A 115,343-nucleotide genomic window follows, 5' to 3' on the forward strand; every position below is an offset into this window, starting at 1 on the left:
GGGATTAGGCGCTTTCGAGATGCAGGGCTAAATCCATGGATTTGGCTCCTTTCTCCAGTTAGTAGTATTTTGGGAGGATTTAATAATTTTCCTGCCGAGATAGTTTCAGATATTTTGTTTTTGGCTTTTCTTGGACTAGCTCTCATGCCGTCAAAAAAGGGGCGTATAAGTTCTCTTTCTCAAAGTCAGGGCTTATTGATTATCGCTATTGGACTGATTGCCCTTGTGGGATTTAGTGTGGTCAACTTACCGGCTAAGGCGGAGCATATCGTGCAAGGGTTGCCACAAGCAAATCTAGTTGTAAGTACAGAGATTACACAAAAACTGGATATTTCTACCATGTCTGCGCAAGATAGACAGGAAATTATCAGTCTTTATGGGCAAGACGGCTGGGTTGTGTCATCAGACGGTTTGTCTTTAACGAGAAAAACAGCGCCTGAGGGCTCTGACATCACGGTTAATGGAAAAAATTATCAAGCGAATGCACAAGGACAGGTTGAGACGACTTTGCCTGCGGGGACACACGCGGCGGTGACCACACCTGTCGTTGACTCTGGTGGTGAAAAGATAATTGCACCAACGGCCGGAGCCGGTACGGTAAAAGTTGATAAAGAAAAAACACAAAATGTGACTGTCAAGCAAACAATGAATGTAAATGAAGCTATTTCTCAAATGGATACTAGTCAGGAACAAACAATGCCGACGAGTAATATGTCGGAAACCTCGAATTTTGAACCACTTACTAATCTTATGTTGCCCAGAAACTATGTGGGAAAGGTAACTAATCGGAGAGTTAATTGCAATGACTTTAATGGGCCAAAGTCGGATGGTATCCACCATAATGGAAATTTGATAAATCATTTTACAAACAGACAGTTTATGATTGACTTTTATCAAAGTGATTGTTATTACATTGTAAATGGGAATGCTGGGACATATTTAACGCATTGTCGCAGAGATGATATTAGATTTGGCAACGAACAAAAATTTTGTAAAAATCTAAATGCTGCTTGTAGCACTTTTCAACATATGCCCAAAACATATCATGCGATGAAGCGCGGATTGGAGGTTAATCCATGATAGTTGATGATATTGTTTACTGTGCCGCTTTTGTTTTACCAATTATCCTTATTCTTTTATATTTTTTCACAAATTATAATTTTACAGGAGAACAGGCAAAATTTTATCAAAGACTTTTCAAGATAGGTGGGGCTGTATATGCAGTGACTTTTCTAGCAAATTATGTTTCTTTAACTGGAAATGCGTCTAATTCTATGACCTTGACGGATTATTTGATGGCAATTCTAATTTTATTTTATCTGTGTGCCCCCTTTTTATTTCTTTGGAATGCGATTGCTATTTTGAAAAGATATTTTCACGAGCGCAAGCGTCTGGGTTATATTTTGGTTGCTATCAATGGATTTGTCAATTTGTTATTAATTATGGATGGTTTCTTTTGGTTTGTTGGTTCATTGTGATTTTTTGTACACGAAATGAGAAATAATCAAATAATGAAACGAAATTTTAAAAGCGGAAATGGAGTATGTAGTGCACTTCAAAAAATATCTGCGCTACCATCAAATATTTCTGATAGAAAGGTAGTAAGAAAATGATTGTGCTTGAAATTTTTCTTTATCTTTTAATTTTACTCTTGTTGCTTTTGTCTTGTCTTCTAAATAATTTTGACTTTACCGTTTATCGAGGGCGTTTTAAAATTTACTTCCGAATTGCTGGTCTTCTCTATATCCTTAGTATGCTCGGCATATATTTTTCACAGTATTTACTGACAAATTTAATCATCCTTCTTTTAATTTTTTATTTAGTGATTCCTTATCTGCTAATTGCGATTTCTTTTTATCTTGTCGTACATTATAGAAAAAGTTGGCACAATAGCAATTACTGGCTATCTGTTTTAACTTTGGGATTAAGTATTGTTATTATCCTTATAGAAATAATAGGTTTTTGGAATAGTCCTTAAAATTCGATTATTTACGGCATTCTATTTTTGAATACTAGCAATTTTTTGCTAGTTTTTTTATTGACAGAAATCAATTTTATTCTTTTGTTTTTGAACTATACTGTAATTATAAAAATAAAAGGATGATTGGGAAATGGCTTTTCAAAAATGGTTACAAAAAAATGCAAATCGCTTGATGCTGGCATCAGCAATATTGATTGGGTTTGGTTTCTTGGGGAAATATGTTTTTGCTAATGAATTAGCTTGGAATTTAACAATGCTCATCGCTTCAATTTTGGGTGGGTTACCGATTGGAATCCACGCTTATCAGGCTTTAAAATTCAAACAAATTTCAATTGACTTGTTGGTTACGATTGCGGTAGTGGGTGCGATTTTCATTAGAGAATTTGAAGAATCTGCCATCGTAACTTTCTTATTTACTTTCGGAACTTATCTGGAAAAAAGAACGCTTGAAAAAACGCGGTCATCAATTAAAGAACTGTCGCAAATGGCGCCGACAAGAGCGCTTTTTGCGGATGGAAGAGAGATTGATATTGACAAAGTCAAAGTAGGCGATAAGCTTCTGATAAAAACAGGAAGTCAAGTACCTGTAGATGGTCGAGTTTACAGCGGTTCTGCTTTTGTCAATGAAGCCGCCATCACAGGAGAGTCTCGAGAAATTGAGAAAAACAGTGGCGAGCAAGTATTTTCGGGGAGTATTTTAGTAAATGGAAGTCTCTATGTGACTGCTGAAAAAGTGGGCGAAGATACAACTTTTGGAAAAATCATCGAATTGGTTGAAGAAGCGCAAGATACCAAATCACCGGCTGAAAAATTTATTGACCGTTTTGCAAAATATTACACACCAGTCGTGCTTTTGATTGCCATTTTAACTTGGATCGTGAGTCAAAATTTGGAGCTTGCCATTACGATTTTGGTATTGGGGTGCCCAGGAGCTTTAGTGATTGGTGCGCCGGTATCTAATGTTGCTGCGATTGGTAATGGAGCGAAAAATGGTCTATTGATCAAAGGAGGAGAGGTGATGGACACTTTTAGTCGGACCGATACCTTACTTTTTGATAAAACAGGAACACTGACAAAAGGCGAAACAGAGGTTGTATTAGTTAAAGAGTTTGGCGAAATTTCCGAAAATTTACTGACGAAAATATCTACGATTGAAAGTCAGTCTAGTCACCCGCTTGCGACTGCGATTGTCAGGTTTATTGGGAGTGGTGCTACAAAGGGAAAAATTGAAGAGCTTGATGTGATTAAAGGTCAGGGAATTATTGCTGATGACCTATTGATTGGAAATGAAAAATTACTGACAGCCCATAAAATTTTACTGACAGATTCTCAAAAACAAAGTTTGAGAGAAGTAGAAGAAAAAGGGATGTCGATCGTGCTTGTTGCAAAAGCTGGTCAGCTCAAATTAATCTACGGAATTGCTGACGAAATCCGTCCAGATGTTAAAAAAGCGCTGACAGCCCTAAGGCGTAATGGAATGAAGAAAATGGTGATGTTGACCGGCGATAATGAAGTGACTGCCAGAAATGTTGCAAAGGAATTGGGAATTGATGAAGTTCATGCGAATCTGTTGCCAGAAGATAAAGCAAGAATTGTCAGTGAATTTAAATCGTCAGGACATAAGCTTGCTTTTATTGGTGATGGAATTAATGATAGTCCGTCGCTTGCCCTTGCCGATATTGGGATTGCCATGGGTTCTGGTACAGATATTGCGATTGAAACGTCTGACGTTGTGTTGATGAAATCTAGTTTTTTCGAGTTAGTTCAGGCTTACGGATTGGCAAAAAATACTGTGAGAAATATGCGTCAAAATATTGGGCTTGCGATTGCTGTCGTTATTTTTCTACTTGTCAGCTTGATTTTAGGTGGGACAGGATTTGTTCCAAATTTTGTCAATATGGGTACGGGAATGTTTATTCATGAAGCCTCAATTTTGGTGGTTATTTTAAATGGGATGCGCTTGATTTCTTATAAAAATAAAAAAATTAATTGATACAAATCAATTTTTTATGATTAGAATAGCGGTAAAATAAGAGAAAAGTTAAAGAAAGAAGGAAAAAAGATGTCTAAAATAATTATGAAACTTGATGAGCTAAGCTGCCCATCTTGCCTCGCAAAAATCGAAGGGGCCCTGACTGGGACAAAGGGAGTGATTTCTGCCAAAGTTTTGTTTAATGCCTCAAAAGTCAAAGCTGAGTTTGACGAAAATATCGTCAAATCTGACGAATTGGTCACTAAAGTTGAAAAGCTTGGATATCTCGTGCAAAGCTCAAAAGTTACGCTAGTTTGAGCAAGGAGGGAAGAATGATTGAAGTAAGTATCGATGAAAAATATGAAGCAGAAGTCAAAAAATCTGAGATTGACCACCATAAACCAACTGCTGGTGCGATGTTGAGTCATGTTTTGTCTAATATTTTTTATGAAAAAATAAGTTTGATGCAGGCAGGACTTTATGCCAAAAGTGCAAATTATCGCATAAAATTTCGTGAAATTGCCCTAAAAGAAGACGAATGGTTTTATCTTATTTCTGACCAGTTACTTGATGAAAATGAATTGGTCCCAACGACGCTTGACGAATTTGTCAGCAATCATAAATTCATTGAAAATGACCCCAAAGCCAAGTATTGGACAGATGAAGCATTGATAGAAAACTTTATCAATGATTTTCAGAACCAAAATTTATTTATCGGACGAGCGATTAAACTAGCACAAAAGGAAGAAAAATTTAGCTTAGAACTTGTAATTCGCAAGATTTACGGCTATAATTTGTCTATTATTCGCTATTTTGCAGGAGAACTTGGAAAAACGATAGGCGAATTTATCGAGGAGGAAGATGACGATTAAAGATTTTGATGAGCATTTAAGTGACCACCATTGTATCCAGCTAGTCCCACTTTTTTCTGACTTGAGTCCAGATGAGCTTGCTCAAGTTGAAGAAATTGTTCAACATAAAAAAGTCAAAAAAGGTGAAACGGTTATTCAACCATCGGCAGAGCCACTTCTGACAATAGTTGCCAAAGGAAGTTTAAAAATATATCAAATCTCATCCACTGGAAAAGAACAGCTATTAAGAGTGATTGAACCTGGTGGATATGAAGGAGAAAAATCTATTTTCGGCCTTGTCAATAAAAACTTATTTGGCGAAGCTCTATCGGATAGTATGATTTGTTTTGTCAGAAAATCCGATTTTACGGAACTCTTACTCGCTAAACCTCAACTTTCCCTCCGTCTTCTTGAAATGAACGCTGTGAAACAAAATGAAACGGAGCAACAAGCCAAGTTTTTGATGATGGAATCTGTAGAAATGCGTCTTGCTAACTATTTATTGGATTTGGCTAAAATTACTGACGGATCTTATGTACAAATTCCAATGACTTTGAAGGATTTGTCAGCATTTATTGGCACGACTCCTGAAACAATCAGCCGGAAACTCCGTCTCTTAGAAGAGAAGGGATTGGTCGAGCATTACGGAAAATCTTTCAAAATTTTAGATTATGAAAGACTTGAAGATGAATATGCTTAGACAAATTTCTGTCAGTAAATTTATTTACTGACGGAAAAAATATAATCAAAAAAATACTGACGAATTGATTCTGTCAGTATTTTATTTTTAATGAAAAAATGAAACCTAAGTAAACAATGAGGATTATCAACAAAAGGGCTTGTTTTTTGATATAATGGAAGGAGTAAACTGGGGGATTGGGAGAAATTATTATGAGTTTTATTGCACTTTTTGAGCTGGCACTTTTTTTTCTTAATGTTATTTTATCCTTTGTCATTATTTTTAGGGAAAGAAAATCAACAGCAGCAACTTGGTCATGGCTCTTTGTAGTTAATTTATTGCCGATTATAGGCTTTATTTTATATTTACTCATTGGTCGTGGAATTTCACATTATCGTATTTTTAAAGACCGTAAAAGGTTTCAACTTGGCTTTGAAAAACAACTTGAACATGCGGAGAAATCATATACAGATGGATTGTTTATTGAAAAAATGAGAAAAAATCATGTGATTGGTCAACTAATTCACATGCTTTATGTTGAAGAAAAATCGATTATTTCAACAAATACTGGTGTCAAAATTTTTAATGATGGGCGCCAGAAATTTAACGCTTTGATAGAAGATATAAATCAAGCCAAGCATCATGTCCATATGGAATATTATATTTTTAGAATGGATCGAATGGGACATGAAATCTACGATGCCTTACTGGCAGCCGCAAAGCGTGGAGTAGAAGTCAAACTTTTAATTGACGCTTGGGGTTCAAATAAGACTAAAATGTCCAGCTTTAAAGAGCTTCAAGAAGCTGGTGGACATGTGGCTCAATTTTTCCCCTTGATTATGCCCTTAGTTAATCCCCGAACAAATTACCGTTTGCACCGTAAAATCGTTGTGATTGATGGTGTGGTTGGCTATACAGGTGGATTCAATGTCGGTGATGAATATGCTTCAATTACGAAAAAATTTGGATATTGGCGTGACAATCATTTGAGATTGACTGGTGATATTGTTTATAGCTTACAGCATCGTTTTATTTTAGACTGGAATTCACAACATCATTTTGAAGTGACTGAGGGAGAACCTTATTTTCCAGATTCTATTGTTGAAGGACATGTAGCGACTCAACTTGTGACTTCTGGTCCAGATGAGGATAAAGAGCAAATCAAATTGACTTACATGAAGATGATTTCTGGTGCTGAACGAGAAATTATCATTCAAACGCCCTATTATATTCCTTCTGATGCCTTGCATGAGTCAATAAAATTGGCCCTTTTATCAGGTGTACAAGTTAAAATGTTAATTCCTAACAAGCCAGACCATCCGCTGGTTTACTGGGCGACATATTTCCATGCCGCTGATTTAGTTAAATATGGTGCCAAGGTTTATACTTATGAAAATGGATTTGTTCATTCTAAAACGTTAATTATTGATGGAGAGTATGCCTCAGTTGGTTCGGCAAATTTGGATTATCGAAGCTTACAATTATGTTTTGAAGCAAATGTTGTTATTTATGATTATGATATTTCACAAAAATTGCGAAATGATTTTATGAAAGACTTGAAGTTAAGCCGTCCATTGACTTTAGAGCGTTATGAAGAAAGATCAAAACTGATCCGTTTTAAGGAAGGACTGGCTCGCTTAATTGCACCAATGCTTTGATTTAGAAACTAAGATAGAGCAAAAATTATCATTTGGAATGATAAGATGAAAATGGAGGAAAGAGATGGACAATAAACTCAATATTGTAATCATTACAGGAATGTCTGGCGCAGGCAAAACAGTTGCGATTCAATCCTTTGAAGATATGGGCTATTTTACAGTGGACAATATGCCACCAAATTTAATTGAAAAATTTGTTGGGCTATTGAATACACCTGATAATAAAATTGATAAAGTGGCCTTAGTCGTTGATATGCGTTCGCGTGCTTTCTTTGAAGATATTCAAAGTATTGTGACCGAATTGACAGATAACACGAGTGTGAACTTTAAATTGTTGTTTTTAGATGCCAATGATACTGAATTGGTTTCACGTTATAAAGAGACTAGACGAAGCCACCCACTGGCAATTGATGGTCGAACACTGGATGGAATTACTAAAGAGCGTGAGATTTTAGCTGATTTAAAAAATTTATCAGAAGTAGTGATTGATACCAGTGAATTAACACCAAGAAATCTTCGAGCAAGAATTTTGCAAAAATTTGCGACAAGTACAGAATCAACTTTCCGAATTGAAGTGATGTCTTTTGGTTTTAAGTACGGTTTGCCATTGGATGCTGATTTGGTTTTTGATGTCCGTTTTTTACCGAATCCACATTATATTTCTGAATTACGTGATAAAAATGGAACAGATCAAGAAGTTTATGATTATGTGATGGAACATCCGCAATCTGAAGAATTCTATCAAAATTTGATGAAGATGTTGGTTCCGATTCTCCCTGCTTATAAAAAAGAAGGGAAATCAGTTTTGACAATTGCTTTTGGCTGTACCGGAGGTCAACACCGCTCAGTGGCCTTTGCTGAACGAGTTTCTGCTGCTTTAAGAGAAAAGTGGCATCTAAATGTTAGTCATAGAGATAAAGACCGTAGAAAGGAAACGGTAAATCGTTCATGAGCAATCCTAAAGTTGTCGTTATCGGTGGTGGGACCGGAATTCCTGTCGTTCTAAAAGCATTACGTAAAGAAAAAGTTGATTTAACAGCGATTGTAACCGTTGCGGATGATGGAGGTTCTTCTGGACGGATTCGTTCAGCAGTCAGTATCGCTCCTCCTGGTGATTTGAGAAATGTATTGATTGCAATGTCAGACATGCCTAAATTTTATGCCGATATTTTACAGTATCGATTTGATAAATCTGATGGAGAATTGGCAGGACACCCTCTTGGGAATTTAATTATTGCTGCAATTTCTGAAATGCAAGGGTCAACCTATCGTGCGATTCAAACCTTGGCTCAATTCTTTCATGTTGAAGGGAAAATTTACCCTTCATCTGATGCAGCATTGACATTACATGCCGTTTTTAAAGATAGTCATGAGGTAAGCGGTGAGAGCCAAATTGCAGGCTATAAAGGCTTGATTGACCATGTTTACCTGACTCAAACTGTCAATGGCGAAAGCCCAATTGCTTCACGAAATGTTGTTAAATCAATTATGGAAGCAGATACGATTGTTTTGGGGCCGGGTTCACTTTTCACTTCAATTTTACCCAATATTGTTATTCCCGAAATCTGTGAAGCTTTATGGAAAACGTCGGCTAAAATTATCTATGTTTGTAATATTATGACTCAACGTGGTGAAACAGAGCATTTCACGGATGCTGACCACGTTCGTGTTTTGAATGAACATATTGGAACAAAAGTGATTGATACAGTTCTTGTGAATATTCAAGAAGTGCCAGAAGAATATATGAATACAAATAAATTTGATGAGTATTTGGTCCAAGTTGATCATGATTTTGCAGCATTGAAGGCTGAAGAAGTCAATGTGATTTCTAATAATTTTCTGGAACTGCGTGATGGTGGGGCCTTCCATAATGGAGAAGCTGTTGCCAAAGAAATTGTTGCCATTTCTCAACGTCAAGAATTTAGACATTAAAAAATTACTGACAGGATTTGTCAGTAATTTTAAACGGATAAAGAGTTTAAGAGGAAGGAACAAGACAGGGTTTTTTAACCTGAATAGAAAAAATTATGAGTTTCACAAGTGATGTAAAAAAAGAATTAACCCGTAATTTAGCCACAACTGGTGCCCTTCTTGCCCTTGTAAGAATGAATGGCTCTGTTGGAATTTTTAATGGTTTAACTTTATCTATTACGACAGAAAATGCTGGTACGGCTAAATACATTTATCAAATGCTTCAAGAACTCTATGAAATTCATGCTGAGATTCGTGTTCATCAAAAAACAACACTTTCTAAAAATCGGGTTTATACTGTTTTTATCACAGAGGGTGCTGGCGAATTATTAGATGAATTGAGTTTGGCTGATTCACTGATGCTGGATAATGGTGTCCCTGAATTTGTTAAAAATGATGAATTCATTAAAAAAGACTATTTGCGTGGCGCATTTTTGTCGGCTGGAGCTTTGCATAACCCTGAAAAAGGGGAGTATCAATTATCCATCGCAAATGTTTATCAGGAACATGCTGAGGATTTACAAGAAATATTTCGAGATTTTGGCTTAAATGCTCGAGTGATTGAACGAAAAAATCGGTGGATTCTTTATTTATCAAAAGCAGAAGAGATAATGGATTTTTTGACTTTGATTGGCGCAATGAAGGCGAGATTGAAATTTGAAGAAGCTAAAATTATGCGTGAAATGCGTGGGTTAGCTAATCGTCAGTCCAATTTTGAAAATGCTAATATTGCTAAATCCGTAATGGCTGCTCAAGAAGCAATTGATGCTATTCAATTTCTTAATGAAAAAAAAGAATTGGAACAGCTTCCACCCTCTTTAAAAGAAATCGCTCGTTTACGTTTAGAAAATCCAGAAGCAACGATTAAAGAATTGGGCGAATTACTGGACCCACCATTGGGAAAATCTGGAGTCAACCATCGACTAAGAAAACTGGTTGAACGCTCGAATGATTTAAAAAAAGTTGAAAGTTAATAAAAACTGGCTTGATAATGAGCCAGTTTTTATTATTTCCAACCATTAAGAAAGAAGCGAGAAAGAAGTTCGGTTTTTTCTAAAAGCCTTTCTATTGACAAGCCCTTCATTCCAGAATTAAAAATATTTATGATGAAAAGAAAGTCTTCTTTAGTGTATTCTTTAGAAATTTTTTCTTCTTTTTGTCCTTTTTCAAAAAGATTTTCGTAAATTTTTGCTTGAGGCAAAAGAGCATCAGTATCAAAAAAATCAGGACTTTCGGAGTATTGAGTCATTAGATTTTCTGAAAAAACAGGACTGAACACTTTAAGTTGTTTCAATTCAAGATCAATGATAGCCTGAAAAGTATCTGTAAAATCAAGGTCACCATTAATGATTTCCTCGATTTCATCAACCATGTGCTCAAAAGATTTTAGAAGAACATAGTTCATCAAATGACTTTTATTTTGATAGTATTTGAAAAGAGTTACCTTAGAAACAACCGCTTTTTTAGCAATTTCTTCGATTTTTATATCTTTTATTCTTTTTTCGTTTAGTAATTGAAAAGTGATTTCTAAAATTGCTTTTTTCTTTTGTTCAGTTTGGTTCACTACAAACACACTTTCTAGCTGACAGAGCAATCTGTCAGTAAATTTTTTATAGAAATTAGATATAACAAAATTATAACTTTTTTCTTGAACCATTTCAAATAAAAGAGTACAATATGAACTATAAAAATAAAATAGTTCATTTTTTTAAAAAGAGGATTGTTAAAAGTTTTTTGGTTGTATTTTTAGATAACTTTTCTTGAACTCTATAAAAGTTAAGGGTACAATATGAACTATAAGTATAAGAATAGTTCAGAGTACAAATTTGTCAAGCTAATCAAGGAGGAACAAAATGGCGAAAATTGTCGAAGTCAGTGGACTTCAAAAGAATTTTGGAAAGTTTCAGGCCTTAAAAAATGTATCTTTTGAGGTTAATTCTGGTGAAGTTTTGGGTTATATTGGACCAAATGGTGCAGGTAAATCAACAACTATTCGGATTTTACTTGGAATTATTAAAGCAACAAAAGGGAAGGCTCAAATTTTTGGTAAAGAAGTCTGGCAAGATTCAATTGAAATCCATAAAAAAATTGCTTATGTGCCTGGAGATGTTTATCTTTGGCCCAATTTATCGGGTGGAGAGACAATTGATTTGTTTTTGAAACTTCATGGACAAATTAACAAAGAGAAGCGGGATGAACTGATAAAAAAATTTGATTTGAATCCAAAGAAAAAAGTTCGCTCTTATTCCAAAGGAAATCGCCAAAAGATTGCGCTTATTGCAGCTTTAGCAACGGAGGCTGAACTTTATATTTTTGATGAGCCAACCAGTGGGTTAGACCCATTGATGGAGGCCATTTTTCAAAAAGAAGTGGAAAAATTAAAAATAGCGGGAAAAGCAATCATTTTGTCCAGTCACATCTTATCAGAGGTTGAAAAGTTAGCTGATAGAGTTGCGGTTATTCGAAAGGGTGAAATCGTTGAGACGGGTTCTCTTGAAGATTTACGACATTTGACAAGGTATCAGTATAAGGTTATAACGGAAGAAGTTCCTCATGATTTAGAAAAATTAGCTTCTGTTCATGATTTGCAGATTATTGACAGAGAAGCAAGTTTTCAGGCTGATTCAGATTCAATTGATGAAATATTAAAAACACTTTTACAATACCGAGTACATAAACTTGAATCAACTCCTCCAACGCTTGAAGACCTCTTTATGCGTCATTACCAGTAAGGGGGAAGCTTATGAAACAACCATTTTATAAAACAGAGGTTTTGTTTAGGGCCTTACTCAAAAGAGATTGGCTAAAATTACTTTTTTGGATTTTGGGAATGCTTGCATTTGCCGCTTCAGGGGCTGGAAAAATGGAAGTAGCCTCAAATCCAGCCACGGCAAATAGTCTTTATACAATGTTTGTCAAAAATCCAGCAATGATTGGCTTATTTGGCCCCACACCTGTAAATAGTCCAGCAAATTATAGTTTAGGCCCTATTTTTGGTCAAACGATGACTTTGATTACAGGTATCACCTTTGCTATTATTTCGATTATTTATGTTGTCAATCGAAGTAGAAAAGAAGAAGATGATGGAATTACTGAGCTTTTTCGTTCTTATTCTATCGGAAAGTTAGCAAACACGACGGCCCTAGTAATTGAACTTATTTTCTTACATCTACTAATGGCTATTCTGCTCGCCTTTTCCATTCAAGCGCAAAATGTAACAGGCTTAAATGATTTGGAAAGTAATTTACTCTTTGCTTTTACCACAAGTGCCCAAGGACTACTTTGGGGAATGTTTGCCTTACTTTTAGGGCAAGTTTTCTCTGATGCGAGTACAACTAAAGGGGTGACCTTCGGTTTGTTTGGATTGCTTTATATCATTCGAATGGGGACAGATGCAACCAATCTTTCTTTGGGGTGGTTTAATCCACTATCATGGGTTTATCTGGCTTTTCCCTATGTCAAAGGACATGAAAATTGGACCAGTGTCATTTTGACATTTAGTTTATCCTTGATTTTATTGGTCATTTCTTACTTTTTAGAGCTTAAAAGGGATGTGGGAGCTGGTTATTTGCCTGAGGGACAAGGAAGAGCGCAAGGAAAAAAAGCATTATTTGGTTTTCCTGGTCTTATTTTAAGTCTTGAAAAAAAGATGATTCTTGGCTGGCTTATTGGAAGTTTTGTGCTAGGTCTGGTTTATGGTTCGATGTTTGGTCAAATGGACCAATTTATTTCTAGTAATAAAACAGTTAAAGAAATTTTTGTGGGAAATGAAACCGCGGCCTCGGCGATTAGAGGAAACTTCATGGTTACTTTATTCTCTATTTTATCGATATTAGTTGCGGCCTTTGGAGTGATATTACTGATAAAAATGATGGGTGAGGAAAGAAGAAATCGCTTAGAGGCACTCTATGCATTGCCACTTTCAAGAGCAAAGGTCTATTTCACATATGTGCTGACAGCTATTTTTTCAGTTATAGTTGCACAATTTTTGGCTCTTTTAGGGATATTTATTGAACAATTGGGAAATGAGAATGTTCTTTCTTTTACAGAAATTATGAAATCTGGGATGATTTGGCTTGTTGCAGTCATCTTTGTCCTTGCTATCCTTAGTTTACTAATGGGTCTTGTTCCTCGGTTCGCTGATGTGATTTGGGTTTATCTAGGCTTCTTACTCTTTATGACTTATCTTGGAAAATTATTGAATCTGCCAAAATGGTTAGAAAATTTGAGCATTTACAGTCAGATTCCCAAATTACCAGTGGAGAAAATGAATCTTCCAACAGTCAGCTTGATATTAATCTTAGCTCTTGTATTAATTCTGATTGGCTATAAAGCTTATGAAAGACGTGACTTAATTACAGGATAAATTTAAAAGCTATCTAAACAAGATAGCTTTTTTTGTAAAATGAGCAACAAAATGTTGTCTAAACCCAGAAATACAGTATTTTTTAGCATTCTAATATAATTTATGATAGAATGAATGAGTTATTTTATAAATACGCTTTCAGGAGAAAAATTACATGATGAATCCGGCAGAAATTTTAACTGCGACCATTCACCACGGTCAGGAAAAAATAAAACGTCCTTTTTTAGAAAAAGCCGTTCTTGGTTTTATTGGTGGGGCAATGATTTCTTTTGGCTACTTGCTTTATATTCGGGCGATAGCTTCGGTAGCTGACGAACTAGGAAGTCTTGCAAGTTTGATTGGAGCGAGTGTCTTTCCAATTGGGCTAATCGTTATCTTGTTGGGTGGTGGCGAGCTGATTACTTCAAACATGACCGCTGTTTCTACTTCATTTTTTGCTAAAAAAGTGACTTTGAGTGAATTACTAAAAAATTGGTTAATCATTACTGTATTTAATGTCCTTGGTGCTATTTTTGTCGCTTTTGTTTTTGGACATCTTGTCGGATTGACAGGTATTGGAGCTTACAAAACGGAGCTTCTTAGTTTAGCACAATCGAAAATAAATGCTAGTTGGTCCCAAGAATTTCTCTCAGGAATCGGATGTAATTGGTTTGTTGGTCTGGCAATGTGGATGTGTTATGGGGCTAAAGATGCTGCTGGAAAAGTATTAGCAGTTTGGTTTCCGGTTATGGCTTTCGTTGCGATTGGTTTTCAGCATAGTATAGCTAATGCCTTTGTCATTCCAGCGGCAATTTTTGAAAATGGAGCAAGCTGGCTCGATTTTGCTCATAATTTTCTATTTGTTTATCTTGGTAATCTCTTTGGAGGGTCAATATTTGTTGCTGGATTTTATAGTTTAGGCTATCGAAGACAAGCAAGAGAACAAGAAGAACTAAAAAATAAAGAAAATAGTTACTGACAAAAAGTCAGTAACTATTTTTTTAACTGATGATAACGATTGTACCAAATTTCAACGTATTCTTTAGAAAAAGGCCCTTTTTCATTGTTAATCCAGTCAACAAGAATTTTGACATTTTCTTTTAGAATATGATCAATTTCTTTTGGATAGTGCATTTTGCGTCGGTGGCGCTCATATTCTTCAACATCGAGTAATTTCTTTTCTCCATCTTTGAAGACTTTCACGTCAAGGTCGTAATCAATATATTTCAGCGCTTCGTTATCGAGGACGAAGGGGCTCGCTAGATTGCAGTAGTAGCTAACGCCTTCCTCACGAATCATAGCAATGATGTTAAACCAAAACTTTTTGTGGAAGTAAACAATAGCAGGTTCGCGCGTGACCCAACGGCGATCGTCAGATTCCGTCACTAAAGTGTGATCATTTACTCCAATAATTGAATTTTCATTTGTTTTTAGAACCATGGTATCGCGCCAAGTGCGATGTAGATTCCCATCATGTTTATAGCTTTGAATCGTGATGAAGTCGCCTTCTTTCGGAATTTTCAAGGCTATTCTCTCTTTCTCAATTCAAAGTTCTCATCTATTAATATACCATTTTTTAAATGAAATTTACAGTAAAAATGTTTAGTTTAGGCAATAAATTGCTAATAAATGTTCGTTTTTTTAATTTTTATGTAGTAAAAGTGAGTTTTTATACTGATGGCTAATATTAGTCGTCTAAGTCAAAAATTGTCAAAGACGATTGAAATTCCTTCATCAAGTTTTCTCTTCGAAAAGCTTGCCAATCGGAACTTTTACGAAGCACATTATAACGTTTTCTCAAATGCCAATTTTCAGCAATCTGATATTGTGGATATTTGGCTAAAAATTCATTGACCATTTGCCATTCGTAAGGATATCCAAGAGGTCTCGCATGGTAAAGAATGTTATCAATCTTAAGGGGAGTTCGTCTTTGATGAAGATGTCCAAAAATGACGTCCGTAACTTTTGGAAAGTGGCAAAAAAGTTCATGGAAATGCTGAGAGCCCAAATAAGCATTAAAGCGAGCAAATTTTTCATAGCGGGTATTAATGATAAATTGCTGATGAGGGACAAAATGTGTGCTGACAATAATTCTCTCAATCTCTGGCTTTACTGACAATTCTGTCAGTAAAGTTTCTAGTTTCTCTAATTCGATAGCTGTCGTCTTGATATCATCAAATTGGCGATGGATTTTTCGGTCAAAATAAAAGGAATTTTTAAAAGCGATAATTTTTTGAAAATCGGCTTTTTCTTTCATAAAGGAATAGTCGTACCAACCATGAAAACTGACAAAGGCGGTCGATGCAAAAGTTTTCACTTTAAAATTACTGACAGAGATTTCTTCCTCAGAAAGTTCAACCATATCATGATTTCCAAGGTTAAAAGTGACTGATAAATCTGTCAGTGATTCTAATTGATGAAAAAAAGGTTCAGAGATATTATGTAAATCATTAGAAATATCTCCAGCAAAATGTAAATCTGTAATTTGTAAATCATTTAGAAGGGATATAAAAAGTTCAATTTCCTCTATAGAAAAGTGATTACTGTCCAAATGAAAATCTGAAATTATAGCCAATCGTCTTTTTTTAGTCATAGTCAAATTATAGCATGTGTCAGTAATTCTATCTAATATATAATTTTTGAGATTCCTATTATAAAAAAGTTTAAGTCCATTTTCTATTGAATAGCTTAGGTTAGGCTTATAGGCGGTGAATATGGTATAATGCAACTATGGAATTATCAGAAATTAGAAATTTACTTGAAGGATATAGCGAGAAGATTAATGGCTTTCGTGACTCCTTAGATCTTGACCGTTTGGAAGAAGAAATTGCTTTATTAGAAAATGATATGGCGCAGCCTGAATTTTGGAATGATCAAGCAGCGGCTCAAAAAGTCATTGACGAATCAAATGCTTTAAAAGCAAAATACGACAATTATCAAGCCATGAATAACATGCTTGAAGAAGCTCAAACCATGCTTGAAATGCTTCAGGAAGAAGCTGATGAAGACATGCAAGTCGAATTAGAAGAGATGACCACAGCTCTTGGTCAAAAAATTGAATCTTACGAACTCGAAATCATGCTTAATCAACCCTATGACCACATGAATGCGGTACTTGAAATCCATCCAGGTTCTGGTGGAACAGAGTCGCAGGACTGGGGCTCAATGCTCATGCGGATGTATACCCGCTGGGGTGAAGCGCATGGCTTTAAAGTAGAAATTTTGGACTATCAAGATGGAGATGTTGCTGGACTTAAATCAGTAGCCATTCGTTTTGTTGGGCGAAATGCTTATGGTTTTTTGCGCGGCGAAAAAGGAGTTCATCGTTTAGTTCGCATATCGCCATTTGATTCTGCTAATCGTCGTCATACTTCATTTACTTCAGTAGACGTGATGCCAGAACTGGATGATTCAATTGAAGTTGAAGTTCGTGATGCTGATGTGAAAATGGATACCTTCCGTTCTGGAGGAGCAGGTGGACAAAATGTCAATAAAGTATCCACAGGGGTTCGCTTGACTCACGTTCCAACAGGGATTGTTGTCCAATCAACAATGGATAGAACACAATATGGTAACCGTGACAAGGCCATGGCTATGTTGAAGTCAAAACTCTATCAATTAGAAATGGATAAAAAGCAAGCAGAAGTTGATGAACTTCGAGGAGACCAATCAGAAATCTCTTGGGGAAGTCAAATTCGTTCTTATGTTTTCATGCCATATCAGTTAGTCAAAGACACACGGACTGGTTATGAAACGGGACAAATTTCAAACGTTATGGACGGAGAAATAGACGGATTTATCAATGCTTACCTTCGTTGGAACCTCTAAAATTAAGCTGGTTCTTGGAGTTGTTGAAATGATTACGAAACATTAAAGTTATTAATGAAAAGATTATAAAATAAAAGTGCTACCTAAAGCACTTTTATTTTGATATAATTATTAGTAGTTCTGCTGAGGGAAATTTATTTATTACTGTCAGTAGAACGGAAGAGAAGTCTTATCGAGAAATAAAAAAGGTACAGTGCTGTGCCCGTTTTCTTGTTTTTTGATAAAATCCTCTTAAAAGCATCCATAGTGATTAAAATATGGATTTTACTAATAAGTTGCTGACTCATTCGTTAGTAATTGTCAGTCAAATCTAACACAGGAAAGGTACTATGAGTATTATAAAACTAAGCAACGTTTCCAAGAAATATTCTAATGGAACAACGGCTTTGCGTAATATTTCGCTCGAAATTGAAGCGGGAGAATTTACCTATATCGTTGGACCATCAGGAGCTGGGAAATCGACCTTTATCAAACTACTTTATCGTGAATTAAAGATTGACCGTGGTTCTGGAACAGTTGCGCAATATGATTTATCTAAATTAAGACGTCGAGACGTTCCATTGTTACGTCGTTCTGTAGGTGTGGTTTTCCAAGACTATAAACTCTTATCAAAGAAAACAGTTTATGAAAACATTGCCTATGCCATGGAAGTTATTGGTAAAAGCCCGCGCGAAATCAAAAAACGGGTCAATGAAGTGCTTGACCTCGTTGGATTGAAACACAAGATTCGTTCATTTCCAAATGAACTTTCAGGTGGGGAACAGCAACGTGTGGCAATCGCCCGCTCGATTGCTAATGCACCAAAAGTATTGATTGCCGATGAACCGACAGGGAACTTAGACCCTGAAAATTCTTGGGAAATCATGAATTTGCTTGAAAAAATTAATCTTCAAGGGACAACCATTTTGATGGCGACCCATAATAGCCAAATTGTTAACACCTTAAAGCACCGTGTTATCGCTATTGAAAACGGACGAATTGTCCGCGACCAAGAGGAAGGAGTTTACGGCTACGATGATTAGAAATTTCTTCAAACATATTTTGGAATCGCTCAAAAACTTAAAACGTAATGGTTGGATGACAGTTGCTGCTGTTTCATCAGTAACAATTACTTTGGTTTTGGTTGGACTTTTCCTTTCAATTATCCTGAACACTCAAAGATTGACTAAGGGAATTGAAAACAATGTCCGGATTGTTGCCTATATGAAATTAGACGTCCATGACCAGGAAGCGAAGATTCAAGATCCAAAAAACAATAAAAAAATAATTAATAATCCTGACCATCTTAAGATTTATGATTCAATCAAAGAAATTCCTAATGTAAAAACAGTAACTTTTTCAAGTAAAGAAGCTCAATTACAAGAATTGACTAAGGCCTTAGGAAATAACTGGAACCTTTTTAAAGGGGATGCAAATCCACTTTACGATGCTTATATCGTTGAAGCTGACAAGCCAATTAATGTAAAAGCAGTTACTTCTAAAATTTCCAAACTTTCAGGAATTGAAAAAGCAACTTATGGTGGTGCCAATACCGCAAAACTTTTCCAAATTGCACGAGGAGTTCAAACTTGGGGAACTGCAGCAGCGATTTTATTAATCTTTGTCGCGGTCTTCTTGATCTCTAACACCATTCGAATCACTATCCTATCAAGACAACGTGAGATTCAAATCATGCGTCTGGTTGGGGCTAAAAATGGTTATATTCGTTGGCCATTCTTCTTAGAGGGAGCTTGGGTTGGACTTTTAGGTTCAATTATTCCAAGTCTTATCGTTGCTTGGGCTTATCGTCTTGCTTTTGTTAGTCTGACACCAAGTCTTCAATCACAAAAACTTTCGATGTATGCGACTAGCGAGTTCATTCCAGCCATTGTTGGATTGATGGCTATAATTGGTATTTTGATTGGTTCATTCGGGGCCCTATTATCAATGCGTCGTTTCCTTAAAATTTAATAAAATTAAAAGAGAAGATTTATCTTCTCTTTTTTGTGTTAAAAAAAACTGTCAGTAATTAAGTTTTTACTTTTTTACTGACAGACTATTAAATTTATTTAATTAAATGTCATAATCTTCGTCAGACATTGCTTCCACTTCACCAAGGAGGTAAGAATTACCAACTTGTGAGAAGAAGTCATGGTTTGATGAAGAAGTTGAAATTCCGTTCATGACAACAGGATTGACATCAGCTGCAGTATCAGGGAAAAGTGGGTCTTGTCCGAGATTCATCAAAGCTTTATTGGCATTATAGCGTAAGAAAGTTAAGACTTCATCAGTCCAACCCACTTTATCATAAAGTAAATGAGAGTAGTTTTCTTCATTTTCGTAGAGTTTGTAGAGGAGCTCATACATCCAATCACGGAATTCACTTTGCTCATCTTCAGATAATTCATTAAAACCAAGCTGGAATTTATAACCAATATAAGTACCGTGTACAGATTCATCACGAATAATCAACTTGATAATTTCTGCTGAGTTAATCATCTTATTATTTCCAAGATAAAGTAAAGGTGTATAGAATCCTGAATAGAAGAGGCAAGTTTCAAGAAATACAGAAGCCACTTTCTTTTGAAGAGCGGTGCCAGATTCATAAATCTTATTGATGATTTCAGCCTTTGTCTGCATATAGACATTGGTATCCACCCAGTTAAAGAGTTCTTCAATTTCCTTTTTAGTATTTAAAGTTGAGAAAATTGTAGAATAAGATTTAGCATGGACTGACTCCATAAATTGGATATTATTGAAACAAGCAATTTCTTGAGGAGTTCTCGCATCATGTTTGAGGACTTCAGCCCCATCTACTGATTGTAAAGTATCAAGGAGAGTCAATCCAGCGAAGGCTTTAGCAAAAGTATCACGCTCAAGCTGTGGCAATTTACGCCAATCGTCCAAGTCATTAGAGACAGGAACACGTGTATCCAACCAGAATTGGCTAGTTAATTTCTCCCAAGTGTATTTATCGATTGAATCTTCAATAGAATTCCAGTCAATCGCACTATAATAAGTGGGGACAGTAAGATTTTCAGTTTCAGACATATTATTTCTCTCTTTTTAGCTACCGACAATTACTGTCAGTAAATTTTTTATCACTGACAATGTCGTCAGTAAAAATAGCTAGCTCATGACACCAAAAACTTTCGATAATTTATCAAAAGTTTGGCGTCAGTAAATTATTTTAGACCCTAGGTCAGGTTGATAGTTATACGTCGCACTTTGACCGACGATTTTTTGGAAAAATGAAACAAATAAGAAAGTAGAAAGTCCGCTCTAGCGGCTCTCGTATAAACACTAGATTCTTTAGCATTATTGTTTATGTTGTTTACGTCGTTTTCATTCATTGACAATACTTCAATGAATGAAAACAAGTAAGAAAATAGAAAGTCCGCTCTAGCGGCTTTCGTATAAACAATAGGTGCTTTAGCATCATTGGTTATGTTTTATTAAATGACACAACTTTCACATTGGTTAGCGCCGACTTCTTCTTGGTCATCAGTAAATGTACGAATGTAATAAATTGTTTTAATTCCTTTTTTGTAAGCATAGTTACGCAAAATAGACAAATCACGTGTGGTCATTTTATTATTTGCAACTTTCCATTCATACAAACCTTCTGGTAAAGTTGAACGCATAAATAAAGTGAGTGACAATCCTTGGTCAACGTGTTCTGTAGCAGCCGCATAAACATCAATGACCGCGCGCATATCAGTATCATAAGCTGATTTGTAGTAAGGAATTGTTTCAGTGGCAAGTCCAGCAGCTGGATAATAAATTTTCCCAACTTTCTTTTCTTGGCGTTCTTCAATCCGATTGACGATTGGGTGGATAGAAGAAGAACAGTCATTGATATAAGAAATAGAACCATTTGGAGCTACAGCCATCCGATAAGAATTATAAAGACCAGAAGTTTTTACAGTATCGCGTAATTCAGTCCAATCAGCGATTGTTGGAACGGCAATTCCTTTGAAAAGTTCTTGAACTTTAGGAGAAACAGCTGCAAAATAATCATGAGTCAAGTATTTATCAAAATAAGAACCATCAGCATAGGCAGATTTTTCAAAATTCTTGAAGCTAGACCCTTTTTCAACAGCCAATTTATTTGAAGCCACCAAAGTGTAGTAATTCAACAACATGAAATAGACACTTGTGAATTCAACGGCTTCTTTACTATCATAATGAATTTGATTTTGAGCTAAGAAAGAATGCAAGCCCATTGCTCCAAGCCCAATGGCATGCATTTCATCATTTCCTTTACGAACAGTTGGAACAGTATCCAGGTTTGAAGTTTCAGAAATGAAAGTTAAAGCACGAACCATTGATTCAACAGAAGTTCCAAATTCATCACTGGAAGTCATCATATTTAAGACATTAGTTGAACCTAAGTTACAAGCAACGTCAGTTCCAACGACTTTATAAGTTTGGTCATCATTCAAAACAGAAGGTGTTTGAACTTGAAGGATTTCAGAACAAAGGTTTGACATTGAAATCACCCCATCAACAGGATTAGCTTGATTGACCGTATCGACATTCACGATATAAGGATAACCAGATTCTTGTTGAAGTTTTGAAAGTTCTTGTTCAAGCTCACGGGCATTAATTGGTGTCTTGCGAATTTCTGGGTTAGCCACCATCTTGTCGTATTCAGCTGTAATATCGACTTCGGCAAAAGTTTTACCATAATATTTTTCAACGAAGTAAGGTTCAAAAAGATACATTGTTTCGCCTTTTTTAACCAATTCGTAGAATTTATCAGGAACAGTAACACCAAGTGAGAGAGTTTTAACGCGGATTTTTTCGTCAGCGTTTTCTTTTTTAGTTGATAAAAATTCCATGATATCTGGATGGAAAAGTGATAAATAAACTACACCAGCACCTTGTCGTTGCCCCAATTGATTGGCATAAGAAAAAGCATCCTCAAAAAGTTTCATGACAGGCACAACACCAGCGGCAACTCCATCATATCCTTTGATTGGTGCACCAGCAGCACGCAGATTAGTCAAATTAAGACCAACACCACCACCATTTTTAGAAAGTTGTAAGGCAGAATTAATCGTCCGTCCAATTGAATTCATATCATCAGTCAATTGTAAAAGAAAACAAGAAACGAATTCACCACGACGTTTACGACCAGCATTTAAGAAAGTTGGAGTAGCCGGTTGATAACGACGATTAATCATTGCAAAAGCAAGATTATTAGCTAATTTTTCATCGCCGTCAGCCATGTATAAAGCATTCATTAACACACGGTCTTCAAAATCTTCAAGATAGAGTGAACCGTCATTGTTTTTCATGGCATATTGATTATAAAATTTATAAGCAGCCATAAATGAATCAAAATGAAATTCAAATTTACTCAATTCTTTACGAAGATTTGTGATAAATTCTGGCTTATATTTTTCTAGAAATTCAGCTTCTAGGTATTCTTCTTTAACTAACCAATTAAGTTTATCGATATAAGTGTCAGCTTCATAACGATTAGGTTCAACATTCTCTTTGAAAAAAGCGGTAATTGCTTCTTTATCTTTGGCAAGAGGAATGCTACCATTCACGGGGATGTTAATCTCGTTATTGAGCTTGAAATAAGTTACATCTTTAAGTTGTTTTAGAGACATAATACTCCTTTTATAAAGTATTCACTTACTTTTAAAAATAAGTGAATCTGAAATGTATGATAAGTTCAAACTTGTTATTATAAAATAAAAGTTAAAATAAAGAAGCTTCACTCAAGTAGGGTGAAGCCATAAAAAATCACAGCGGATTTTTAAAGGTGACTTTCGCTCCTTGATCAAGCTGTGCAGCGAGTTTTTCAACGGCAGCAACATCAGCTGGCGTACCATTAAACTCAAAATCATATAAAAGTGGAATTTGATATTTTGCTGAAACTTCTTTAGCTGTAAAAATATAGATGCCAGCAAAATTACGATTTCCAGTGCCGATAATTCCACGACAATGTTTATAATTATCATTATAAGCCATAAAGTCAAAAACCGGGTCCATAACGTCTATTGATTTAGAAACGGTTGGTGATTCTTCAGCATAAGAGGGAGTTATCAAAAGGAAAGGCTCGTCCATCTCTAAATCATCGTCAGGTGTAATTTCGACATTCGGCAAGTTTGTTTTAGAAACAAAACGACGCGTTTGTCCAGTCACACTGAAATAAGCAAGTTTCATATTAAGCCAACTTTGCTAATTCAGAAGGACGGAAACCAGAAAAGGCGAAATCATCTTTTGTGATTACAGGAGCAGCTCGAAAACCCATTTCAATTACTTTTTCGACAAATTCAGGCTGTTCATCAATATTGATTTCGTTAAATGCAATTTCGTGTTCAGAAAGCCATTTTTTGACCATTTTGCATTGCATACAATTGTTTTTAGAATAAACTGTAACCATTTTAAATCTCCTTTTGGGGCCAATATATTTTTTAGACGGGAGTAAAAAGTCCTTGACTTTTTCTCGAGTTTTTATAGTCTTATTTTAGCGTAAAAAAAATATCTAGTCAAATTAAAGATACTAGATATAGTGTTAAATTATGTAAAAAAAGAAAAACAACACAATATATTGTGCTATTTTTCTTTTTGTCCCGATAAGTTTAAACCAAAGGGGACAAGGGATTCACAATGATTTTTGATTCTTTTGAGGTTTGTTTTATGTCGAAAAATGATAATAATTGCCAAAGCAAAAATAATAATTGAGAATAAAAGATCATAGGAAGTGAGAATAAATCCAAAGCTAGGGAAAATAAGAATTCCAAGCAGAGCAAAAATTGCAGCTACAACGCTTGAGAGGCTAATCATACTAAAGAGCCAGAGAACAAGAATAAAAATAACGAGAAGATAAAGAAGAAAGAATGGACTAAATCCAAGGACAACACCAGCAGAAGTAGCCACAGCTTTCCCGCCTTTAAAATGGTCGAAAATAGATAAGGTATGACCAATGACAGCCAACAATCCAAAAATTAAAGGAGAGACTCCATTAATATGGAAGATTAGTGGAAGAAGCGTTGCCAAAGTTCCTTTAAGCAAGTCAAAAATAAAGACCGCAATCCCAGCCTTTACACCAAGAATACGAAAAGTATTGGTCGTTCCAGTATTTCCTGAACCATAATCATGAAGATTTTTTTTGAAAAAAATCTTGCCAATCCATAGTCCAAAAGGAATTGCCCCTAAAAGATAGCTAGCAATGAGAAGAAGAATAATAATAAGCATAAGTTCTCCGAAGTTTATTTCGTTTAAAATCGATAATCTCTTTTAACTGTACAATTATACCATATTTTTATTAAAGATTACTGACAATATTGAAACTTATTGGCTTAATTGAAGCAAATATCTTACGATTAGCTTTTGAAATTCTCAGCAGTCCTTTGACAAAGCGTTCTGAACAAGGTACAATAATCAAGATGAATATTTTTTGTCAGTAAATTGCGAACAAAGCGAGTGATGATCTTGCTGATAAAAGATATGGGCTTTCGATGAGAGGAAAATAGATGGTAATAGATATTAATAATTACGATGACAGTGCAATTCAGGTCCTTGAAGGTTTGGACGCGGTCAGAAAGCGCCCAGGGATGTATATCGGATCAACTGATGGAACAGGTTTGCACCATTTGGTTTGGGAAATTGTAGATAATGCAGTCGATGAGGCCTTATCTGGTTTTGGGAATAAAATTACAGTGACCATTAATGCTGATGGTTCTTTATCTGTAGAAGATGAAGGGCGCGGAATGCCTGTCGGAAAACACGCGATGGGAATTCCAACTGTTGAGGTTATTTTCACTATTCTTCATGCTGGTGGTAAATTTGGTCAAGGGGGATATAAAACTTCTGGTGGATTGCATGGTGTAGGATCTTCGGTGGTAAATGCTCTTTCTACTTGGTTAGAAGTTGAAATCACTCGTGATGGGACTGTTTATTGCCAACGTTTTGAAAATGGAGGACATCCAGCAACTACTTTGGAAAAAATAGGGAAAGCTCCGAAATCAAAAACGGGGACAAAAGTGACTTTCATGCCCGATTCTACTATTTTTTCAACAACTGAATTTAAATATAACATCATTTCCGAGCGTTTAAATGAATCGGCCTTTCTTTTGAAAGAAGTAACGATTAGTCTTGAAGATAAACGTACGGATGAAAAAGAAGAATTTCATTATGAAAATGGAGTTCAGGATTTTGTAGCCTACCTGAATGAAGACAAAGATAGCTTAACTCCAGTTCTTTATTTTGAAGGAAAGCAAGATGGTTTTGAAGTTGAAGTTGCCCTCCAATATAATGATGGCTATTCAGAAAATATTCTTTCGTTTGTCAATAATGTTCGAACTAAAGATGGCGGAACGCACGAAGCAGGTTTAAAAACAGCTATCACTAAGGCAATGAACGAATATGCTCGTAAAGTCAATTTGCTTAAAGATAAAGATAAAAATCTGGAAGGGTCTGATTATCGTGAAGGTTTAACGGCAGTTTTATCTGTATTAATTCCAGAGGAACATCTCCAATTTGAAGGACAAACCAAAGATAAATTGGGTTCACCTTTGGCTCGTCCAGTGGTGGACAGCCTCGTTTCTGAAAAATTAAGTTTTTATTTGATGGAAAATGGTGAATTGGCTCAAAACCTGATTCGTAAAGCAATCAAAGCGCGTGAAGCACGTGAAGCAGCTCGTAAAGCACGTGAAGATTCTCGAAATGGTAAAAAATCTAAAAAAGATAAGGGTCTTTTGTCAGGGAAATTAACACCTGCCCAAACAAAAAATCCAAATAAAAATGAACTTTATTTGGTCGAAGGGGATTCAGCGGGCGGCTCTGCCAAACAAGGACGAGACCGAAAATTTCAAGCTATTTTGCCTTTACGTGGGAAAGTAATTAATACCGAAAAAGCAAAAATGCAAGATATTCTCAAAAATGAGGAAATCAATACCATGATTTACACTATTGGTGCTGGTGTTGGTGCAGATTTTACTTTGGCTGACCGTAATTATGATAAAGTGATTATCATGACCGATGCGGATACTGATGGGGCACACATTCAAACACTTTTATTGACTTTCTTCTATCGCTATATGAAACCTCTTGTAGAAGCTGGACATGTTTATATTGCGCTTCCTCCACTTTATAAAATGAGTGAAGGAAAAGGGAAAAAAGAGAAGATAGAGTACGCTTGGACAGATGGCGAGCTAGCAGAACTTCGTAAGCAGTTTGGTAAAAATGCAAATCTTCAACGTTATAAAGGACTTGGGGAAATGAACGCTGACCAACTTTGGGAAACAACGATGGACCCAGAAACTCGGACACTGATTCAAGTAACAATTGATGATGCAGCGCAAGCAGAAAAGCGTGTTTCCGTGCTGATGGGTGATAAAGTTGAACCACGTCGTAAATGGATCGAAAATAATGTGAAATTTACGATGGAAGAAGATACAGCTTTCTAAACAATTTTATTCAAATAATTACCTCGATTTTTCGAGGTTTTTTGTTTTAATTTGTGATAAAATGGAAGAAAATCTAAAAGACTTTCTTATAACGAAAAGAGAAGCAATGCAAAATTCAGCATTAATTATTATTGATTTACAAGCATTCATTAAGAAATTAGCAAAAAAAGCTGAACCTTATGGTTGGGATAAAATCATTGAGAACAATCGAGCGCTGATTGCCGCTTTTGACCAAGCAAATCAGCCGGTTTATTTAGTGACAGTTGAGCCAAAAATACTTTGGAAATCCGCTAAAGAAGCTTTTTCTCGCATGATTCTACAAGATGAATTAAATAATAATTCAAGACTGCATAAGTTGGTAAAATTTGGCCCATCAGCATTTAAACAATCAGACTATGGCTTAGCTGATGAGCTAAAAAAACTTTCTGTCAGTAAAATCTATGTTACTGGGGTTTCGATGAGTAATGGTGTCGTTAAAACAGCCAAGGATGGAGCTGAATCTGCTTTTGAGTCTTTTATTATCGAAGATGCTTGCGCTGACAGAAAGTTAAAAAACTTCCAGAAAACGCTGACAGAAATTCCTAAATTTGGGAAAGTAATTAGAACAAAAGAAATTATTGAGGAACTAAATAAAAATGTCTGAGAAATATGTCGTATTTGACTTTGAAACCACAGGATTTTCTGCACAAAAAAATGAAATTATTCAAATTGGTGCGGTAAAATATGATGAAAATAATCAAGAACTTGCCAGATTCAATCAATTAGTAAAAAACCAACGTTCTTATGTTTCGACAGAAATTACCCAATTGACTGGTATAAAACCAGCGGATTTATTGAATCAACCAACGATTGAAGAAATCTTACCCGATTTTTTAGATTTTATCAAAGGTCATTTATTAGTGGCACATAACGCACCTTTTGATATTTCATTCCTCTATCAAGCGATTATTGATTGCGCCATCACCGATGTTGAAGCTTTTCGTGTTTATGATACTTTAGCAGAAAGTAAAAAACTTCTGACCATGTCCTCTTATGCTTTGGAAAATTTCAAAGATTTACTGGAAATGAATGATTTACGTTCGCACGATGCCCTTAATGACTGTCTAATTACAGCTAAACTCTATCAATATTTACAAAAAATTGAAGAAGTTGAGCGGTCAGTAGAATCAGAAGTTGCTGACGAACTTGGTCAGTTAGATTTATTTGGTGACAGTTCTGATGAAATTACTGACAGCATTCGTCGAAAGTTAAACTTACCCATTACCAAGGCTTTGGTCTACTATCAGCAAAATTTAGAACGAAAATGGGAACGGTTTGAAGTTCTAGGAATTTCGGTTGAACGAGAATATTCTACAGGTTCAAGTCTAAAAATTCGTTTACATAATTCAGAAAAAGTGAAAATTCATTCTGATTTTCTAAAAGAAATGCAAAAAGCCAATTTCGTCACGATTATGGAGGAAGAGAAATGACAGCAATTTGGAAATTAAAAAAATTTAATCAATTAACAACAGACGAGATGTATCAACTTTTGAGTTTGCGTACGGCTGTCTTTGTTGTGGAGCAAAATTGTCCTTACCAAGAACTTGATGGTAAAGACCAAGTGGCGCAACATCTTTGGCTAGAAAATGACAAAGGAGAATTGATGGCTCTTTGTCGTCTTCTTCCACAAGGGATTTCATTTAATGAAGCCTCGATTGGTCGGGTCCTTGTTAATCCTGAATTTCGTGGACAAAATCTCGGACGGAGTCTTATTGATAAGGCTTTGGAAGTTCTCAAAGAAAATGGGGAAGCAGCAGTAACTATCGAGGCCCAATATTATTTACGAGATTTTTATGCTTCATTTGGCTTTGTTGAAAATTCAGAACCCTTTTATGAAGACGATATTAAACATGTAAACATGATATTGAACTTCTAACGTAAATCTTTTGCTGACAGCTTTGTCTAAAAATGCCGTTTGTGTTTTTTGCACCTTACGGGTTTTTTACTGTTTTCGTCAGTAATTTTTTTGCTTAAAATCAATCTGTCAGTAGCTTTAAAAATGATAAACACTTTCCTTTCTTTTGCCCAATAAATAATGTGTCAGTTTTTTTCGTTTTAATTTTGTGGTAGAATAGGAAAAGTGATTTTATATTATAGTCTGATAGACTAGAAGAACTGTCAGTAAAAATCATTCTTATTATAAGTTAATAAAAAAATTAGTATAAAAATTAAAGAAATTTTCTAAAAAGAAAGTTGAAATATGTCAAACATTCAAACCTTACCATTAGAAGATATAATGGGCGACCGATTTGGTCGATATTCAAAATATATCATTCAGGAGCGGGCGCTACCCGACATCCGTGATGGTTTAAAACCCGTACAGCGTCGAATTCTTTATTCGATGAACAAAGACGGAAATACCTTTGATAAGTCCTACCGTAAGTCAGCCAAATCGGTCGGGAACGTCATGGGTAATTTTCACCCACACGGTGATAGCTCAATTTATGAAGCAATGATTCGGATGAGTCAAGACTGGAAAATGGGCGAACCTTTAATTGAAATGCACGGGAATAACGGTTCAATGGATGGTGATCCACCTGCCGCAATGCGTTATACAGAAGCTCGTCTCTCAGAAATTTCTGGTTACCTTTTATCAGATATTGAGAAAGATACCGTAAGTCAGGCTTGGAACTTTGATGATACAGAGAAAGAACCAACCGTTTTACCAGCTGCTTTTCCAAATCTTTTAGTCAATGGTTCAACCGGGATATCAGCCGGTTATGCCACGGATATTCCTCCTCATAATCTTGGCGAAGTGATTGATGCCACCATTCACATGATTGACCACCCTAAAGTCGATGTTGACAAAATCATGGAATTTTTACCTGGACCCGATTTTCCTACTGGCGGAATCATTCAAGGGAAAGGCGAGATTAGAAAAGCTTATGAAAAAGGTAAAGGCCGCATTGTTGTTCGTTCAAAAGTTGATATTGAACCAATGAAAGGTGGGCGTGAGCAACTTATCGTCACTGAAATTCCATTTGAATTAAATAAAGCAAATTTGGTCAAGAAAATTGATGATGTCCGTGTCAATGCAAAAGTGCCAGGTATTGCTGAAGTCCGTGATGAATCTGACCGCGAAGGATTGCGGATTGCAATTGAATTGAAAAAAGAAGCCGATAGTCAACTTGTTTTAAATTACTTGTTTAAAAATACTGATTTACAAGTGAATTATAATTTTAACATGGTTGCTATTGACAACATGACACCTGTCCAAACCGGCGTTTTGCAAATGCTACGTTCTTACGTAAAACATCGGGAAGATGTCATCATCAAACGCTCGCAATTTGACCTAAATAAAGCGGAAAAAAGACTTCACTTAGTTGAAGGATTGATTCGCATGGTTTCCATTTTAGATGAAGTGGTGGCAACGATTCGTGCTTCTGAAAATAAAGCAGACGCTAAAGAAAATATTAAAGTTTCATTTGGATTTACTGAAGAACAAGCCGAAGCTATTGTTACTTTACAACTTTATCGTTTGACAAATACCGACATTGTCACTTTGCAAAATGAACAAGCAGAGTTAGAACAAAAAATTCTTGAACTTAAAGCAATTATTAATGACGAACGGACACTCTTTAATTTAATGAAGCGCGAACTGCGTGAAGTGAAGAAAAAATTTGCCAGACCACGCCGTAGTGAACTTCAAGATGAAGTGCAAACCATTGAGATAGAAGCTAGTGAATTGATTGTCGCTGAAGATACTGTCGTTTCAGTAACTCGTTCAGGTTATATCAAACGAACATCACCTCGGTCATTTGCTTCATCAGCACTTGAAGAAATCGGGAAACGTGATGATGACGAGTTGCTTTACTATGCTAATGCTAAAACAACACAGCATCTCTTGATTTTCACAAATCTTGGTAATGTGATTTACCGTCCAATTCATGAACTTTCTGACGTTCGCTGGAAGGATATTGGAGAACATTTGTCACAAAGTCTTTCTAATTTTTCATCTGATGAAAAAGTAATTTATGTTCAAATTGTTGATGCATTTGCAGGTGAAAATCTAGTCGTGGTTACACGAAATGGACAAATTAAACAAATTGAACGTGAAAGTTTTTCACCATGGCGAACTTACCGCTCGAAATCAACTCCTTATGCTAAACTCAAAGGAAATGATGATGAAGTTGTGCTCATTAGTCCTGTTCAATTTACTGACCTCATGCTTATTTCTGAAAATGGCTATGCCCTCCGCTTTAATCTTGATGATGTCCCAGTCTTGGGTGCTAGAGCAGCAGGTGTGAAGGCAATGAATCTTAAAAATGATGATAAGATAAAAGCAGCTTTCTTTGTCAACTCAAATAGTTGGTATCTGTTGACTCAACGGGCATTTATCAAACGAGTTAAAACAGAGGATATTCCAGCCACATCACGAGCAAATCGAGGTCTTCAAGTTTTAAGAACATTGAAGACAAATAACCATACCGTATTTGCGGCTGGTTTAATCAATTCAACTGCTGATTTATCAGCATTGACCGAAGAATTAGATTTGTTCAGTCAAGCTAAAGCACCAGCGACAAAAGAAACTGATGAACAAGTATTAGAAGTTATCAGTGAGACTGGCAAGAAATATGATATTAATTTGTGCGATTTATCATTATCAGATCGAACAAGCAATGGACATCCAATTGCTGATGATCTTGAAAAAATTGCAAGCGTAAAAATAAAATAAAAAAATCAGCTTTTGCTGATTTTTTTTATTGTCTTCGACCAATAATATAACGAAAGAGGGCAGCATATAGTAGCCAAAGAATGATACAGGCGCCAATAATCCAGACCCAAGCATCTTTTTGATGAGTGAGCGGAAGCGGAACATTCATTCCAAAAAAACCAGTAATGACGGCCAAACCAGCTAAAAGAACTGATACGATAGTTAAGGTCGTCATATTATCATTTAGATTATTATTAAGGACATTATTATAAGTTCCGGCCAACTGTTCAAGAATTTGTGCATTGAGCTGAGTCATACTTGCAAGCTGTTGGGCTTCGATTATCGCATCTTCAAGCTGTTCTTTTTCAGTTTCATTGAACTGTCTGTAAATACTTTTAGTTTTAAGCTGCTCAAGTAGTAAAGTATTTTGATTGGCACTAGACACAATGTAGAGCATTCCTGTTTCAATATCAGAAAGTGCGAGCAAATTTTTCTTGGTTGTTTTTTCACGCAATTTTTGATTAATTTCTTCTTTAGACTTATCAATTTTTTCCAAATAAGGAAAGAAAGCCTCGGAAATTAAAAATAAACTGATAAAAAGAAGTTGATAGACCGTTTGTGGCCTATTTTGTAAGCAATAACTTTTTATTTGATTAATTAAGTATTCATTTTCTGGATGATAGAGTGTAATTAATCGATTTTTTTGAGCTACAAAGGTAACGGGAACTGTCTTGTAATGAGCTTCTGACTTGAGTAAATCTAAACTATTAAAAATAAGCACAAAGTCTTGACTGTCAGGAATAAATTCTGTATGGGGACGTTCGTTTTTATCTTCGGCATATTGAAGTGTTTCTAGGTCAATGCCATAAGTAGCAAGCTCAGAAGTATTTCTAAGGTCCTCAACATTAAAAGAAAGCCAAGTGAGCTGATCATTTATTTTTATTTCTTGCATGATATTATCCTATTGTTCTAATAGAGCCATTTTAGCAAAATTGTAATTTTTGAGCAAATATATAAATATAATATTATTTGATAAATAAAAATATCATTAGACTTTTGATAGGACCTTCAAAATAATTATTTTAAAGAATACGTTTTTATATCTTGACAATCTTTAAAATTAAATGCTATACTTTAGCTACAATTTAATAAATCTTCAGGGCAGGGTGAAATTCCCTACCGGCGGTATAGCCCGCGAGCTGCTAGCAGCATGATTCGGTGAAACTCCGAGGCCGACAGTATAGTCTGGATGAAAGAAGATAAAAACCCATAATACTCATGATAGTATTATGTCTATTTAGCCTTAAACTCTGGAGTGAATCTATCTAATTCACTCCATTTTTGGTTTTTTTGAGCTGTTTTTTTGCTTGAATAAAATAGAAAATTATCCTAAGCCCTTGAAATATTATTTTGGGGCTTATTTTTTTTAGAAAGGATAAATGGATGGAAAATGATGAGCATTTTATGAATTTAGCAATCCTACTGGCTCGAAAAGGAGGGGGAAGCGTTAATCCAAATCCTCAAGTAGGAGCGATTATTGTCAATGATGGTCGAATTATTGGTCAAGGTTATCATGAGAAATATGGAGAAGCACATGCGGAAATCAATGCATTTAAATCTTGTATTGAATCACCGGAGGGGTCAACCATTTATGTGACCTTAGAACCTTGTGCCCACCAAGGCAAGCAACCGCCTTGTTTTGAAGCAATCATCAAAAATAAAGTGAAGCGTGTAGTCATTGGGAGTCTAGACCCCAATCCTTTAGTAGCTGGTAAGGGAATTGAAGCAATGAAAAAAGCTGGAATTGATGTTTCATTAAAAGTTCTAGAAAAAGAGTGCAAAGACTTAAATAAGATTTTTTTTCATTACGTCACTCAAAGAACCCCCTACGTCATGATGAAGTATGCGATGACTCTTGATGGAAAAATTGCGACTTATAAAGGTCAATCCAAATGGATTACAGGTGAAAAAGCAAGACAAAAGGTACATGAAGACCGTTCACGTTTCATGGCAATCATGATTGGTGTTGAAACACTTCTGAAAGATGACCCACAATTAACTGCCAGAATAAAAAATGGGATAAATCCAATTAGAATTATTTGTGATACTCAACTTCGAACCCCTCTTACGTCTAAGATTGTTTCTACTGCATTTGAAATTCCAACAATCATTGCTACCTCAAATGAAAACATTCAAAAACATCAAGCTTTTATTGAAGCCGGTTGCGAGATTTTACTAGTTTCTTCCATATCTGAACATTTGGATTTGAAAGATTTAATCACTAAGTTAGGAGAAAGAGAAATTGATAGTCTTATTTTAGAAGGGGGAGCAAGACTCAACGCCTCAGCATTAAAAGCAGGAATTGTTCAAAAAGTTCAAGCCTATATTGCCCCTAAAATATTTGGTGGGAAAGAAGCTCGAAGTCCTGTTGAAGGACAAGGAGTAGAGCATCCCAATCAAGCCTATTTACTAGACCGACCTCAAGTGGTCTATTTAGGAGAAGATATATTATTAGAAAGTGAGCTCATTTAATGTTTACAGGAATTATTGAGGAAATAGGAGAAGTAACTCAAATTCAAAAGAGAGATAAGTCGTCTAAATTAAGTATTCGAGCTTCCAACATCTTCGAAGATTTAAAACTTGGGGATTCTATCTCAACAAATGGTCTCTGTTTGACTGTTTCCGCATTTAATCATAAAGAATTTACAGCAGATGTTATGCCAGAGAGTTTCAAGCGTTCAAATTTAGGAGAATTAACAGTAGGAAGTAAAGTTAATTTAGAGCGAGCAGTGGCTCTAAATGGTCGATTTGGCGGACATATTGTTTCAGGGCATATTGATGGTACAGGAAAGATTTTATCAATCAAGAAGGAAGAAAATGCGGTTTGGTTTGAATTTCAAACAACTGTAGACTTAATGAAATATGTTGTTGAAAAAGGCTCTATTACGATTGATGGCATCAGTCTTACGGTGGCTCATGTGACTTCAAAATCTTTTAGTGTGTCAATAATTCCTCATACTATCAAAGAGACCATATTGTCTGCAAAGAAGGTTGGAGATAAAGTTAATTTGGAGAACGATATATTGGGTAAATATATCGAAAAATTACTTACTGGGAAAGATTCTTTTACAGGGTCTTCCTTGCTGACAAAGGATAAAATAATTGATTATGGATTTTAAGAGGAGATAAAATGTTTCAATATAATACAGTAGAAGAAGCCTTAACAGCCCTTAAAGCAGGTGAAATAATTATTGTCACTGATGATGAGAATAGAGAAAATGAAGGAGATCTGATTTGTGCAGCCGAAATGATTAGTCCAGAAAAGATAAATTTCATGGCCAGTCAGGCAAAGGGATTAATTTGTAGTCCGATGAGTGAAAAATATGCTAAGAGTCTGCATTTGTCAGCAATGACGGATAGAAATACAGACAACCACGGGACAGCTTTTACTGTTTCTGTCGATCATGTAGAGACAAGTACAGGGGTATCAGCCTTTGACCGTGCGCTGACTATTAGAAAACTTGCTGATGAAGAAAGTTCGGTCGAAGATTTTCGAAGACCTGGTCATGTCTTTCCTCTGATTGCAAAGAAAAATGGAGTCTTAGAACGCAATGGACACACAGAAGCAACAGTTGATTTGTTACGACTTGCTGGTCTAAAGGAAGTGGGAGTTTGTGTTGAAATAATGGCCGAAGATGGTAGCATGATGCGCACAGAAGAACTTCAAGAAAAAGCAAAAGAATGGGACTTGAATTTTATCACAATCAAGGCCATACAAGAATATCGAAAACAAAATGAACAACTGGTTGAGCAAGTTACCAGAGCGAAACTTCCAACAAAATATGGTTATTTTGAAATCTTTGGATTTGTCAATAAAATAAATGGTGAGCATCATGTCGCCCTAGTTAAGGGGGACATTGGAGAGGGAGAAGCAGTGCTTTGCCGAGTTCATTCGGAATGTTTGACTGGAGATGCTTTTGGCTCAATGAAATGTGATTGTGGTGAACAATTAGAACAAGCTCTAACACAGATAAATGTCGAGGGACGAGGGATTTTATTATATCTTCGGCAAGAAGGGCGAGGAATCGGTTTAATCAACAAACTTCGTGCATATTCACTTCAAGATGAGGGGCTTGATACAATTGAAGCAAATTTAGCCCTAGGTTTTGAAGAAGATACGCGTGAATACTCCATAGGTGCTCAAATTTTGAAAACACTTGGTGTGAAGTCTTTAAGATTAATGACTAATAACCCACAAAAAATCAATGATTTTTCAAAATATGGACTACCAGTTAAAGAAAGAGTTCCAATTCAAATTAAAGAAAATGAATTTGATCAGGATTATTTAAAAGTAAAGCAAAATAAAATGGGACATTTGTTCGATTAAAATAAAAAGAAAGCATGGATAGAAAAATGACAGTATTTGAGGGAAATTTAACAACAGGAAATGCCAAATATGGAATTGTAGTTGCACGTTTTAACGAATTCATCAACGCAAAACTCTTAGCAGGGGCCTTAGATGCTCTCAAAAGACATGGTGTTCAAGAAGAACAAATTGATATTGCTTGGGTGCCAGGAGCATTTGAAATTCCACTTATTGCGCAAAAAATGGCGAGTTCAGATAAATATGATGCCATTATCTGCTTAGGTACGGTGATTCGAGGTTCTACTTCACATTATGATTTTGTTTGTAGCGAGGTTTCTAAAGGGATTGCCCATGTTTCACTGAACTCAAATATCCCTGTTATGTTTGGAGTACTGACGACAGAGAATATTGAACAAGCGATTGAACGTTCAGGAACAAAAGCAGGAAATAAAGGATTTGAGGTAGCAGTTGGTGCGATTGAGATGGTTGATTTGATGGCTAAAATGTCTTAAGTTGTTTAAAATTTGAAATCAGACAAAATTCAAGAGTTCTGCAAAGAAAATCAATTAATAAAAAAAAAGGAAAGCTCTATATTGGCTCTCCTTTTATTTTTTATTAATACTTATTATATTTTCTAACCATTCAACATAGTTTTTGAGATAAAAATCTGGACCAATTATTTTTAAAGTTGTGCCAAAATTAGCTAAATATTGATAACCAAACTCATGATCTGGTAGAACAAGAGTGGTTTGATAATGATTTTTATCAACTTCTAGCAATTCACCTGTTTCAACTCCTTCAATTAATTTATCACGAGATTTTTTATGCACGATGACCTCTATTTTGCTTAAAGAAAAATTAAGATTTGGATTTGTATTATCAGCGGACTTAAAAGATTTTTGGTCAAACTCTTTTTCTAACAATGATATTGAAGTTATTCGAGAAAGTTTAAAGGTTCGAAAATCCCCCTTATCTAAACTATAGGAATAAAGATACCAACTAGTATTTTTATAATAAAGTTGATAGGGCTCTACTTTTCGCTCAGTTTGTTGACCATTCTGGTCAATATAGCTGATTTCTATTGTCTTAGAATGCTGAATGGCAAAAAATATTAACTTTTTTGCAGCGGAGAGAGCTTCATGAATCTCTTCAAAATCAATCAGAGTCTTAAGATTATTCATTTTATTTGGTAGTAAACTTTTCAGTTTGTCGATGGTTAAAGCTGTTTCTTTATCAGCCGTAAACTCAGAAAGTCCAGAAAGTGCAATCAAGATATTTTGAATATCAAATTCGGTAAGAAGTCGTTTGTTGAATTTGTAACTATCCATAATTCCAAATCCCCCTTTGGGACCTCGGGTAGTATAGATTGGGATGTGAGTTAAAATCAGACTATCCATATCCCGCAATATTGTTCTTTTACTTACGCTAAATCGTTGAGCAAGTGAATTCGCAGAAATCGTATCATTTTCTAATAACAACATAATAATATTGATTAATCGTTCTATTTTCATTTTTTTTCCTAAAAATATTTATTGATGACATACAGTTGTCGTCTATAATATATTATACTAGTTTTGTAAAATAAAAATAGATTTAAAGGAGGAGTGCAGCATGGAATATGGCTATAATGAACACTCAAAAGTATTTTTTGATTTAGTGATGGAAGGATTGAAGGGTGAAGTTAATGGAAGTAGCTTTTGGGAGGCAGTAGATGATAAGGCAATTTTTCATTTTAATTTTTCTTTCGCAGATTTCCCAAAGTCAATGAATAAAAAAGATTATCTGTCTTGGTTTGAAGATTATAGTGTTCCCTTAACCTCTGGGGACTTCTAGGGGTGTACAAGGATAAAAGCAAAGAAAGAGAGGTCATAACATTAGAATATAAAGTTTTAGTCAATAATGGCGCACAGACTGAAAGTTTTTGCTCAATCATATTTATTGAAAATAAAAAAATAGTTGAATGGCATGATTATATGAATATAAGGGAGTAAATTATCAGATTATGTTATTGAGGAGTTAAGGGAAAGTCTTTCAAAAAAGTTTTAAAAATGATGACAATAAACAGTTAGAGAGACTAATTTAATTAACGTCTTGAACTTATAGTGCTAGAAGGCAAGGCGTTATAAGTTTTTTAGTGCTAGAGGATTCATTGACTGACAGAAAGTATTTTTAAAGGAATTGTCTGATTTTGGGGGCTTTCTATTTCTGAAAAGGGCTAAAAGTCTATTTTATGATACTTATTGACCCTCGTTGACGCGGTGTGGTATAATTAAAATATGAAAAAATTACTGTCACTTGTAATTATCGTTGTTGGAATTATTGCTGACCAAGTTTTCAAAAATTGGGTTGTTGCTAATATTCAACTTGGAGATACAAAAAAAATTTGGCCAGATGTATTGAGCCTGACTTATATTAAAAATGATGGGGCTGCTTGGTCATCATTTTCTGGTCAACAATGGTTTTTCCTTGTTTTGACACCTATTGTACTCATTGTTGCACTATGGTTTTTGTGGAAAAAAATGGGACAAAATTGGTATTTTGCTGGCTTAACTTTGATTATTGCGGGAGCTTTAGGGAATTTTATTGACCGCGTTCGTCAAGGTTTTGTTGTCGATATGTTTCAAACAGAATTTATGAATTTTCCAATCTTTAATATCGCAGATATCTTACTATCTGTCGGTTTTGTTGTTCTATTTATTGCAATTTTGACGGACAAAGAAACAAAATAAGCTTTTTAAAAAACGAGTGACAGTAAGTAGCATTAAAACCTCTATGAAAAAGGAAAAATCGATTGCCTATAATAAAAATTACTGAAGAAAATAAAGATTTGCGTCTTGATAAAGCACTTGCAAATCAAACAGAGTACTCTCGAAGTTTACTGACAGAGCTTATAAAAAATGACAAAGTTTTTGTCAATAATGAAGCAAAAAAAGCAAAATATAAAGTGAAAACGGGAGATAGAATCGAATTTGAGATTCCGCAAGCCGAGGTCCTTGATGTTGTGGCTGAAGATTTACCCTTGGAAATTATTTATGAAGATTCAGATGTTGCAGTCGTCAATAAGCCACAAGGAATGGTCGTTCATCCTGCGGCAGGACATGCTTCTGGAACCTTAGTGAATGCAATTATGTATCATATAAAAGACCTTTCAAGTATCAATGGAGTCATTCGCCCGGGAATTGTACATCGGATTGATAAAGATACTAGTGGTCTTTTGATGATTGCTAAAAATGATAAAGCACATGAAAGTTTAGCTGCTCAATTAAAAGACAAGACTAGTAAACGTCGCTATTTAGCAATTGTCCATGGAGAGCTTGCCAATGATAAAGGGACAATTGAGGCCCCAATCGGTCGTAATCTTAAAGACAGAAAAAAACAAGCGGTTGTATCTGGTGGGAAGCCTGCTGTGACTCATTTCGAGGTTTTAGAACGTTTTGTTGGTTATACTTTAATTGCTTTACGCTTGGAAACTGGACGAACACATCAAATTCGAGTTCATATGCATTATATTGGTCATCCTGTTGCAGGTGACCCGCTCTATGGCCCGAATAAAACTCTAACACCCAATAAGGGTCAGTTTCTTCACGCAGAAACGCTAGGATTTGAACATCCAACAAGTGGAGAGCTTATGGAGTTTCAAGTTGATGCTCCTGACCTCTTCAAGGAACAATTAGAAAAACTCAGAGAACAAGGTTAAACTTGTTCTTTTTGTATTTTTCATTTAAAATTCATGCGAGTTTTATGATAAAATTTCTTTGTTTTTTCAGCAAATAAGTCAAGATTTAAAAGGCTTATATAGTATAATAAGAGTAGTAAGTGAGGGATTTTAATTTAGGGGAAATTAAGGAGGGGTTATGAATTTTTTTAGTCAGATATTGCATAATCAAATTCTACTGACAGCAATTGTGAGTTGGGCCTTAGCACAACTCATTAAAATAGGGATTGAGCTCATCCGAACTCATCGAATCAATTGGCAATTAATTTTTGCGACCGGAGGAATGCCTAGTTCTCACAGTTCATTAGTGGTAGCTTTGGCAACCGCAACGGGATTAAGACAAGGTTTTGATTCTCCTCTTTTTGCGATTGCAACTGTGTTAGCTTTTGTTGTTTTATATGATGCCCAAGGAATTAGACGGCAGGCAGGGAATCAAGCAAGAATTATCAATCGTATGTTGCAAAATGTTGAAAATGCTGGAATTAAAGTGGACAAGAATCTAAAGGAATTATTAGGACACACACCAATTCAAGTCGTTGGTGGAACTATTTTGGGGATAATTGTTGCACTAATAATGAATTAAAAAGAAAGACACAATCATAAAAAAAACTTAAAATTTGTTTTTATTGTACTTTTTAGATTCAAAGTTAAAAATGAGAATTTATCATTTGAAAATTAAGGTTATTATAAGAAACAAAGGCCAAGCTATGGTAAAATAGTAATATGAATAATATAGTATTTATTAAGTATAAAAAAAGATTCTGTCTTACTTTAATGATAGGGCTCTTTATTTTAATTAATGGGATTGCTGTCTCAATTACGAAGTCGTGGAATAGTGATCATATTATTGCACTTGTGTTAGGAAATCTTCTTTTAGTAGCAGCTTATTTTTATTTTATTGGGATTTTTAGATTATCAAAAAAACTTTTTGCTCCAAAAAATGAAATTGAAATCACTGACGAGTCTGTCAGTAAAATAGAAAGTAAATCTTTTTTGCTGACAGATTTGTCAGTAAAAAAATATTATCAAATAAGTTTTTGGGCAGTAGCGCTCGTGACCTTTATTTTGCCCTTTCTTTTTATGATTCATGTTCCTGATAGCAAGCATGCTTGGGATTACTTTGTCATTTTTAATTCTACAACAGAGTTGCATGGTCAGTCTTTTGGACTTCTCCCAGAAACAGCCTCACGTTTAGGTTACTTCCTGAGATATCCTAATAATCAATTTTTAGGAATCTTATTTAATCAGATTTTTTCTCCTTTTGCTGAGAATGTTCAGCTGAAAATGTGGGTTGTTACAGCCGTTTCTGCTTTGCTGACAAGTCTTGGTGTTCTAGCTGGAACTTTGAGTGTTAAAGCTTTAAGTGGGAAAAGACATGCCATTTTATATAATGTTTGTGCACTTGGTTTCTTACCTTTTTATGTATATGGCGCACAACTTTATAGTGATACGATTACTTTGCCTTTTGTATCTTTCGGATTGTTATTTTTCATTTATGCAATTAAATCAGACAAGTTAAATCGACAAATTCTCTGGTATTTCTTGGCTACTTTACTGACAGTTTTAGGTTATGAATTTAAACCGACTGTCTTAATTGTACTTATTGCTGCATTGGTTTTCTTAGGCCTTAATAAAAAGTGGAAGCAACTTTTACTTTTAATCCCTATGTTTGCTCTCTTATTTGTTGGGGGACATTTCATGGTCAAAGCAACAATTGAGACAGAGCCTGCTTTTTCACAGGAAGCAAATGAACGTCATAATCTCCCGATGATGCATTGGATTGCCATGTCTTGGGCGCCTAGCAATAAAACAGGGGGATTTAATAAAAAGATTCGTCAGTATTCTGAATCTTTCCCCACTTATGAGGCGAAAAAAGAGGCAGATAAACAACTTTTTATTGATAATATTAAGAAAATGGGACCTGCTGGTATTGTTAGACAAATAGGACGGAAATTGTCCTATACTTGGCTATATGGCGACTTGAATAGTGCTTTCTATACTAATCATCATGAAAATAAATTCATTAATCGTTACTTTGATTATCTCTCAGGGACTTCATTTTCTTTAGATGGACCGGGGAATATTACAGGTTGGTTTATGCTTAAAGCAGTTCAAACGCTGTATTGGATTGGCTTAGTTGTATTGCTTTGGCGACAAATTTGGCGGATTTTAAGTCGTAAGAAGAACTGGTCAAATCCTTGGTTTGTTCCAGCTTTAGCCTTTGTTGGATTGAGTTTTTTCCTTATTCTTTGGGAAACAAATTCACGTTATCTTTATCAATTTGCACCAGTAATGATTGCCTTAGCAAGTCTAGGTTTAATTGATAATCAATTTAAAAAGAAAAAAAGAGTTAAGGAGTGAATATGACTAAGATTCTTTATATGGTCGTGCCATGTTACAACGAAGAACTGGTACTTGATGAAACTTCCGAACGTCTCAAGGCCAAATACGAACAATTAATTTCGAATGATATCATTAGTCCAAAAAGTAGAATCGTTTATGTTAATGACGGATCAAAAGATAAAACTTGGGAAAAAATAAAAGAAAAACATGCAGAAAATTCAATGTTTAGCGGAATTAATCTTACAAGAAACCGCGGCCATCAGAATGCTTTGCTTGCTGGCCTATTGACGGTTAGAAATCTCGCAGATTGTGTTATCTCAATGGACGCTGATTTACAAGATGATATTAATGCTATTGATGAAATGCTCGAAAAATTTGAAAATGACGGCTGTGATGTTGTTTATGGAGTACGAGATAATCGTGAAACGGATACTATTTTCAAAAGAAGAACAGCAGGAGCTTTTTATAAATTGATGCAAGGATTGGGGAGTCAAAGTGTTCCTAACCATGCGGATTTTCGTTTAATGAGTCGTCGTGCTTTAGAAGGTTTAGCACAATTTCCTGAGCAAAATCTTTTTTTGCGAGGCATGGTTCCTTTAGTTGGCTACAAATCTGAGATTGTATACTATAAACGCGGCGAGCGTTTTGCCGGAGAAAGCAAATATCCTTTGAAGAAAATGATTAGTTTTGCTATCGACGGAATTACTTCTACCTCGGCAGCACCTATGCGTCTAATTTTTTGGATTGGCTTAATTTGGTTTATTTTGGCCATTGTAGGAGCAATTTATATCATTGCCCGTCATTTTGTCAATGGTTCTGATGTTGCTGGTTGGGCCTCAATCATGCTAGTTGTTGTTGGTTTTGGTGGAGCGAATTTGTTGGCCTTGGGTGTAATTGGTGAATATATCGGGAAAATTTTCCTTGAAGTTAAACAACGTCCGCGTTATTTAATTGAAGACTTCATTAACGAAGATTAATTTAAAAAATGATAAAATATCATTAATTATTCAGAAAAACCGTATGGTTTTTTTGTTTTAGGCTTGATATAATAAACTGGCAGTTAAAACTTAAATAAAGAAAGCTGTTAAAGAGAAAGGTGAGGAAATGACTTATCATGTATTAATTGTTGAAGATGAACCTAGTATTTCTGATTATGTTAAAAAAGAATTAGTCTTTGAAGATTATCAAGTATCAACAGCTTTTGATGGTCTTGCTGCCTTAGAGGTGTTTGAGCAAGCAAAACCAGCGGTAGATGTCGTCTTGCTTGATTGGATGATTCCCAAATTAGATGGTTTGACCGTCTTACGACGCATGAAGAAAATTCAGCCCAATACACCGATTATATTTCTAACGGCGCGTGATTATATTGGTGATAAAGTTGCTGGTTTAGATGCTGGGGCGGACGATTATATCACTAAACCCTTTGAAATTGAAGAACTTTTAGCTCGTCTGAGACTTATCTTTAGAAAGTGGTCAACTTCTCGCTCAAAAGTATATGAACTTGATTATCTAAAGGTAGATTTAACGGCTCATACAACGGAAGTAGCGGGAAAAACAGTGAATTTGACTCAAAGAGAATTTGCTTTGTTAAGTTATTTTTTAGAACATCGTGGTATAGTGGTTAGCCGAGCAGATATTTTGGATGATGTTTGGGGAATGGATTTTGATGGTCAGGAAAATACAGTAGATGCCTATGTGCGTTATCTGCGTGCTAAAATTGATCTTCCAAATCATAAATCTCTGATTGAAACAGTTCGTGGAGTAGGCTATCGCTTGAATGGCGAAGGTTGAAAAATGAAAAGAGGTAGACCATGGAAAAAGTAAAAAACAAAGAAGAATTATTGGATGTCAGCTTTAACGCCATGCTTCTTGGGAAAAGTATTTTTGCATTCGTTGAATTTTTATCTGGTTTACTTTTGATTTTTATTCCACTTGATTTGATAAAATCAACAATTCAACATTTAGCGGCATCGATTGCTTTTGCTCCACTTTCAAGCATGATTACAAATTCAGGAGAGAGATTGACAAGTGATGCGACTCTATTTGCTGTTATTTATCTACTCCTACATGGTGCCTTAAAATTGGTGACGCTCGCTTTGCTCTGGCGCAAGATTTTATGGTCATACCCTTTATCAATCGTGCTTTTGGTTGGTTTTATCACTTATCAAATGTTCGAATTTTTCAATCATGGGTCGATTTCAATGCTTGTCTTGTGTGTGGTTGACTTGGTAATGATTGCCTTGACTTTATTAGAATATCGAAAATTGAAGGCACAACTTTCAAAGGGGCAATCATATTCATCTCTAAAAAATATTAAAATAAACTAACGAATGAAAAAAACAGAATCTAAAACAAGTGCCAATATCATCACAGCAACTTTTGTCCGTATATTTTTGATTTTTACACTCCTTGTTACGATAATTGTCTCAGGAATTGTTGCTTTTACAAGTTTACAAATCCGAGAGAGTGAGGGGACGTCTCTGATTTCTTCGGTACAAGAAGCGGCAGAAAATGGTAATGTAAACTGGGATGAATTTAAACTGGATAGTGAAAAAGATGAAAAATCTACTTTTGTTAGACTAACAAGGGCTTCTGGAGATATTGATGAAAGTCATGGCACATCACATTTTTTAAAGTCACGGCTTTCTTGGGGCAATTTTAGTTTGTCAAAAGATGTTATCTTTTGGTATAGCTCAGAAACGGCCAAAAATGGGAATAAAGTAGAATTATGGTTAAACATAAATATTGTTGTAAAATCAATGATAAGGGCGATATTAGTCATTGTCGCTGTCATGATTATTCTCTTTTTTATCGCTCTAATTTTAATTCGAAAGGCCGCAAATACAATTAGCCAGCCTTTGACTGATATGATGTTAGCGACTGATGAAAAAGAAGTTAAACAATTACCAGTCAGTAAAAATCCAATTGAGGTTCGTCAGCTAAGTCAAAGTTTTAATCGCTTATTAAACAGATTAAATCAAAAAATTGAGAATGAGCAGCAGTTTGTTTCGGATGCTTCACATGAACTGAGGACGCCCGTTGCTGCAATTCGTGGACATGTCACTTTATTAAAAAGAAGATGGCATGAGCATCCCGAAATTATTGATGACTCACTTTCTTATATTGATGAAGAGTCCCTGAGAATGAAAGGGCTCATTGAAAATTTACTGACAATTTCTCGGGGAAATCATTTGGAAGTAAATAAAGAAAAATTTAACTTGACTGAATTTACTGACAAAGTGGTCAGTGAAATTCAACCTGCTTTGAGCCAAAAAATTACATTTAATGGAAAAAGCGAGATTTTTGTCAGGGCTGATAAAATGTCACTTTATAAAATCATCATTGTTTTTATTGAAAATGCTGGAAAATATTCACCCCAAGATTCAGAAATTAAAGTAAAAATTAGTTCTGAAAATCATCAAGTTGAGCTGCAAGTTGCTGATGAAGGAGTGGGTATTCCAGAAGAAGAAAAAATTAATATTTTTGAACGATTTTATCGCATTGATAAATCCCGTTCAAGTGAAATTCCTGGCACAGGTCTTGGGCTTGCGATTGCTAAACAATATGCGCAATTAAACCATGCTGAAGTCTTTGTCACAAACAATACTCCGAAAGGATCAATTTTTCATCTCCTCATGGAGTCTATAGAAAACTAAACTTATATTATGAATAAAAAAAATTACTATATTTTGGGTACTTTGACGACCCTCGCCTTTTTAATTTTAACTGTACTTGTGAAAATATATTATACACACGCTCCTCTCCCGTTTGATTCTCCGATTCAAAACTGGGCTTTTCACTTACAAAGTTCTTCGGGACTCACATTCTTTTTTTCTCACATGACAAATATTTTTGGGGATAAGGGTGGTATAATTGTAGCCGTCTTACTTGCTTTGGTTCTCTATTTGATATTTAAAGAAAAGAAAGCAACGATTTGGTTTGCTACAATGGTCATATCAAGTTTGCTTATCAACACAGCGATTAAGATGATTATTGGGCGTGACCGTCCAGAAATTCATCGTCTAGCTGCTTTTGCGAATGAAGCTGGAAAAAGTTTTCCGAGTGGTCACTCTATATTTGCAACAATTATTTTTGGAAGTATTTTCTTTATTTGTCTTAGAAAATTAAAAAATAAATCTTCTAAGATTGCCTTAGGAATTCTCTGCTTGATATTGATTGCAACAGTCATGTTTTCAAGAATTTTTGTAGGGGTCCATTATCCGAGTGATACAATTGGTGGTTTCCTAGAAGGAATGAGTCTATTGTTGTTCACTTATCCGACATTTATTAAATACCAAGAAGCAGCTAAAAAAGCCAATTAATTATTAATTGGCTTTTATTATTGTTGCAATTCAGATTATACCAATTTTCGTTTCTTAGATAAAATTAGATTATTTTTCCTTGACATGAACCGAAAAGTGTATTATAATGCTATTTATAAATAAAAAATTAGAAAATAATTAACTATACCAATTTAATTGGTGAGTTAAGTGGAGCTTTATTATGTGTGGGATTGTTGGTGTTGTAGGTAGCAAAAATGCAACTGATATTTTGATGCAAGGACTTGAAAAACTCGAATATCGTGGATACGATTCAGCAGGAATTTTTGTAAATGGTCAAAAAACGGCTGCAAAATTAGTTAAATCAGTGGGACGTATTGCAGATTTAAGAGCTAAGCTTGGGATTGATGTTTCGGGGACAAGTGGGATTGGACATACCCGTTGGGCAACTCATGGAAAACCAACAGAAGACAACGCTCATCCTCATACTTCAAGTTCTGGTCGTTTCGTTTTGGTTCATAATGGGGTCATTGAAAACTTTGTAGAACTTAAAAATGAATTTTTGATGAATGACAGCTTTAAAGGACAAACTGATACTGAAATTGCTGTTCACTTAATTGCTAAGTTTGTAGAAGAAGAAAATTTGACAACTCTTGAAGCGTTCAAAAAAGCTTTGAAATTAATTCAAGGATCATATGCTTTCGCGCTCATGGACAGAGAAGATGCAGATTTAATCTATGTAGCAAAAAATAAATCTCCACTCCTCATTGGACTTGGCGATGGTTATAATATGGTTTGTTCAGACGCAATGGCAATGATTCGTGAAACATCAGAATTTATGGAAATTCATGATAAAGAGCTAGTTGTTTTGACAAAAGATAAGGTTGAAGTGATGGACTATGAAGGTCAAATAATTTCACGCGATTCTTATACTGCTGAACTTGATTTGTCAGATATTGGAAAAGGAACTTATCCATTCTATATGCTTAAAGAGATTGATGAACAACCAGCTGTCATGCGTAAACTGATTGCGACTTATACCAATGGAGATGGCACGATGAAAGTTGATCAAGACATTATCAAAGGTATTCAAGAAGCAGACCGTATCTATATTATTGCTGCTGGTACCTCTTATCATGCTGGTTTTGGTGCGAAAATGATGCTTGAAGCACTTACGGATACTCCTGTTGAACTTGGTCTTGCATCAGAGTGGGGCTATGATATGCCATTATTGAGCAAAAAACCATTCTTTATCTTCCTTTCACAATCTGGGGAAACAGCAGATAGTCGCCAAGTTTTAGTAAAAGTAAATGAATTAGGACTTCCTAGCTTAACTGTTACAAATGTTCCGGGCTCTACCTTGTCTCGCGAAGCGACTTACACAATGTTAATTGGAGCTGGTCCTGAAATTGCGGTAGCTTCAACAAAAGCTTATACTGGTCAGATTGCAACTTTGGCTTTTCTTGCCAAGGCAGTTGGGGAAGCAGAGGGTCAAGCAAAAGCTAAAGACTTTGATTTGGTTAAAGAACTCTCTTTAGTGGCTCAATCTATTGAGTCTACTTTATCTGAAAAAGATGAGATTGCGGCTATTGTATCAGAACTATTACCAACAACGCGCAGCGCCTTTTATATTGGTCGTAAACAAGACTATTATGTTGCAATGGAAGCTTCGCTTAAATTAAAAGAAATTTCTTATATCCAATGTGAAGGATTTGCAGCTGGAGAATTAAAACATGGAACGATTTCATTGATTGAAAAAGGGACTCCAGTTCTTGCTTTGATTTCTAATAATGAAGAAGTAGCAGCCCATACTCGTGGTAATGTGATGGAAACTGTGGCGCGTGGTGCCTCAGCAATTACAATCGTTGAAGAAGGAGTGGCACGTGAAGATGATACAATTGTAATCAATCAAGTTCACCCTTATTTGTCAGCAATTTCAATGGTTATCCCAACACAATTGATTGCTTACTATGCCTCAATGCAACGTGGTCTTGACGTTGATAAACCCCGTAATTTGGCTAAAGCAGTAACAGTAGAATAAAAATTTACTGACAGAAAGGTCAGTAATAAAATATAAAAAAGTTCTGATTCTGTCAGAACTTTTTTATATTTTTTTAATTTGTCAGTGACAAACGATTTGTTTTTTCGTATAAGTAAGTATGTACGAATTAAAAGAGAAATCTTATCCAATGCAACCAAGAGAGCGTTTAGAACTTTTAGGTGAAGAGTATTTGTCTGATGTTGAGTTACTTGCAATATTATTGCGGACGGGTCGGAAAAAATACTCATCATTAAATTTAGCTTTAGAACTTTTGCAACATTTTGGGACATTGGATAATTTTCGCAAAGCATCTATTAGTGAACTCAAGGAGATTTCGGGTATTGGGCAAACAAAAGCTATTGAATTACGAGCAATGATTGAACTTGGAAAAAGAATACAAACGACAACCAGAAAACGTTATGGCCAAGTTTTAAGTTCAAAAGAATATGGCATGAGTCTTGCTTTTGAAATGCAAAATTTTGAGCAAGAACATCTTACTGCGACCTATTTAGATGGACAAAATCAGATTATTGAGAAGAAAACTATTTTTATCGGAGCAGTTAATCATGCAACTGCTAGTCCTCGAGAGATCCTTTACCATGCAATAAAAAATCTCTCGGTTGGTTTATTAGTCGCACATAATCACCCTTCGGGCAATTTACAACCCAGTCAAGCAGATAAAATTTTTACAAAAAAATTAAAAAATGCTTGTGATAATATAGGAATTAATTTTATTGATCATATTATTGTGGGAGCGGGGAATTATTATAGTTTTCGAGAGAGAGATAGCAACTTATTTTAGTTGATTAGTCTTAACTTCCAAAATATAATTAATGATTAACTCGATTGAAGATATGCTGGAATTAGTACTAAATAATAAACTAAAATTTGTGAAAAAATTAAAATGATGATGGCTTGAAAATAAAATACCTAAGCACACGAAGGCCTAGGTATCATTAATAGTTTTGATAAAATTTTGCTTGTCTTTTATTCTTCTTGAGCTCCCATGAAGAATAACAAGGTTTGCAATTCTTTAGTTAAATCAATAGATTGGACAACAACATCTGAAGGGACTTTCAAGCGAATAGGTGCAAAGTTAAGAAAGCCTTTGATTCCTGCTTTGACAAGAGTATCAACCACTTCCTGAGCGTTTTCCTTACGAACAGATAGAATGGCTGTTTTTATGTCTGATTTCTTAACATTCTTTTCTAAATCAGAAATATTATAAATTGGAATGCCATCATCTGTTTGAGTCCCAACTAGTGGATTTCCAGAAATATCGTAGGCCTGAGTAATTCTCATTTTATTTCTGTCTTGAAATTGATAATGAAGAAGCGCACGTCCAAGGTTTCCGACCCCAATCAATGCGATATGAGTTTCTTGATCTTGTCCAAGAAGTTCTCCAAAGAAATCACGAAGAACTTTTGTTTCATATCCGTAGCCTCGTCGTCCTAATTCCCCAAAGAGAGAAAAATCACGACGAATTGTGGCAGCATCTACCCCAATTTTTTCAGAAATAAGTTGTGAATTTGTGCGTGTCACATTCTCTTCGACTAGACTTTTGAAAAGTCGATAGTATTGTGGCAACCTTTTTGCAGTTGCTTTTGGTAAGCTTTTGCTTGGTTTATGGTCAGTCATTGTTATACCTCAAAAATGTAATTCATATTTATTAAAACTAATCATGATTAGTTTCTTTGTGATAATTTTATCAAAAATTTGTGAAATTATCAAACAAAAGGAATGAAGAAGAGGACTAAAATGAGTAAAAAATAAAAATTCTTAAAAAAAATTAATTTTACTCTTTTAATTGTGGCGCTTTCATGGTAGAATAGAATTATGAAAAATAGATAGGGAGAAAATATGATTAAAATTTATCTTAGTGGTTCATGCTCGTCTTGTAGAAAAGCTAAAAAATGGTTGAGAAAACGGCATATTGAATTTGAAGAAATTAATTTAACTAAAGACATCATGGAGAAAGATGATTTAATCAAGATTTTGTCCCTCACAGAAAATGGTTTGGAAGATGTCATTGCTACCCGAGGAAAAACTTACTCTGGTTTAAACCATAATTTTGATGAATTGGGCTTAGAGGAGGCTTATAGATTGATTCAAGAAAATCCTCGTCTTCTAAAACGTCCATTAATTTTTGATGAGCAAAGATTATTGATTGGTTTCAATGAGGACGGGATTAGAGCATTTATACCACCTGAAGTTCGTAGAGTAGAATTAAGAGAAAGATTAATCTTAATTTAATAATATTTTTAAAAAACTTATCAAATTTGATAGGTTTTTTTATGACACTATTTGAGAAAACTACAAAATATATCGTTTAAATGCTATAATAGAAGGACTGCTTTTTCTATGAAATATAAGAAAAAAATCAGGGATAAAAAGGTTTAAGATTTAACGAAGAGGATTAATAATAATGATTTTATTGCAAGGAAATGGAATCGCACGAACTTTTGGTGGCGATGTCTTATTTGAAAACATTAGTTTCAGCCTACAAGACCATTCAAGAATAGCTTTAGTTGGACGAAACGGTGCTGGTAAATCAACTTTGCTTAAAATTATTGCTGGGGTTGAAGAAGCAAGTCGTGGAACCATTTCAAAAACAAAAGACTTAAGCATGAATTATTTGGCTCAGGATACTGGCTTAAATTCGCAAAGGACAATTTTTGCCGAAATGTTGTCTGTTTTTGACCAGCTTCGTCAAATGGAAAAGCAATTGCGTCAAATGGAACTGCAAATGGGAGAACTTGGCGCTGATGAATTGACGCTTTTAATGAAGCGCTATGATTCATTGTCAGAAGAATTTCGCATGAAAAACGGCTTTACTTATGAGTCTGAAATTAAGTCAGTTTTAAATGGTTTTCGTTTTGATGAGTCAATGTGGGAACGTGAAATTTCAAGTTTATCAGGTGGACAAAAAACGCGTTTAGCCCTAGCGAAAATGCTTTTAGAAAAACCACAGCTGTTGATTTTGGACGAACCAACTAACCACTTGGATATTGAAACTTTAGCTTGGCTTGAAAATTATCTTAAAAATTATGATGGTAGTTTACTAATTGTCAGCCATGACCGTTACTTTTTGGATAAGGTAGTCAATGAAGTTTTAGAGTTATCAAGAGGCGAGTTGACTCGTTTTTCTGGTAATTACTCACGTTATGTCGAACAACGGGAGCAAAAACTTCTATTAGAACTTAAAAACTTTGAAAAGCAACAAAAAGAAATTGCAAAATTAGAAGACTATGTTGCCAAAAATCTAGTGCGTGCTTCAACGACCAAAATGGCACAATCGCGTCGTAAAAAATTAGAAAAAATGGATCGACTGGATGCGCCAACGAGCGATGACAAATCGGCTCATGTTACTTTCACCCCGGAAAAAACCTCAGGAAATGTTGTCCTGACCGTGTCAGAGGCTACGGTAGGCTATTCAGACAATCGTCTATCTGGACCAATCAATATTGATGAACGCAAAGGGGAATCTTTGGCTATTGTTGGGCCAAACGGTGTGGGTAAAACGACCTTAATCAAATCCATTGTCGGTCAAATCCCTTTTTTGGCTGGCCAAGCAAAATTGGGTGCCAATGTTACCTTGGGATATTATGATCAAGAACAAGGGCGCTTGACGACTTCAAATACCGTTTTGGACGAATTGTGGAATGAACATCGCTTGCTTAATGAAGTGGAAATTCGCAACATGTTAGGTGCCTTTCTTTTTAGCGGTGATGATGTCAAGAAAACAGTGGGAATGCTCTCTGGTGGGGAAAAAGCACGTCTTTTACTTGCAAAATTAGCAATGAATCATGATAATTTCTTAGTCTTAGATGAACCTACGAACCATTTGGATATTGACTCACGTGAAGTTTTAGAAAATGCTTTAATTGATTTTCCTGGAACAATCTTGTTTGTTTCCCATGACCGTTACTTTATTAATCGTGTAGCGACAAAAGTTTTAGAAATCGCTCCAGAGGGAAGTACAGAATTTTTGGGCGATTACGACTATTATGTTGAGAAAAAAGAAGAACAGTTAGCCCAAAGTGATGAATCAGACAATGGGGGACTTGTAGAAAGTCTTGCTCAACAAGATTTTACGGCTCAGAAAGAAGCCCAAAAAAATCGTCGAAAAGTGGAGCGAGAAATTACTTCTTGTGAGGAAAAACTAGCAGAGTTAGAAATAAAAATTGAAACACTTATGCTTCAAATGCAAGAAAATACTTCTGATTTTGTGAAATTAGGTGAATTACAAGCCGAAATTGACCTGCTTAATGATGAAAAAGACGAGACAGAGATGACTCTTTTAGAAGCAATGGAAGAATTAGAAAGTTTGTAAGCATAATAGAGTATTGAGGAAAAGAATAGTGTTTCTATTCTTTTTTTCTAGGCTAATAAATAAACATTGAAAAAACTAAGACTTGCAAATCTCTCTTAAGTTTGTTAAACTAATAAACAATGTAACTTTTAAACTAGTCCAGAGAGGCTAGCAAGGTTGAAATCAGGAAAAACTAATTTTATTTTTACTGACAGGATTTTCTGTCAGTAAAAATGAACTTGTTTTGATACTTTTTACACTTGCTAAGTCTCTTGGCAAGTGTTTTTTATTGCTGACAACTACCACGACTGTGACGTTTGTCATTCATGCTCGAATGGTATTCTGTCAGTTCAATACGACCAAAGGAAGTTATTGAATCGGTAGCTAAATGAACAATCAGCTTTGCTGATGGTTCTGTCAGTTCAATACGACCAAAGGAAGTTATTGAATCGGTAGCTAAATGAACAATCAGCTTTGCTGATGGTTCTGTCAGTAAACTATAAAGGAGAAATCATGTCAATATCAAAAGCCATTGCTGCAGATTTATTAGAAATTAAGGCGGTCAGTCTTTCACCAAGCCAACCTTTTACTTGGGCCTCAGGAATTAAATCACCAATTTATACTGATAATCGAGTGACATTAGCCTATCCAGAAGTTCGTAGTCAAATTGAAGGAGCTTTTGCGGAATTGATTAAAACGGAATTTCCAGAAGTTGAAGTGATTGCTGGAACTGCGACAGCCGGTATTCCCCATGGAGCAATTATTGCTGACTATCTCAAATTACCATTTGCTTATATCCGTAGTAAACCAAAAGACCACGGGGCTGGCAATCAAGTTGAAGGTCGTGTGGCTAAAGGGCAAAAAATGGTTGTAGTTGAAGATTTGATTTCCACTGGAGGTTCTGTCTTAGAAGCGGTCGCGGCCGCAGAACGTGAAGGCGCTGATGTCCTTGGTGTGGTTGCCATTTTCACTTATGAATTAGAAAAAGCGACTAGAAAATTTGCTGACGCCGATGTCAGATTGGCGACACTGACAAATTATTCTGAGTTGATTGAAATTGCTAAAGACACAGGATATGTCACCAAAGAAGAACTAGAGTTACTCAAAAAATTCAAAGAAAATCAAGAAACTTGGCAAGCATAATTTACTGATAGAAGTTAAAAAAACTTTGTCAGGGAAGTTGATTGTTTGCTGATAAATATTACTTAGGTACAAAGCTGTCAGTTTGATTTAACTCACAGAAATTATTGAATTGGCAAATAACAGGACTTGTCAGTAAAATTGAAAGGTGAAAATGACTTTATTAATCAAAAATGGTCGTCTGATTGACCCTAAATCAAATCGTGATGAAATTTTAGATATTTTAATTGAAGAGAATAAAATAGCTAAAATTGGCACAAACTTATCAGAAGAAAATGCTGAAATCATTGACGCAAGAGGTCTAGTGATTGCACCTGGATTAATTGACGTTCATGTTCATTTTCGTGAACCAGGACAGACCCATAAAGAAACGATTCATAGTGGCGCAAAATCAGCAGCGGCAGGTGGTTTTACAACGGTTGTCATGATGGCCAATACGAAACCTATTTTATCTACGCCAAAAGTACTGACAGAGACTTTAGCAATTGCCAAAAAAGAAGCAATTAAGATTAAAGCAGTTGCATCAATTACGCAAGATTTTGATGGGGAAAACTTGACAGATTTTGCTGAACTTATCAAAGCAGGGGCAATTGGTTTTTCTGACGATGGTATACCGTTGACAGACGCTGGAGTCTTGCGGGAAGCCTTACAGAAAGCCAAACTAACAGATAGTTTGCTTTCGATTCATGAAGAAGACCCAAATCTAATCGGGACACTTGGAGTTAATGATGGAGAAGTGGCTCATAAATGTGGCTTCACAGGAGCGCCGACTGTTTCAGAATACAGTATGATGGCGCGTGATACTATGATTGCTTATGAAACAGGCGCACGCTTGCACTTACAGCATCTGTCTGCAGGAGAATCTGTCGAAGTGGTTCGATTTGCTAAAAATTTGGGCGCGAAAATTACAGCAGAAGTGACACCACAACATTTTTCGATTACAGAACAGATGATTTTTGAGCAAGGGACAAATGCGAAACTCAATCCTCCATTGCGTAGAGATGCAGATATCAGTAAAATTATTGCGGGCTTAAAAGATGGGACAATTGATGTGATTGCGACTGACCATGCCCCTCATACTCATGAAGAAAAAAATGTCAGCATTGATAAAGCCCCATCAGGAATGATTGGCTTAGAAACTTCATTGCAACTTGGTTTGACGAATTTGGTTGCCAAAGGTCATTTGACTTTGCTCGAGTTACTGACAAAAATGACCCTCAATCCAGCTAAATTATATGATTTTGATGCAGGTTACCTTGCAGAAGCTGGTCCGGCTGACCTTGTGATATTTGATGCCGAAAATACCTATCAAGTTGGTGAAACTTTTGATTCCAAAGCGACCAACTCACCGTTTATCCATCAAAAAGTTCAAGGACAAGTTAAATATACAATTTGTGACGGAAATATAGTTTATCAAGCAAAATAAAAGCGCTAAGCGCTTTTTTTGTTATTTTAATGAAAAAAAGATGATTGAAGTTTTTAGAATTGAAATTTGGCTTTTAAGACATTTTGAGGTTGTAAGGCTTTCTTATTTTAACTAAAATTTCTCATTGTAAACTTTACACATTGCTTTTTAAAGCGGTAATGGTAAGGATAGAAAGAAATGTAGTTTTAAAATTAAAAATTCAGAAATAAATCGAATGTGTTATAATTGTATCAAAAAAATGATATAAGGATTATTCTATGGATAAAAAAAATAAGCATTTAAATTATGAGGATAGACGAAAAATTGAAAAATTATTCAATTCAAACGTCACAATCACAGAGATTGCTAAAGAAATCTCACATAGTCGTGTTGCCATAACAAATGAAGTAAGACGTGGTTTGAAAAAAATGAGAACTTCTAAAGGTAAGATTGTGGAGCGTTATTATGCAGAATATGCTCAACAACTTTATGAGTCAACACAGAGCAACAAAGAGAAGAAGCCTCGATTTTCAGAGACCATTAAAAGTAAAGTCAAAGAAAAACATCAACAAGGTGATTCCGACAAAGTGATTGTTGTAGATATCCAAGAAGAATTTGGAACCCTTGCACCGGCTGAATCGACTATCAGAAGATGGCTTAAAGCTTTTAGAGATGGACAAACGTCTACTATTGATAGAAGCTACTCACGTCTTGGTGATGAGGCCTATTTCAATGATGACCTTGATAAAGCGACCAAGTATTATGAAAAAGGGGTTCAATTAGGCGATACTTATGCAATGACTGCCTTAGCTGATTTTTATCAAAATGGAAAAATAGTTCCACAAGATTGGAGAAAAGCCTATAATCTTTATGAAAAAGCTGCCGGCCTAGGCGATACAAAAGCTATGTATATGTTAAGTATCTATTTGGATAATGGTTTAGGCTGCGAAGCTGACTCAAATCAAGCAACTTTTAATTTAATTAAGGCTGCGAATGCAGGTAATTCCACTGGAATGGTGATTTTAGCTTCCAGCCTTGAACACGGGAGCAATCTAATAAAAGACCTCCGTAAGGCAGTCTATTGGTATCGCAGAGCCGAAGAAGCAGGAAACGTTTATGCCAAAAAATGGTTAGAAAATCATCAAGAAGAAGTCATAAATCATCTTCAAGACGAAGTAGGATTCACAGATGAAGAATACCTCAGTTACACCTGGTCCAAAGCCCATGAAGAATTTGGACATCTTGATAAAGAAATAACAGATAAAGAACTGCAAGATTTGAGAGATTCAGGTGTCATTTCAGAAATTCCCCCCAAAAAGCCTAAAAAGAAGAAAAAGGATTCTTAAGAATCCTTTTTTTAAGCATCAAAATTTCTCATTAAAAATCTTAACCAATATAGGGGCTAGTCTACTGATTGGTGGGGTTGCTCATGCGGATACAAATGTTTATCGTTTGTATAATCATAATACTGGTGAGCACTTCTATACAACTAGTGGGACAGAAAAGAATGCAAATGTGAGTGCGGGTTGGACTTATGAAGGTGTCGGTTGGGTCGCACCAACAACAAGTTCAAGCCCAGTTTACCGTGTGTACAATCCAAATGCTATGGGCGGAGACCATTATTACACAAAAAGTAAGTATGAAGCCCAAAGTTTAGTAAATAAGGGTTGGAAATGGGATAATAACGGAAAGGCGGTCTTCTATTCCGGAGGTTCTCAAGCCGTATATGTTGCTTATAATCCCAATGCACAATCTGGCGCTCACAATTACACGGAAAGTAGCTTTGAGCAAAATAGCTTATTGAATACTGGTTGGAAATATGGGGCAGTGGCTTGGTACGGTGTAGGTGCAGAAACAGCTAAACCTAGTACACCTACTACACCAGTTACACCATCTCAACCAACAGTTCCCAAAGTAACTCCTCCTAAATCAAGTAGTAAACCAGCTACAGTAGATAAAAATTTACAAGCAGTTTCAAAAACGATTACACGTACCATTAATTACAAACTCGGAACTGCTCAAATAGCAGCACCAGTCACTCAAAAAATAACTTTTACAGGAAGTAAAAATAAAGTGACCGGAGCCACAACATGGAGTAATCCTAATCAAAGTTTTTCGGCAGTCGCAAGCCCTAAAAAATCTGGATATGTTTCGAGTATCACAACCGTGGCAAGTAAAGCAGTCACACCATCTTCTGCAAATATTACAGTGAACGTCTCATATAGTCTAGCTCCGCTTAGCTTATCTGGCTTTCAAAATGCAGTTGCTAAAGACTTGCAAACACTGATAATGAATGAAATAACTACAGTAAATTCAGCAGCATCATTGCAAAAAGGGACAGATAATTCCAGACAAAGTGATCTGAATAATTTGGTACAACAATATAGTAGCTCTCCGACTTTAGTGGGAGATTTTAACCAGCTAAACGATTGGCTTCCAACTAGTCTTGGAGGGCAATACTTTACAACAACATCATATAGTGGTGGTATGACTGCTGCTAATGCGCAGCAAGCTGCGAAGTCCCTATTTAATTCATATATGGCAGAAAAAAAGGGTTATGAAATTCTAGCAAATGCAACAGGTCAAACACTTTTGTATGGTAATACTTCAACAACTGTTAATGGTATCACCTATAGCGTAACAGGAACTTACGGAACTTACCCAAGTCGGGTCGGATTTTATGACGATTTGTTGAATAATGGAGCGTATCAAAAAGGGGTAAATTGTTATATTGCAGTAAAGTTTGATAATTCTGCTAAGAAAATTTATGCGGGATATTGTTATTTTGGTTATTAAAATAGTAAAAACTGTTCAAATGTAGCTTTTTTACCCTTTCATTACTCTGCGCCAAATATTAATCAACTATAGAGATGATTTAAGATGAAATATTTTTATAAATAACTAAAAGTCAGAAATAAAAGACCAGAGAAAATTATTTTTTCTCTGGTCTTTTACTTATTTTTATTTTAAAACAAAGAACTACTATAGAGTAAATCATTGAGCGAGTGAATGATTTCTAAGCTATCTTTGATTGATTTTTCGTTTTCTTTTTTTAGGTTGTTTTTTTCTGTTTGGACTTTCATTTTCTATTTTCCTTTCGACTTCGTTTCTTTATATATATAGTATATCAATAATTTACTTGAAAAATTCTTACAAAAATGTAATTAATGATGAGTTAATTATTTCGATTGACTCTATGAAAACGGGACTCTTAGAGGGAAAAGACTACTTGAAAAAATATCGCTTAATAGTAAAAGCAAAAAACTATAAATAATTTAAGGTTGGTATAAGATGAATATAAATAATATGTTATAATTGAATTACGAAATAAATAAAACACAAAGGAAAAGAAATAAATGATACCTATCAAGATTTATATATCAATTGCTTTGCTAATAATTGCATTAGTTTTTTGTATATTGAGTTTGTTACCTAAAAATAGAAGAAGAAAATGGTTTGCACTTACAACATTTGTACTATCAGTTATTACATTAGTATTCTTTGTACTAACAGGGCTTGATTATGATAAGAAATTAACAACATATAGAGATGCCAAATCTGAAATAACACAAGATTATCATAAGTCTATAAATTCAATTGATAATGTTAAAGTAAAATTTGGAGACTATACCTACGATGACAATGATGATGATTATTCAGTTTCCAATTCCAGATTACCAATAACATTAACGAACAAGAATGAAAAATCCGTTGAAGGTACGCTAAAATTTGATAACTCTTATGAAAAAGCAGGACACGAATTTGATTATGGAATAAGTAATTATATTGATTTCAATTTAAAGGCCGGTGAAACGAAAACTTACTATGGACTAGAAGATATTAATGATAGGGAAACAGCCAAACTACTTTCAACTTTAAGCTTTTCTGTAAGTAGAGAGGGAACCTACAGTTATTTTGAAAGTAATGAAGAAGGGACAGGGAAAGATTTATGATTCATACTACGCTAATTTTATCGGTGATACTAACAATTTTTTGTATTCTTTTAATTTCTTTTTCAGCTTTTGTATTCTTAAAAGAGAGCATAAAATTAAAAAAGACATTTTTGATTACAACTATCGCTGCTCTGTCTGGTATTATTCTAGTAAGTTCTTATATTGGATATTGTTTTCTAGCACCACAATTTGGAATGGCCATGGAACAAGAGAAAGTTTTGAGTGGTTCTAAAAAAATCATATCCGATTTTAAAGATACTCAAAATGCCGTAAAAGTTTCTATAGGTAAGTTCAGTTTTGACCCAGCAGATAATGAAGCTTTTGACGGTGAAATATACAATGAAAAAGGTGGAGTTCCTATTACCTTAAAGAATACTGCAAATTATCGCGTTATTGCAGATGTTGAGGTGGTAGCATATGATGAAAAAGGAAATGAAATAGAAACACAAGCTCTAGGGACAGCTGGAGATTTAAAAGCAGGAGAAACTAAAACATTTTGGCTTTTCCGAAGTATAATGAAAGAATCTGATATTAACAAATATAAATCCGCAACTTATAGAGAAAACAAAGAAGATCGAATGACAACTAAAATGGAGTATTAAATGACTTGAATTTGTAGATAGCTTCCATCATTTATTTCAAATATAAATCAACTATAGAGGTGATTTAAAATAAAATATTTCTATTAATAGTTAAAAATTAGAAAGAAAAGACCAAAGGAAATTATTTTTTTCCTCTGGTCTTTTCCTTTTCTTTGTTTTAAAACAAAGAATTGCAATAAAGTAAATCATTGAGTGAGTGGATAATTTCCCAATTATCCTTGATTGATTTTTCATTTTCTGCTTTTTGAGTAATTTTTTCTGTTTGTATTTTCATTGTTTATTCCCTTTCAAATATCCTTTTGTTTATAGATATAGTACATCAAGGATTTGCTGGTTAAATTCTTACAAAAATGTAATTGAGAGCAAATAAATACTGTAAAGAGCAAAAAAGAATTATTTATCAGTATGTCCCAGTTAGGAGAAGTGTGTACAAAAGTTTTTGATTAAAAATACATTAGCAAAAGACCATATTTATAATTTATTTCTAATTTAAATGATATAATTATCTTATAAAAAAGGAGAGAAATTTATGAAAAAAAACTTGTCAAAAACTCAAATGCTACTTCTTGGAGCAACGCTAGCGAGCCTTTCGATTGGTATTGTAAGCTATGGACCAACAATAATTAATCCTCAAGCTGTCAGTATTTCTGCAGATGTTAGAGCGAGTACAGGTAAATGGGGTGAGGCTAATTGGGTTTTAGCTAATGATGGAGAATTAATATTTTTGGGAGGAAATATCGGACATCCAAGCCAATCTTTAACAGAGGTTTTACGTGAGGCAAATGTAGACCCAGCAGATGTGAAGAGCATTGAATTTACAGAGATAACAACGGCAAATGAAATTGCCAACACATTTGCAAATTTACCACAACTTAAAAAAGTGTTAAAATTAGGGAATTTATCTTATTCTGGAAGTGCCTATGGTATGTTTAGTGGTGACAGTAATTTAGAAATAATTGATTTAGAAGGTTTTGACACGAGTGAAATTACAAACATGGCTAATATGTTTGCTGGAATTAAAGCGGATATACTAGATGTATCAAAATTTGATACGCGGAACGTTAGGAATATGGCTGGGATGTTTGATGGAGCCATTAATCTAACAAACTTGGATATTTCAAAATTTAGCACTGATAAAGTGACCGACATGGCTCTTATGTTTGCAAATTTGACAAAGCTAGAACAACTAAATGTATCTAAATTCAACACAAATAATGTCGCTAGTATGGCTGGGATGTTTGAGGGAGTTAGTAATCTAACTAACTTAGATATCTCAAACTTTAATACTGATAAAGTGACCGACATGGCCCTTATGTTTGCTGGTATGACAAAGCTGGAACAACTAGATGTATCAAACTTTAACACCAATAATACCGCTAGTATGGCTGGGATGTTTGAGGGAGTTAGTAATCTAACTAACTTAGATATCTCAAATTTTAATACTGATAAGGTGACTGACATGGCTCTTATGTTTGCTGGCATGACAAAATTAGAACAACTAGATGTATCGAACTTTAACACAAATAATACCGTTAGGATGCCTGGAATGTTTGAGGGAGTTAGTAACCTAAATAACTTAGATATCTCAAACTTTAACACTGATAAAGTGACCGACATGGCCCGTATGTTTGCTGGCATGACAAAACTAGAACAATTAAATCTTTCTAATTTTAGTACAAATGATGTTTCTATTACAACTGGAATGTTTGAGGGAGCAAGTAACCTAAAAAATTTAAAATTAGGTTTGACCAGTCAATTGAATACTGATATGAATTTAGCAAATGTACCAGTCACGGATGGCTACACAGGGAAGTGGCGAAATGTTGGTTCTGGTACAGTTGATAATCCAGCAGGAGAGCATATTTGGACTTCAAGTGAGTTTATGGCGAATTTTGATGCAGCAACAATGGCAGATACTTATGTATGGCAAAAATTATCTGGTAGTGAAATGGAATTAGGAGAATCGACTGATTACAGTAATGATACACTACTTTCTAGCATTTTCCCAGCAGCTTCAATACCTCTGAATCCTTATCGTTATAATGTTGTTCTAAACAATAACTATCAATTCTACTCGAAATTAGAAAATGGACAACTGGATACGGAGAATATCACTTCGCTGGGCGACTTAAAAGGAAAGACACTTTATAATAAAGAAACCATGCCTGTTACTTATACCTCAGGGGACAAAAAAGGTCAAACTACAAACTTTGTGAATGTTAGCCTAGAAGGTGATAATTGGTATTGGGTAGATGAACATGCTTTGAATTTGGACTTGGCTGCGACTTATCCAAGTGTAAATGGTTTGGGACAGAAATTGGTTGATGGGATGTTTTTAGGTTCAACGTTAACTTATGGGAATAACCCTGCGGTTTCAAATTCTCAAATGATTTCCAATGCGTATAATTCACAAGGAAAAATCATCTATGAGTCAAGAGCGAAAATAGAAGATTTTGCAGCAGAAGCAGATCCGGAAGCTGCACTTGCAGCATTTAATAAAGAAATTGACCGGGCTGCGGAAAGTTGGAATGCTGCTATCAATCCCAATGAACCAACTATTATTAAGTCGGGAGAAACAACTGAACCAACAACTTTATTGATTGCACCTAACCCAAAAGGTACTGGTAGTGCGACATCAATTGGAAAAACGGGAATTGAAATAAAAGACATCAAATTGGCACTTGATACTACAAATCCTAATTATGACTTGAATCCACTTTTTCTAGTTATTCGACATGAGTTGGGACATTCTTTAGGGTTGAATCATACCTCCAATGCACAATATAGTGGAATGCCAGATGGTTATCGAATGAATACAGATGAAGATGTCATGAACGCTATATTAGTATATGATAAAGATAGTGGATATTCATGGTCTCAAAAAACGATTACTCAAGAAAGCATTGATACTATTCATTTGATTTTGAAAAACCAAAATTTTTCAAATCCTCAACATTGATTTATAAGTAATTACTCAATCTATCTACTATGATTTAAAAAAATTAAATATAAAAAACAAGAAAAGAGTTAAGAAACTCTTTTCTTGTTTTTTGATGAACGAGACTTTTAGTTAGGTGGAATATCAATGAGTGCATTTGTATTGGTTAATAATTTACCTGATAAAGATGCCGTTTTTTCTTTAATAAAGGATAATAATAAGATTCAATTTTATTGATTAATGACTCCATTTGAACCATAATGATACGGTATGCTATAATAGTTCTATGGATTATTACGATGAATATAGCAAAGGGCATTTAGTTTTACCAACGGTGATTTTGTCACATTTTAGTGAACTTTTCCCTTCGGCTTTTGATTTTTTAGTATGGTTATACTTTTTTGAAAATCGAGAAATTGCGCCCAGCGAGATTGCGGATAAGACTGGGAAAAAAATGTCTGAGGTTAATCAGGCGATTGATAGTTTGTCCAAATTTGGGGCAATGAAAGTCACTTTGATTGAGATTGATGGGGAAATGGAAACTTTCTTTGATATTAGTCCAGCCTTCAAGCATTTAGATGAACTGGTGGGTTCTCCGGCGCTAAATCTTAAAGCAGAGGATAAAAAAGTTCAAGATGAAGGTCAACTTAAAGAGTTGATTAGCATGTTTGAGGCGGAAATGGGGATGATTTCTCCTGTTCAAATGGAAGAATTGCGTGCTTGGCTTTTTGAGGATGGTTATGACTTGTCTTTGATAAAACAAGCCTTACGAGAAGCGGTTTTAAATCGCAAAGTATCATTAAACTACATAAAAGCTATTTTGCGCAATTGGAAAAACGATGGGGTTAATTCAGTTCAAGCGATTGAAAGTCGTCAAATGGAACGTGAAGAAGCTAAAAGAAAGAAACCGCAAGAAGATTTTTACATTCCTTTAGATGGACCTTGGAATGGATAAAATAGATAATGGACAGACATTATGTTAAGTAAAAAAAGATATCTTGAAGCTTTAGCAATCATTGAAGAAATGTTTCCCCAAGCACATGGAGAACTGGTTTGGGAGACACCTTTTCAACTATTGATTGCGACAATTTTATCTGCTCAAGCAACTGACAAAGGAGTCAATAAGGCGACGCCGGCACTTTTTGCGGCTTTTCCGGATGCTCAAGCCATGTCACAAGCTAAAGTAGAAGAGATTGAAGCGCTGATTCGAACAATCGGTCTTTATAAAACTAAAGCTAAAAATATTCTGCGAACTTCACAAATGTTAGTGGCGGACTTCGGAGGGATTTTACCGGACTTGCCGAAAGATAAAAAGCTTTTACAGACTCTACCTGGAGTCGGGCGAAAAACGGCTAATGTTGTTCTAGCGGAAGCTTATGGAATCCCAGGGATTGCGGTTGATACACATGTTGAGCGAGTTTCTAAGCGATTGGATATTGTTGCGCAAAAAGCGACTGTTTTAGAAGTTGAAGAAAAACTGATGAAGTTGATTCCTGAAGATAAATGGGTTCAATCTCATCATCACTTGATTTTCTTTGGTCGCTATCATTGTACAGCGAAAAAGCCTAAGTGTGCAGATTGCCCCTTATTAGATTATTGTAAATTTGGAAAGAAATATTTAGAAAATGAATGAAATTAAACTTTCAAAACGTTTGAAAGCAGTTGCTGACTATGTTGATAAAGGGGCGAGATTGGCTGATATCGGTTCAGACCATGCCTATTTACCGACATATCTTGTACAAAAAAATGAAGTTAAATTTGCGGTGGCTGGTGAAGTAGTCAAGGGTCCTTTTGAAATTGCTAAAAACCATGTTGCACAAGCAAATTTAAAAGAGAATATTCAAGTGAGGTTGGCTAATGGTTTAGCGGCCATCGAGAATGTTGATAAGATTGATACGATTGTAATTGCTGGTATGGGCGGTATTTTAATTTCTGAAATCTTGGAAGCGGGTAAAAGTAAGTTAAGTTCTGTTAAGCGTTTGATATTACAAGCAAATAATCATGAGGATACCTTGCGTCAGTGGCTGACAGAGCATCAATTTGTCATAAAGGCGGAACAAATTTTATTAGAGGCAGGCAAGTTCTACGAAATTATTGTTGCAGAACCTACTACAAATGAAAATCCGGTCTTATCATCAAATGATTTACTGTTTGGTCCTTTTTTATCCAAAGAAAAATCGGTTATTTTCCAACAAAAATGGCAAAAAGAATTGAATACTTTGAATAAAATCATTGACCGTCTACCTGATGAACAAACTGAAAAACGCGAAGAAGTTTTGACAGAAATTGCCAAAATAAAGGAGGTTCTTCAATGAAGATTTCTGAATTTATGTCTAAATATGAAAGCTTTTGTCCAAAAGAGCTGGCAGTTGAAGGAGACCCAGTTGGATTACAAGTTGGTAATCCCGAACAAGAACTGACAAAAGTTTTGGTGACCTTGGATATTCGGGAGCAAACAGTGGCAGAAGCAAAATCACTGGGTGTAGATTTGATTATTGCTAAACATCCTTTGATTTTTCGGCCATTGACTGCTCTAACTTCAATGGATAACCAAGAAAAATTAGTTTTAGATTTGGCTCAAGCTGGCATTGCCGTTTATACTAGTCATACCAATATTGATGTTGTCAAGGGGGGATTGAACGATTATTTTGCTCAATTACTTGGACTTACTGATGTTGAGGTGCTGGATGATGATGAAGGATTGGGCCGTGTCGGAAATATTGAAGGTACAGATTTGTCAGTGCTGACAGAAAAAGTGAAAGAAGTTTTTGGATTAGATAGACTACGACTTGTCACTTATAATCATGATTTGACTCAAAAAATTGAACGAGTGGCAATTTGTGGCGGCTCTGGTGGGAAATTATGGCCGAAAGCTTTAGCTAAAGGAGCTGATGTATATCTGACAGGAGATATTTATTATCATATCGGTCATGATATGCTGTCAGCCGGTCTGATTGGAATAGACCCTGGACACTATATTGAGCAGAAATTTATCGGTTTAGTCGCTGATAAACTTCGGTCTTTTGGTACAGATGTCAAGATTTATGAAAGTAAAGAAAAGACAAATCCATTTTATGATATATAAAAAAGACCCTCTTGGAGGGTCTTTTTTTTAATTATCAACTTGCTTTTTGTTTTCCACGGAAGTCAACAATTAACAAGTTGGGACTGAGTAATTCAGCAGTACTGCGTAACTCAATCAAATTATAAGAAGTGTTGATTTTGGTTGACATTTCATCTTGGAAGAAATAAGAACCATAACCTTTATAATAAATTGGGCCAAATTCAGAATCAATACTTGCATCAAATTCTTCTGGAACATTCCCTTTCTCTACCGCTACAATACGATAACGAGAAATTCCACCAGCACAAGCATCAACCTCAGTATTCACTTCACTCAAAGTATGGTCAAAATCAAAAACTAAATCAACATCGCCAAGTGCTTTAATTTTAGCAGCTGTTTTTTCATCAAATGTAATTTTCATTTTATTACCTCCCTAGATAATGAAAAGAATAGGATAGAAGATAAACTTATCTATCTGATATCTTGTGATATCTTTCTATAATCTTATTATAACCTTTCAAGGTTGATGAGAAAACAATAATGCTTATAAATTTGCTAATTAAGCTTGGTAATCTTTTAAAACCCATTCATTTATGGCATGAGCAACACCAGATTTGGCATTTGATTTTGTGATGTGCTTAGCGATTTTTTTCAGTTCGGTTTTTCCGTTCTCCATTACAACGGGACAACCAGCAACTTCAAGCATTGAACGGTCATTTTCTTCATCACCGATGGCCATTACTTCATCTAAATCAAAAGAAAGTTTTTCAGCTAAGTGTTTAACCGCAGACCCTTTACTAGCTTTTTTATTCATAAATTCTAAATAGTAGGGTGTTGATTTGACCACATTATAACGCTCGAAAAATTCAAAGGGAAGATAAGCAATTCCATCATCAAGTGCCTCTTGTTCATCAACCATCATTACCTTAGCAATTTCTAAAGCAGCGATATCTTCTGGCTGACGAATATAAAGTGGCATTTTTACCATTTGAGCTTCTTGAACGGTATATCTTCCAACATCATGATTCGGAGTGTAGATTCCTTCGCGGGTTATCGCATGGATAGGGAGACCAATCTTGCGGGCGGCCGCATCAAGGTCTAACCAATCTTCGGAACTTAATGTTTCTTTGATAAATTCTTCACCTGTTGCACGTTGGACCAATCCACCATTGTAAGTAATGACATAATCACTTTGGTCAGTTAATTCGAGTGCTTTAAGGATATCAACTACACCTGGTAAAGGACGACCGGTTGTGATAACAATTTTAACACCAGCCGCTTTGGCTTTTTTAACAGCAGATTTTACTTCGGCAGTAATTTGGCGATTTGGGTCAAGTAAAGTTCCGTCAAGGTCAATAGCAACGAGTTTAATCATAAGAGTATCTCTTTCTAATTTCTATATAATATAATAAATTTTGGGTCAGTACTTAAAGATTATCATCAAGTGATAATTGTTGACTGACAGACTTGTCAGCAATTTCGGTAGGCTGAATGCTGTCAGTAATTAAGCTGTCATTGACGATGTACTTTGTAAATTCAGGATTTTCAAGCATTATTTTTGGAAAATAAAAACGACTGTTTCCGTGAATTGTTCCTGTCAAACTTTTAATAAGTGGAGAAAGTACTGACAGCTCTGTCAGCGAACCGTTTTTTTGTAGAATTTTTATTTCAGTACGTGGTTTTTCAGAACTTGGTCGATAAAAGTCATAAGGTAAATCATAATTACTATGAATCCCAGTGTAATAGTCAGGATTAAATCCAGCCTCTTCTACTAAAGAAGATAAAAAATCTAAATCTTTAAGCTCCACGGCTTTAGGGTCAAAAGTAATTGATTTCAGCAAATGACGATTGACATAAGCAGAAGCTAAATCAGCAAGAATTTCATCCTCGTGGCTCATCCAAACTTGAAAATAGGTATTCATCACCCCGTCATCAAGTCGTAAATAATCCTTTAAATTATGGTTTTTTTCAAAAAATGGGACGAGGCAAGGACTACTCATTGCGAAATAATCAGGATGAAGATTATATAAAAATTTAGCGCGGGCTAGTAATTTTTGTAGTAAAACTTCCATTGAACGTGAGGCAGCGTGAAAATAAACCTGCATATACATTTGATAACGGCTGACAATATAATCTTCGACCGCATGCATTCCCGAATATTTAAAGGCAATTCCATTTTCGGTTGGAACGATGACTCTTAAAATCCAGGTCAAATCAAATTGTCCATAAACTGCACCAGTAAAATAAGCATCTCGTAGGAGATAGTCCATTCTGTCAGCATCAATTTGACTGGAAATCAATTGAACAACTTGAGGATTAGGGTACTCATGTGAAATGACAGATGCTACCTTTTCGGGGAAATCAGCAGATACCTTGCGTAAAATGGCATTAATTTCTGTATCTGGTGAAGTAATGATTTCACGAGTGACTGCTTCATGGTCTGTATTAAATAAACCTTCAAAAGTATGTGAATAAGCTCCATGTCCGACATCGTGTAAAAGAGCGGCACATTGTGTTAAAAGATTTTCGTCAGGATTCCATTCCAAAGGAAAATTTAAGCTGAAATAATCTGTGATACGTTTGGCGATATGATAAACACCTAGACAGTGAGAGAAGCGCGTGTGTTCAGCTCCGTGAAAAGTGAAACTTGACGTTCCAAGCTGTTTAATTCGTCTTAAACGCTGAAATTCAGCAGTATCAATCAGTTCAGAAATTACTGGATGTGTCACTGTAATATAATCATGAACTGGGTCGCGAAAGACTTTTTCCAAAACAAAACCCCCTCTAAATTTTAAGGTCAATTTTAAATTAAAATAAATAAATTTTTCCTTATTTTATCTTAATTATACCCTATTTTATATTAAAATGCAGACCCTTATCATCGGGATTTTTTCGCTTACTACTATGTTTTTATTATTCATCGAAATATAGTAAAATGTTATTATGGAAATTATAATTAGGAATAGAATTAAAATTGACCAGCAAGAAGAAATGGTCAAGGAAATATATCAAGGAGAGTTTAAAAAAGTTAATTTACAAACTCTGCTTAAATACGAGAATGCGGCAAATGAGAAGGTACTTCTCAAAATTGACGAAGATGAAGTTATTATGACTCGTTTTGCCAAGCGACCAATCAAAATGCATTTTCAACCGGAAGGTACGACATTAACTGAATACGAGGGGTTGGGTGAGCTTTCTCTTTTTACAAATACTTTGAGTATTGATCAAGAAAGAAAAATTATCAAAATTAATTATCAGCTTTCGCAAGGTGCCCAAAAAATTGCAGATTATCACCTTAGAATTGATTGGACAGAAGAAGCGAAAGGAAGAAAAAATGGATAAGATACATCTCCCTAAAGAAATATATGAGCGATTAGACCTTCAGGAAAATGAAGAAATTGAAATCGTTGATTTAGCAGCAGACAGCTTCACGATTCGTAAAGTCAATGCTCGAAAATCAGATAAGGCCGCAAAATGGTTTATTATCCCTACCATTATTTCGGCTCTAATATTTATTATCTTTGCCTTTGTTTTAAAACATCCACACGTTATTGCACTCTCAGGTAATGAATCACTGGCAACCGCAGTAATTACCGTTGCGAATGCGGTAGGAATGCTGACCTTTATTTCGGCATATTTTTCAAGACGTAAAGAGTTTTATAAACAAATGACCAAAAGAAGTTATTGGCGTACTTTTGCCACAGTTACCCTATCAGTTTTATTGATTGTAATCTTAGCGACAATGGGGCTGTTTTGGTTTTTAGGACAAATTTTTTATGGTGTAAGTTTTGGATTATTTACATCAACCTTACTTTTTACAATTTTTTCTGGAATCATTAATTATGTCATGATTTTTGTTGTGGATACTTTTTCGATTAATATGATGGTGACGATGCTTTTAGTTGTATCAGTCGGCGGATTTGTCTCAAGTATGGCTACTAATGGGAATCAATATTGGTGGCAAAGAAACTTTAGTTTACTTGGAACTCAGGCCTCTCGTTCGAGTTGGCAATTTAATCTGACTTTGATTGTTTCTGCGGCTCTCTTTGCGGCATTAATTGATTATATTTTTGTTGCTCTTCGTCAAAAAGCAGGAAGTCATTATCGTCAAAATATTTTACAAGTCTTACTAACACTCTGCGCAATTTCTATTGCTTTAGTGGGATTGATTCCCAATGACCCAGGTTGGATGCATATTGCTCATGATATTGTTGCTCAATTAATTGTCTTATTTATGGCTATTTCAATACTAGGAATTCGTTGGTTTTTACCAAATGCCGACCCTAATTTATATCGAATGTCCTATTTTATTGTTGCTCTTATTTTAATTTCTTATGTATTATGGCATCCAATACATTATTTGACATTGACTGCATTTGAAATATTATCGTTTAGCCTTTCTTTTGCTTGGTTACTCTTATTGGTTAATACACTTATTAATATGCTTTGGAATACAAAAAAAATATATCAGGTCTCACTTAATGGTATAGAAGAAAAAAGTGAAAAATAAGACTTGAAAAGTCGCAAAAGAAGTAGTATAATAATATAGTTGTCTTTGTGAAGTCTCATAAAGTGCAACCGCACGAAGTTTCGTAATAAGTGGCGTAAGCCCACGAACAAAGGCGAGTCTAACAGTCGCTTGACTTAAAAGCGATGAAATCTAACAAGGAGGAATCACAATGTCAAACTATGCAATCATCAAAACTGGTGGTAAACAAGTTAAAGTTGAAGAAGGTTCAGTAATCTACGTTGAAAAACTCAATGTTGAAGCTGGTCAAACCGTTACTTTCGACGAAGTTATCTTTGTCGGAGGCGAAACAACTAAAGTTGGTGCACCGCTCGTTGAAGGCGCAACTGTTGTTGGTGAAGTCGAAAAACATGGTAAGCAAAAGAAAGTTGTTACTTTCCAATACAAACCTAAAAAACACTCACACCGTAAACAAGGTCACCGTCAACCATACACTAAAGTTGTTATCAAATCAGTTAACGCTTAATTATGATTGAAGCTTGTATCAGGACAAAAAGAGACAAGATTGTTTCTTATGAAATCTCAGGACATGCTGAATCTGGCGAGTACGGACACGATGTAGTCTGTGCGGCGGTCAGCGTTCTATCAATTACGACTGCAAATAATATCTACGAGATGGCTCACATTAAACCTGTGACTCAAACGGAAGATGGTTACTTGTATGTTGAAATTCCTTTGAGCATACCTGAAAAACAAGGCGTATTGGCTCAAACTTTGCTCGAAGCTTTTGCAAATTCGATGAAAGCAGTTGAGAAAAGCTATGGTCAGTACATTACACTTAAATTTGAAAATGGAGGGCAATAACATGCTTGAACTTAATCTGCAACTCTTCGCCCACAAAAAAGGTGGGGGTTCTACTTCCAATGGACGTGACTCACAAGCTAAACGTCTCGGTGCTAAAGCATCTGACGGTGAACTTGTAAGCGGCGGTTCAATCCTTTTCCGTCAACGTGGTACACATATCCATCCAGGTACTAACGTTGGCCGTGGTGGCGACGATACTCTCTTCGCTAAAATCGAAGGAACTGTTAAATTCGAAATGAAACGTGGTAAAAAACACGTATCAGTTTATCCAGTAGTGGCTAAATAAGAATTTTGAAATCTGTCTTTGGACAGATTTTTTTTATTTCAAAAAAGGAAGCTCATTTTTGGGGCTTTTTTTATATATTTTGAGTCTATTTATAAATATATGCTAAAATAATTGAAATAAAGATAAGGTGGTGCTATAATATTTTTATTATCAATTATTGATTAAAAAGTTTTGATAATTTTTTAATCGATAACTGATGCATTAAATTACTATAAAAATATACTTAACTATAAAAGGGTGCTGAATTTTATTCAGCTTAGAATTTGGAGAAATAATGAATGATAAAGAACATCAACGACATCGATTGATTTATCATACGAATGGAAAATCCTTAGAGGAAATAAATGGGACAGTAGAAGTGCCTAAAAATGTTGGTTTTTTCAAAATGTTGCTGACTTACTCAGGACCAGGTGCGCTGGTCGCGGTTGGTTACATGGACCCTGGGAATTGGTCAACGTCAATTACTGGAGGGCAGAACTTTCAATACTTACTGATTTCGGTTATTCTGATGTCCAGTCTGATTGCAATGCTCCTTCAGTATATGTCAGCAAAATTAGGAATTGTCAGCCAGATGGATTTAGCTCAGGCTATCAGGGCGCGCACCAGCAAGACTCTGGGAATTGTTTTATGGATTTTAACTGAACTGGCAATCATGGCTACTGATATTGCTGAAGTCATCGGTGCGGCTATTGCCTTATATCTTCTGTTTAATATTCCGTTAATATTAGCTGTTTTTATCACAGTTCTTGATGTCTTTTTGCTTTTATTGCTGACAAGAATTGGTTTTCGTAAGATTGAAGCCTTGGTTATTTGTTTGATTTTAGTTATTCTAGCAATATTTGCTTATCAAGTTGCTCTATCCAATCCAGATTGGAAAGGAATTATTGAGGGATTTATTCCTAATAATCGAACTTTTGCTTCCTCACCAACAGTAGCCGGGATGTCGCCTTTAACAGGCGCATTAGGAATTATTGGCGCTACGGTTATGCCTCATAATTTATATCTTCATTCTTCTATTTCACAAAGTAGAAAAATTAATCATCAAGATAAAAGTGATGTTGCCAGAGCAGTAAGATTCTCGACATGGGACTCTAATATTCAGCTGACAGTCGCTTTTGTTGTAAATTCTCTTTTACTAATTATGGGTGTAGCGGTCTTTAAAACAGGAGTAATTGATGATCCATCATTCTTTGGTTTATACGATGCATTATCTAACCCTTCGGTTTTAAGTAATGGCCTTCTTGCAGACGTTGCAAAAACGGGTGCACTTTCAACCTTATTTGCCGTGGCTCTCCTTGCTTCTGGGCAAAACTCAACCATTACTGGAACCTTAACAGGACAGGTTATTATGGAAGGATTTATTCATATGAGAATGCCAATGTGGGCAAGAAGATTGGTAACTCGCCTGCTATCGGTAGTTCCTGTCTTGATTTGTGTCTCTATGACTAGAGGACAAACTTTGAAAGCTCAACATGAAGCAATAAATAATTTGATGAATAATTCTCAAGTTTTTCTAGCTTTTGCCCTTCCTTTTTCGATTATTCCATTGTTAATGCTAACTAATAGCAAGGAAGAAATGGGTGATTTTAAAAATAATTTAATCATTAAATTTTTAGGTTGGATTTCAGTTATTGCCTTGACTTATCTCAATTTAATTGGCTTACCAAATCAGATTGATAGTTTTCTTCCGAATAATCTAAGCTTGTCTCATTTTATTGCCGGTTTATTGATTGTTGGAGTTATCCTTTTATTAATCTGGACGATTTTTGAACTTCATCGTGGAAATAAAAAACTCTATTTAAAATAGAGTTTTTCTTTATATAGGTAGGGTGTGATTTAAATTAAAATATGAAATGTGCTATAATGTAAGAAAATGATTAATGGAGATAATGTATTTGACTAAAAATTCAATTGAATTTAAACTAGAAAATCCTGAAGATGCTAGTCTTCTTTTTGGGGTACAAGATAAATATTTGAAATTAGTTGAGTCTCAACTGTCTGTTGAGATTAATTATCGTGGGGAAATGGTGCAAATCATTGGTCCTGACGAACTGACACGAGAGCGAGCGCGAAAAGCACTGCAAGCTTTACAAGTTTTAGTTAGTCGTGGGGTTCCTGTCCATGCGTCGGATGTTATCATTGCTATAAAAATGGTTTTAAATGATGATATTGAAAATTTCACGGCACTTTATGAGATTGAACTGACAAAAGACGCAGCTGGTAAACCTATCCGTTTGAAAAATTTGATTCAGAAGACTTACGTGGATTCTGTTAAACAGCATGATATTGTTTTTGGGATTGGTCCTGCGGGGACAGGGAAAACTTTTTTGGCGGTCGTGATGGCTGTTCAGGCTTTACGAAATGGTCAGGTCAAACGAATTATTTTGACAAGACCAGCAGTGGAAGCTGGGGAAAGTCTTGGCTTCTTACCTGGTGATTTGCAAGAAAAAGTTGATCCATATTTACGTCCTGTTTATGACGCGCTTTTTCAGATTTTGGGTAAAACAGCGACTGAGCGAATGATGGAGCGAGGAGTTATTGAAATTGCACCACTTGCTTATATGCGTGGTCGAACGCTTGATGACGCCTTTGTTATTTTAGATGAAGCACAAAACACAACAAGCATGCAAATGAAAATGTTTCTGACTCGTCTTGGTTTTAACTCTAAAATGATTGTCAATGGTGATATTTCGCAGATTGATTTACCAAATAAAGTTAAATCTGGTTTGATTGATGCCAAGGATAAATTGGGTCATGTTAATGCGATTGATTTTGTCTATTTCTTGGCAAAAGATGTTGTCCGTCATCCAGTGGTTGCCGAAATTATCAAAGCTTATGGCGATGAATGATTTTTGTAAAAAAAGATAAAGTTAGATAGAGTCGCTGATTATTGCTGACTAAGAGAAGAGGAAGTAAATATGGCTGAAGGCTATGTCATGGATTTGCGCAAAAAAATTGGTCATGTGCCAATGGTAATAGCTTGTGCAAGTATAATTATTTATGACGAAGAACGAGGTGTTTTACTACAAAAACGCACTGATAATGGGAAATGGTGTTATCATGGTGGTTCAGTAGAGCCAAATGAAACAGTCGCAGAAGCTGCTAAACGTGAACTTTTTGAAGAGGTGGGTTTGTCAGCTGGGTATATGGAATTATACACGGTTGCTTCTGGAGCTGATCAACATTTTTTCTATCCCAATGGTGATGAAGTTCATATTGTTGATACTGTTTTTATTTGTAATGATTTTTCTGGTGAATTAGTTTTAGAAGAAACAGAGGTTCTTGATTGTCAATGGTTTGCTTTTGATAACTTACCTGAAGAAATTTTGCTTGCCACAAAAGCACCCATTTTATCATTTTGTCAAGAAATGTTGCAAAAAAAGCTTAGCGGAGTTACTGACAATTAATAAATAATTTACTGACAGCCAGGTCAGCAAGTTCTAGTGGTAAAAATTTATTGATGGAAATTCTAAATGTTCATAATTGTTAATTTAGTGAGTCAATCTTTCATTTCAATTTACCAAATTTCATATTATCATTAAATCATTGACTGCTAGGATAAATAAGCAAAAATGGAAAGCGCATGAGCTACTTTCTGACAGATTTGTCAGGAATAAAATATAAATAAGGAATAAAATGTACGTAGAATTAGTTGATGAAACAGGCCAAGTGCCAAGTGAGATTATTGAGCAAACTAAAGAAGTTTTAGCGTTTGCCGCTAAAAAATTAGATTTAAAAGAATCAACAGAAATGTCTGTGACTTTTGTGGACAATGCGCGATCACATGAGTTGAATTTGCAATATCGTGAAACTGATCGTCCAACAGATGTTATCTCACTAGAATATAAGCCTGATGAGTCAGAATTCTTTTTTGACGAAGATATGGAACTTCCAGAAGAGTTATTAGAAGAAATGGATCCATTTATTGGTGAGTTGTTCATTTCAATTGATAAAGCTGCCGAACAAGCTGCCGACTATGGTCATTCGATAGAACGTGAGTATGGTTGGCTAGCAGTTCATGGTTTTTTGCATATAAATGGTTACGATCATTACACGCCAGAAGAAGAGTCAGAAATGTTTGCTTTGCAAGAGGAGATTTTAACTGCCTATGGACTCACACGATAAAGATGTAAAACTCTTTAAGAAAAATGATTTTCATAAGGGAAAAACGCCTGTTCAAAAGGACAGAGCCCGCTGGAAAAATCGAAATTTACTTTCGAGTTTAGAGTTTGCACTTACAGGAATTTGGACAGCCTTTAAAGAAGAACGCAATATGCGCAAACATGCCCTAGCGGCTGTTTTAGCAATTGTTTTTGGCTTCATTTTTCAAATTTCAGAATTTGAATGGTTATTTCTCTTGCTTTCTATTTTCTTAGTTTTCATGGCTGAACTTTTTAATTCGGCTATTGAAAATGTTGTTGATTTAGCTTCAGATTATCAATTTTATATGCGTGCTAAACGGGCTAAAGATATGGCTGCAGGGGCAGTGCTTGTTATTTCTGGCTTTGCTCTTATTGTTGGACTCTTTGTATTTTTACCTAAAATTTGGACATTGTTTTTCTGACTCTGAGGAGAGACTTATGAATAGAGAAAAAGAACTTTTAGACATCTTGACAAAAAACTCAGATTTAATGATGATTTTAGATGAGATTTCAGAACTGAAGTTATCAAATTGGTATGTGGCTGCAGGGAGTGTCTTTCAATCCGTCTGGAATTATCTTGATAAAAAGGATTTAATGACGAATGTTCATGATATCGATTTGGTATATTTTGATGACCAGATTTCTTTTATAGATTCGATCAGTAATGACAAACAACTAGAAAAATCTTTGTCGGAAAAATTTCCTTATCGTTTTGATGTCCACAATGAAGCCTATATGCACCTTTGGCAAAATAGTAAAAAAATTCCATACGAAAATACCGAAAATGCGATTGAGCGTTGGATTGCTACTGTTCATGCAATCGGAATAAGTGGAAATTCTGATCTGTTTACTATATTTGCTCCTTATGGTTTAGATGATATATTTACAAAAACGATTCGCCCAATTTATCATAAAGATAATAATCAAGAACTCTATGAAAATAAGGTAGCCAAATGGCAAGAGCGTTTTAGTGATCTAAATATTATAAAATGGACGGAACTAAAAGTTAATAAATGATAAAAAGCTTAAAAGCTTTTTTTTATTTACTGACGGTATATTTGATCTAAGTGAAGGCTTAACGGCAGAGTGAGAAAGTTGTAATTTCAATCGGATTAGCTTTCTTTAAGGTTTTTATTGCATGATAAAAAGTAGTTCCAGTTGTATAAATATCATCAATCAAAATGATTTTTTGGGGTATTTTTTCACCCTCTTTCAACTTAAAAGGATTGGTAGTTGATAAACGTCCCTCGCGATTAAGACTTGATTGTCTGACAGTATCCTCTTTTTCAAGCAAATCAAGATAAGTTCTATCTTTTAGAAAAGCTGTTACTTGGTTAAACCCTCTTTCTTGTAATCTTTTAGGAGAAACCGGAATGGGAACCAGAGGAATTTTTTTGGACAAATTTTTAAAATAGGAATCGAAGACTTCGTGTAATCGATAATCTCCCATAAATTTGTAAAGACTAAAGTAATCCTTCATTTCTTGGTTATAAATAAAAATTGCCTGATGATTAACAATGATTCCTTTTTCTTCCCACTTGATACAGTCAGCACAGATACCTTTAGAGTTAGATTTAGAGCATCGAGGACAACGTTCGTTAGGAATTTTTTTAAACAGTGATTGGCATTTATTGCATATTAAATTTCTCTTATTCTTTAGTAAAAAGAATTCACTAAAAGTGAGTGTTTGTTTGATAATTCTGGAACAAAGCAGACAAGTTTGCATTAAAAACCTCCGAGTCGGTTCATTTTTTTAATTTCTTTCTGAGCTTGACACATGGCTAAAGATTTTCCAGAGTGAAAAAAACTAACTAAACCTGTTGGACGTTTAGAGTCGCGTCCCACTCGTCCGGCCATTTGAATGAGGGCAGATTTTGTGAAATTAGGGTGTTCGCTATTAATGACAAAAACATCAATTGAAGAAAAAGTTACGCCTCGTTCAAGAATAGAAGTCGTAATTAAAATCGAAACTTGTTTCTTGCGAAAAGCTTCGACAATCGTTTTTCTGCTTTTAGTTGTTGAAGCGACAAAAGCCATTTTTTCTTTTGGAAATTTTTCTTGTAAATTTTTGGCAAAGTCTTGACCAAAGTCGATTTCGGCAACGAAAATTAGAAGTGGGAAACCAGTCTTTCTTTGCTCAATGAATTTTTTATAAAATGTTTTTTTCCAAAAAAACATTGGAATGACCAAAGGATGACCGTGAAAGCGGCGTGGTAAAAAAAGTCGTTTAATTTCATGCTTTTTTATCTGTTTGTCTAATTTGTCAGTAGATGTAGCGGTTAAGTAGAGCAAGGTTCCATTAATTTTTTTAGCATTTTCAAGAGCGAAATAAAGCATGTCATTATCTCTAAAAGGAAAGGCATCGACTTCATCGATGATAAGCAAATCAAAGGCCTCTTTGAAACGTAAAAGTTGATGACTGGTCATAACGACCAAAGGCGAACGAAAATAAGAATCTCCCTCATGATACAAAAGGGGAATTTGACAAGTGAAATCACGTGATAAACGTTGATGAAGCTCAATGCATACATCAATTCTTGGGCTGGCTAAACCGACCGAACCCCCATGGCTAAGAATTTGTTCAATAAGCTGATATATCATTTCTGTTTTACCAGCACCAGTAACGGCTTGAACAAGTAGTTTTTGATTATTAGTAATTTGCTGACAGAGAGCGTCAGAAATTTTTTCTTGATTTTCTGTTAATTTTCCAGTCCAACGTAAATAAGTTTTTTCTGGAAAGTCTTGTTGAGGAAGATGGTAGAAATATTCATCTGAGCGGACACGACCAAGTTCAAGACAAGTTGGACAGAAAAAAGCACCAATCGGAAGTTTAACATTGGTTTTTATATGAATCGTGCCACATCGATTACATCTTACTTTATTAGCATTGACAGATGTCATTGCACCAATTTTAATTAATTTGTTTTCATTGTTAACTTGGTCAGTAAAATTATTAAAAGCTGAAATATCTTTTTCTAGTAAAAGATGCCCAAGGAGATTTTCTAAAATTAAGTTCATACTTAACTATACGGAAATGCTGTTCAAATGTAACAAAATTTGTTAAAATCATTAGCATGACTATCACTATAAAAACTGATTTTATCAATGAAGAGGAAATCAAAAAATCACGCTTCATCTGTCATTTAAAAAGGATATCTACAGAAGAAGAAGCTCGTGATTTTATTGCGAAAATCAAAAAGGAACATTGGAAAGCAAATCATAACTGTTCAGCATATACCTTAGGCAATCGTCAAGAAATACAGCGAAGTAGTGATGATGGTGAGCCATCAGGAACCGCAGGTGTACCAATGCTTGAAATTTTAAAGAAAAAAGAAATTATCAATGTTTGTGCGGTCGTCACTCGTTATTTTGGCGGAATCAAGTTAGGTGCAGGAGGTTTGATTCGTGCTTATGCTGGAAGTGTGAATCATGCGATAGAAGAAGTTGGTTTAGTTCAAATTGTTAACCAACGAGAACTTATCTTGAAACTTGACTATAGCCTCTATGATAGTGTTCAACGCTTTTTATTGACTCAAAATTTACAAATTTCAGATAGTGAATTTTTGTCAGAGGTTACTGTAAGATGTTTTATTGATGAAGAAAAAATCAATAACTTTTTAGAGTTACTGACAGAAAGCTTTAATGGAAAAATTAGAGTAGAAAAAGGCGAAAATCAGCAAGTTGAGATTGACTATCAAGTAGAAGAATAAAATTTTTTAGATAATCATCTAAAAAAGATAGAGGTAGAAAAATGACTAAAAGATTAGGAAAAATTTTATTTATCCTATATATTATCGGGCTTATTTGGTTGATTTTATTTAAAATTTCTTTTCATCCCATCACTTACCTTGAATTAGTAAATACAAGAAGTTTAAACCTTGTCCCTTTTGCTATGTCTGGTGGGTCACGCGAAATTCTATATAATATCATTGCCTTTATCCCTTTTGGAATTTTATTTGGAATGAATGCTCCCAAATGGTCATTTTTGACAAAAGTAATTCTTTCATTCGCCTTAAGTTTATCCTTTGAAAGTTTTCAATATCTTTTGGCTATTGGTGCAAGTGACATTACAGATATTATCACAAATACACTCGGGGCATTGATTGGCTTGAGTTTTTATGCTTTATTAATCAAAATTTTTGCTAAAACAAAAGTTAATATTGTTTTGATAAGTCTCTTTTGTCTCTTGCTAGGATTTGTTTTATTCTTTATTGGTCAGACCTTATTTTGGATTTATTTCCCACAGTATTAAACTCATTGTATCCTCTTAGAAGTATGATAAAATGGTGGTTAAGGACGTTTTAGAAAAGAGGATTTATGAAAATATTTAGAGGCTCAATTATTGTTAGTTTAATTGCCCTAATCATCGCGTTTATTTATGGCGGATGGAATGGGCTTTTTATTACACTCATTCTTGCCGTGCTAGAAATTTCTTTATCTATGGATAATGCCATTGTTAATGCACGGATTTTAGAGCGGATGAGTCCGGCCTGGCAAAAGACATTCCTGACTTTAGGAGTTTTGATTGCAGTAGTTGGAATGCGTTTGGTTTTCCCTCTGTTGATTGTGGGAGTATCTGCACAAATAGACCCAATTAGTGCTCTAAGATTAGCTTTAGAAAAAGGAAATCCAAGTACAGCAGGAACTTATGGCTATATTTTACATCATGCCCACCCTCAAATTGCAGCCTTTGGTGGAATGTTTCTCCTAATGCTTGCTTTAGGATTTTTCTTTGATGAACGCGCTCATACTTGGTTGAAATTGCCAGAAAAATTCTTGCAAAAAATAGGTCACTTTCCAGCAGCGAATGCAATTATTTCAATCATTATCTTGCTGATTACTTCAGAGTTTATCGCTAAAGAACCCCATGCTGTTTTGTTTGCAGGGATACTTGGGATTTTGACTTTTATGCTCGTCGATGGCTTTGGCGAAACGATGAGCCATTCAAAAGCCGCAACCTCTACGGACTTTGTTGTTGCCACGGGTAAAGCAGGATTGGCCCTTTTCTTATATTTGGAAGTTATTGATGCTTCATTTAGTTTTGATGGAGTTATTGGTGCTTTTGCCATAACGGCAGATCCAATTATTATATTATTAGGACTTGGCGTGATTGGGGCCATGTTTGTAAGAAGTCTTACGCTCTATCTAGTTCAAAAAGGAACTTTGAATGATTTGGTCTATCTTGAGCATGGAGCTCATTGGGCTATTCTGACACTTGCTTTTCTGATTTTAGTGAGTATCAAATGGGAAATTGGTGAAGTGGTAACAGGACTTACTGGAGCTATTCTTATTATTCTTTCGTTTGTGTCCAGTGTAATCTACAATCGCAACCATTAAAAGTGACTTTAGTCATTTTTTTTATAGAAAATGTTCAAGAAACACAATATATGGTGTTTTTGTGGTAAAATATAAGTATTAAATACTATATATAGGGTTGGTTATAATAATGAAACTTACCATTTTACATACAAATAATGTTATTTTGAACTCTAATAATCATTATTCTTTGATAGATGAAATTAAGGAGAGAAATAAAAAAACCGCAGAGGAAATATTATTTCTAGGAGCTACTGATATAAATTTTAGTAAGTCAAATTATCAAAATGATGAAAAAATTTTTTCAAAAAAGCTTAAATATGATGCGATAGCAATAGGGGAACATCAATTTGATGAAGGCTCACAAGGTCTTGCTAAATTTCTCAAGCAATTAGATTTTCCAGTTTTAGCTGCGAATGTCCATATTGAAAAAGATGAAATATTAAATACTTTTGAAAAAAATGGAAAATTTTTACCTTATTTACTGAAAGAAAGTAAATTTGGCAAGATTGGGATTTTTGGACTGACTCCAATGAGTACGGTTTACGATTCTTGCCCGAGTTCGGACACGATTTTTACCAATCCTTCTGACAGAACTGAGTTTATTGTAAAAATGCTAAAAAAGAAAGAAGCAAATCTTATTATTCTACTCAGTCAACTGGGGCAAGATGAGAATCAAATTTTAGCTCAAAAATTTCCTGAAATTGATGTCATCATTGACAGAGCAACTTATAAGACCGATAAAACAATTAATAAATGGAAAGAAACACTTATGGTCCAGACAATGGCTGATTTTCCTTCCATCTTTGAATTAGAGCTAGAAGTTGATGAAGAAGGAAAGTTACTGACAGCTCAGGAAAAATATCATGAAGTATTTGAAAGTGTTAATTATGGATAAGTTTATTTTATCTTGACAAAATGAGAAAATAGCGCTAGAATTTATAGGTAGCGACTCGAAGATAGTGAAAGTTCGAGAAAGAAAATGGCTTAATTTAAATTCGTAATGAACACAAATAAAGTAAAAAATAAAGGTGGAACCGTGCATGTGCACCCTTTGTCTCTTTTCAGATTTTCTGAAAAATGACGAGCGTGTGAATGTACGGTTTTTTGAATTTCTGTAGAAAGGAGGAAGAAGTGGTTAAAGAAGAAGGAACTGTTTATGCAATTCGAAATCCTCTTTTTAGAATGTATGTAAAAATTGGGATAACATCTGATACGATGAAGAAAAGATTATTTTCATTGAATACAAGCGTACCTAAAGATTTTGAAATTATTGATACTGTAAGAGTGAAAAACTATAAAACAGTAGAAAAACTATTACATACATTATTTAAAGAATACCGTTATAATGAAAGTCGGGAATTTTTTATTGTTTCAGATGATAAGATAAAAGAACACTTTTCTTATATTCGAGAATTAGCTGGTATAGAAGAAAATATATCTTTAACTAGGCTCAAAGTAAATTCAAAGTCTGTTATAGAAACTGATAAACATGAACATATAACTCGTGGTCAATTAGTAGAATTTATTAAAGAAGAGCACGACAAAAATCCAGGCATATTAAGAAAGTATATCGGTTTGAATTCCTCCAAAGTTTCTGCTAGAAATAAAAATTTTGGTAAAATAAAAATTTATACAATTCCTAAACTAGCTGGCAATGGGCGAACGATGACGGTAGCTATTGAAAAGGACATTAATGTTTATGTTAACTATTCAAGTTTCGATATTAGCCAAGCATATCGACAATATCAATTATTATTTTTACGAGGAGAATTAGAATAATGGCAAATAAAAAACTAGCATTTCAAGATATTATCTTGACTCTACAAGGCTTCTGGTCTAAACAAGGAGCGAACCTGATGCAGGCCTATGATAATGAAGTAGGAGCAGGGACAATGAGTCCTTATACTTTCTTGCGTTCAAATGGTCCTGAGCCATGGGGAGCAGCCTACGTGCAACCTTCACGACGCCCGGCAGATGGTCGATACGGTGAAAACCCAAACCGTTTGTTCCAACATCACCAGTTTCAAGTTGTTTTAAAACCTTCACCAAAAAATATCCAGGAACTTTATCTTCAAAGTTTAGCAGCACTTGGTATTGATGCTTTGGAACATGATATTCGTTTTGTTGAAGACAACTGGGAAAATCCATCAATGGGTTGTGCTGGTATTGGCTGGGAAGTTTGGATTGATGGACAAGAATGTACACAATTTACCTATTTCCAACAAGTTGGCGGAATTGAAGTTGATTCAGTAACATCTGAAATCACTTATGGTTTGGAACGCATTGCGACAGTTATTCAAGAGGTTGATTCTGTTTATGACCTTGAATGGGGAAATGGTGTGGCTTATGGTGATATCTTCAAAGAACCTGAATACGAACATTCTAAATTCGCTTTTGAAGAATCAAATCAAGAACTTTTACTTAAACTTTTTGGTGAGTATGAACAAGAAGCCCTTGATTTACTTGATAAAGGTTTGGTTCACCCAGCTTATGATTATATTTTGAAATCTTCACATACCTTTAACTTGCTTGATGCGCGTGGAGCGGTATCTGTAACAGAGCGTGCCGGTTATATGCATCGTGTGCGTACGATGGCACGTAAAGTAGCTAAAACTTTCATTGAAGAACGTGCGAAACTTGGCTTCCCACTCTTAAAAGATGAAGCCTTACGTGAAAAATATCTCGGTAAAAAAGGAAAATATACGAAGATTGTAGAAGGAGAAGAAAAATAATGACAAATTACTTACTTGAAATTGGTTTGGAAGAAATTCCAGCACATTTGGTGACTCCTTCAATCAATCAATTGGCTGAACGAATGGAAGCATTTCTTAATGAAAACCGTTTGAAATTTAATAAAATCATTAAATTTTCAACACCACGCCGCCTAGCTCTTATTGTTGAAGGGCTGTCAAACTCATCAGAAGCGATTGATGAAGAAGTTAAAGGTCCTTCTGCAAAAATTGCTAAAGACGCTGAAGGAAATTGGTCAAAAGCGATTCAAGGTTTTTCACGTGGTCAAGGAGCGACTCCGGATGATTTAATCCTTAAGGGTGATTATTATTATGCTAAAAAACATGTTGATGGTGTAAAATCAGAAGAAATTCTTTCAAAAGTTGGAGATGAAGTCATTGCAAAAATGACCTTCTCAACTTATATGAAATGGGGAAATAATGATTTCTTATTTGTTCGTCCTATTCAATGGATTGTATCACTTTTAGAAGATGAAATCGTTGCTTTTGATTTATTAGATGTGACCGCCAATCGTTTTTCACGTGGTCATCGTTTCTTGGCAAATGTTGAGATTGAACTCAAAAATGCCAATGATTATGCTAGCAAAATGCCAGAAAATTTTGTTTTAGTTGATGCTGAACATCGTAAAGCAGAAATCTCTGCACAAATTTTGGCTCTTGCGTCTGAAAATAATTGGCAAGTTACTTTGCATAAAGATTTATTAGAAGAAGTAAATAATATTGTTGAATATCCAACAGCCTTTGTAGGCTCATTTGATCCAAAATATTTGTCTGTTCCAGCAGAAGTTTTAGTGACATCAATGCGTGATAATCAACGTTATTTTGAAGTTTATAACCAAGAAGGTCAATTGGCTCCTAACTTTATTTCGGTTCGTAATGGGAATGCCGAACATATTGAAAATGTAGTGCTTGGAAATGAAAAAGTCTTGGTTGCTCGTCTTGAAGATGCTGAATTCTTCTGGAAAGAAGACCAAAAACTTAAGATTGAAGACTTAGTGGCTAAACTTGCTAAAGTAACTTTCCATGCAAAAATTGGTTCAATCACTGAACATATGGCACGAACAAAATTAATTGCTGCTAAATTAGCTGATATTGCTGGTTTAACAGATGAAGAAAAAGTAGACGTGGCTCGTAGCGCTGAAATTTATAAATTTGACCTTTTGACAGGAATGGTTGGAGAATTTGATGAATTGCAAGGCGTGATGGGTGAAAAATACGCTCTTTTAGCAGGGGAAAATGCAAATGTTGCTGCGGCTATTCGTGAACATTACATGCCGACCTCAGCTGACGGCCAATTACCTGAAACAAAAGTCGGTTCTGTGCTTGCAGCAGCAGATAAAATTGATTCAGTCCTTTCTTTCTTTAATGTTGGTTTGATTCCATCTGGTTCAAATGACCCTTATGCGCTACGTCGTGCAGTACAAGGATTGATTCGAATTATCGAAAAAATGAATTGGCATTTCGACCTATCTTTATTTATCGACCAATTTGAGGGTCGAAATCATGCTGAAATTTTGGAATTCGTCAAAGCACGTGTTCAAAAACTTTTGCTTGAAAAATTAGACCGTTATGATATTGTTGAAGCAGCAATTAATAGCTCAAACTTTGATATTACAAATATGATGGAATCAGCATTTGTTATTGATGGTCATAAACTTCACGAACCATTTAAACCAGCGATTGAAAATGTTTCACGTTCAATTAATTTAGTTAAAAAAGCAGCTGATATTGCTGAAATTAATCCAGCACTTTTTGAAGAAGATACTGAACAAGCACTTTATGATGCCGTTATTTCTCTTCAAAATCAATGGACTTATAAGCCATGTGAAGAAAAATTCCGAGCAATTGTTCATACGCTTGCTCCTGCAATTGAAGCTTTCTTTAATAATGTGATGGTTATGGCCGAAGATTTAGCTGTTCGTGATAATCGGATTGCCTTATTGTCAGAAGTTGTTGCATTAACAAGTGTTATGGCTGATTTTTCTTTGATTAATACAAAATAAAGCTGACTTATTTACTGACAGAGAGTTGCAAAGCCCTTTTAAATGCTGTCAGTAAAAATTAATTATGTCAGTAATTTTAAAAACATTTACGAAAAGGAATTAAGAAATGACAATTACAAATGAACAAGTAGAACGCATTAATGAATTGGCGCGTAAGAAAAAAGCCGAAGGTTTATCAGAAGCAGAACTTGAAGAACAAGCCCTTTTACGTCGAGCTTATCTTGATAGTGTTAAAGCAAATTTCCGTTCACAAGTTGAAACAATCAAAGTCATTGATGAAAAAACGGGAGAAGATGTGACTCCTGACAAACTCAAAGAAATTCAACGGAAAAATGGCATGCGTGACTGAGCTTTTTCTTGCAAATATTTCATAAAATGTTAAAATAAATATTAATAATGATGGGTATGGTGCACACCCGAAACCGCTTTAAGAATAAAATCTTAAAACTAATGGCGCCTACAAACAAAAGGCTGTTTTTAAGCAGTCCTGTTTGTAGCGCCTTTTGTTTTGTAAAATTCAGCTGCCCCTAATCTGCTATCATTCTAAATTTTGAAGCGACAAAATCAAGTGATAAGCAGAAAAGGGGCAGACGCGTCTCCCTATGAGGAGATGCTAGAGTTTTTACTACCTCCTTGGCGAAAAAATATCGTTTTCGCTTCGTCAAAGCGTAGCTGTTGGCGCTTCAGCGCTTACAGATAGGCTTGTATTTTTATCAGGTCGTGTTAAATATTAGATTATAGGAGTTTCAAAAATGAATTTTTTTAAAGTAGGAATTTCCAGAAGTGCAATTTTATATGTCTTCTTAGCTGTAATTATTGGTGGCTTAATTGGGGTGGTTGATGCGATTTTTGGTCGAGGTCTTATCTATATTACCGAATTTAGAGATGGACATGCACTTTATTTGATTCCATTTTTAACTTTAGCTGGTCTCTTGATTGTCTATCTCTATAAAAATTTTGGTAAAGATAGTCAAAAAGGCATGGGACTAATTTTTGAAGCGGGAAATCATGGGCGAGAAGATATACCAAAACGTTTGGTTCCTTTAATTGTTTTCTCAACTTGGCTTTCTCATTTATTTGGTGCCAGTGTCGGACGTGAAGGGGTTGCCGTTCAAATAGGTGGCGTCATTGGTCATGCGATTGGTAAAAAACTTTCAGCAAAAGAAGCTAAAAAGATTCTTTTGATTACTGGTATGGCTGCTGGGTTTGCTGGGCTTTTTCAAACGCCAATCGCGGCAACTTTTTTTGCCATTGAAATTTTGATGTTAGGAAAAATAGAATACAGAGCTTTGATTCCAGCCTTAGTTGGTTCCTATGTCGCAAGTTGGACTTCAAATTATCTAGGATTAGAAAAATTTTCTTTCGCGATCAATACGAACATTCATCTTGACCCCTTAGTTCTTTTAAAATTGGCCATCATCGCAGTATGTTTTGGTTTGGTGGGGAGATTTTTTGCAGAATCTTTAGCCTTTATGAAAGCAACAGTTGCAAAAAGAATTGCTAATCCTTATCAAAGAATTATTTTAATGGGAATTGTCATCTCGATTGGTTTACTCTTTATTCATATGGATCGTTATGCTGGTCTTGGGACGAATTTGATTGGTTTGAGTTTTAATGGTGGTCATATCAATGGATATGATTGGATTTTAAAATTGATCTTTACGGTTTTGTCTATTTCTGCAGGGTTTCAAGGAGGGGAAGTGACACCGCTTTTTGCGATTGGTTCCACACTAGGTGCGGCTTTGGCAATGTTGTTTGGTTTGCCTGTTGAATTTGTAGCAGCTGCAGGTTATGTTTCAATCTTTTCTGCTGCAACAAATTCATATTTTGGACCTATCTTTATTGCAGCAGAGGTCTTTGGCTTTGGTTCAGTTCAATATATTTTACCAATTATGACTATCGCTTATGTTTTGAATGGAAATTCATCAATTTACGCACAAGAAGTTCTGAATTTGGAAGTTTAAATAAAAAATGACCATTATTGGTCATTTTTTTTATATAATTTTTCAGTTTCTATATAGCTAATAACGTCTTTAGGGAGGAGGTAAGTCGGCTTAATATTTTGAACAAACATTTCTCTTATCATTGTGCTAGAGATTGGTAGAAGTGGGGCTTCTAACCATTGAACAGGATAAGGGCTCTCAATATTTTTTTCAGTTCGCCTAATCGCGATAAATTTAACTAGTTCGATTAATTCATCAATCTTATACCATTTTGGCAGATATTCCACCATATCGCCGCCGATAATGAAATAATAATCAGTATCTGGATTAGCTTTCGTCAAGAGTTTGAGGGTATCATAACTATAGGATTTTCCACCGCGCTCAATTTCAATCAATTCGAGACCAAGTCTAGGGTTGTCTTTGATGGCAAGCTCAAGCATTTTAACTCGATGTTTTGCAGAAATTGTTTCCTTTTCATCAACATGAGGTGGAATGTTTTCAGGCATGAGTAAGACCTGATCCAAATTCATTTGTTGAGCCACTTGGTCAGCCATCATTAAATGAGCGTGATGAATGGGATTAAAATTTCCTCCCAACAAACCTATTTTTTTTCTGTTTCCTTTACCCATAAGGGGCTTTCTCCTTAATTTTTTATGAATATTTAATGTACCAATGATTTGAATCAGTCATTTTATATTGTACCATAGCTTACCGCAATCTATAGAAATGATTTGATACATTTAGGGAAATTAAAGAAAAACTCCTTATGGAGTTTTTGATTTAAGATTCTATTTGAACAATGTATCTGCTACTAAGATAGTGTTCGACATTATCCTCATCAATTACGAGACAATTTCCATTGCTGTAACCTTTCTTGAAATGTAAGGCAGAGACGACTGTTCCGTCTATTAAGTGGATTTTCACACTATCATTTTGTTTAAGTAGTTTTTTTAGATAACTAATCATAATCCTCTCCTTTCTCCATTACTTCTATTGTAGTATAAAAAACATAAGTGGAGCAAAAAATAGCATTGGTTTTTAAAAATTATAAAGGGAAATAAAAAATAGAAATGAAGAATAGCTAAATATTTATTTATTGTGCTTTTGTAAAGGGTTCCCAGTACAAATTTAGGGCAAAATTTGATAAAATAAAGATTAGAATTGCGTTAAAATCGGTGTGATTAGCGAAAGTGAATATGGGAGAAAAAATTATGCCACATCTATATCAAGACGACAGTCTTACATTACATACGGACTTATATCAAATTAATATGATGCAAACTTACTTTGAGCTTGGAAGACACCAGCGCCATGCAGTCTTTGAAGTTTTTTTCCGTGAGATGCCTTTTAAAAATGGTTATGCTGTTTTTGCTGGTTTAGAGCGAATGGTTGAATATTTAAAGAATCTCAAATTCTCGGAAACAGATATCGCCTATTTGCGTGAATTAGACTATCCAGAAGATTTTCTAAATTATTTAAAAGAATTACGCTTTACAGGAACAGTCAGAGCCATGCAAGAAGGTCAACTTGCCTTTGCAAATGAACCTTTGGTTCAGGTTGAAGGTTCACTTGCGGAATGCCAGTTGGTAGAAACAGCTATTTTAAATATTATTAATTTCCAAACTCTAATAGCAACAAAAGCCGCTCGTATCAAATCTGTAATTGGGGAAGACCCTTTGTTGGAATTTGGTACAAGAAGAGCTCAAGAAATGGATGCAGCAATTTGGGGAACAAGAGCAGCAGTTATCGGGGGAGCTGATGCGACATCAAATGTTCGGGCGGCTAAAATCTTTGGCTTGAAAGCAAGTGGAACACATGCGCATGCTTTAGTTCAATCTTATGGTAATGACTATGAAGCTTTTAAGGCTTATGCTCAAACGCATAAAGATTGTGTTTTCCTGGTTGACACTTATGATACTTTAAGAGTAGGAGTTCCTTCAGCGATTAAAGTGGCACGTGAGTTTGGTGATAAAATTAATTTTCAAGGTGTCCGAATTGATTCAGGAGATATGGCTTATATCTCGAAAAAAGTTCGTCAGCAACTTGATGAAGCTGGCTTTACTGACGCAAAGATTTATGCTTCAAATGACTTAGATGAAAATACTATTTTAAGTTTGAAAATGCAAAAAGCAAAAATTGATGTTTGGGGAGTCGGAACAAAATTAATTACCGCCTACGACCAACCAGCGCTTGGTGCGGTTTATAAATTAGTTTCTATGGAAGATGAACACGGAGAAATGCAAGATACGATTAAGCTTTCAAGTAATGCGGAAAAAGTATCGACACCGGGTAAAAAGCAAGTTTGGCGCATCACCAAAAAAGCAGATGGAAAATCAGAGGGAGATTACATTACTTTTTCTGACGAGCGTCCAGATGTAGCAGAAGAAATCTACATGTTCCACCCGCTCTATACATACATTAATAAAAATGTTCGGGATTTCAATGCTAATCCACTTTTAAAAGATATTTTTATTGATGGTGAACTTATTTATCAACTTCCAGAACTACAGGAAATTAAAGCATTTGCCCATGAAAACTTGGAAGAGCTTTGGGATGAATACAAGCGAGATTTAAATCCACAGCCTTACCCAGTGGATTTGTCTCAAGAATTATGGAATCATAAAATGCGTCTGATTTCACAAGTACGCACGACAGTATCAATGACCAGATTGGATGATGAATGATGAGAATAAGACGAATAGATCTCAGTGATGCACGACTTTTTTGGGATGTCCAAAAGCAATTGGATATTGAAAGTAAGTTTATGATGCTTGAGCCAGATGAGCGACGATTTGATTTTAGTCGTACAATTGGTCATATTTCACGTTTTGATTTTTTAATTGGTGCTGATGTTGAGGGAAAATTCGTTGGATTTCTGTCAGCTAAAAGAGGAAATGCCAATCGGATTAGAAATACAGCCTATGTGGTTGTTGGTATCATTGAAGAATTTCAGCATCAAGGTATTGGAGCCCAATTTTTTGCAGAACTTGATAGATGGGCTAAAGAAAAAGAAATAAAACGTTTAGAGCTGACCGTAATGATTAATAACTATGCGGCTATTGCCCTTTTTCAAAAGCAAGGCTTTACAATTGAAGGTGTTCGTCGCGAGTCTATGTGTGTCGATGGAGAATTTATTGATGAATTTTACATGAGTAAAATTTTAGATTAAAAGTTGTTGTGGAGCTGTCAGTAAAATTTTATAGCTGTCAGTGAAAGGAAGAGAAAATGACATTACAAGAAGAAATTATTAAAGAACTTGGTGTGAAACCAATTATTGATCCTAAAGAAGAAATTAGAGTGTCAGTTGATTTTTTGAAAGATTATCTTAAAAAGTATCCATTCATCAAATCATTTGTCCTTGGAATTTCTGGCGGACAAGATTCAAGTTTAGCAGGCCGCTTAGCTCAGATTGCTATCGAAGAAATGCGACAAGAAACAGCTGATGCTTCTTATAAATTTGTTGCTGTACGTTTGCCTTTTGGTGTGCAAGCCGATGAAGAAGATGCTCAACGTGCGCTTGCCTTTATTAAGCCAGATGTCAGTTTGGCAGTAAATATCAAAGCAGCTGTTGAAGGACAAGTAGCGGCTCTAAATGAAGCAGGTGTTGAGGTTTCAGACTTCAATAAAGGAAATATTAAAGCCCGTCAACGTATGATTACCCAATATGCTGTGGCTGGACAATATCAAGGTGCTGTTCTTGGAACAGACCATGCAGCAGAAAATATTACTGGATTTTTCACGAAATTTGGTGATGGCGGAGCTGACTTATTGCCACTTTTTCGTTTGAATAAACGTCAAGGTAAAGCACTTTTAGCAGAACTTGGTGCTGACCCAGCAATCTATGAAAAAGTTCCAACTGCTGACCTTGAAGAAGGTAAGCCTGGACTTGCTGACGAGATTGCACTTGGTGTGACTTACAATGATATTGATGACTATACAGAAGGAAAAGTGATTTCTGAGGATGCTAAGGCCAAAATCGAAGCTTGGTGGAATAAAACGCAACATAAACGTCACTTACCAATCAGTATCTTTGATGATTTCTGGAAATAAAAATAAATATAATTACTGACAGTTCAACACGACCAAGGTGAGTGTTGAATCGGTGGATAAAAAGTTACTGACGGGAGTTTCGTCAGTAACTTTTCATTTCTGTCAGTAATTTTTATATTAAAAAACTGAGGACATAGATAAAAAGTAAAGGCCAATTATGTTATAATTTAATAAAGCGTTTACAATTAAAGGAGGGAAATAATGACTTTTATTGAAGTGATTAATGAATCTAAAATCTATCAATCAGGACAAGAAAAAATTTATGCCAATGACCAAGTGAATTTTGAAATTGAAAAAGGAGAGTTGGCTGTCATTTTAGGTTCCTCTGGTGCTGGTAAATCGACAGTTCTAAATATCTTAGGGGGAATGGACACAAATGATGAAGGTGAGGTCATTATTGATAAGGAAAAAATCTCCAATTTTTCAAATAAAGAATTGATTACTTATCGACGATATGCTGTTGGTTTCGTTTTTCAATTTTATAATCTTGTCAATAATTTAACGGCTTTAGAAAATGTCGAATTAGCTTCTGAAATTGTTGAGAATGCACTAGATGCTAAAGAGGTTTTGAAAAGTGTCGGATTGGAACATCGCATTCATAATTTTCCTTCGCAACTTTCAGGAGGTGAGCAACAAAGAGTGGCCATTGCGCGTGCTATAGCTAAAAATCCTAAAATCTTACTTTGTGACGAACCCACTGGAGCTTTGGATTATCACACAGGAAAACAAATCTTAAAAATTCTTCAAGATATGGCCAGAAAGGAAGGAAAAACGGTTATTATTGTCACTCATAATGCTGCCATTGCACCAATTGCCAATCGAGTGATTCAGATGCATGATGGAAAAATTAAAAAAATTGAAAATAATAGCCAACCAGAAGATATTGATAGAATTGAGTGGTGACTTATGCGGAAAAAAACTTTAAACAAAGAAATTCGTAGGTCAATTACGGGTTCATTAGGTCGTTTCATCTCTATTTTTTCTTTGATGCTTTTAGGAACTTTTGCTTTTGTCGGATTAAAAGTTTCTGGTCCGGATATGAGGGCAACTTCGGAAGAGTTTTATCGGCAGCATCAGTTAGCAGATTTAACGGTAACTTCAACTTTAGGATTGGATGAGACTGACCAAAGGCTGATTAATGAAACAAAAGGCTTAAAAAAAGCAGAATTCGGCTACTTTCAGGATTTGGTAATCAAGGGAAAAGAAAGCAGTCTACGCTTATTTTCTAAGCCAGATGAATTGTCAACCTATGAGTTAATGTCTGGCAAGTTGCCTCAAAGCAATTCAGAAATTGCCTTGGATTATTTATATGATAGTCAGTATAAAATAGGCCAAAGCATTGATTTTACCCCTCCTAAATCTGAGGATTCTGATCTGTTAAAAAATCATTCTTTTAAAATCGTTGGATTTGTTAAATCTAGTGAATATGTCGATAAGAGTAATTTTGGCGCAACGACGGTAGGGACTGGGAAGCTCAATGGTTATGGGCTTGTGACTAAGGATGCCTTTGATTCTAAAGTTTATATGATTGCTCGTTTATCTTATAAAAATTTACAAAATATCTCCATTTTTGATGACAAGTACGATAATCGACTAAAAAGAGAACAAAAAGCTTTAGAAAATACATTTAAAAATCAACCAGAAAAACGCTTGGCAGCACTTAAAGTGGACCCAGAAAAACAGATTAATGAAGCGAAAAGTCAAATAGTTGACAAAGAAAATCAACTCACTCAGCAAGAAAATCAATTAATTGCTCAAAAGAATCAAATTGGGGAAAATGCATCCGCTCAAGTGATTGAGCAAATCAATGGGGCTCAAAATCAAATTGATGCTGGAAAAGAAAAGATTGCATCGGCTAAAGCAGAGCTGGCTAAAAAAGAAGCAGCTTTAAATCAACTTGAAGAACCAACTTATCAGATTAATAATCGTAAAGAAGGAAATCCAGGTTACAAAACTTTTTTGGAGGATTCAACAAGAATTGACAGTCTTTCAAATATTTTTCCGGTTGTCCTTTTTGCCATTGCTTTATTAGTCAGTTTGACAACAATGACCCGTTTTGTTGAAGAAGAACGAGGGAACCTCGGTTTACTTAAGGCTTTGGGATATTCAAATCGTGAGATTCGTAAGAAATTTATGGTCTATGGTTTAGTTTCTAGTGGTCTAGGTGCTTTAGTAGGAACAATTATCGGACATACCTTTTTACCGTTTGCAGTATTTAATGCTTACACAGCTTCATCTACCTTTAGTAATTTGCGTTTAACTTTCTCACCCCTATGGACAATAGTCGCTTTTGCCATTGCCATTGCTTGTAGTCTTTTACCAGCGTACTGGGTTGTCCGAAAAGAATTAAAGGAAGTACCAGCTAGTTTATTTTTAGCAAAAGTGCCAAAAGCAGGTTCACGCATTCTTTTAGAGAAAATTAATTTTATTTGGAAAAGAATGAGTTTTACTTATAAAGTGACGGCTCGAAATCTTTTCCGCTATAAAAAAAGGATGTTAATGACCATCTTTGGTGTCGCTGGATGTACGGCTTTACTTGTCATGGGATTTGGGATTCGTGATTCGATTTCTGGACTTGCATCAAAACAATTTGGGCAAATTTTGCATTATGATATGATTGCCATTGAAAAAAATAAAGTTAGTGACAAAGAAAAAGAAGCAATCAATAAAGAATTGAACTCGTCAGAAATTGAGAATTATTTGCCAATTGCCTTTGAAAATTTGACAAAAGAAGCCAGTGGAAAATTAGAAAAGCAAGAGGTCAGCTTAATTGCGACGAATCAATCTGATGATTTATCAAAATATGTTAGTTTAGAATCTCGTGAAAATAATCAAAAGATTGTATTAAATGATTCTGGAGCAGTCATTTCGGAGAAATTTGCTGAACTTTTAGGTCTAAAAGTTGGAGATTCTCTGACGCTTAAAGATGATGAAAATAAGCCTGTAAGGATAAAAGTGTCGGCAATTACTGAAATGTATATGGGCCATTATATTTTCATGAACCAATCGGTTTACCAGAAAGTTTTTAAAAAAGATTTTATGACCAATGGTCAATTGATTAAGTTAAAAAATGCCTCTGTAAATAATATTCAAAAGATGTCGGCTCAATTGATGCAAGAAGACGGAATTCAGGCTATTTCACAAAATAGTGACCTTAAAAAAGTGATTGAATCCTTTATGTATGGCATTAATAGTGTCATGATTGTTTTGATTACTTGTGCCATTCTGCTTGCGATTGTTGTCATCTATAATTTAACAAATATCAATGTTTCCGAGAGAATTCGTGAATTAGCGACAATCAAAGTTTTAGGATTTTATGACCGTGAAGTCACACTTTATATTTATCGGGAAACGATTTTATTAAGCTTTTTGGGGATTTTGGTAGGTTTTGGTCTAGGGGATTATTTCCATCAGGTTATTATGAACCAATTGTCAGCTGATCAAATCATGTTTGCACCGGGGCTACTATGGACAAATCTTTTGTTATCAGCAGCGATTACTTTTGCGACCACTCTTTTGCTGGCGCTTGTTGTTCATTTCAAATTAAAAGCCGTGGATATGCTTGGAGCTCTGAAATCAGTAGATTAATCATAAAAATTTTACTGACAGCTTTTTAAAAAATAAAAAAATTACTGACAGAAATTTCTGTCAGTAATTTTTTTATTATTTTTCAACTTTACGTTTAAGGTCTCCAATTTGTTGACCTTTGTCTTCGTCAGCTAAAATATCTTCAAAAGCAGGAAGTTGAATTTCTTCACCATATTTTTGGTAAAGAGCAGTAGTCACTAAACGATAAGCCAGACGGGCATTTCTTGAAAGAATTGGACCATGGAAATAAGTTCCAAAAGTATTTTTGTAAATTAAACCTTCAGTTTGGTCATCTGGATTATTTCCACCACCATAAACGACGGTTCCTAAGGGTTTTTCATCATCAGAGAGATAGGTAATTCCTGAATGATTTTCAAAACCATAGTAAGTTTCGCCAAATTCTTCATTGTGAGTTTCAATATCGCCAATAAAACGGTCAGTTCGCAAATTTTCAGTATAATGTCCAAGAATTCCTGTCCCCTGAATTTTTGTCCCTTCAGAATTAACATAATACTGACCGAGCATTTGATAACCACCACAAATTGCAAGAAGTGGTTTCTCAGATTCAATGTAATCTTTTAAAGGTGCTGACAAGTCAAGCAGTGATTGGTCAGCGATAATTTCTTGTTCATAATCTTGACCACCTCCCCAAAAGACAAGGTCGTAATCTTCTTTAGCAAAAGTGTCGCCTAAAGAAACAATATTGAAGGTCATTTCTGCCCCTAATTTTTCTCCGACATACTTGAGCATGAGAATATTTCCATTATCACCATAAGTATTCATTAAATCACCATAAAGGTGAGCCACATTAAGGGCATACTTTGGATGTTCAAGGTTTGATTTTAAAGAGATATATGCCATTTAACGCATTTCCTTTCCAAGATAATGACCGTCAGCCAGTAGTTCACGCATTTGCAACATGGCAGTATAAGTTGCCAAAATATAGACATGATCTTTTTGACTTTCTTTGATTGCCTCTAATACTTCTGAAAGTTCTTTACGCTCGGAAATCTTTTGGGCATCAAATCCAGTCACTCGCATACGTCTAGCCATTTCAGATGAACGAACACCGCCTGTGATAATTTGGTCAATTTCCATGTCATTAATTAATTCAAAATTAGCATCCCAAATCCAACTTGTGTCAATTCCGTCAGCATAATTGGCATTCAAAAGGCTAACTAAAGTGAAAGGATAATTGGCTAATTTCATCATTTCAAGGGCTTGATTCGCACCTACTGGATTTTTAATCAAAACAATGGTTACTTTTTTTCCATCGATTTCAAGAGTTTCTTGACGACCAAAAACTGCTTTGGAAAGTTCAAAACCAGCCGCAATTGTTTCTTTTGGCACATTGAAATATTCAGCGACAGAGACAGCAGCAAGGGCATTGTAGATGTTATAAAGTCCGCCGACATTGATTTTATAATCTGTCCCATCAATGACAAATTTAGAAGAAGTATTTGTAATCTCGGATAATTCTGTCAGTTGATAATCTAATTCTGGACGACTAAAACCACAATTTTCACAGATATAATTTCCTAAGTTAGCATAGGTGTTCATCTTGTAAGCCAAAATATGATGACAGACTGGACAGACAATCCCCTCGGTATTGTAATGAGCATGAGTGGGTTCATGACTTTCGTGATTAAAGCCATAATATTTTACAGGATTAACTAATTTTTTTGAGTTGAAAAGTGGACTATCACCATTTAATAAAACAGTACCTTTAGGGCTATTTGCCGCACCTTTGACGATGAAATCGTAGGTGGTGTAAATCTCGCCATAGCGGTCCATTTGGTCACGGAAAATATTTGTGAAAACAAATAATGAAGGTTTGATATATTCAGTGATTTTTGGCAAACTCGCTTCATCAATCTCAAGGACAGCAAATTTCTTTTCGCCAGTTTTCGCTTTGGGAGCTTTGAGAAAAGTTGATACAATCCCCGTAATCATATTGGCTCCAGTTGGATTTGTCACTACTGGTCCAAAAGCCTTTTCTAAAATTCCCACGGTCAAAGCTGTGGTCAATGTTTTTCCATTGGTTCCAGTCACAACAATGATTTCATAATTTTTGGTCAGTGATTTAAGAATTTCAGGGTCAAATTTTAAAGCAATTTTTCCTGGTAAAGTTGAACCGCGCTTGAAAAATTTTTCCAAGACAAAGCGCGATGAATTACCAGCAAACTTTGCAAATGAAGTTTTTATTGTCATAAGCAATATTATACCAAATACAGGGATTTTTTGCTCTATAAAATTTATAATAAAATTTATAAAACATATTTGATACTACTAACAAAAAAAAGTGATAAAATAATATCATTATGAATAGCAGAATATTCCAACACAATACATTTACGACACTCTCTAGCGGCTTTTACAAAGGTACAATTACCCTCAAAGAAGCACTAACACACGGCAAAGTCGGTATCGGTACGCTTGATACGGCAAATGGCGAGGTGACAATCATTGATGGCATCGCCTATCACGGTGACTCAGAAAATCAAGTCAGATTAGTTGAAGAAAATGAAACGATGCCTTATGTGGCAATGGTTGAACATCAACCCATCGTTAAATTTACTGACAACTCTGTCAGTAACTCAGAAGATTTTCTGTCAGCGCTGACTAAGCGTTTTCCAACGGCAAATACTGCCTATACGATTGTCATGACCGGTCAATTTAAAGAAGTGACCGTCAGTAGCAAGCCCGCCAATAACACTCGTCCTTATGATGAAATTATGGCTGACCAACCTTATTTTACAAAAGAAAATATCTCTGGTACGATGCTTGGTGTTTGGGCACCCAAACATTTGACTGACCTTTTCGGAATTGGTTTTCATTTGCATTTTGTCAGTGAGGATAAAACATTTACGGCTCATGTCCAAAATTTCATCACTGAAAATCTTGCGATTGAACTTGGCAAAATTACCCAAATTGAACAAGAATTTCCTGATGAGGATGAAAATTTTGACCAGCACTTATTTCAATAATTTTGTCTAACATAGAAGACAAGTTTCTCTAATTTTACTCTTATTCAGAGAGAAACTATTAGTTTTATTAAAATGTAATTTATAGAATATTTTGCTTTAAAGTAAAGTTATTATAGCTATCACGGAACCGCTCCTTACATAAAAAGAGCGGTTTTTTATTGCAAAATATGCTATAATTATTCTAACTGATTTTTAGTTATAAAAAAGCGAAATGGAAGTTCGTGGACGAAAAGCAAATGATAAGCCCACAAGAACTCTTATAAAGGAATCAAAATGAATTTACAAGAAATGAACGCGCGTAAGGAAAAGATTCGTAATTTTTCGATTATCGCCCATATTGACCACGGGAAATCAACCCTTGCTGACCGTATTCTCGAGCAAACTGAAACTGTCTCAAAACGTGAAATGCAAGCCCAACTTTTAGACTCAATGGACCTTGAACGTGAACGTGGGATTACCATTAAATTAAATGCTATCGAGTTAAATTATAAAGCTAAAGATGGCGAAACTTATATTTTCCATCTCATTGACACGCCAGGTCACGTCGATTTTACTTATGAAGTTTCACGAAGTCTTGCTGCCTGTGAAGGGGCAATTTTAGTTGTTGATGCCGCCCAAGGAATCGAAGCTCAAACCCTCGCTAACGTTTATCTTGCTTTGGATAATGACCTCGAAATTTTACCAGTCATCAATAAAATTGACTTACCAGCTGCTGACCCAGAAATGGTTCGCCAAGAAATTGAAGATGTGATTGGTTTAGATGCCTCCGAAGCGGTTCTTGCCTCTGCTAAAGCTGGGATTGGGATTGAAGAAATTCTCGAACAAATCGTCGAGAAAGTTCCAGCCCCTCAAGGTGAAGTTGATGCACCTCTCAAAGCTCTAATTTTTGACTCAGTTTATGATGCTTATCGAGGAGTTATTCTTCAAATTCGTGTGATTGACGGTTCAGTCAAGGTTGGAGATCGTATTCAACTGATGAGTAACGGCAAAGAATTTGATGTTACAGAAGTTGGGATTTTCACACCAAAAGCAGTTTCCCGTGATTTCTTGATGGCCGGAGATGTTGGTTATGTTGCAGCCGCAATCAAGACAGTTGCTGACACACGTGTTGGGGATACAGTGACACTCGCTTCAAATCCAGCGGCCGAAGCCCTAGAGGGTTATAAGGAAATGAACCCAATGGTGTTTGCTGGGATTTACCCAATTGAATCAAATAAATTTAACGACCTTCGTGAGGCCCTTGAAAAACTTCAATTAAACGACGCTAGTCTTCGTTTTGAGCCTGAAACATCACAAGCTCTTGGTTTTGGATTCCGTTGTGGTTTCCTTGGTCTCTTGCACATGGATGTCATTCAAGAGCGTTTAGAACGTGAATTTGGTATTGATTTGATTATGACTGCTCCATCCGTTGTTTATCATATTAATACTACAGATGGTGAAACATTAGAAGTCGCTAACCCATCGGAATTCCCAGATCCTACACGCATTGAAAATATTGAAGAACCATTTGTTAAAGCTCAAATCATGGTGCCAAATGATTTTGTTGGTCCTGTGATGGAATTGGCCCAACGAAAACGCGGAATTTTTCTAACAATGGATTATTTAGATGCAAATCGTGTCAATATCATTTATCATATTCCATTGAGTGAAATTGTCTTTGATTTCTTTGATAAACTTAAATCATCAACTAAAGGTTATGCCAGCTTTGATTATGAAATTTCTGACTATCGTCCATCAAATCTTGTAAAAATGGATATTCTCTTAAATGCTGAAAAAGTCGATGCCTTAAGTTTCATTGTCCACAAAGACTTTGCCTTTGAACGCGGAAAAGTAATTGTTGAAAAACTTAAAAAACTCATTCCACGTCAACAATTTGAAGTTCCAATCCAAGCAACCATTGGAAACAAAATCGTTGCTCGTTCAGATATTAAAGCTCTTCGTAAAAACGTATTGGCCAAATGTTATGGTGGAGATATTTCCCGTAAGCGAAAACTCCTTGAAAAACAAAAAGCCGGTAAAAAACGGATGAAAGCCATTGGTTCAGTAGAAGTCCCTCAAGAAGCCTTCCTCTCTGTCCTCTCAATGGACGAAGAATAAAACATCTTAAAATCACCATCAAGGTGGTTTTTTGTTACAATAAAAGAAGTAGAAAAGAGGTAGAAAATGAAAATATTTATCGTTGGAAGTACAGGACGTGTAGGTAAAAGCTTGATTAAATCCCTCTCAACAACGGACCATCAAATCTATGCTGGGGCAAGAAAAATTGAGCAAGTTCCTGAATATGATAATGTAAATGCAGTTCATTTTGATGTTGACTGGACACCAGAGGAAATGTCCAAGCAATTACAAGGAATGGACCTTGTAATTAATGTTTCAGGTTCAGGTGGAAAAAGTTTATTGAAGGTTGACTTATATGGGGCTGTAAAATTGATGCAGGCAACTGAAAAAGCAGGAGTCAAACGATTTATCTTATTGAGTACCATCTTCTCTCTTCAACCAGAAAAATGGATTGGTGCTGGTTTTGATGCTTTGAAAGATTACTATATTGCTAAACATTTTGCTGATTTATACCTTACTAAAGAAACGACTCTGGACTATACTATTATCCAACCTGGAGCTTTGACAGAAGAAGAAGGAACTGGCTTAATTGATATCAACGACGGTGTTTCTGCAAGCAATACTATCGAAGATGTGGCAGATACTATCAAGGAATTAGTAACGACCGATCGTTCAATTGGACAAGTAATTTCGATGCACAATGGGAAAACACCAATCAGAAAAGCACTTGATAGTCTTTAAATGGTCTTTGAAATTGAGCTAATATTCAAAAGATACTTAAAAATTTAAGTATCTTTTTTGATTACAGTAAAAAATTGACAGAAGGGTCTGTAATATTTTATAATTTTAATGACGCTAAAAAGAAAGCGCTAAACAATAAATTGTCAATGTCCGCGATTTATTCAAAAAAATTTAAGGAGTTTTATGGACACAAAAAAAATTAGATGGTTTACCGTCGCATTTATTGCCTTCAACATGGTTTGGGGCATGGGCAATGTTGTCAACAACTTTGCTCAACAAGGAATTACGGTTGTTACTTCATGGCTTTTGATTTTAGCTTTGTATTTTATTCCCTATGCATTGATTGTTGGGCAACTTGGTTCAACTTTCAAAGATAGTAAGGGTGGCGTAAGTTCTTGGGTTGAAAATACCAGTACAAAACGCTTAGCTTACTATGCTGCGTGGACTTATTGGGTGGTTCATATTCCTTATTTGGCTCAAAAACCCCAAGCAATTTTGATTGCTTTTGGCTGGGTTGGTCAAGGAAATGGGAATCTGGTCAGTCAAATGTCGATGACCGCTGTTGCTCTTATTTCGTTAGCAATTTTCTTAGCTTTCTTATGGCTATCGACAAAAGGGTTAAATACTCTGAAAGTTATTGGTGGACTTGCGGGAACAGCAATGTTTGTTATGAGTTTACTTTTCATTGTCATGGCGATTGGAGCACCTTTTATCGCGAAAGATTTCCATATTGCAACGCCTGACATGGGAAATATTAAAACTTATATTCCTAAATTTGACTTTAGTTATTTCACAACTATTTCAATGCTAGTCTTTGCTGTCGGTGGTGCTGAAAAAATTTCTCCTTATGTTAACCAAACTAAAAATCCAGCAAAAGAATTTCCAAGAGGAATGTTTTTACTTGCTGGAATGGTTGGTATCTGTGCCGTTTTAGGTTCAATTGCTATGGGAATGATTTTCTCAAGTGGTAATTTACCAAATGACTTGATGGCTAATGGGGCTTACGCTGCATTCCAAATCTTGGGTCAACACTTTGGTGTCGGAAACTTTTTAATGATTGTCTACGCTTTAACTAATGGTGTAGGACAAATAGCTGCCTTGGCTTTCTCTATTGATGCGCCATTACGTATTTTACTTGCCGATGCTGACCCAGAATATGTTCCAGCATGGTTGCGTAAAAAGACAAACAAAGGAACCCTTAAAAATGGTTATACATTAACAGGAATTCTTGTAAGTATCATTATTCTTTTACCATTACTTGGAATCGGTGATATGAATGAATTGGTTAAATGGTTGACTAACTTGAACTCAGTCGTGATGCCAATGCGCTATCTTTGGGTCTTCTTTGCCTTTATTATGTTAAATCGGGCAGTTAAACACTTCCAATCTGAATATAAATTTATCAAACAAAAACGTCTAGCTATGATTGCTGGCGCTTGGTGTTTCCTCTTTACACTCATTGCTTGTGTTCTAGGAATGGTTCCAAAATTGGACTATGCTGCTAATCCATCTGCATGGTGGTTCCAACTTGCATCGAATATTTTGACACCAATTGTCTTAATTTTACTTGGTATGCTTTTACCTTTCATTGCTCGTCGTGAGCAAAGAAAAGCAACAAGTCTTGATTTGGATACAATAGTTACACCAGATTAATTGAAAAATTCCCTGATTTTCAGGGTTTTTTTTAATTAATTTCAGATTAGAGATAAAGAAGATGTATTCTTAAAAATATCTCAGAATATATTTCAAAAACTGGACTCTATCTATGAGAAAAGCTGACTTTTCGTGTGAAATTTGGTATAATATAGTTAATCTGTTTGTCAATTGGGGCAAACTCTTCCGAAAGCAAGAAAGGAAAGTAAAATTTCATTTTTAATGAGATTTTACAAGGCAAACATGCAAGACAAAAATGTTATCAATGTCAATTTAGTTGAGGAGATGAAGACGTCATTTCGTGACTATGCAATGTCAGTTATCGTTGCACGGGCACTTCCTGATGTACGTGATGGATTAAAACCCGTTCACCGTCGTATTCTCTACGGAATGAATGAACTGGGGAATACTCCAGATAAACCTCATAAAAAATCGGCTCGTATTGTCGGTGAAGTTATGGGTAAATATCACCCACATGGAGACAGTTCAATCTATGAAGCAATGGTACGTATGGCTCAATGGTGGTCTTATCGTCATATGCTTGCTGACGGACACGGTAACTTTGGTTCAATGGACGGTGACGGTGCCGCAGCGATGCGTTATACCGAAGCTCGTTTAAGTAAAATTGCGATGGAAATGTTGCGTGATATCAACAAAAATACCGTTGATTTCATGGACAATTTCGATGGAACTGAACGTGAACCACTCGTTTTACCTGCTCGTTTCCCAAACCTTTTAGTTAATGGAACCACAGGGATTGCCGTTGGGATGGCAACAAACATTCCACCACATAACCTTGGTGAAACGATTGATGCAGTAGATATGCTTATGGAAAACCCAGAAGCTTCCGTTACTGATTTGATGTCTGTCATTCCTGGTCCCGACTTCCCAACAGGGGCTTTGGTTATGGGTAAATCTGGGATTCGTCGTGCTTACGAAACTGGTAAAGGTTCAATTACATTACGTGCAAAAACCCACATTGAAGAAATGGCTGGTGGAAAAGAACGCATTGTTGTAACTGAATTACCATACATGGTTAACAAGGCGCGCTTGGTTGAACATATTGTTCGTTTGAACCATGAAAAACGTATTGAAGGATTGACTGCGGTTCGTGATGAATCAAACCGTGAAGGAATTCGAGTGGTTATTGAAGTGCGTCGTGATTTATCAGCACACGTTATCCTAAATAATCTTTTCAAACTGACAAGTTTGCAAACTTCATTTGGTTTCAACATGTTGGCTATCGAAAAAGGAATTCCTAAAATTCTTTCTTTGAAAGAAATTTTAGTTGATTATATTGAACATCAAATAGAAGTTGTCGAACGTCGTACAGCCTTTGATAAAGCACGTGCAGAAGCACGGGCACATATCTTAGAAGGTTTACGTATCGCTCTTGATAATATTGACCGTATCATCACAATTATCCGTGAATCACAAACTGATGCTATTGCTCAAAAAACAATGATGGATGAATTCCTCTTGTCTGAGAAACAATCACAAGCCATTCTTGATATGCGTTTGCGTCGTTTGACAGGTTTGGAACGTGACAAAATTGAAGCTGAATATCAAGATTTAGTTGCTTTGATTGCTGACTTGACAGATATTTTAGCAAAACCTGAACGGGTTAAGAAAATTATTCGTGAAGAATTAGAAGAAGTTAAACGTAAATTTGCTGACAAACGTCGAACAGAATTGTTGGTTGGTGAAGTTCTTACTCTTGAAGATGAAGATTTGATTGAGGAAGAAGATGTATTGATTACTTTATCAAATAAAGGATATATCAAACGTTTGGCTAACGATGAATTCCGTGCTCAAAATCGCGGGGGACGTGGTGTTCAAGGAATGGGTATGTCCGATGATGACTTCGTTCAACATTTGGTATCTACATCAACACATGATCATTTACTCTTCTTTACAAATCTTGGACGTGTCTACCGAATGAAAGGATATGAAATTCCTGAATATGGTCGGACAGCTAAGGGCTTACCAATTGTCAATCTCTTAAAACTTGATGATGGTGAAAAAATTGCAACAATCATCAATGTTGACCGTGACCAAGCGGCGAAATATCTCTTCTTCACAACACGTAACGGGATTGTTAAGCGGACTTCAACGAGTCAATTTAGCAATATTCGGACAAATGGTTTGAAGGCTTTGAAACTTCGTGATGGCGATGAATTGATTAATGTGCTTAGAACTTCGGGTGAAGATGAGGTTATTATCGGGACTCACTTAGGTTACTCTGTTCGTTTCAAAGGTGCCATTGTTCGCGATATGGGACGTGCCGCAGCTGGGGTCAAAGGGGTTAACCTCCGAGAAGGCGACTTTGTTGTTGGAACTTCAAGAATTGATGACAGTCAAGAAGTCCTTGTTATCTCAGAAAATGGTCTTGGTAAACGAACTCAAGCTTCGGAATATCCAACAAAAGGCCGTGGTGGTAAAGGGATGAAAGTCATGAATGTCACAGAAAGAACTGGTAAATTAGCTGGTTTAACTGCAGTCAATGGTGACGAAGACTTGATGGTCATTACAGATACAGGGGTTATTATCCGTACAAATGTGGCTAATATTTCTCAAACTGGTCGTGCAGCCCAAGGGGTTAAAGTAATGCGACTTGATGATGAAGCACAAATTGTAACCTTTGCACTTGTAGATCCAGTAATCGAAGAGGAAGAAACTGACTCGCCAGAAGTTACTGACGAAGCTCTTTCTACTGACACAAATGAAGAATAAATAAAATGAAAGTCTGCCAGTTACTGACAGACTTTCTGATTAAATAAATGGTGCTGACTAGTCTGTCAGTAAAAATTGAACATGAAAAAAATAATAATTTGGGTTGCAGCTGCATTGAGTTTACTAAGTCTAAGCGCTTGTAGCAATGGAAAATCGAGTCAAAAAGATAATCGTGATTTATTAAAAACACCAATCAATAAAGATGTGACAACCATGGGAACTTACATCAAAGTCACTGTTTATGACAAGGATAAAGAAGCAGCAGTTGATAAAGCCTTAAAACTTCCTGTCGAATATAATAAATTAACTACTGTTAATCAATCGGGTTCACAAATTGATGATATTAATCAAAATGCGGGAATCAAACCTGTCAAAGTAGACGCAAGTGTCTATGAATTGGTTAAAGCTGGTTACAATTATTCAGCTAAAGATTTAGGTTATGATATTACCATTGGTTCTCTGACAAGTCTGTGGAATATTGGGATGGATAATGCTAGAAAACCTGCTCAATCAGAAATTGACCAAGTTTTGCCCTTGATTAATTATCATGATATAAAATTTAATGATAAAAATCAGACGATTTATCTGACTAAAAAAGGTGTTCGCTTAGACTTGGGCTCAATTGTTAAAGGTTTTGTTGCTATGAAAATGGTGGATTCACTCAAAAAAGATGGGGTGACCACAGGAATCGTGAATCTTGGCTCTAGTTCAATTTATGTCATTGGTCATTCACCGCGTGGGGCTGACAGTCCTTGGACGATTGGTATCAAGAATCCAAATGACCCGACTGGAACGCAAATGGGGATTATTGAAGCTTCAAATGAACATGTCAATACCTCAGGAATCTATGAGCGTTATTTAGAAGTTGATGGTCATAAATATAGTCACATTTTAAATCCTAAAACAGGTTACCCATTTGAAAATGATATTGCAAGCATTACCTTATTAATTTCTGGCAAAGATAAGACAAATGGTGACGGTTTATCAACCATGATTTATGCTATGGGGACTAAAAAAGGCTATGAATATGTTGAAAAATTAAAAAATGTAGAGGCCGTATTTGTTGATAAAAACAACAAAGTCTATATCACTCCGGGATTAAAAGATAAATTTCAACTTTCAGAAAAGACTTCTTTTAAAATAGGAAATATTACAAAATTAAAATAATTGTTTAAATCTTGCTATATGCAAGATTTTTTTGTAAAAGAATTAAAACTTTTGACTCGGAACTTAAATCGTGATACAATAAGTGGAAAGAGTACATTAAATAAAAAGGTGGTCATATATAGATGGAAGAGCGCACAAAAAATAAAAATAAAAAAAGAAAGTACAACTGGCTTTTAAATACATTCATTGTCCTATTATTTATTGTGGGCTTAGTATTAATTTTTAATAAACCTATTCGAAATATGATGATTGCCACAAAGAGTAATCATTATCAACTTCAAAATGTTTCAAAAGAAAAAATTGAAAAAAATAAAAAAGCTGATGTGAGTTTTGATTTCGCAGCAGTAAAATCAGTTGATTTCCAATCCGTGCTTTCCAATCAGTTTGATAGCCAACCTTTACCAGTAATTGGGGGGATTGCAATCCCCGAATTGAATATTAATCTTCCTATTTTTAAAGGAGTTGGAAATACTTCACTTTTATATGGGGCCGGAACCATGAAAGCTGATCAAGTGATGGGTGAAGGAAATTATACTCTTGCGGGTCACAATATGACTGGTTTCACTTCAGACTTATCAATTTTATTTACTCCTTTAGAAAAAGCAAAAGCGGGAATGTCCATTTATGTTACTGACAAAAATAATGTTTATCAGTATAAAATTGATAAAATTGATGTGGTAACGCCAGAACATGTTGAAGTTTTAAATGATACTCCGGGTAAAAAAGAAATCACTTTGGTAACTTGTGCTGATGCCGAAGCCACACATCGGATTATTGTTCATGGAACATTTGTTGATGAGAAGGCATATGATAAGGTGACAGATTCTGTGAAAAATGCTTTTGAGAAAAAATATAATCAAATCAATAATTTCTAATTAAAAAAATTTCGTGTAAATCACGAAATTTTTTTGTCTTTATATAGAAGAGCAAACTGATAAAAAATAAGAAATAAAGAAATCTATGAAGTACTGTAAATAGGGCGTTGTAGCTTATAAGTTTCAAAAAAAAGAATGAGTGAAAATTTAATAAAAAAATGTTATGATAACGACATATATCAATTATCGTTAAATAATAACTAAGATAGAAGGAAGTTATGAAAAACAAAAAAACTAAAAGCTCTAAGGCTAAAAAAATAAAAACAGTTAAAGCTTGGCAAGAAACTGCCGCCAAGCTTTTGGGTATTTTATTACAATTCGCCTCAATTTATGCTCTAATTGTCGGATTAGTAGGCTGGCTAATGCCCCCTGTTCAAAAATTTATTTCAGGATTTTTATATCTCTTTGCTCTTCCGACTGATTTCAGTATTTTTAATGCCATTGTTCTTTTTATTCTTGCCAGTTCAATTCGCCATCGTAGAAGATTGGCTCTTTGGATAGAGGTAATTTATTTTCAGTTTGCCTTTGTTATTTTAGGAATAATTTTCTTGGCATCTTACTTTTCAGGACTTGTTAGCAAAGAGACTTTAGAGGCAGCTAATTTTTCAATCTTGTCTCTCTCATTTGTCATCTTAGGGGTCCTTGTTTCTTTAGGAACAGTAGTAGTAATGATTCTTTCTAGAAATGCTTTTCCAACAAAGATTGTTAATGGAACATGGTGGAAAGCACTGATTATCGCAACGGGAGGATTTGTCAGCTCAATTATTGGTGGAGTGGTGGTTTCATACTTGACCTATCATGGTTCAGTCACACTAGGGCAAAGACTCTTTTATGTATTTAAAGAATCGGTCAGTGATTTTCGTTACCTACTTCCCTTTGGACAAAACATTTTTAATTACAGCTCAGGTAATAATATTTGGGTGAGTAGTACAATCTCAGTCATTATGTTACTTGGTTTCATAAGCGCTTTTTTGATGTTTACCCGCTCCACTCAAAGAGAACTTTCAGCAAATGCTAAACAAGAATTAGCAGTTCGTCAGTTAATTTTAGACTATGGAGATGAAGATTCTCTTGCTTATTTTGCGACTCGCAGAGATAAAAAAGCGATATTTTCTAAAAATAAAAAGGCAGCCATTACTTATCATCTTTTTGGTGATGTCTTGCTTGCGAGCGGTGACCCTATCGGAGATGAAAAATCTTGGAAGAGTGCAGGAGAAGCCTTCTTAAGTCTTGCACGGGCGCATGGATGGACTCCGGGCGTTGTTGGTTCATCTGAAAAAGGAAGTAAGATCTATTATCAGTTAGGCTTAAATGCAACAGTTTTTGGTGATGAGGCTGTGGTCCTTGTGCCAGAGTTTTCTATTGAAAATGCAGCGATGCACGATGTTGCGCAAGTCATGCGTCGGGCAGAGCGTGAAAATTATCAAGTGAAGATTCGACGTCAAGCTGACATTCCTTCTGATGAGTTAATTGAACTCACTAGATTGACAGAGGAATGGAGAAATGGTGATGAGCGGGGTTACTCAATGGCTTCAAGTCGTTTTGGGGACCCAACTGACCAACAAATGATGATTGTGACCGCAAGTGATGCTGAGGGAAATTATCAAGGAATTCTCTCATTTGCTCCAGTTGGTTCAGACAAACTTTCACTGGATACCATGCGTCGCTCTCCAAATGCAATGAATGGTGTAGTAACTTTTATGATTACAAGCTTGATTGAGGCTGGCAAAGAAGAAGGACTGACTGAAATTAGTTTGAACTTTGCAGCTGCTCGCCAATTTTTCATAAATGGAGAAAGTTTGCAAGCTAATGCTTTGGATAAAGCTGCTCGAAAAGTAATGAAATTTTTCTCACGCTGGTATCAACTAGAGTCTCTTTATCGTTCAAATGATATCTATCTGCCAGAATGGCGTACACGATATATCTGTTATGATAATGGTGGCTCGTTAACCTCAGTTCTTTTTGCGATTGGACAAGCAGAAGGGTTCGTTCCGACAAATATTTCATCAAAAATTAAAGGATTTTTCTTCCATGATTATGAGAATAGCATTGAAAATCATTGGTGGGAAAAGACATCTTTTATCAAAAATGTTCATCAGATTGAAGAGAAAAAACGGTTGGAATTGTCAAATGAAAATAATCATGATGATACTTATCTACAAAAACTTAATGATTTAAAACAACTCGGGATTGCACCATACAGCCTTCCAGATACAGATTTTGAGTCAGTTAATAATCTCCGAATGAATTATGAAAACACTGACGAGTTTGATGAAGAGGAACATTCGATACAAGGAAGACTTGTCAGCTCGCGTGGACGTGGCGCAATATTCTTTGCTGATTTATCAGATAATCAATCAAAGATTCAATTGGTCATAAAACGTGACGTCATCAATGAATGTTCTGAATCAGAAAATCGTTTGGAAAATTTTGCAACCTGGAAAAAAGATGTGACTGTCGGTGACAGAGTACTAGTTAAAGGAGTTCTCATGCGGACACAGACTGGAGAATTGAGTTTGCGGGTAAATTTATGGAAGATGCTTTCTAAAACTCTAGTAGAGCTGACAGAAGAGAGAAAAGTAAGTCAAACTACCTTTATTGAACAGACAGAGAAATTTTCTAAGATAAGAGAATCATTGATATTAAATGGTTTCGTCGAAGTCGCAAAACAAGAGTATTTAGCTCTGTCAGTGGGCTATGTGTCAGTGGGCTATGATAAAGTTTTTTCTATACATGATTTGAAAATTAATCTTCTTTGGGCTTACCGGTCAGCGGACGATGTCAGAGAATTTCTCAGTAAAGTGGTAGATGAGGACTCCTCAGTAAACTTATCAGAGATTTTTCCAGATCCAGAAATGAATAAAGAAGGAACTCCAGAACTTAAAAGAGCACTCTCCTTTGGGTTACCTGCATTTACAATGGCAGAAATCTTTATAAGTGAAGAAACAAGTAACTTAGGAGTAAATAATAAAAATGAGAAAAAGTAATTATTTAGTAGCATTAGCAACCTGTGCAGCCTTACTATACAATGCTTGGATTCTTGCTTTTTGGTTAAATCCAAGTGTTGTCAATTCAAGCCTCTTAAGTGGGCTTTCAGCGCTTAATCAACCTTATCATCAACTTTTTACATTGACAGATATACTCTCAGGCAGTTTTTGTTTTTTACTTGCTTTGGGAATTTTTATGACAAATAAAAAAGAAGACAAGCGTCTTCTTATGATTCTTACTTCGATTGCTGGCTTTGGCATAACAACCGCCTTGGCAGCACTTTTTCCATACGCAGATCTTACTCACAGTGAAGGAATTCCTAACCCATTGAGGGAACCCAAATTATTTATCCATGATGGTTTGAGTGTCCTAGCCTTGCTTTTCATTCTTTTGGGGGTAGTAATCTCCCTTTTGGTTTATCGTAATTTCTTTTTATTAATTCTGGTCATTACTTTTGTAGTAACCACTTTACTATCTTTCGTTGCAGGAGCTATTCCACAATTGGTGGGACCGCTTGGTCAGCAAATCAATGCTCTGCTTGGTGGGATTTGGCTTGTTTTTATAAGTTGGCGAGTTCTGAACGACAGTTCTCAAGCAACTCATGTGGAGAACTGACCCTTCTAATGGGAGATAATTTAAGTAAAAGGTTTGCCGAAATAAAACCAATTAAAGTGGCAAACAAATGTCCCATATCCCAAATGCTATGTTCGAAGAGGACAGGCAATAAGATAAATAAACCTAAAGCAATAATACTAATCGTGAAAAACCACTTTTTCATTAAAAGGATTGCCGCAGCACAACCTGCAACCATTATATAAGAAACACCAACATCAGTTGCCTTGGCTAAGGAACTTGGAGCATGTCCACTATTGATAGCCCAAAGTTCAATAAAAATTGTCGCGATACTTGCCAAGATATGACCGGATAAAGTAATAACAATAATCCGAGGGGAACCATACTTACGCTCTGCCCAAGCAATAATTGTCCAAAAAATAGCGACATAGATGATAAGACCAGCACCATTATCAGCCACCCAAAAGGCACTGTCAAAAAATACAGAGATTGGACGGTCGGAGACTCGAGCAATACTTGTAGAAGCATGATTAGTTAAAATATTAATCAAATGTTGGGGTGTCGTCCCTTGTACAAGAGTAAAAGCACAAAAAATAGCGGTGTAGGTAAAAGTTGCTGGAGCTGATTGTAGCCATTTTGAAAGAAAAAGCGTGTAAGGAGATAATTTACGAACAATGTCGTGAATTTTACGAGAAAAATGAGCAAAAAATTTCAAAAGATACCAAATGCAGCAGATAATTAGTACAGTCGATAAAAATATCATTTATTTTTTTCCTTTTCCTTTTATTATATCACTAAAGCTTAGAGAGTGGGTCACAAGCTTATTTGTGAAATAAAGGAGTGCCAAAAGAACTGCATGATGTGTTTGACTTATGCTATAATTAATAGTGATTGTGACAGCTAGGAGAATAAAATGAATCCATTATTACAGGGAATGAACGAAAAACAAGCACAAGCGGTCCAAACGACAGAAGGACCTTTATTAATTATGGCTGGAGCTGGTTCAGGGAAGACTCGTGTCTTAACTCACCGGATTGCTTATTTAATTGATGAAAAAATGGTTAATCCTTGGAATATACTAGCGATTACCTTTACAAATAAAGCAGCAAAAGAAATGCGGGAGCGTGCCTTAGCACTTACTCCTAGAGCACAAGATACATTAATTGCCACTTTTCACTCAATGTGTGTCCGAATTTTAAGGCGTGATGCTGACCATATTGGCTATAATCGTAATTTTACAATTATTGACCCAGGTGATCAAAAATCATTGATGAAACGGATTTTGAAAGAAGCTAATTTGGATCCTAAAAAATGGGAACCTAAAGGTCTTTTAAATGCAATTTCAAATGCTAAAAATGACTTACTAGATGAAACAGCTTACGAAGCACAAATTACTGCTAGACACCCTTATGAAATGGTTGTTGCGCGTGTTTATAAGATTTACCAAAAGGAATTGCGCAAAGCAGAATCAATGGATTTTGATGATTTAATCATGCAAACCTTACGTCTTTTTGATGAAAATCCTGATGTTTTAGCCTATTATCAAGGGAAATTTCAATATATCCATGTTGATGAATATCAAGATACCAACCATGCTCAATATCAATTAGTCAAACTATTGGCTAGTCGTTTTCAAAATATTTGTGTTGTTGGGGACGCTGACCAATCGATTTATGGTTGGCGTGGAGCTGATATGCAAAATATTTTAGATTTTGAGAAAGATTATCCAAAAGCTAAAGTCGTCCTATTAGAAGAAAACTATCGTTCGACTAAGACCATACTTGATGCAGCTAATAATGTTATCAAAAATAACTTGAAAAGACGTCCTAAAGAACTATGGACTCAGAATGATGAAGGAGATAAGATTGTTTATTTCCGAGCAGGAAATGAGCAAGAAGAAGCAAATAAAGTTTCTGAAATCATTAGTTCAGGAGTTCGTTCAGGTCGTTCATATGCTGATTATGCGGTTCTCTATCGAACCAATGCTCAATCTCGGACGATTGAAGATTCGTTTGTGAAATCAAATATTCCTTATACGATGGTTGCAGGAACAAAATTTTATTCTCGTAAAGAAATTCGAGATGTGATTGCTTATTTAAATGTAGTAGCCAATCCAGCGGATAATATGAGTTTTGAACGGATTGTCAATGAACCTAAAAGAGGAGTTGGTCCGGGGGCTTTAGAAAAATTACGTCGCTTTGCAGAAAGTCGTAATCTTTCTTTAGCAGATTCAAGCTTTGATATTATGCTTTCTGATATTCGAGGAAAAGCGGCTGGCGAGATTTATAATTTAGCAATGGCCTTTGATTTGTTGAGAACACATAGCGAAAGTTCAACAATCACAGAATTGGTTGAAGAAATGTTAGAGCGTGCGGGTTATCTTAAGGCCTTGCAGCTAATGCCAAGTATTGAAAATCAGGCTCGGATTGAAAATATTGAAGAATTCTTATCTGTAACCAAGGGTTTTGATGAGAAATCAGAAGTTCCTTTGGATGAAGAAACTGGTGAGCCTATCATTGAAACAGGTTTGGACAAATTGAGCCGTTTCCTTAATGAAGTCAGCTTGCTTTCTGAAACAGATGCCTACGAGGAAGAATCTGACCAAGTCACAATGATGACTTTGCATGCCGCAAAAGGTTTAGAGTTTCCTATTGTTTTCTTAATCGGGATGGAAGAAAATATTTTTCCATTGTCACGTGTGAATGAAGATATTGATGAGTTGGAAGAAGAACGGCGACTAGCCTATGTTGGTATTACAAGAGCAGAAGAAACGCTTTATCTAATGAATGCCAATCAACGGGTTCTTTATGGGAAAACTAGCTATAATCGCCCTAGTCGTTTTATTTCTGAAATTGATGATGAACTTCTTGATTATGCTGGGATTGCTCGTAAAGCAAATTCAACATATAATGCTTCTTATAAATCAGGTGGTTTTGCAAGTGGAATCTCAATGTCAGATGCACTTCATCAACGTAAGGCAGTGATTAATCCAACTGTTGGTCAATCAATCATTGACAACTCAGAAACCGAAGATTGGCAAATTGGGGACACCGCCATTCATCGTAAATGGGGCGAAGGAATGGTCTTAGGGATTTCAGGTTCTGGTAAAAACATGGAACTTAAGATTAATTTCCCAGAGGTAGGAATGAAGCGTCTTTTAGCAGCAATGGCGCCTATTGAGAAAAAATAAGTAACAAAATTATTGGAGAAACTAATGGCTTATCATGAGTTAGAAAAAGTCGAATTGACAAATATGTGTGCCATTATTGACGAAAAAAATCAAAAAGTTCTAGTTCAAGAACGAAAAAAATCGTGGACAGGGATTGCATTTCCAGGAGGACATGTCGAAAAAGGAGAAGCCCTTATCCCCTCAACAATTCGTGAAATTAAAGAAGAAACTGGTCTGGACATTAGCAATTTAAAACTTTGTGGCATTAAAGATTGGTTCGAGCCCAAAAAGAACCGACGATATATGGTTTTTCTATATTCAACAACAACTTTTTCAGGAGAATTGATTAATGAAACTGATGAGGGGAAAGTTTTCTGGCAAAACATAAATCAATTGACCGATTTAAAATTGGCAAGTAGTTTTGCTGAAATGGCAGAGATGATGCTTCGTTCATCTTATTCAGAATTTATCTATGAGATTGACGGAGACACTTGGAAGAAGAAATTTTACTGATTTTTTGCATAACAATAATTATGTAAAAATGCGGCGGGAGGCTTGCTATGACTGAAAAAACAAGATGTAAATGGTGCTTATCAACGGACAAAATGATTCATTATCATGATACCTATTGGGGAGCACCTTTACATAATGATCAAGAACTTTTCGCAAAGTTAGTGCTTGATTTGAATCAAGCAGGTTTATCATGGGCAACAATCTTAAATAAACAAGAAAATTTTTATGAGGCTTTTGATAATTTTGAAATTGAAAAAGTGGCGCTCTATGATGAAGTTAAGGAAGAAGAACTTTTACAAAATACAGGGATAATCAGAAATAAGTTAAAAGTTAAAGCTGCGATTGTCAATGCTCAAAAAGTTTTAGAAATTCAAAAAGAATTTGGCTCATTTGATAAGTACATCTGGTCATTTACAGATGGAAAAGTTTTACAACATCAAGTTAGTGATGAATCGGAAATTCCGGCAACAAATGAACTTTCGGACGCGATGAGTAAAGATATGAAAAAACGCGGTTTTAAATTCACTGGTTCAACTGTGATTTATGCTTTTTTACAAGCGGTGGGTGTAATTAATGATCATGCTGATTACTGTTTTAGACAAGTAGAATTAATGGATTGAAAGTGTTTCTTATGATAGAATGAAGAGAGTTTTAAAGTTGTTAAGTTACATAAATTTTCTTTTTTGAAAAGGAGCTTATTATGGCAAAAATTCACCCTTATCTTACTTTTAATAACACTAAAGAAGCTTTAGATTATTATAAAGCTGTTCTTGGGGCAACTCATATTTCACGAATGCCTGTCGCAGCAGAACAAGCCGAACAATTCGGAGTTCCACTGGAAAAAGCAGCTGATTTAACCATGCATTCCCAGTTTGATATTTTGGGTTCGACAATTATGGCAGCTGATAACTTTATGAAAGTTGACC

109 protein-coding genes, 1 pseudogene, 2 riboswitches and 1 other annotated feature (2 of these 113 running past the window's edge) are annotated in these 115,343 nt (G+C 35.4%); of the genes and pseudogenes, 89 read left to right on the forward strand and 21 right to left on the reverse strand.

Features of this window, described 5'->3' with window-relative positions:
* The 10 genes from KW2_RS04745 to whiA form a co-directional block, all read left to right on the forward strand.
* Positions 1-1,080, forward strand: the 3' portion of a protein-coding gene (locus KW2_RS04745) for a DUF805 domain-containing protein (RefSeq protein ID WP_021037096.1). It extends 252 nt beyond the left edge of the window; 1,080 of the gene's 1,332 nt are visible here — the last part of the coding sequence; its start codon lies beyond the left edge, outside the window; the stop codon is at positions 1,078-1,080.
* Positions 1,077-1,478, forward strand: coding sequence for a hypothetical protein (locus KW2_RS04750; RefSeq protein ID WP_021037097.1), 402 nt, complete (start codon positions 1,077-1,079; stop codon positions 1,476-1,478). The genes KW2_RS04745 and KW2_RS04750 overlap by 4 nt, the downstream gene beginning before the upstream one ends.
* Before the next feature lie 633 nt (positions 1,479-2,111).
* A complete protein-coding gene (locus tag KW2_RS04760; RefSeq protein ID WP_021037099.1) occupies positions 2,112-3,974 on the forward strand; it encodes a heavy metal translocating P-type ATPase in 1,863 nt (620 codons plus the stop codon).
* A gap of 69 nt (positions 3,975-4,043) precedes the next feature.
* Entirely contained in the window at positions 4,044-4,271 is a 228-nt protein-coding gene (locus KW2_RS04765; protein ID WP_021037100.1) for a heavy-metal-associated domain-containing protein, read from the forward strand.
* A 14-nt stretch (positions 4,272-4,285) separates the two neighbouring features.
* Positions 4,286-4,825 carry a hypothetical protein gene (locus KW2_RS04770; protein WP_021037101.1) on the forward strand — a complete coding sequence of 180 codons (540 nt, stop codon included), beginning with the start codon at positions 4,286-4,288 and terminating at the stop codon, positions 4,823-4,825.
* The gene (locus KW2_RS04775) at positions 4,815-5,504 is read left to right on the forward strand and encodes a Crp/Fnr family transcriptional regulator (protein ID WP_021037102.1); all 690 of its coding nucleotides are present in this window, start codon (positions 4,815-4,817) and stop codon (positions 5,502-5,504) included. The genes KW2_RS04770 and KW2_RS04775 overlap by 11 nt, the downstream gene beginning before the upstream one ends.
* Before the next feature lie 191 nt (positions 5,505-5,695).
* A complete protein-coding gene (gene cls, locus KW2_RS04780) occupies positions 5,696-7,141 on the forward strand; it encodes a cardiolipin synthase (RefSeq protein WP_021037103.1) in 1,446 nt (481 codons plus the stop codon).
* 64 nt (positions 7,142-7,205) lie between these two features.
* Positions 7,206-8,093, forward strand: coding sequence for an RNase adapter RapZ (gene rapZ / locus KW2_RS04785; RefSeq protein ID WP_011675972.1), 888 nt, complete (start codon positions 7,206-7,208; stop codon positions 8,091-8,093).
* On the forward strand, positions 8,090-9,073 hold the full coding sequence (locus KW2_RS04790; RefSeq protein WP_021037104.1) for a gluconeogenesis factor YvcK family protein: 984 nt from the start codon (positions 8,090-8,092) through the stop codon (positions 9,071-9,073). The genes rapZ and KW2_RS04790 overlap by 4 nt, the downstream gene beginning before the upstream one ends.
* Before the next feature lie 95 nt (positions 9,074-9,168).
* Positions 9,169-10,086, forward strand: coding sequence for a DNA-binding protein WhiA (gene whiA, locus KW2_RS04795; RefSeq protein ID WP_011675974.1), 918 nt, complete (start codon positions 9,169-9,171; stop codon positions 10,084-10,086).
* 32 nt (positions 10,087-10,118) lie between these two features.
* Here whiA and KW2_RS04800 read toward each other — a convergent pair whose 3' ends face one another.
* A complete protein-coding gene (locus KW2_RS04800) occupies positions 10,119-10,676 on the reverse strand; it encodes a TetR/AcrR family transcriptional regulator (protein ID WP_011675975.1) in 558 nt (185 codons plus the stop codon).
* A gap of 289 nt (positions 10,677-10,965) precedes the next feature.
* Here KW2_RS04800 and KW2_RS04805 point away from each other — a divergent pair, with 289 nt between their 5' ends.
* The 3 genes from KW2_RS04805 (at position 10,966) to KW2_RS04815 (ending at position 14,436) form a co-directional block, all read left to right on the forward strand.
* Positions 10,966-11,844 (forward strand): ABC transporter ATP-binding protein, encoded by an 879-nt coding sequence (locus KW2_RS04805; protein WP_011835392.1) that lies wholly within the window; start codon positions 10,966-10,968, stop codon positions 11,842-11,844.
* 11 nt (positions 11,845-11,855) lie between these two features.
* Positions 11,856-13,478 (forward strand): ABC transporter permease, encoded by a 1,623-nt coding sequence (locus tag KW2_RS04810; RefSeq protein ID WP_021037105.1) that lies wholly within the window; start codon positions 11,856-11,858, stop codon positions 13,476-13,478.
* Between the two features lie 154 nt (positions 13,479-13,632).
* Complete coding sequence (locus KW2_RS04815; protein WP_021037106.1) at positions 13,633-14,436, forward strand: formate/nitrite transporter family protein; 804 nt, start codon at positions 13,633-13,635, stop codon at positions 14,434-14,436.
* Positions 14,437-14,450: 14 nt separating this feature from the next.
* On the opposite strand, the gene ntdP is transcribed toward KW2_RS04815, so the two are convergent.
* The gene (ntdP, locus tag KW2_RS04820; RefSeq protein ID WP_003130958.1) at positions 14,451-14,981 is read right to left on the reverse strand and encodes a nucleoside tri-diphosphate phosphatase; all 531 of its coding nucleotides are present in this window, start codon (positions 14,979-14,981) and stop codon (positions 14,451-14,453) included.
* 163 nt (positions 14,982-15,144) lie between these two features.
* The gene (locus tag KW2_RS04825; RefSeq protein WP_021037107.1) at positions 15,145-16,050 is read right to left on the reverse strand and encodes a metallophosphoesterase; all 906 of its coding nucleotides are present in this window, start codon (positions 16,048-16,050) and stop codon (positions 15,145-15,147) included.
* Between the two features lie 137 nt (positions 16,051-16,187).
* On the opposite strand from KW2_RS04825, the gene prfB reads away from it, so the two are divergent.
* The 3 genes from prfB (at position 16,188) to ftsX (ending at position 19,235) form a co-directional block, all read left to right on the forward strand.
* Complete coding sequence (gene prfB, locus KW2_RS04830; RefSeq protein WP_011675981.1) at positions 16,188-17,285, forward strand: peptide chain release factor 2; 1,098 nt, start codon at positions 16,188-16,190, stop codon at positions 17,283-17,285.
* A gap of 329 nt (positions 17,286-17,614) precedes the next feature.
* Positions 17,615-18,307: a cell division ATP-binding protein FtsE gene (ftsE, locus tag KW2_RS04835; protein ID WP_011675982.1), complete on the forward strand. Its 693-nt coding sequence runs from the start codon at positions 17,615-17,617 to the stop codon at positions 18,305-18,307.
* Positions 18,300-19,235, forward strand: coding sequence for a permease-like cell division protein FtsX (gene ftsX / locus KW2_RS04840; protein ID WP_011835384.1), 936 nt, complete (start codon positions 18,300-18,302; stop codon positions 19,233-19,235). Before ftsE ends, ftsX begins: the two co-directional genes overlap by 8 nt.
* A gap of 102 nt (positions 19,236-19,337) precedes the next feature.
* Here ftsX and nrdF read toward each other — a convergent pair whose 3' ends face one another.
* From nrdF to plsY, 5 genes are all read right to left on the reverse strand, one after another.
* On the reverse strand, positions 19,338-20,315 hold the full coding sequence (nrdF, locus tag KW2_RS04845) for a class 1b ribonucleoside-diphosphate reductase subunit beta (protein WP_011675984.1): 978 nt from the start codon (positions 20,313-20,315) through the stop codon (positions 19,338-19,340).
* 404 nt (positions 20,316-20,719) lie between these two features.
* A complete protein-coding gene (gene nrdE, locus KW2_RS04850; protein ID WP_021037108.1) occupies positions 20,720-22,888 on the reverse strand; it encodes a class 1b ribonucleoside-diphosphate reductase subunit alpha in 2,169 nt (722 codons plus the stop codon).
* A 136-nt stretch (positions 22,889-23,024) separates the two neighbouring features.
* Positions 23,025-23,447 carry a class Ib ribonucleoside-diphosphate reductase assembly flavoprotein NrdI gene (gene nrdI, locus KW2_RS04855; RefSeq protein WP_021037109.1) on the reverse strand — a complete coding sequence of 141 codons (423 nt, stop codon included), beginning with the start codon at positions 23,445-23,447 and terminating at the stop codon, positions 23,025-23,027.
* A 1-nt stretch (position 23,448) separates the two neighbouring features.
* Complete coding sequence (locus KW2_RS04860; protein ID WP_011675987.1) at positions 23,449-23,667, reverse strand: redoxin NrdH; 219 nt, start codon at positions 23,665-23,667, stop codon at positions 23,449-23,451.
* Between the two features lie 173 nt (positions 23,668-23,840).
* Entirely contained in the window at positions 23,841-24,482 is a 642-nt protein-coding gene (plsY, locus tag KW2_RS04865; RefSeq protein WP_011675988.1) for a glycerol-3-phosphate 1-O-acyltransferase PlsY, read from the reverse strand.
* Between the two features lie 278 nt (positions 24,483-24,760).
* On the opposite strand from plsY, the gene parE reads away from it, so the two are divergent.
* The 5 genes from parE to parC all read left to right on the forward strand — a co-directional run bounded on the left by parE (position 24,761) and on the right by parC (position 31,409).
* A complete protein-coding gene (gene parE / locus KW2_RS04870; RefSeq protein WP_021037110.1) occupies positions 24,761-26,695 on the forward strand; it encodes a DNA topoisomerase IV subunit B in 1,935 nt (644 codons plus the stop codon).
* Between the two features lie 106 nt (positions 26,696-26,801).
* Positions 26,802-27,338 (forward strand): cysteine hydrolase family protein, encoded by a 537-nt coding sequence (locus KW2_RS04875; protein ID WP_021037111.1) that lies wholly within the window; start codon positions 26,802-26,804, stop codon positions 27,336-27,338.
* Complete coding sequence (locus KW2_RS04880) at positions 27,331-28,164, forward strand: 3'-5' exonuclease (RefSeq protein WP_011675992.1); 834 nt, start codon at positions 27,331-27,333, stop codon at positions 28,162-28,164. Before KW2_RS04875 ends, KW2_RS04880 begins: the two co-directional genes overlap by 8 nt.
* Positions 28,161-28,610 carry a GNAT family N-acetyltransferase gene (locus tag KW2_RS04885; RefSeq protein ID WP_021037112.1) on the forward strand — a complete coding sequence of 150 codons (450 nt, stop codon included), beginning with the start codon at positions 28,161-28,163 and terminating at the stop codon, positions 28,608-28,610. Before KW2_RS04880 ends, KW2_RS04885 begins: the two co-directional genes overlap by 4 nt.
* 324 nt (positions 28,611-28,934) lie before the next feature.
* Positions 28,935-31,409 (forward strand): DNA topoisomerase IV subunit A, encoded by a 2,475-nt coding sequence (gene parC / locus KW2_RS04890; RefSeq protein ID WP_021037113.1) that lies wholly within the window; start codon positions 28,935-28,937, stop codon positions 31,407-31,409.
* 25 nt (positions 31,410-31,434) lie between these two features.
* Here the strand turns inward: parC and KW2_RS04895 are convergent, their stop codons facing one another.
* Positions 31,435-32,340 (reverse strand): magnesium transporter CorA family protein, encoded by a 906-nt coding sequence (locus tag KW2_RS04895; protein WP_011835375.1) that lies wholly within the window; start codon positions 32,338-32,340, stop codon positions 31,435-31,437.
* 196 nt (positions 32,341-32,536) lie between these two features.
* A riboswitch (FMN riboswitch) is annotated at positions 32,537-32,653 on the forward strand.
* A 178-nt stretch (positions 32,654-32,831) separates the two neighbouring features.
* On the opposite strand from KW2_RS04895, the gene ribD reads away from it, so the two are divergent.
* From ribD to ribH, 4 genes are read left to right on the forward strand one after another with little or no spacing between them, the layout of a single operon-like run.
* On the forward strand, positions 32,832-33,920 hold the full coding sequence (ribD, locus tag KW2_RS04900; protein WP_021037114.1) for a bifunctional diaminohydroxyphosphoribosylaminopyrimidine deaminase/5-amino-6-(5-phosphoribosylamino)uracil reductase RibD: 1,089 nt from the start codon (positions 32,832-32,834) through the stop codon (positions 33,918-33,920).
* Entirely contained in the window at positions 33,920-34,567 is a 648-nt protein-coding gene (gene ribE / locus KW2_RS04905; protein ID WP_021037115.1) for a riboflavin synthase, read from the forward strand. Before ribD ends, ribE begins: the two co-directional genes overlap by 1 nt.
* A gap of 11 nt (positions 34,568-34,578) precedes the next feature.
* The gene (locus KW2_RS04910) at positions 34,579-35,775 is read left to right on the forward strand and encodes a bifunctional 3,4-dihydroxy-2-butanone-4-phosphate synthase/GTP cyclohydrolase II (RefSeq protein ID WP_021037116.1); all 1,197 of its coding nucleotides are present in this window, start codon (positions 34,579-34,581) and stop codon (positions 35,773-35,775) included.
* Between the two features lie 26 nt (positions 35,776-35,801).
* Positions 35,802-36,266, forward strand: a complete 465-nt coding sequence (gene ribH, locus KW2_RS04915; protein ID WP_011835371.1) for a 6,7-dimethyl-8-ribityllumazine synthase — start codon at positions 35,802-35,804, stop codon at positions 36,264-36,266.
* Positions 36,267-36,359: 93 nt separating this feature from the next.
* Here ribH and KW2_RS04920 read toward each other — a convergent pair whose 3' ends face one another.
* Complete coding sequence (locus KW2_RS04920; RefSeq protein ID WP_021037117.1) at positions 36,360-37,265, reverse strand: helix-turn-helix transcriptional regulator; 906 nt, start codon at positions 37,263-37,265, stop codon at positions 36,360-36,362.
* 100 nt (positions 37,266-37,365) lie between these two features.
* On the opposite strand from KW2_RS04920, the gene KW2_RS12250 reads away from it, so the two are divergent.
* From KW2_RS12250 to radC, 12 genes are all read left to right on the forward strand, one after another.
* Positions 37,366-37,587 carry a hypothetical protein gene (locus tag KW2_RS12250; protein ID WP_021037118.1) on the forward strand — a complete coding sequence of 74 codons (222 nt, stop codon included), beginning with the start codon at positions 37,366-37,368 and terminating at the stop codon, positions 37,585-37,587.
* A gap of 443 nt (positions 37,588-38,030) precedes the next feature.
* Positions 38,031-38,483 carry a signal peptidase II gene (gene lspA, locus KW2_RS04930; RefSeq protein ID WP_021037119.1) on the forward strand — a complete coding sequence of 151 codons (453 nt, stop codon included), beginning with the start codon at positions 38,031-38,033 and terminating at the stop codon, positions 38,481-38,483.
* A gap of 62 nt (positions 38,484-38,545) precedes the next feature.
* Positions 38,546-39,451, forward strand: coding sequence for an RluA family pseudouridine synthase (locus tag KW2_RS04935; RefSeq protein WP_021037120.1), 906 nt, complete (start codon positions 38,546-38,548; stop codon positions 39,449-39,451).
* A gap of 157 nt (positions 39,452-39,608) precedes the next feature.
* Complete coding sequence (locus KW2_RS04940; RefSeq protein WP_021037121.1) at positions 39,609-40,052, forward strand: divergent PAP2 family protein; 444 nt, start codon at positions 39,609-39,611, stop codon at positions 40,050-40,052.
* Positions 40,053-40,192: 140 nt separating this feature from the next.
* The gene (locus KW2_RS04945) at positions 40,193-41,830 is read left to right on the forward strand and encodes a glycosyltransferase family 39 protein (protein ID WP_051303729.1); all 1,638 of its coding nucleotides are present in this window, start codon (positions 40,193-40,195) and stop codon (positions 41,828-41,830) included.
* A 2-nt stretch (positions 41,831-41,832) separates the two neighbouring features.
* Positions 41,833-42,789 (forward strand): glycosyltransferase family 2 protein, encoded by a 957-nt coding sequence (locus KW2_RS04950; RefSeq protein ID WP_011835363.1) that lies wholly within the window; start codon positions 41,833-41,835, stop codon positions 42,787-42,789.
* Between the two features lie 127 nt (positions 42,790-42,916).
* On the forward strand, positions 42,917-43,603 hold the full coding sequence (locus KW2_RS04955; RefSeq protein ID WP_021037123.1) for a response regulator transcription factor: 687 nt from the start codon (positions 42,917-42,919) through the stop codon (positions 43,601-43,603).
* A gap of 20 nt (positions 43,604-43,623) precedes the next feature.
* Complete coding sequence (locus tag KW2_RS04960; RefSeq protein ID WP_021037124.1) at positions 43,624-44,139, forward strand: DUF2127 domain-containing protein; 516 nt, start codon at positions 43,624-43,626, stop codon at positions 44,137-44,139.
* A 3-nt stretch (positions 44,140-44,142) separates the two neighbouring features.
* Positions 44,143-45,468 (forward strand): ATP-binding protein, encoded by a 1,326-nt coding sequence (locus KW2_RS04965; protein ID WP_021037125.1) that lies wholly within the window; start codon positions 44,143-44,145, stop codon positions 45,466-45,468.
* A 9-nt stretch (positions 45,469-45,477) separates the two neighbouring features.
* Positions 45,478-46,134: a phosphatase PAP2 family protein gene (locus KW2_RS04970; protein ID WP_021037126.1), complete on the forward strand. Its 657-nt coding sequence runs from the start codon at positions 45,478-45,480 to the stop codon at positions 46,132-46,134.
* Positions 46,135-46,315: 181 nt separating this feature from the next.
* A complete protein-coding gene (gene glmS, locus KW2_RS04975) occupies positions 46,316-48,133 on the forward strand; it encodes a glutamine--fructose-6-phosphate transaminase (isomerizing) (RefSeq protein ID WP_021037127.1) in 1,818 nt (605 codons plus the stop codon).
* 118 nt (positions 48,134-48,251) lie between these two features.
* Positions 48,252-48,935 (forward strand): RadC family protein, encoded by a 684-nt coding sequence (radC, locus tag KW2_RS04980; RefSeq protein ID WP_021037128.1) that lies wholly within the window; start codon positions 48,252-48,254, stop codon positions 48,933-48,935.
* 185 nt (positions 48,936-49,120) lie between these two features.
* On the opposite strand, the gene KW2_RS04985 is transcribed toward radC, so the two are convergent.
* Positions 49,121-49,771, reverse strand: coding sequence for a redox-sensing transcriptional repressor Rex (locus tag KW2_RS04985; RefSeq protein ID WP_011835356.1), 651 nt, complete (start codon positions 49,769-49,771; stop codon positions 49,121-49,123).
* A 222-nt stretch (positions 49,772-49,993) separates the two neighbouring features.
* Here KW2_RS04985 and KW2_RS04990 point away from each other — a divergent pair, with 222 nt between their 5' ends.
* Together KW2_RS04990 and KW2_RS04995 are read left to right on the forward strand one after the other, a co-directional pair.
* Positions 49,994-50,386 (forward strand): Spx/MgsR family RNA polymerase-binding regulatory protein, encoded by a 393-nt coding sequence (locus KW2_RS04990; protein ID WP_011676069.1) that lies wholly within the window; start codon positions 49,994-49,996, stop codon positions 50,384-50,386.
* Between the two features lie 172 nt (positions 50,387-50,558).
* Complete coding sequence (locus tag KW2_RS04995) at positions 50,559-52,466, forward strand: ABC-F family ATP-binding cassette domain-containing protein (protein WP_021037129.1); 1,908 nt, start codon at positions 50,559-50,561, stop codon at positions 52,464-52,466.
* A 162-nt stretch (positions 52,467-52,628) separates the two neighbouring features.
* Here KW2_RS04995 and KW2_RS12105 read toward each other — a convergent pair whose 3' ends face one another.
* Positions 52,629-52,769, reverse strand: coding sequence for a hypothetical protein (locus KW2_RS12105; RefSeq protein ID WP_014572500.1), 141 nt, complete (start codon positions 52,767-52,769; stop codon positions 52,629-52,631).
* A 189-nt stretch (positions 52,770-52,958) separates the two neighbouring features.
* On the opposite strand from KW2_RS12105, the gene pyrE reads away from it, so the two are divergent.
* From pyrE to KW2_RS05050, 12 genes and pseudogenes are all read left to right on the forward strand, one after another.
* Complete coding sequence (gene pyrE, locus KW2_RS05000; RefSeq protein ID WP_021037130.1) at positions 52,959-53,588, forward strand: orotate phosphoribosyltransferase; 630 nt, start codon at positions 52,959-52,961, stop codon at positions 53,586-53,588.
* Between the two features lie 151 nt (positions 53,589-53,739).
* Positions 53,740-55,011, forward strand: coding sequence for a dihydroorotase (locus tag KW2_RS05005; protein ID WP_021037131.1), 1,272 nt, complete (start codon positions 53,740-53,742; stop codon positions 55,009-55,011).
* Between the two features lie 257 nt (positions 55,012-55,268).
* On the forward strand, positions 55,269-56,336 hold the full coding sequence (locus tag KW2_RS05010; RefSeq protein WP_021037132.1) for a helix-turn-helix domain-containing protein: 1,068 nt from the start codon (positions 55,269-55,271) through the stop codon (positions 56,334-56,336).
* Positions 56,337-56,373: 37 nt separating this feature from the next.
* Positions 56,374-56,844: pseudogene (locus KW2_RS12355) on the forward strand (DUF6287 domain-containing protein); the annotation flags it as partial.
* Positions 56,818-57,786, forward strand: a complete 969-nt coding sequence (locus KW2_RS12360) for a mucin-binding protein (RefSeq protein WP_420805672.1) — start codon at positions 56,818-56,820, stop codon at positions 57,784-57,786. The pseudogene KW2_RS12355 and the gene KW2_RS12360, both read left to right, overlap by 27 nt.
* A gap of 560 nt (positions 57,787-58,346) precedes the next feature.
* Complete coding sequence (locus tag KW2_RS05020) at positions 58,347-58,943, forward strand: hypothetical protein (RefSeq protein WP_021037134.1); 597 nt, start codon at positions 58,347-58,349, stop codon at positions 58,941-58,943.
* Complete coding sequence (locus KW2_RS05025) at positions 58,940-59,545, forward strand: FxLYD domain-containing protein (RefSeq protein WP_021037135.1); 606 nt, start codon at positions 58,940-58,942, stop codon at positions 59,543-59,545. Before KW2_RS05020 ends, KW2_RS05025 begins: the two co-directional genes overlap by 4 nt.
* Positions 59,546-60,074: 529 nt before the next feature.
* Complete coding sequence (locus KW2_RS05030; protein WP_021037136.1) at positions 60,075-62,504, forward strand: M57 family metalloprotease; 2,430 nt, start codon at positions 60,075-60,077, stop codon at positions 62,502-62,504.
* A 265-nt stretch (positions 62,505-62,769) separates the two neighbouring features.
* The gene (locus KW2_RS05035) at positions 62,770-63,438 is read left to right on the forward strand and encodes a DnaD domain-containing protein (RefSeq protein ID WP_011835347.1); all 669 of its coding nucleotides are present in this window, start codon (positions 62,770-62,772) and stop codon (positions 63,436-63,438) included.
* 21 nt (positions 63,439-63,459) lie between these two features.
* Positions 63,460-64,116, forward strand: a complete 657-nt coding sequence (gene nth / locus KW2_RS05040) for an endonuclease III (RefSeq protein ID WP_021037137.1) — start codon at positions 63,460-63,462, stop codon at positions 64,114-64,116.
* Positions 64,109-64,798, forward strand: coding sequence for a tRNA (adenine(22)-N(1))-methyltransferase (locus tag KW2_RS05045; RefSeq protein WP_021037138.1), 690 nt, complete (start codon positions 64,109-64,111; stop codon positions 64,796-64,798). The genes nth and KW2_RS05045 overlap by 8 nt, the downstream gene beginning before the upstream one ends.
* The gene (locus KW2_RS05050) at positions 64,795-65,568 is read left to right on the forward strand and encodes a Nif3-like dinuclear metal center hexameric protein (RefSeq protein WP_021037139.1); all 774 of its coding nucleotides are present in this window, start codon (positions 64,795-64,797) and stop codon (positions 65,566-65,568) included. The genes KW2_RS05045 and KW2_RS05050 overlap by 4 nt, the downstream gene beginning before the upstream one ends.
* A gap of 34 nt (positions 65,569-65,602) precedes the next feature.
* Here KW2_RS05050 and KW2_RS05055 read toward each other — a convergent pair whose 3' ends face one another.
* From KW2_RS05055 to KW2_RS05065, 3 genes are all read right to left on the reverse strand, one after another.
* Positions 65,603-65,968, reverse strand: coding sequence for an iron-sulfur cluster biosynthesis family protein (locus tag KW2_RS05055; protein ID WP_011676084.1), 366 nt, complete (start codon positions 65,966-65,968; stop codon positions 65,603-65,605).
* A 138-nt stretch (positions 65,969-66,106) separates the two neighbouring features.
* Entirely contained in the window at positions 66,107-66,922 is an 816-nt protein-coding gene (gene yidA / locus KW2_RS05060) for a sugar-phosphatase (protein ID WP_011835342.1), read from the reverse strand.
* A 52-nt stretch (positions 66,923-66,974) separates the two neighbouring features.
* Positions 66,975-68,318, reverse strand: coding sequence for an HD domain-containing protein (locus tag KW2_RS05065; RefSeq protein ID WP_021037140.1), 1,344 nt, complete (start codon positions 68,316-68,318; stop codon positions 66,975-66,977).
* Positions 68,319-68,490: 172 nt separating this feature from the next.
* Between KW2_RS05065 and KW2_RS05070 the strand changes: the two genes are divergently transcribed.
* From KW2_RS05070 to KW2_RS05120, 11 genes are all read left to right on the forward strand, one after another.
* The gene (locus KW2_RS05070) at positions 68,491-68,889 is read left to right on the forward strand and encodes a YwiB family protein (RefSeq protein WP_011835340.1); all 399 of its coding nucleotides are present in this window, start codon (positions 68,491-68,493) and stop codon (positions 68,887-68,889) included.
* On the forward strand, positions 68,882-70,057 hold the full coding sequence (locus tag KW2_RS05075) for a DUF998 domain-containing protein (RefSeq protein ID WP_021037141.1): 1,176 nt from the start codon (positions 68,882-68,884) through the stop codon (positions 70,055-70,057). Before KW2_RS05070 ends, KW2_RS05075 begins: the two co-directional genes overlap by 8 nt.
* A 56-nt stretch (positions 70,058-70,113) precedes the next feature.
* Positions 70,114-70,187, forward strand: a sequence feature (ribosomal protein L21 leader region).
* A gap of 39 nt (positions 70,188-70,226) precedes the next feature.
* On the forward strand, positions 70,227-70,541 hold the full coding sequence (rplU, locus tag KW2_RS05080; protein WP_003130644.1) for a 50S ribosomal protein L21: 315 nt from the start codon (positions 70,227-70,229) through the stop codon (positions 70,539-70,541).
* A gap of 2 nt (positions 70,542-70,543) precedes the next feature.
* A complete protein-coding gene (locus KW2_RS05085; RefSeq protein WP_011676089.1) occupies positions 70,544-70,879 on the forward strand; it encodes a ribosomal-processing cysteine protease Prp in 336 nt (111 codons plus the stop codon).
* A 1-nt stretch (position 70,880) separates the two neighbouring features.
* Positions 70,881-71,165, forward strand: a complete 285-nt coding sequence (rpmA, locus tag KW2_RS05090; protein WP_003130646.1) for a 50S ribosomal protein L27 — start codon at positions 70,881-70,883, stop codon at positions 71,163-71,165.
* 274 nt (positions 71,166-71,439) lie between these two features.
* Positions 71,440-72,972, forward strand: a complete 1,533-nt coding sequence (locus KW2_RS05095; protein ID WP_021037142.1) for an Nramp family divalent metal transporter — start codon at positions 71,440-71,442, stop codon at positions 72,970-72,972.
* Positions 72,973-73,045: 73 nt separating this feature from the next.
* Positions 73,046-74,014 carry a PhoH family protein gene (locus KW2_RS05100; protein WP_021037143.1) on the forward strand — a complete coding sequence of 323 codons (969 nt, stop codon included), beginning with the start codon at positions 73,046-73,048 and terminating at the stop codon, positions 74,012-74,014.
* Between the two features lie 69 nt (positions 74,015-74,083).
* Positions 74,084-74,572 carry an NUDIX hydrolase gene (locus KW2_RS05105; RefSeq protein ID WP_021037144.1) on the forward strand — a complete coding sequence of 163 codons (489 nt, stop codon included), beginning with the start codon at positions 74,084-74,086 and terminating at the stop codon, positions 74,570-74,572.
* Between the two features lie 229 nt (positions 74,573-74,801).
* Positions 74,802-75,290 (forward strand): rRNA maturation RNase YbeY, encoded by a 489-nt coding sequence (gene ybeY / locus KW2_RS05110; RefSeq protein WP_011835335.1) that lies wholly within the window; start codon positions 74,802-74,804, stop codon positions 75,288-75,290.
* On the forward strand, positions 75,274-75,729 hold the full coding sequence (locus KW2_RS05115; protein ID WP_011676094.1) for a diacylglycerol kinase family protein: 456 nt from the start codon (positions 75,274-75,276) through the stop codon (positions 75,727-75,729). The genes ybeY and KW2_RS05115 overlap by 17 nt, the downstream gene beginning before the upstream one ends.
* A gap of 16 nt (positions 75,730-75,745) precedes the next feature.
* On the forward strand, positions 75,746-76,324 hold the full coding sequence (locus KW2_RS05120; RefSeq protein WP_021037145.1) for a nucleotidyltransferase family protein: 579 nt from the start codon (positions 75,746-75,748) through the stop codon (positions 76,322-76,324).
* Positions 76,325-76,382: 58 nt separating this feature from the next.
* Here KW2_RS05120 and KW2_RS12255 read toward each other — a convergent pair whose 3' ends face one another.
* A complete protein-coding gene (locus KW2_RS12255; protein ID WP_244878749.1) occupies positions 76,383-76,787 on the reverse strand; it encodes a ComF family protein in 405 nt (134 codons plus the stop codon).
* 245 nt (positions 76,788-77,032) lie between these two features.
* Positions 77,033-78,325: an ATP-dependent helicase ComFA gene (locus KW2_RS05130; RefSeq protein WP_021037147.1), complete on the reverse strand. Its 1,293-nt coding sequence runs from the start codon at positions 78,323-78,325 to the stop codon at positions 77,033-77,035.
* 56 nt (positions 78,326-78,381) lie between these two features.
* Between KW2_RS05130 and KW2_RS05135 the strand changes: the two genes are divergently transcribed.
* The 9 genes from KW2_RS05135 (at position 78,382) to KW2_RS05175 (ending at position 87,343) form a co-directional block, all read left to right on the forward strand.
* Positions 78,382-79,017, forward strand: coding sequence for a YigZ family protein (locus KW2_RS05135; RefSeq protein ID WP_011835331.1), 636 nt, complete (start codon positions 78,382-78,384; stop codon positions 79,015-79,017).
* Positions 79,018-79,058: 41 nt separating this feature from the next.
* The gene (locus KW2_RS05140) at positions 79,059-79,559 is read left to right on the forward strand and encodes a VanZ family protein (RefSeq protein ID WP_021037148.1); all 501 of its coding nucleotides are present in this window, start codon (positions 79,059-79,061) and stop codon (positions 79,557-79,559) included.
* Positions 79,560-79,624: 65 nt separating this feature from the next.
* Positions 79,625-80,644 (forward strand): DUF475 domain-containing protein, encoded by a 1,020-nt coding sequence (locus tag KW2_RS05145; RefSeq protein ID WP_021037149.1) that lies wholly within the window; start codon positions 79,625-79,627, stop codon positions 80,642-80,644.
* 109 nt (positions 80,645-80,753) lie between these two features.
* Positions 80,754-81,521 (forward strand): bifunctional UDP-sugar hydrolase/5'-nucleotidase, encoded by a 768-nt coding sequence (locus KW2_RS05150; protein ID WP_021037150.1) that lies wholly within the window; start codon positions 80,754-80,756, stop codon positions 81,519-81,521.
* A 236-nt stretch (positions 81,522-81,757) separates the two neighbouring features.
* Positions 81,758-82,405 (forward strand): GIY-YIG nuclease family protein, encoded by a 648-nt coding sequence (locus tag KW2_RS05155; protein ID WP_021037151.1) that lies wholly within the window; start codon positions 81,758-81,760, stop codon positions 82,403-82,405.
* Positions 82,405-83,358, forward strand: a complete 954-nt coding sequence (gene glyQ, locus KW2_RS05160) for a glycine--tRNA ligase subunit alpha (RefSeq protein WP_011676101.1) — start codon at positions 82,405-82,407, stop codon at positions 83,356-83,358. Before KW2_RS05155 ends, glyQ begins: the two co-directional genes overlap by 1 nt.
* Complete coding sequence (glyS, locus tag KW2_RS05165) at positions 83,358-85,379, forward strand: glycine--tRNA ligase subunit beta (RefSeq protein WP_021037152.1); 2,022 nt, start codon at positions 83,358-83,360, stop codon at positions 85,377-85,379. Before glyQ ends, glyS begins: the two co-directional genes overlap by 1 nt.
* Before the next feature lie 106 nt (positions 85,380-85,485).
* Positions 85,486-85,728: a DUF896 domain-containing protein gene (locus KW2_RS05170; protein ID WP_011835325.1), complete on the forward strand. Its 243-nt coding sequence runs from the start codon at positions 85,486-85,488 to the stop codon at positions 85,726-85,728.
* Positions 85,729-85,771: 43 nt separating this feature from the next.
* A riboswitch (Fluoride riboswitch) is annotated at positions 85,772-85,846 on the forward strand.
* Positions 85,847-86,131: 285 nt separating this feature from the next.
* Positions 86,132-87,343 (forward strand): voltage-gated chloride channel family protein, encoded by a 1,212-nt coding sequence (locus tag KW2_RS05175; RefSeq protein ID WP_021037153.1) that lies wholly within the window; start codon positions 86,132-86,134, stop codon positions 87,341-87,343.
* 14 nt (positions 87,344-87,357) lie between these two features.
* On the opposite strand, the gene KW2_RS05180 is transcribed toward KW2_RS05175, so the two are convergent.
* Positions 87,358-87,951 carry a nicotinate-nucleotide adenylyltransferase gene (locus tag KW2_RS05180; protein ID WP_021037154.1) on the reverse strand — a complete coding sequence of 198 codons (594 nt, stop codon included), beginning with the start codon at positions 87,949-87,951 and terminating at the stop codon, positions 87,358-87,360.
* Between the two features lie 582 nt (positions 87,952-88,533).
* On the opposite strand from KW2_RS05180, the gene KW2_RS05190 reads away from it, so the two are divergent.
* From KW2_RS05190 to KW2_RS05210, 5 genes are all read left to right on the forward strand, one after another.
* Positions 88,534-90,006, forward strand: coding sequence for a nicotinate phosphoribosyltransferase (locus tag KW2_RS05190; protein ID WP_011835322.1), 1,473 nt, complete (start codon positions 88,534-88,536; stop codon positions 90,004-90,006).
* On the forward strand, positions 90,003-90,491 hold the full coding sequence (locus KW2_RS05195) for a GNAT family N-acetyltransferase (RefSeq protein ID WP_011835321.1): 489 nt from the start codon (positions 90,003-90,005) through the stop codon (positions 90,489-90,491). Before KW2_RS05190 ends, KW2_RS05195 begins: the two co-directional genes overlap by 4 nt.
* Before the next feature lie 56 nt (positions 90,492-90,547).
* Positions 90,548-91,372, forward strand: a complete 825-nt coding sequence (nadE, locus tag KW2_RS05200) for an ammonia-dependent NAD(+) synthetase (protein ID WP_011676109.1) — start codon at positions 90,548-90,550, stop codon at positions 91,370-91,372.
* 201 nt (positions 91,373-91,573) lie between these two features.
* The gene (locus KW2_RS05205) at positions 91,574-92,275 is read left to right on the forward strand and encodes an ABC transporter ATP-binding protein (RefSeq protein ID WP_011676110.1); all 702 of its coding nucleotides are present in this window, start codon (positions 91,574-91,576) and stop codon (positions 92,273-92,275) included.
* Positions 92,276-92,278: 3 nt separating this feature from the next.
* Positions 92,279-94,960 carry an FtsX-like permease family protein gene (locus KW2_RS05210; RefSeq protein WP_021037155.1) on the forward strand — a complete coding sequence of 894 codons (2,682 nt, stop codon included), beginning with the start codon at positions 92,279-92,281 and terminating at the stop codon, positions 94,958-94,960.
* A 75-nt stretch (positions 94,961-95,035) separates the two neighbouring features.
* Here KW2_RS05210 and gatD read toward each other — a convergent pair whose 3' ends face one another.
* Positions 95,036-95,821, reverse strand: a complete 786-nt coding sequence (gatD, locus tag KW2_RS05215) for a lipid II isoglutaminyl synthase subunit GatD (protein ID WP_021037156.1) — start codon at positions 95,819-95,821, stop codon at positions 95,036-95,038.
* Positions 95,822-97,171 carry a lipid II isoglutaminyl synthase subunit MurT gene (gene murT, locus KW2_RS05220; protein ID WP_021037157.1) on the reverse strand — a complete coding sequence of 450 codons (1,350 nt, stop codon included), beginning with the start codon at positions 97,169-97,171 and terminating at the stop codon, positions 95,822-95,824.
* A 110-nt stretch (positions 97,172-97,281) separates the two neighbouring features.
* On the opposite strand from murT, the gene KW2_RS05225 reads away from it, so the two are divergent.
* From KW2_RS05225 to KW2_RS05265, 9 genes are all read left to right on the forward strand, one after another.
* On the forward strand, positions 97,282-97,947 hold the full coding sequence (locus KW2_RS05225; protein WP_011835316.1) for an acetolactate decarboxylase: 666 nt from the start codon (positions 97,282-97,284) through the stop codon (positions 97,945-97,947).
* A 273-nt stretch (positions 97,948-98,220) separates the two neighbouring features.
* Complete coding sequence (gene lepA, locus KW2_RS05230; protein ID WP_021037158.1) at positions 98,221-100,044, forward strand: translation elongation factor 4; 1,824 nt, start codon at positions 98,221-98,223, stop codon at positions 100,042-100,044.
* 66 nt (positions 100,045-100,110) lie between these two features.
* Positions 100,111-100,746, forward strand: coding sequence for an SDR family oxidoreductase (locus tag KW2_RS05235; protein WP_021037159.1), 636 nt, complete (start codon positions 100,111-100,113; stop codon positions 100,744-100,746).
* 183 nt (positions 100,747-100,929) lie between these two features.
* Positions 100,930-102,399, forward strand: a complete 1,470-nt coding sequence (locus KW2_RS05240; RefSeq protein WP_021037160.1) for an APC family permease — start codon at positions 100,930-100,932, stop codon at positions 102,397-102,399.
* Between the two features lie 243 nt (positions 102,400-102,642).
* Positions 102,643-105,132, forward strand: a complete 2,490-nt coding sequence (gene gyrA / locus KW2_RS05245; RefSeq protein WP_014572534.1) for a DNA gyrase subunit A — start codon at positions 102,643-102,645, stop codon at positions 105,130-105,132.
* Between the two features lie 81 nt (positions 105,133-105,213).
* Complete coding sequence (locus KW2_RS05250) at positions 105,214-106,299, forward strand: FAD:protein FMN transferase (protein WP_021037161.1); 1,086 nt, start codon at positions 105,214-105,216, stop codon at positions 106,297-106,299.
* 122 nt (positions 106,300-106,421) lie between these two features.
* Positions 106,422-107,174 carry a class A sortase gene (locus KW2_RS05255; protein WP_021037162.1) on the forward strand — a complete coding sequence of 251 codons (753 nt, stop codon included), beginning with the start codon at positions 106,422-106,424 and terminating at the stop codon, positions 107,172-107,174.
* A 218-nt stretch (positions 107,175-107,392) separates the two neighbouring features.
* A complete protein-coding gene (locus KW2_RS05260; protein ID WP_021037163.1) occupies positions 107,393-110,161 on the forward strand; it encodes a phosphatidylglycerol lysyltransferase domain-containing protein in 2,769 nt (922 codons plus the stop codon).
* Complete coding sequence (locus tag KW2_RS05265) at positions 110,148-110,777, forward strand: DUF998 domain-containing protein (RefSeq protein WP_021037164.1); 630 nt, start codon at positions 110,148-110,150, stop codon at positions 110,775-110,777. Before KW2_RS05260 ends, KW2_RS05265 begins: the two co-directional genes overlap by 14 nt.
* On the opposite strand, the gene KW2_RS05270 is transcribed toward KW2_RS05265, so the two are convergent.
* Positions 110,722-111,498, reverse strand: coding sequence for a rhomboid-like protein (locus tag KW2_RS05270; protein ID WP_021037165.1), 777 nt, complete (start codon positions 111,496-111,498; stop codon positions 110,722-110,724). The genes KW2_RS05265 and KW2_RS05270 overlap by 56 nt on opposite strands.
* A gap of 150 nt (positions 111,499-111,648) precedes the next feature.
* Between KW2_RS05270 and pcrA the strand changes: the two genes are divergently transcribed.
* From pcrA to KW2_RS05290, 4 genes are all read left to right on the forward strand, one after another.
* Positions 111,649-113,925 (forward strand): DNA helicase PcrA, encoded by a 2,277-nt coding sequence (gene pcrA, locus KW2_RS05275; RefSeq protein ID WP_021037166.1) that lies wholly within the window; start codon positions 111,649-111,651, stop codon positions 113,923-113,925.
* 24 nt (positions 113,926-113,949) lie between these two features.
* Positions 113,950-114,417 carry an 8-oxo-dGTP diphosphatase gene (locus KW2_RS05280; protein WP_011835296.1) on the forward strand — a complete coding sequence of 156 codons (468 nt, stop codon included), beginning with the start codon at positions 113,950-113,952 and terminating at the stop codon, positions 114,415-114,417.
* A gap of 47 nt (positions 114,418-114,464) precedes the next feature.
* Positions 114,465-115,037, forward strand: a complete 573-nt coding sequence (locus KW2_RS05285) for a DNA-3-methyladenine glycosylase I (protein ID WP_021037167.1) — start codon at positions 114,465-114,467, stop codon at positions 115,035-115,037.
* An 80-nt stretch (positions 115,038-115,117) separates the two neighbouring features.
* Positions 115,118-115,343 carry the 5' portion of a VOC family protein gene (locus tag KW2_RS05290; RefSeq protein WP_015082395.1) on the forward strand. 224 nt of this gene lie beyond the right edge of the window, so 226 of the gene's 450 nt are visible here — the first part of the coding sequence; the start codon lies at positions 115,118-115,120; its stop codon lies beyond the right edge, outside the window.

It is taken from the genome of Lactococcus cremoris subsp. cremoris KW2 (assembly GCF_000468955.1).
GTDB lineage: Bacteria > Bacillota > Bacilli > Lactobacillales > Streptococcaceae > Lactococcus > Lactococcus cremoris.

Excerpts from the sequence above, each read along its gene's own strand:
- KW2_RS05270 (WP_021037165.1), bottom strand. The coding sequence starts at position 111,498 with ATGATATTTTTATCGACTGTACTAATTATCTGCTGCATTTGGTATCTT.
- KW2_RS04875 (WP_021037111.1), top strand. The coding sequence starts at position 26,802 with ATGCAAAATTCAGCATTAATTATTATTGATTTACAAGCATTCATTAAG.
- ybeY (WP_011835335.1), top strand. The coding sequence starts at position 74,802 with ATGTACGTAGAATTAGTTGATGAAACAGGCCAAGTGCCAAGTGAGATT.
- glyS (WP_021037152.1), top strand. The coding sequence starts at position 83,358 with ATGACAAATTACTTACTTGAAATTGGTTTGGAAGAAATTCCAGCACAT.
- KW2_RS04775 (WP_021037102.1), top strand. The coding sequence starts at position 4,815 with ATGACGATTAAAGATTTTGATGAGCATTTAAGTGACCACCATTGTATC.
- ribE (WP_021037115.1), top strand. The coding sequence starts at position 33,920 with ATGTTTACAGGAATTATTGAGGAAATAGGAGAAGTAACTCAAATTCAA.
- gatD (WP_021037156.1), bottom strand. The coding sequence starts at position 95,821 with ATGGCATATATCTCTTTAAAATCAAACCTTGAACATCCAAAGTATGCC.
- KW2_RS05120 (WP_021037145.1), top strand. The coding sequence starts at position 75,746 with ATGAATAGAGAAAAAGAACTTTTAGACATCTTGACAAAAAACTCAGAT.
- KW2_RS05255 (WP_021037162.1), top strand. The coding sequence starts at position 106,422 with ATGGAAGAGCGCACAAAAAATAAAAATAAAAAAAGAAAGTACAACTGG.
- KW2_RS04790 (WP_021037104.1), top strand. The coding sequence starts at position 8,090 with ATGAGCAATCCTAAAGTTGTCGTTATCGGTGGTGGGACCGGAATTCCT.
- glyQ (WP_011676101.1), top strand. The coding sequence starts at position 82,405 with ATGGCAAATAAAAAACTAGCATTTCAAGATATTATCTTGACTCTACAA.
- rpmA (WP_003130646.1), top strand. The coding sequence starts at position 70,881 with ATGCTTGAACTTAATCTGCAACTCTTCGCCCACAAAAAAGGTGGGGGT.
- KW2_RS05235 (WP_021037159.1), top strand. The coding sequence starts at position 100,111 with ATGAAAATATTTATCGTTGGAAGTACAGGACGTGTAGGTAAAAGCTTG.
- KW2_RS12255 (WP_244878749.1), bottom strand. The coding sequence starts at position 76,787 with ATGAAGGATTACTTTAGTCTTTACAAATTTATGGGAGATTATCGATTA.
- KW2_RS04960 (WP_021037124.1), top strand. The coding sequence starts at position 43,624 with ATGGAAAAAGTAAAAAACAAAGAAGAATTATTGGATGTCAGCTTTAAC.
- KW2_RS04945 (WP_051303729.1), top strand. The coding sequence starts at position 40,193 with ATGAATAATATAGTATTTATTAAGTATAAAAAAAGATTCTGTCTTACT.
- parC (WP_021037113.1), top strand. The coding sequence starts at position 28,935 with ATGTCAAACATTCAAACCTTACCATTAGAAGATATAATGGGCGACCGA.
- KW2_RS04940 (WP_021037121.1), top strand. The coding sequence starts at position 39,609 with ATGAATTTTTTTAGTCAGATATTGCATAATCAAATTCTACTGACAGCA.
- cls (WP_021037103.1), top strand. The coding sequence starts at position 5,696 with ATGAGTTTTATTGCACTTTTTGAGCTGGCACTTTTTTTTCTTAATGTT.
- lepA (WP_021037158.1), top strand. The coding sequence starts at position 98,221 with ATGAATTTACAAGAAATGAACGCGCGTAAGGAAAAGATTCGTAATTTT.
- KW2_RS05180 (WP_021037154.1), bottom strand. The coding sequence starts at position 87,951 with ATGGGTAAAGGAAACAGAAAAAAAATAGGTTTGTTGGGAGGAAATTTT.
- nrdE (WP_021037108.1), bottom strand. The coding sequence starts at position 22,888 with ATGTCTCTAAAACAACTTAAAGATGTAACTTATTTCAAGCTCAATAAC.
- KW2_RS04770 (WP_021037101.1), top strand. The coding sequence starts at position 4,286 with ATGATTGAAGTAAGTATCGATGAAAAATATGAAGCAGAAGTCAAAAAA.
- parE (WP_021037110.1), top strand. The coding sequence starts at position 24,761 with ATGGTAATAGATATTAATAATTACGATGACAGTGCAATTCAGGTCCTT.
- KW2_RS12250 (WP_021037118.1), top strand. The coding sequence starts at position 37,366 with ATGGAATATGGCTATAATGAACACTCAAAAGTATTTTTTGATTTAGTG.
- KW2_RS05075 (WP_021037141.1), top strand. The coding sequence starts at position 68,882 with ATGGATAAGATACATCTCCCTAAAGAAATATATGAGCGATTAGACCTT.
- KW2_RS04765 (WP_021037100.1), top strand. The coding sequence starts at position 4,044 with ATGTCTAAAATAATTATGAAACTTGATGAGCTAAGCTGCCCATCTTGC.
- KW2_RS05070 (WP_011835340.1), top strand. The coding sequence starts at position 68,491 with ATGGAAATTATAATTAGGAATAGAATTAAAATTGACCAGCAAGAAGAA.
- KW2_RS04990 (WP_011676069.1), top strand. The coding sequence starts at position 49,994 with ATGATTAAAATTTATCTTAGTGGTTCATGCTCGTCTTGTAGAAAAGCT.
- KW2_RS04815 (WP_021037106.1), top strand. The coding sequence starts at position 13,633 with ATGATGAATCCGGCAGAAATTTTAACTGCGACCATTCACCACGGTCAG.
- KW2_RS05170 (WP_011835325.1), top strand. The coding sequence starts at position 85,486 with ATGACAATTACAAATGAACAAGTAGAACGCATTAATGAATTGGCGCGT.
- KW2_RS04825 (WP_021037107.1), bottom strand. The coding sequence starts at position 16,050 with ATGACTAAAAAAAGACGATTGGCTATAATTTCAGATTTTCATTTGGAC.
- KW2_RS05010 (WP_021037132.1), top strand. The coding sequence starts at position 55,269 with ATGGATAAAAAAAATAAGCATTTAAATTATGAGGATAGACGAAAAATT.
- KW2_RS05115 (WP_011676094.1), top strand. The coding sequence starts at position 75,274 with ATGGACTCACACGATAAAGATGTAAAACTCTTTAAGAAAAATGATTTT.
- KW2_RS05285 (WP_021037167.1), top strand. The coding sequence starts at position 114,465 with ATGACTGAAAAAACAAGATGTAAATGGTGCTTATCAACGGACAAAATG.
- KW2_RS05150 (WP_021037150.1), top strand. The coding sequence starts at position 80,754 with ATGAAACTTACCATTTTACATACAAATAATGTTATTTTGAACTCTAAT.
- nth (WP_021037137.1), top strand. The coding sequence starts at position 63,460 with ATGTTAAGTAAAAAAAGATATCTTGAAGCTTTAGCAATCATTGAAGAA.
- KW2_RS04995 (WP_021037129.1), top strand. The coding sequence starts at position 50,559 with ATGATTTTATTGCAAGGAAATGGAATCGCACGAACTTTTGGTGGCGAT.
- rapZ (WP_011675972.1), top strand. The coding sequence starts at position 7,206 with ATGGACAATAAACTCAATATTGTAATCATTACAGGAATGTCTGGCGCA.
- KW2_RS05005 (WP_021037131.1), top strand. The coding sequence starts at position 53,740 with ATGACTTTATTAATCAAAAATGGTCGTCTGATTGACCCTAAATCAAAT.
- ribD (WP_021037114.1), top strand. The coding sequence starts at position 32,832 with ATGGAAAATGATGAGCATTTTATGAATTTAGCAATCCTACTGGCTCGA.
- KW2_RS05260 (WP_021037163.1), top strand. The coding sequence starts at position 107,393 with ATGAAAAACAAAAAAACTAAAAGCTCTAAGGCTAAAAAAATAAAAACA.
- KW2_RS05030 (WP_021037136.1), top strand. The coding sequence starts at position 60,075 with ATGAAAAAAAACTTGTCAAAAACTCAAATGCTACTTCTTGGAGCAACG.
- KW2_RS05175 (WP_021037153.1), top strand. The coding sequence starts at position 86,132 with ATGAATTTTTTTAAAGTAGGAATTTCCAGAAGTGCAATTTTATATGTC.
- KW2_RS04760 (WP_021037099.1), top strand. The coding sequence starts at position 2,112 with ATGGCTTTTCAAAAATGGTTACAAAAAAATGCAAATCGCTTGATGCTG.
- KW2_RS05190 (WP_011835322.1), top strand. The coding sequence starts at position 88,534 with ATGCCACATCTATATCAAGACGACAGTCTTACATTACATACGGACTTA.
- glmS (WP_021037127.1), top strand. The coding sequence starts at position 46,316 with ATGTGTGGGATTGTTGGTGTTGTAGGTAGCAAAAATGCAACTGATATT.
- pyrE (WP_021037130.1), top strand. The coding sequence starts at position 52,959 with ATGTCAATATCAAAAGCCATTGCTGCAGATTTATTAGAAATTAAGGCG.
- KW2_RS05280 (WP_011835296.1), top strand. The coding sequence starts at position 113,950 with ATGGCTTATCATGAGTTAGAAAAAGTCGAATTGACAAATATGTGTGCC.
- KW2_RS04885 (WP_021037112.1), top strand. The coding sequence starts at position 28,161 with ATGACAGCAATTTGGAAATTAAAAAAATTTAATCAATTAACAACAGAC.
- KW2_RS05225 (WP_011835316.1), top strand. The coding sequence starts at position 97,282 with ATGAATAGCAGAATATTCCAACACAATACATTTACGACACTCTCTAGC.
- KW2_RS05100 (WP_021037143.1), top strand. The coding sequence starts at position 73,046 with ATGGAGATAATGTATTTGACTAAAAATTCAATTGAATTTAAACTAGAA.
- KW2_RS05135 (WP_011835331.1), top strand. The coding sequence starts at position 78,382 with ATGACTATCACTATAAAAACTGATTTTATCAATGAAGAGGAAATCAAA.
- prfB (WP_011675981.1), top strand. The coding sequence starts at position 16,188 with ATGGAATTATCAGAAATTAGAAATTTACTTGAAGGATATAGCGAGAAG.
- ftsX (WP_011835384.1), top strand. The coding sequence starts at position 18,300 with ATGATTAGAAATTTCTTCAAACATATTTTGGAATCGCTCAAAAACTTA.
- KW2_RS04950 (WP_011835363.1), top strand. The coding sequence starts at position 41,833 with ATGACTAAGATTCTTTATATGGTCGTGCCATGTTACAACGAAGAACTG.
- KW2_RS05130 (WP_021037147.1), bottom strand. The coding sequence starts at position 78,325 with ATGAACTTAATTTTAGAAAATCTCCTTGGGCATCTTTTACTAGAAAAA.
- ftsE (WP_011675982.1), top strand. The coding sequence starts at position 17,615 with ATGAGTATTATAAAACTAAGCAACGTTTCCAAGAAATATTCTAATGGA.
- KW2_RS04750 (WP_021037097.1), top strand. The coding sequence starts at position 1,077 with ATGATAGTTGATGATATTGTTTACTGTGCCGCTTTTGTTTTACCAATT.
- KW2_RS05195 (WP_011835321.1), top strand. The coding sequence starts at position 90,003 with ATGATGAGAATAAGACGAATAGATCTCAGTGATGCACGACTTTTTTGG.
- KW2_RS04910 (WP_021037116.1), top strand. The coding sequence starts at position 34,579 with ATGTTTCAATATAATACAGTAGAAGAAGCCTTAACAGCCCTTAAAGCA.
- KW2_RS05105 (WP_021037144.1), top strand. The coding sequence starts at position 74,084 with ATGGCTGAAGGCTATGTCATGGATTTGCGCAAAAAAATTGGTCATGTG.
- KW2_RS05210 (WP_021037155.1), top strand. The coding sequence starts at position 92,279 with ATGCGGAAAAAAACTTTAAACAAAGAAATTCGTAGGTCAATTACGGGT.
- KW2_RS04805 (WP_011835392.1), top strand. The coding sequence starts at position 10,966 with ATGGCGAAAATTGTCGAAGTCAGTGGACTTCAAAAGAATTTTGGAAAG.
- KW2_RS04810 (WP_021037105.1), top strand. The coding sequence starts at position 11,856 with ATGAAACAACCATTTTATAAAACAGAGGTTTTGTTTAGGGCCTTACTC.
- KW2_RS05025 (WP_021037135.1), top strand. The coding sequence starts at position 58,940 with ATGATTCATACTACGCTAATTTTATCGGTGATACTAACAATTTTTTGT.
- KW2_RS04895 (WP_011835375.1), bottom strand. The coding sequence starts at position 32,340 with ATGCAAGAAATAAAAATAAATGATCAGCTCACTTGGCTTTCTTTTAAT.
- KW2_RS05205 (WP_011676110.1), top strand. The coding sequence starts at position 91,574 with ATGACTTTTATTGAAGTGATTAATGAATCTAAAATCTATCAATCAGGA.
- nadE (WP_011676109.1), top strand. The coding sequence starts at position 90,548 with ATGACATTACAAGAAGAAATTATTAAAGAACTTGGTGTGAAACCAATT.
- KW2_RS05055 (WP_011676084.1), bottom strand. The coding sequence starts at position 65,968 with ATGAAAATTACATTTGATGAAAAAACAGCTGCTAAAATTAAAGCACTT.
- KW2_RS05035 (WP_011835347.1), top strand. The coding sequence starts at position 62,770 with ATGGATTATTACGATGAATATAGCAAAGGGCATTTAGTTTTACCAACG.
- nrdI (WP_021037109.1), bottom strand. The coding sequence starts at position 23,447 with ATGAAACTTGCTTATTTCAGTGTGACTGGACAAACGCGTCGTTTTGTT.
- KW2_RS04860 (WP_011675987.1), bottom strand. The coding sequence starts at position 23,667 with ATGGTTACAGTTTATTCTAAAAACAATTGTATGCAATGCAAAATGGTC.
- KW2_RS05020 (WP_021037134.1), top strand. The coding sequence starts at position 58,347 with ATGATACCTATCAAGATTTATATATCAATTGCTTTGCTAATAATTGCA.
- plsY (WP_011675988.1), bottom strand. The coding sequence starts at position 24,482 with ATGCTTATTATTATTCTTCTTCTCATTGCTAGCTATCTTTTAGGGGCA.
- whiA (WP_011675974.1), top strand. The coding sequence starts at position 9,169 with ATGAGTTTCACAAGTGATGTAAAAAAAGAATTAACCCGTAATTTAGCC.
- pcrA (WP_021037166.1), top strand. The coding sequence starts at position 111,649 with ATGAATCCATTATTACAGGGAATGAACGAAAAACAAGCACAAGCGGTC.
- KW2_RS04880 (WP_011675992.1), top strand. The coding sequence starts at position 27,331 with ATGTCTGAGAAATATGTCGTATTTGACTTTGAAACCACAGGATTTTCT.
- KW2_RS04985 (WP_011835356.1), bottom strand. The coding sequence starts at position 49,771 with ATGACTGACCATAAACCAAGCAAAAGCTTACCAAAAGCAACTGCAAAA.
- KW2_RS05050 (WP_021037139.1), top strand. The coding sequence starts at position 64,795 with ATGAAGATTTCTGAATTTATGTCTAAATATGAAAGCTTTTGTCCAAAA.
- KW2_RS05095 (WP_021037142.1), top strand. The coding sequence starts at position 71,440 with ATGAATGATAAAGAACATCAACGACATCGATTGATTTATCATACGAAT.
- KW2_RS05240 (WP_021037160.1), top strand. The coding sequence starts at position 100,930 with ATGGACACAAAAAAAATTAGATGGTTTACCGTCGCATTTATTGCCTTC.
- nrdF (WP_011675984.1), bottom strand. The coding sequence starts at position 20,315 with ATGTCTGAAACTGAAAATCTTACTGTCCCCACTTATTATAGTGCGATT.
- KW2_RS05250 (WP_021037161.1), top strand. The coding sequence starts at position 105,214 with ATGAAAAAAATAATAATTTGGGTTGCAGCTGCATTGAGTTTACTAAGT.
- KW2_RS04970 (WP_021037126.1), top strand. The coding sequence starts at position 45,478 with ATGAATAAAAAAAATTACTATATTTTGGGTACTTTGACGACCCTCGCC.
- KW2_RS04920 (WP_021037117.1), bottom strand. The coding sequence starts at position 37,265 with ATGAAAATAGAACGATTAATCAATATTATTATGTTGTTATTAGAAAAT.
- murT (WP_021037157.1), bottom strand. The coding sequence starts at position 97,171 with ATGACAATAAAAACTTCATTTGCAAAGTTTGCTGGTAATTCATCGCGC.
- KW2_RS05140 (WP_021037148.1), top strand. The coding sequence starts at position 79,059 with ATGACTAAAAGATTAGGAAAAATTTTATTTATCCTATATATTATCGGG.
- KW2_RS04955 (WP_021037123.1), top strand. The coding sequence starts at position 42,917 with ATGACTTATCATGTATTAATTGTTGAAGATGAACCTAGTATTTCTGAT.
- KW2_RS12105 (WP_014572500.1), bottom strand. The coding sequence starts at position 52,769 with ATGACAAACGTCACAGTCGTGGTAGTTGTCAGCAATAAAAAACACTTG.
- KW2_RS04965 (WP_021037125.1), top strand. The coding sequence starts at position 44,143 with ATGAAAAAAACAGAATCTAAAACAAGTGCCAATATCATCACAGCAACT.
- KW2_RS05145 (WP_021037149.1), top strand. The coding sequence starts at position 79,625 with ATGAAAATATTTAGAGGCTCAATTATTGTTAGTTTAATTGCCCTAATC.
- KW2_RS05085 (WP_011676089.1), top strand. The coding sequence starts at position 70,544 with ATGATTGAAGCTTGTATCAGGACAAAAAGAGACAAGATTGTTTCTTAT.
- ribH (WP_011835371.1), top strand. The coding sequence starts at position 35,802 with ATGACAGTATTTGAGGGAAATTTAACAACAGGAAATGCCAAATATGGA.
- gyrA (WP_014572534.1), top strand. The coding sequence starts at position 102,643 with ATGCAAGACAAAAATGTTATCAATGTCAATTTAGTTGAGGAGATGAAG.
- KW2_RS05045 (WP_021037138.1), top strand. The coding sequence starts at position 64,109 with ATGAATGAAATTAAACTTTCAAAACGTTTGAAAGCAGTTGCTGACTAT.
- radC (WP_021037128.1), top strand. The coding sequence starts at position 48,252 with ATGTACGAATTAAAAGAGAAATCTTATCCAATGCAACCAAGAGAGCGT.
- yidA (WP_011835342.1), bottom strand. The coding sequence starts at position 66,922 with ATGATTAAACTCGTTGCTATTGACCTTGACGGAACTTTACTTGACCCA.
- rplU (WP_003130644.1), top strand. The coding sequence starts at position 70,227 with ATGTCAAACTATGCAATCATCAAAACTGGTGGTAAACAAGTTAAAGTT.
- KW2_RS05265 (WP_021037164.1), top strand. The coding sequence starts at position 110,148 with ATGAGAAAAAGTAATTATTTAGTAGCATTAGCAACCTGTGCAGCCTTA.
- lspA (WP_021037119.1), top strand. The coding sequence starts at position 38,031 with ATGAAAAAATTACTGTCACTTGTAATTATCGTTGTTGGAATTATTGCT.